The sequence below is a fragment of the Rhodococcus sp. Z13_19A genome (genome assembly GCF_058133575.1).
Genome location: NZ_JBYUNN010000004.1, coordinates 56,085 through 167,820, shown reverse-complemented (window position 1 = coordinate 167,820; position 111,736 = coordinate 56,085). Strand labels below are relative to the sequence as shown.

Here is a 111,736-nt window from a genome sequence, read left to right as displayed (position 1 = left end):
CGGTCGCCCGGGCCCTGTCGGAGGAACCCGGTGATGGGGTTGTTGGCGTCGTCCTCGAAGTGCGTCCACTCCTTCTCCGGGTCGGCGTAGCGCGGCCCGGCCTCGATCACCAGCACGTCGAGCCCGCGGGCGGCGAGCTCCTTGGCCACCACGGGGCCGCCGCCGCCGGAGCCGATGACGATCACGTCGGTCATGTCAGTCCTCCACGCGGTCGACGCCGCGGTAGTAGCCGAGAAATTCGTTGCGACCGTTGCTCACGCCCCGGTACTTGGTCAGCTCCCACCCCACCGGACGGCCGGTGAGGACGCGGCGCTGGCGGTCGAACGCCGAGTGCTCCGAGAACGCCGCGAAGGCGGCCAGCGTGGGGATGGCGTTGATGGCGAACTCGATGGGCAGCCCCGGCAGTCGCGGGTCGGTGTCCAGCAGCTCGAAGACGTGCGCCTTGGCCTGGTGGCTCAGGTTGGCGAAGGGCGCGGCGAACGGTCCGTGGATGGACTGGGGAAACGCCGTCACCGTGAACAGGTTGACCAGCGCGGCGATGGCGATCGACCCGGTCTCCTCGATCCCGAGCAGCCCCTTGATCGGCTCGGGGATGGCCTCGTTGAAGGTCAGCTCGAGCGAGGCCGCCGTGCCCGGGGTGACCCCTCCGGGGCGATCGGTGGCCATGCCCTGGTGCTGGGAGTACCGGTCGTTGCCCGGCACCACGAACGCGAGAATGGCGTTGGTGGTGTCCCGCACTGCCGGCTCCAGCGGGTACGCGGCGGCCTCCGCGCCGGAGAAGATCCACCCCACGCTGGTCAGCGCCGCACCGGTCGCCGCCATTCCGGCGACGAATCGCCGTCGGCTCACCATTGCGTCTTGTGTTTCCACGCTCCACCCCCTGCGGTTCAAAACCCCTCGGTCGCCGAACAATACGAGAGATCGAACCGGCGCGCGGCACAAAGGAGTATTTGTACCGATGTGGAAACGCAGCGCAGTTTTTTACTACGTAGAGTGATTGATTGTCCCAGTCAGAACTCACCATTGTGTGCCTAAAACAATGGGAGAAGCAGTGGTGCTGGGCTAGCGCTGCAGGTCGTCGAGCCGCTTCGGGTCCGGCCGCGGCGGGAGGCTGGCCACGGCGGCCTGCACCAGGGCCACGCGGGCCCGCACCAGCACCCTGCGGCGCAGTCGGCCCACGTCCTCGGTGAACAAGCCCTCCACGGCGTCGGTCACCTGAGCGGTGGTCCACGACGGACGCGTGCCCACCGGCACGGGGACCTCGGGCAGCGCGGCAAGCACCGGCAGCAGCTGCTCCCCCAGCGACTCCAGCAGCTGGAAGCGCCGGTAGGGTTCGATCTCCTCCCACGCGGTGTCGACGTCGACCTTGCCGCGCCGGACGTCCTTGCGCTGGCTGGCCAGCACCGTCTTGGCGGCGCCGGTCAGGGCCGCGGTCAGCTCAGGCTGGGAGAGTTGCACACCCCCAGCATCCCCTGCCCGCCGTGCAGCGCGACGGGCAGGGGCGAGCCCGTCCACGACGCACACCACGCCGCACCGAGAAGCTCCGGTGCGGCGTGGTGCGGGGTCGAGCGAGTGGGTCAGCTGGCCTGGGCGTCGCGCTCCGCGGAGAGGTTGAGCGCGATGTCCACGATCATGTCCTCCTGGCCGCCGACCAGCCGGCGCCGGCCGGCCTCCATCAGGATGGTGCGCACGTCGATGCCGTAGCGCTCCGACGCGGTCTCGGCATGGCGCAGGAAGCTGGAGTACACCCCGGCGTAGCCCAGGGTCAGCGTCTCGCGGTCCACCCGCACCGGCCGGTCCTGCAGCGGACGGACGATGTCGTCGGCGGCGTCCTGCAGCGCGAAGACGTCGCAGCGGTGCTGGTAGCCGTAGATGTCGGCCACGGCGATGAACGCCTCGATGGGGCAGTTGCCCGCCCCGGCGCCGTGCCCGGCCAGCGAGGCGTCCACCCGGTAGACGCCGTTCTCCACGGCCACCACGGAGTTGGCCACCGACAGCGAGAGGTTCTCGTGCGCGTGGATGCCGATCTCGGTGCCGGCGTCGAGCACCTCGCGGTAGGCCTGCACGCGCTCCTCGACGCCCTTGAGGGTGAGCCGGCCACCGGAGTCGGTGACGTACACGCAGTGGGCGCCGTAGGACTCCATCAGCTTGGCCTGCTTGGCCAGCTCCTCGGCGGGGGCCATGTGGCTCATCATCAGGAAGCCGGAGACATCCATGCCCATCTCGCGGGCGGTGGCGATGTGCTGCGCCGAGACGTCGGCCTCGGTGCAGTGGGTGGCCACCCGCACCGAGCGCACCCCCAGGCTGTAGGCGTGCTTGAGCTCCTCGATGGTGCCGACGCCGGGCAGCAGCAGGGTGGTGAGCCGGGCCTCGTCGATTACCTCGGCAGCGGCCTCGATCCACTCCCAGTCGGTGTTGGACCCGGGGCCGTAGTTCACCGAGCCGCCGGCGAGGCCGTCGCCGTGGGCCACCTCGATGGCGTCCACGCCGGCCGCCTCGAGGGCGGAGACGATCCGCTTGACGTCGGAGGGCTTGATGCGGTGCCGCACGGCGTGCATGCCGTCGCGCAGGGTGACGTCCTGGACGAAGATCTCGGCGCCCGCGGGCTGGTCGGAGGTGCTCTGGTCGGCGCTCATCGAGCGGTCTCCTTCTTCTGCGCGATCCGCTCGGCGACCTGAACGCCGGCCGAGGTCATGATGTCGAGGTTGCCGGCGTAGGCCGGGAGGTAGTGCGCGGCGCCCTCGACCTCGAGGAACACCGACACCTGGTGGGTGGGCCGGTCGGTCTCACCCTCGGCGAGCAGCGTCTCCACCGGCTGGTCGGCCGGGATCTCCGAGATCTGCACCTTCTGCTTGAGGCGGTAGCCGGGCACGTAGGCGGCGACGTCGCCGACCATCTTCTCGATGGAGGCGCGGATCTGCTCGTGCACCGACTCGTCCGGCGCGGAGACCAGGCAGAACACGGTGTCGCGCATGATCAGCGGCGGCTCGGCCGGGTTGAGGATGATGATCGCCTTGCCGCGCTTGGCCTTGCCGACCTTGACGATGGCGTGCGAGGTGGTCTCGGTGAACTCGTCGATGTTGGCGCGAGTGCCCGGACCGGCCGACTTGGACGCGATGGAGGCGACGATCTCGGCGTACTCCACCGGGACCACGCGGGAGACGGCGGCGACGATCGGGATGGTCGCCTGCCCGCCGCAGGTCACCATGTTCACGTTCGGCTCGTCGATGTGCTCGTCGATGTTGACCGCCGGCACCAGGAACGGGCCGATGGCCGCCGGGGTGAGGTCGATCATCCGCTTGCCCAGCGGACGCAGCTTGGCGTCGTTGGCGATGTGCGCCTTGGCCGAGGTGGCGTCGAAGACGATCTCGATCTCGTCGAAGTTGTCCATGGCCATGAGGCCGTCGACGCCCTCGTGGGTGGTGGGGACCTTCATCCGCTTGGCGCGGGCCAGGCCGTCGGAGTCGGGGTCGATGCCGACCATCGCGCCCATCTCCAGGTGCTGGGAGTGCCGCATCACCTTGATCATCAGGTCGGTGCCGATGTTGCCCGACCCGATGATGGCGACCTTGGTCTTCTTCTCGCTCATCAGTGGTTCTCCTCGGTGGTGGACTGGTTGCCGAACCGGGCGGTGACGGTGCCCAGGCCGGAGATGGTGGCGGTGACGACGGACCCCGCGGCGACCGGCCGCATGGGGCCGAGGGCACCGGAGAGGATGACCTGGCCGGCGCGCAGCGGCTCGCCGAAGGTGCGGGCCTGGTGGGCCAGCCACGCCACCGCGGTGAGCGGGTCGCCCAGGCAGGCCGCGCCGTTGCCGGTGGAGACCTCCTCGCCGTCGATGCTCATGGACATGGTGACGTCCACCGGCTCCACCTCTGCGAGCGTGCGGTGCTCGGAGCCCAGCACGTAGAGGCCGGAGGAGGCGTTGTCGGCCACGGTGTCGCCGAAGGAGATGTCCCAGTTGGTGATGCGGCTGTCCACGATCTCCAGCGCGGCGACGGCGTAGGCGATGGCGCCGCGCACCTGTGCGGCGTCCAGCGGCCCCTCGGCGAGGTCCTCACTGAGCACGAAGGCGACCTCGGCCTCGGCCTTGGGCTGGATCAGCCGGTTGATGGGGATCTCCTCGCCGTCGGCGAAGCCCATGTCGTCGAAGAGCACCCCGAAGTCGGGCTGGTCGACGCCGAGCTGGGTCTGCACAGCCTCCGACGTGGCCCCGATCTTGCGGCCGATCACCCGGGCGCCGCGGTCGGTGCGGGCGGCGTTGAGCTGCTCCTGCACCTGGTAGGCGGCGGCGACGTCGTCGCGGCCGATCAGGTCGCGGATGGGGGCGCAGGCCACTCCGCTGAAGTGCGCCTGCACCAGGCGGTCGGCAGCGGCGGCGACCGTCTCGGCGGCGATGTCCGTGCTGGGCGCCTCGGCGGGCCCGGTCGGAACTTGGTACTGGCTGATGGTGGTGCTCCACTCTCGACAGGTTCTGGTTCACCGGCCACTCTGCGCCACCCAGCGGGCACAGACCACCCCTTCGTCTCGCTCAGCGATACGGTGGGCGAAAGTAGGCCGAGGAGGGCGCGGTGGTGGACCCAGCGGTGGACCCGCCTGTGGACCCGTCGGTGGGAACCGGAGACCTGAACACCGTGCTGGGCAAGGCGGTGGCCATCCTGCGCGCCTTCACCCCGGACGACCAGGTGCTCAGCCTGGCTGAGCTGGTCCGGCGCACCGGGCTGCACAAGGCCACCGTGCACCGCCTGGCCGGTGAGCTGGTGGCCACCCGGCTGCTGGACCGGGTGAGCGGCAGCAGCGCCGGCTACCGGCTCAGCGGCGGGCTGTTCGAGCTGGGCCTGCGGGCGTCGGTGGAGCGCAGCCTGCTGGAGGTGGCCATGCCGTTCCTGCAGGACCTCTACGAGCGCACCCACGAGACGGTGCACCTGGGCGTGCCGGAGGGCCGGGAGGTGGTCTACGTCGCCAAGATCGGCGGGCACCGCCAGGCCGCCACGCCGTCCCGGCACGGCGGTCGGATGCCGTTGCACTGCACGGCCATCGGCAAGGTGCTGCTGGCACACGCGGAGCCCGAGCTGCGGCGGGCGGTGCTCAGCGGGCGGCTGGAGCGGCGCACCCCGCACACCGTGGTGGCGCCGGGACTGCTGCTGCGCCAGCTGGACGCGGTGGTGGAGCGCGGGGTGGCCTTTGAGCACGAGGAGTCGGCAGTGGGGCTGCAGTGCGTGGCCGCACCCGTGCTGGGCGCCGACGAGCGGGCGGTGGCGGCGATCAGCGTCACCGGCCCCACGTCGCGGTTTCGGCCCGAGGCGCACGTGGACGCCGTCCGGGCCGCCGCGGCGGCGGTGTCCAGCACCATGGCGCGGCGAGACCTGTTCCTGCCGCGCTGACCGGGCTCGCTCAGCGGCCGGTCCAGTGCGGGTCGCGCCGCTCGAAGAACGCGGAGATGCCCTCCTTGACGTCGGCCGAGGCCAGCAGCCGGGCGTGCGCGGCGTTGCTGCGCTGCCAGGACACCGTCTCGTCGCCGCTGATCTCCGCGCCGCCCAGGCGCAGCGCCTCCCGCACGGCCAGCGGCGCGTTGCGGTTGATCTCCTCGGCCAGCGCCAGCGCGGTGGCCAGCGCCTCCCCCGGTGCGGTGAGCCGGTTGACGAAGCCCAGCCGCTCGGCGCGCTCGGCGTCCAGGGTGGCGCCGGTGAGCAGCAGCTCGCGAGCCACGTTGGCCGGCAGCAGGTGCGCCGCCCGGAACGCGCCGCCGAAGTCGGGCACCAGGCCGCGCTTGACCTCCGGCAGGCCGAAGGCAGCGGTGCGCGAGGCCACCACCAGGTCGCAGCAGAACACCAGCTCCATCCCCCCGCCCAGCGCCAGCCCCTCCACGGCGGCGATCAGCGGCTTCACCCGGCGGCGGGTGATGATCCCGGCGATGCCGCCACGCTCGGTGGGCTCCCCCGGTCCGGTGGCCAGGTCGGCGCCGGCGGAGAACACCGCGGGGCCGCCGGTGAGCACGCCGCACCACAGCTGCGGGTCGTCGTCCACCTCGTTGAGGGCGGCGTCCAGCCCGGCGGTGACGTCGGGGTTGAGGGCGTTGCGCTTGGCCTCCCGGTCCAGCCGGATCACCAGCGTCCGGCCCTCGCGGGCGGTCGTCACCGTCGTATTGCTCATGGCGGCAACGTATCCCGTGCAGGCCACCGGGTGGGGCTAGTGCTCCTGCTTGGTGATGTCCAGCCCCTTGGGCGCAGTGGCGAAGACGACGACGCTGACCACCAGCATGAACACGCCGGCCACCAGGCTGGTGTCGGCGAGCGCGTCGGTGAACGCCACCCTGGCCTGCGCGGCCAGCTCCGGCAGCTGCGCCTGGGTGGCCACGGCGGCGGCCCCACCCAGGGAGTCCTCCGCAGCGGTCACCAGCTCCGCCGGCACGCCCTGCTCGGCCAGCGCCCCGACGTCCAGGTGGTTGCGGTAGATCACCGCGGCGATGCTGCCCAGCAGGGCGACGCCGAGCACGTTGCCCAGGTCGTAGGCGGTCTCCTCGATGGCGGCGGCGTTGCCCGCCTTCTCCGGCGGGGTGCCGGCCATGATCATGGCCGAGCCGATGGCCAGCGACCCGGCACCGGCGCCGGTGAGCGCCATGGCGATGGCGGCGGTGGTGTAGGTGAGCTCGCCGGGCACCAGGTAGATGAGCAGGCAGCCCACCCCGGCGATGGCCACGCCGACGGCCAGCACCGTGCGCGCCCCGATCCAGCGGGCCAGCACCGGAGCCGCCACCGAGGCGACCAGCCCGCCGCCGGCGATCGGCAGCAGGTGCACGCCCGACTGCAGCGGGCTCTGGCCCTGCACCAGCTGCAGCCACTGCGCGAGCAGCAGCAGCAGCGCGGCGATGGCCAGCATGGCTCCGAGCGCGGCGACCACGCCGGCGGTGAAGGGGCGGCGGGTGAACAGCCGCACGTCCAGCAGCGGCTCGTCCTGGCGCAGGCAGCGGCGGACGAACACGGTGAGCAGCACGACGGCAGCGAGCAGCGCGGCCCAACCGGCGGGGGCCAGCAGGCTGGCCTCCTTGGCGAAGTGCTTGATGCCCCAGATCAGTGCGACCATCCCGCCGACGGACAGCACGGTGGCGACGAAGTCCCAGCGCCCCGGGTTGGGCACGCGCGCCTCGGGCAGGATCAGCCAGCCGGCCACCAGGGCCACCACCATCAGCGGCACGTTGACCAGGAAGGCGGCGTGCCAGCTGAAGTGCTCCAGCAGCAGGCCCCCGACGATGGGTCCGACGGCAGCGCCGATGGAGGACACCCCCGCCCACACGCCGAGTGCGGTGGCGCGCTCGGCGGGGTCGGTGAAGATGGACCGCAGCAGCGAGAGCGTGGTGGGCATGATCATCGCCCCGCCGACGCCGAGCGCGGCGCGGGCGGCGATGAGCTCGGCGGAGGAGTCCACCAGCAGCACCACCGCCGAGGCCGCGCCGAAGACGACGAAGCCGCCCAGCAGCACGGCCTTGCGGCCCCACCGGTCGGCCAGCCCGCTCATGGAGATCAGCAGCCCGGCCAGCACCAGGGAGTAGATGTCCACGATCCACAGCTGCTCGTTGGCGGTGGGGCGCAGGTCGGCGGCCAGGTCGGGCAGGGCCACGTTGAGGACGGTGAGGTCCATGGTGACGACGAGCAGGCTCGCCGACAGGACGGCCAGCGACGCCCAGCGGCGGGCCACCGAGACCGGCGCAGCGACGTCGGTGGACTCGGTGAAGGTCACTGCGATGCTCCAGGGGTTTGCTCGAGGTGGGCGTTGCCGCCAGCGGAAGCGGTCAGGACGTCCCGGCCACCCGCACACTCTGCCCTGTCCGCGGCCGGCTTGCGTCGGGCCGGTCCGGCAGCCGTCGGCCTCGGTCGCTGCGCGTGGACCATGGAGGGTGGGTCCTGCCGGTCGCGGCCGGTCACGACTCTCCGAAGAGCCACGCGCAGAGGAGAAGCCATGAAGGCCGTGCAGTACCGCAGCTTCGGTTCTCGCCCCGAGCTGGTCGACGTCGACGAGCCAACCCCCGCCTCCGGGGAGATCCTGCTCAAGATCACCGCGTCCGGGTTGTGCCACTCCGACGAGTTCGTCATGGCGTGGCCGCAGGAGACCTACCCCTATCCCATGCCGATGACGCTGGGCCACGAGCCCGCGGGCACCGTGGCCGCGCTCGGCGAGGGAGTGGAGGGCGCCGCCGTCGGTGATGCCGTCATCGTCTACGGCTGCTGGGGCTGCGGGGTGTGCGAGATGTGCGCCGAGGGCTACGAGAACCTCTGCCTCAACGGGATGACCTCACCGGGCCTCGGCCACGACGGGGCCATGGCGGAGTACATGGTCGTCGACTCCGTGCGCCACCTGGTGCCCATCGGCGACCTCGACCCGGTGCGTGCGGCCTCGCTCACCGACGCCGCGCTCACGCCCTACCAGGCGATCAAGAGCGTGCAGCACCAGCTGGTGGGCGGCTCCACGGTGGTGGTGATCGGCGCGGGTGGACTCGGCCACGTGGCCATCCAGCTGCTCCGCACGCTCACCGCCTCGCGGGTGGTGGCCCTGGACGTGGGTGAGGAGAAGCTGGCCTTCGCCCGGGAGCAGGGCGCGCACGAGGCCTTTCAGTCCAACCCCGAGGCGGCGGTGAAGATCCGCGAGCTCACCGGCGGTCGCGGCGCCAACGTGGTGCTGGACTTCGTGGGCGCCGACGTCACCGGGGAGCTGGCCGTGGCCTGCGCCGGGGTGGCGTCGTCGGTGGTGGTCGTGGGGGCCGGCAACGGCGGCGCCAAGATCGGTCTCACCAGTGCGCCGTACAACATCTCGGTGTCCACCTCGCTGTGGGGCCGGCGCAAGGAGCTGATGGAGCTGGTGGAGATGGCCCGGCGGGGCCAGATCCAGATCCACACCACCACCTACGGCATCGACCAGGCGCCACAGGCCTATGAGGACCTGCGCGCGGGCTCGATCACCGGCCGCGCCGTGGTGGTCCCCTAGACCGCCCAGCCGCAGCGCCCAGCGCACCGCTCGTGCCAGTACTACAGTCAAGCAAGGTGATTGAGCGGAATGAGTTAGCGTGCCCCAGCGCGCCTGTCAACTAGCTAGCCCGATATGTCCACGTGATGCCCTACCATGCACAGTGCCCCTGGCCCAGTGCCGTGACCAGCGCCGAGCTTCCGAAGGAGAGGTCCACTCCATGGCTGTGCCCACGGACGGTAACGATCGGACTCCTACTGCGGTACACCGGGAGGCGGAGAAGTTCAGCACCGTGATGGGCGAGCTTGCCCGAACGCTGCACCGTGACCACGGCAGCGAGGACGACACCTTGGACGCGGTGCTCACCGCGGCGCTCTCGTCTGTGGTCGGCGCCGAGCACGGAACCATCAGCACAGTCGTGGACCGCAAGGTCGTGCTGCCCAAGGCGACGACCGACGAGCTGGCCCGGCGAATGGACGAGATGCAGACGGAGCTGGGCGAGGGACCCTGCCTCACCGCGATCTACGAGCAAGAGACCCTGCACATCGCCGACCTCGCCGACGAGGACCGGTGGCCGGCCTTCGTGGCGGCCGGCCGCGCGGCCGGAATCGCCTCGATGCTGTGCTTCCAGCTCTACGTCGAGGGTGACAACCTCGGAGTGCTCAACCTGTACTCCTCGCAGCCGTCTGCGTTCACCGAGGAGTCGATCGCGACCGGCCTGATCTTCGCGACCCATGCTGCGGTGGCCATCGCCGGTGCGCGCCAGGAGCGCACGCTCACCAACGCGCTGGTCAACCGCGACATCATCGGCCAGGCCAAGGGGGTCGTGATGGAGCGGTTCACGCTGGACGCCCAGGCTGCCTTCGACCTCATCTCGCGGCTGTCCCAGGAGCAGAACGTGAAGCTGCACATCATCGCCGCTCGGATCGTCGCCGACGCCACCAAGAGCGCCGACTCCTCCTAGCCCGGCTGGCTGGGGCTCACATGTCGCGGTAGCGCTTCGCCTGGGCCAGCAGCTCGCGCAGCTGCCCGGCGGTCGCCTGACGCGCCCGGGGTGTCTGGCTCTCGGCCGTGGTGTCGAAGTAGGCGGCGTAGGCGGGGGTGTCGCGCTGGTAGCGCCAGCCCTCGGCGAGCGGGCCGGCGTCCAGGGCGTCGTAGCCCAGCTGGTCGAGCAGCTCGGTGACGGTCTGCTTGGCCCCGGCGTCATCGCCGGCGATGGCCAGCGCGCTGCGCCCGGGGTTGCCGGCGGGGCGGGCCAACGTGCCGATGAAGTCGAAGTAGATGTTGTTGAACGCTTTGACCACCTGTGAGTCGGGCAGGTGCGCCTGGAGCAGCTCGGAGACGGTGGTGGACTCGTCGTCCAGCTCAGCGATCTGCCCGTCCCGCTGCGGGTAGTAGTTGTTGGTGTCGATGACGACCTTGCCGCGCAGCGGCTCCACCGGCACCTGCTGGTAGCTCTTGAGCGGGACGGTGACCACCACGAGGTCGCCGGCCGCGGCGGCCTCCTCCGGGGTGGCCGCGCAGGCCCCGGGGCCGAAGGTGCCGACCAGGTCCTGCAGCGTCTCCGGGCCGCGACTGTTGCTGAGCACCACGTCGTAGCCGCGCGTGAGAGCCAGTCGCGCGAGGTTGCTGCCGATGTTGCCGCTGCCGATGAAACCGATGGTCGTCATGGTGCGGACAACTCGGCGCGGAGAACAGGTATTCCCCGCTCAGGCCGGTGGGAAGGTCAGCGCCAGACCATGGCGTACCCACCAGCGAGCAGCACACAGCCCACGACGAAGGTGCTCACCCGGCCGGTGAGTGCTCGGGTCGCCACGCCGGTGCTGGCGTCTCGCCAGTAGCGGTGACCGCGGCCCGGCCCACGATCCTTCACTGCGAGAACACGCTTCTCCACGAGGTGCCAGCTCGCGGCAGCGCACCCGGCGGCGACCGCGAGGGTCAGCAGCGAGAAGGGCAGGTAGCCCCACCGGTGCACGCCGAGGTAGGCCAACACCTGCGCGACGACGAACCCGTAGAGATAGATGCCGTAGGAGTAGTCGTTCGTTGCACCCACCTTGCGGAGCGCAGCGGGAAGGCGTGCCGCGAGCCACATCAGGAAGTAGGCCAGGGCGGGGTAGCCGAGCAGACCGAACCAGCCCAGAAGCACGGTGAGCACCACCGTCGCTCCACAGACCGCGGCCAGACGGTCGTCGAGCGGGATGCGCTTGGAGTACAGCGCGAGACAGGCGCCGTACAAGAAGATCAGCGGCAGCGTGACGTGGTAGCGGTCGCCGAAGTACGAGCCGAGCACGTGCGCGTGGGCGGGAAGCTCCGTGCGGATCACCTGCATGGCGAGGAAGACCGCGGTGAGCAGCGGCACCAGGAACTTCGCCCGGCCCAGGGCCCCGAACAGCACGAACACGCCAATGATGAGGTAACACGTCCACTCGTAGGTCAGCGTCCACACCGACCCGTTGAAGACCGACATGTGCACCGTGTCCCCGTAGGGCGTCGTCCCCGCAAAGATGTCGTAGATGCCCCACGTGTTGATGGTGAGGTCCCAGTTCGCCTTCAGGTAGGTGGCAGGGCCACCGTCAGCTCTCTGGAAGTAGCTGGCCAGGTCGTGGCCATCTCGAATCCAGATCAGCGGGCCCACGACCAGTGCGCTGACCAGCAGCACACCCCAGAAGGCCGGCAAGATGCGCAGCGCCCGGTGCCAGAGGTACCGCACGATGTCGCTTCCGGCACCGCTCTTGGTGATCAGGTAGCCACTGATGGCGAAGAACCCGAGCACGGCCATGGCGCCGAGGTTGTCCTGACCGCGGCTCCACCGCAGCATCGGGTCCTCCCCCCCGCCGAGGGGGAAGGCGTGGGAGAAGATGACCAACGAGGCGAGAACCAGCCGGATGATGCCGAGCGAGTTGTCGTGTCCGCCCAAGCCCTCGCTGAGCGATGTCCGTCGTTTGCCGGACGCCAGCTCCAGCGCATCGGTCTTGACGGGACTCATCTCGGAGACTGGCACCCGGGCAGCGTAGTGCCCAGACCGTGGCGCCCGAATGACCAGTTGGGCACCGCCACTCGTGTCGCCGACAGCGACCTCTCCAGCCTGGCGTGCATCGTCACGAGTCGCCACTGCGGCGAGCGTCGAGGGCGACCCGTTGTGTCGGCGATCGGCAGTACAGTCCAGCCCGTTCCCGAGTGACAGCGTCAAGCCCTGCGGCTGGCTGTCCAGCAACCCTCTCCCCCGGGGTGCTTCCGCAGGAAGAACAGGGCCGCGCACCCGGCGCGGCCAAGGATGGATCGGAGATGACGGCGATGCGCAACGTCGAGCTGCCAGGCGTGGGACCGTGCCGGACGTACCGCAGCGGACACCAGCCACACTGGATCATGGCGCGGCAGTACCGCTCGCGTGGCCGCTGGGCGACGGTGGTGGGCTTCGACGGCGACCACGTGCTCATCGAGTGCCGCGACGGCTCGCTGCTGCGGTGGTGGCACCACCACCCCTGGCGGCTGCGCGCCGCCGTGGGGACGCACGGGCCGGCCGTGAAGATCGTGCGCGCAGGCACGGTGCTGCAGTGTGCGGGGCTGTGGTTCCCCTGCAGCAGCGACGGCCCCACGCCGTGCCTGCTGGAGCCACCCGGCGCCACCGAGCCGGTGTCGGCGCTGGTTGATCCCGGCGCGACCGAGCTGCAGCTCGTCACCCTCGACGGCGTCGCGGTCACACGCTGGTGGGCCTGAGCCAACCGCTAGTCGGGAGGGTCGACACCGGCCAGGCGCAGCTCCTCGATGTCGAGCCGCGCCTGCACCCGGCGCGCCACGGTGTCGTCGATGACGCCGTCGCGGCGCAGCTGGTTCAGCACCTCCCGCTTGCGCTCCATCAGCGCGAGCCGCAGCCGCGTGTACTCCTCGTTGTGGGTGCGTGGCGCGTCGCGGGCGACGGCGAGCGCGGCCACGGCGTCGGCACTGTTGGGCGACTCCTGGGCGGACGCCTCGAACACCTCGCTGTCGCGGTCCGCCTGCTCCGCGGGCACCGGAGTCGTGGCGTCGACCAGGCGCAGGTGCTCCTCGTAGTCGCGGATCAGTCGCACCCGCACCTCCTCGCTGGTGCCGTGCTCGTCGGCCAGGGCGGGCAGGGCGGCCACGGCGGTGGTGGTGATCGCGTGCTCGGCCAGCCGCAGCTCGGCAGCATGGGTGGCATCCTCCGGCAGGTGGGCCCACCGCACCACCGCGGGCAGCGCGGGACCCTGCACCAGCAGCGTGAGGAGCACGACCCCGGCCGCGACCAGGGTGATCTCGTCGCGGGCCGGCAGCGGTTGCCCGTTGTCCAAGGTCGCGGGCACCGACAGCGCCAGGGCGAGCGAGACCGCTCCGCGGAACCCGGCGACCGCGCTCACCACCCGGGCACGGTGGGTCATCCGCCGCGCGCGCTGGGAGGGCCGGCGGTCGAGCAGCCGGATCAGCAGGACAGTGGAGGTCTGGAAGAGGAAGCGGACGAGGATCAGCCCCAGCCAGACGGCGACCATGGTGACCAGCAGCCGCGCCACGTCGCCCGCCTCCAGCTGGTGGGCCACGGCCTGCACCTCCAGGCCGATGAGCACGAAGAGCGCGCCGTTGAGCACGTAGGACCCCAGCGGCCACGCCGCCTCGGTCTGCCGACGTGAGGCCGCCGTGGTGATGCGACCCGAGTTGAACGCCAGGATGAGCCCTGCGACGACCACGGCCAGCACCCCGGAGGCCTCGATCAGCTCGGCCAGCAGGTAGGCGACGAACGGGACGAGCAGCAGCGTGAGGTTGATGGCCCGTGCCTCGCGCAGCGGCCGCATTAGCAGGTAGGCCAGGCCGGCGACCGCGGCGCCCACGGTGATGCCGCCGAGGTAGGAGAGCAGCACCCGGGCAGTGATGTCCAGCGGTGAGTAGCGCCCACCCACCGCCACCCCCACGGCGAGGGCGAAGACCACCAGGGCGGTGCCGTCGTTGGTGAGGCTCTCGGCCTTGAGCAGCATGAAGTTGCGGTGCGGCAGGGTGCGTCCCAGCCCGGCCACGGCGGTGGCGTCAGGCGGGGCGACCGCGGCGCCGAGGATGAGCGCGGCGGGCCACGGCATGCCCAGCGCGTGGGCGATACCGGCCACCGCGAACGCCGTGGCCACCACCAGCACGGTGCTGAGGAGGACGATGCCGCGCAGGTCCCGCCTGATCGAGCGCAGCGACGTCGTCAGGCTCTCCCAGAACAGGATCGCGGGCAGGAACAGCAGCAGCACCGTCTCCGGTGGGAGCTCGATCTGCCGCAGCCGCGGGACGAAGCCGAGCAGCAGCCCGAGGATCACCAGGAACAGCGGCGTGGCCAGGCGCAGCCGCGGGGCCAGCACCGCCCCGGCGAGCAACGCGGCGCCGAGCACCACGGTCACCTCGAGGCCGGACACGTCAGCGCCGCTCGGGTCAGCTGCGGCCGCCGCCGATGCGGCTGACCCACTCGGGGTCGCGGTGGTCGAAGAACGCCGAGACGCCCTTGTCCAGGGTGGCCACCTGGTCCATCTGCTCCGGGCTCAGCTCGAAGCCGAACACGTCGAAGTTCTCCACCATCCGCTCGCGCCGCACCGACTTGGGAATGACCACCACCTCGCGCTGGATGAGCCACCGCAGCACCACCTGGGCCACCGACTTGCCGGTGGCGGAGGCGATCTCGGTGAGGGTGGGGTCGGTGAAGAGGTGGTTGCGGCCCTCGGCGAAGGGTCCCCACGACTCCATCTGCACCCCGTTGGACTCCATCAGCTCCTGGTCGGGGTTGCGCTGGAAGAAGGGGTGCGTCTCGATCTGGTTGACCGCCGGCGGGATCTCGTTGTGGTTGATCAGGTCGACCAGGCGGTCGGGGTAGAAGTTGGAGACGCCGATGGCCCGGATGGCACCGTCGGCGTGCAGCCGCTCCATCGCCCGCCAGGAGCTGTAGTAGTCGCCGTAGGGCTGGTGGATGAGGTAGAGGTCGAGGTAGTCCAGGCCGAGCTTGGTCCGGGACTCCTCGAACAGCTGCGTGGCGTAGTCCTGCCCCTTGTCCTGCACCCACATCTTGGTGGTGACGAACAGCTGGTCGCGGGGCACGCCGCTCGTGGCGATGGCGCGTCCCACGGCCTCCTCGTTGCCGTAGGCCGCGGCCGTGTCGATGTGGCGGTAGCCGACGTCCAGCGCCGTGGCCACGACCTCCTCGGTGTCCTCGGGCGGGACCTGGTAGACGCCGAAGCCGAGGATCGGCATCTCGACACCGTCGTTCAGGATCACGGTCTCCATGGGTGGACCTCTCTGCTGGCGGGGCGTCCCTCCATGGTGGCTGGGCGACGGCCGGCCGACCACTTGCGTGCGCCGCTAGGCCGGCCAGCACACACTATGAAAGCGACCAACGGCAACCTGTGGTTACCTCGGTCGAAACAGCCCTGCCAGCGCTAGGTCAAGCTGGCCGCAGCCAAGACAACAGATATGGGGCCTCAGCCGACATATTCCCGGGTAAGGGCAGCTCGCTGCTCTGACCATGCAGGCGGCAATGCCTTTTCCATAGCGTCTAAGTCCCCGTTTTTGTCCAGGTGGCACGGTGCGAGCGCAAGCAACGATCCCACGAAACCTGCGTAGGTCATGCCGGAATCGGCCAGTCTCGGCAGGTAGTACGCAGACGCCACTCGTCCCACCTGCTTGTGCGACCAGCCGTTGTAGAGCCTCGCGACAAAGGCCTTCAGCAGTTCCCGCTGTTCAGCCGTTCGCGTGTCCGCGAGCTGCTCTCCGGTTGCCAGGTTTATCGCGCCCGTTGCCATCGCCCAACCGTCCAACGGCAGTACCGGCTGCTCAGTCGCAACGATGCTGCAACCAACAGCCACTCGCATCGCGGTGGCAAGCGACCGAATATCGGCATGGTGCACGTAAGTGGCCCCGTGACCAACTGGCGAGCGGTAGGTGGCGACGGTCCCCCTTCTGGCAAGCATTGCGACGGGTCCGTCACCATTTACGTAGGAGGCCCCTTTCGTATCTGCTTGCACAACCACCGGGCTGCCTTCACTCTCCGTCCGGCGGGTCAACCATCGCGCGGCCAAATCATCCCGCTGGTGGAGCCAGTTCCTGTCGCCATCCAGCCACGGCGCCCACGCGGCCGCCTTCGGCGAAGTCGGTAATCCCATGTTGTTCGCTACCAATCTTCTCTAGTTCGTCACCTGGCAAGCCGAGAAACTAGCGAAGCGCACCGACATTGGGCCGGTACATCGGCAGCCAGCGACTAAACGAGCGGATAAACCAACGGGGTCACCCGCGCGCTGGCGACGGTGCTGGGTGGCGCACCTTCCGCTGCGACGGTCGCTGGCCGACCGACTGCATGCCCGGTCGTCCCGCGGCTGGGCCATCATGTCGAGAACGGGGGCACGGCTCCGTCCTTGCACTGAACGCGACCACCAGGGTCGCGCCGCACCAAGGAGAAGACGATGGCCAAGTACCTGCTGCTGAAGCACTACCGCGGCGGCCCGACGCCGCTGTACGACCTGCCGATGGACCAGTGGAGCGAGGAGGAGATCTCCGCCCACATGCAGTACATGAGCGACTTCGCCGCGCGGCTGGAGGGCACCGGTGAGTACGTCGACGGCCAGGCGCTGGCCCCCGAGGGCACGTTCGTCCGCTACGACGGGGAGGGCCGAACACCGGTCACCGATGGCCCGTTCGCGGAGACCAAGGATCTCATCGCTGGCTGGATGGTGCTGGACGTGGACAGCTACGACCGTGCCCTCGAGCTGGCCGGTGAGCTCTCCGCCGCGCCGGGGCCTGGCGGCAAGCCGCTGCACGAGTGGCTCGAGGTCCGCCCGTTCCTCTCTCCCCCGCCCATGGTGACGGAGTGAGATGGACACCCTCCTGCTGCGGACGCTCACGCCGCAGGTGATCGGGGTCCTCGTCCGCCGCGGAGCCGACTTCGCGGCGGCCGAGGACGCCGTGCAGGACTCGCTGCTCGAGGCGGTGAGCGCCTGGGACACCGCGGCGCCCCGCGACCCCAAGGGCTGGCTGGTCACCGTCGCGTGGCGCAAGTTCCTCGACGCCGCGCGCTCGGAAACCTCCCGTCGCCAACGCGAACAGCTGGTGCAGCACCAGCCCGCACCCGAGCCGGGCGCAGCCACCGACGACACCCTGCAGCTGTACTTCCTCTGCGCCCACCCCTCGCTGAGCCCGGCATCCGCGGTCGCACTGACGCTGCGCGCGGTGGGCGGGCTCACCACCCGTCAGATCGCCCAGGCCTACCTGGTGCCGGAGGCCACCATGGCGCAGCGGATCAGCCGGGCCAAGCGCAGCGTCTCGGGCGTCCAGTTCGACCAGCCCGGCGACGTGGCCACCGTGCTGCGGGTGCTGTACCTGGTGTTCAACGAGGGCTACTCCGGCGACGTCGACCTCTCGGCCGAGGCCATCCGCCTCACTCGCCAGCTGGCGGCCACGGTCGACCACCCCGAGGTCGCCGGACTGCTGGCGCTGATGCTGCTGCACCACGCACGTCGCCCCGCCCGCGCGCGTCCCGACGGTGCCCTGGTGCCGCTGGCCGAGCAGGACCGCAGCCAGTGGGACACCCGGCTGATCACCGAGGGCGTCGCAATTCTCCAGACCGCGCTGCGGCGCGATCGGCTGGGCGAGTTTCAGGCCCAGGCCGCCATCGCCGCCCTGCACGCCGATGTCCCCACCGCCGCGGAGACCGACTGGGTGCAGATCGTCGAGTGGTACAACGAGCTGGTGCGCCTCACCGACAACCCGGTGGTCCGGCTGAACCGGGCGGTCGCCGTGGGTGAGGCCGACGGGCCCCGTGCCGGGCTGGCAGTTCTGGCTGAGCTGGACCCGGCGCTGCCGCGCTACACCGCCGTCGCCGCCCACCTGAACGAGCGCGACGGCGACACGGCCGCCGCGGCCAGGCTCTATGCGGACGCCGCCAGCCAGGCCAGCAACGTCGCCGAGCGCGACCACCTCACCCGGCAGGCCGCCCGCCTCAACGCTCAGCGGCGCCGCTGAGCCTCACGCCTGGTTGTGCGCCACCGCCTCGCGGACCAGCGTGACAAAGGCGCCCTCGTCCAGCGGGTCGCTCTCGCGGAGGTCGATGGCCCGGCGCGTGCCCGCGTCCAGGGAGGCGTTGAACAGCCCAACCGGGTCGTCCAGCGCGGCGCCCTGGGCGAAGGTCAGCTTCACCTTGTCCTTGTAGGTCTCCACCGTGCAGACCAGGCCGTCGCAGGAGAACGTGGGCACGCCGTCAGGGTTCGACGGTTTGCGCCACTTGGCCTCCTCGGCCATGCCGGGCTCGGCCGACAGGATCAGGGAACGCACCTTGTCGACGGTCTCACCGCGCCAGTCCTCGCTCATCGCCCGGAAGATACTCGCGATGCCGCAGGTCAGGCTAGGGGTTTCCGTGCGTCAGCCGAACGCATGCCGGGTGGCGACGTCGGCGGGCAGGAACGTCTCCAGGTGCAGCCCCTCCAGGGTGGCGTCGGTAGCGGTGTCCAGCTGCGCCGAGGTGCTGAAGAACCGCAGCACCCCGGCGTCGGTCTGCAGCTCAAGGGTGAGCACCGGCCCGGTGCTCACCGGCACCTTGGGCACACCGTCCACATAGGACTCGATCTCCGCGACCAGCGCGAGGTGCCGCGGGTCGTGGGTGTGCTGGGCGCGGTGGCTGACCTGCTGGTGCAGGTGCGCCGCCCACTGGTCGAGGTTGCGGATCCGCGGCGCCAAGCCCCCGGGGTGCAGGCACAGTCGCACCACGTTCAGCGGCGGCTCGAGCAGCGCCGGGTCGCAGCCCACCAGCAGCTGATCCACGGCGGCGTTGGCGTCCACCACGTCCCAGCCGGTGTCCAGCAGCAGCGCCGGGTACGGCAGGTGCGCGTCCAGCAGGTGCCGCAGGCCCTCCATCACCACCGCGACACTCGCGTCGTCCAGCGGGTGGTCGTGGAAGCACGGCGCGTACCCCGCGGCAAGCAGCAGCCGGTTGCGCTCGCGCAGCGGGACCTCCAGGTGCTCGGCCAGGTGCAGCACCATCTCCGACGTCGGCCGTGCCCGGCCGGTCTCCACCCGGCTCAGGTGGCGGGTGCTCACCCGCGAGCGGTCGGACAGCTCCTGCTGGCTGTACCGGCGCCGCTCTCGCCAGGTGCGCAGCAGCCCACCCACCTCGACGCCGTCCCCGACCACGGTCATGCGACTCAGCCTAGGACCGCCGGGCCGCCCTCCCATGACCTCGGAGGTCATGGCGCCTGCGCACCGACGCGCCCACGATCGATGGCGTCCGCACGTCCGATCGAGAGGAACGATCATGACCAACACCGTCCACCCCCAGCCCGCCACCGACACCCCGCGCGGCTACGCCGTGGCCTTCCTGGAGGACGTCCGCTTTGGGCCGGAGATCCAGCGCTACCTGGAGACCATCGAGGCAACGCTGCAGCCGTTCGGCGGTGAGTGGCTGGTGCACGGCAGCCCACCGGAGATCCTGGAGGGCAGCTGGACGGGCGCCCTGGTGGTCATCGGCTTCCCGTCGCTGGCCGCGGCCCGGGCCTGGTACCACTCACCGGCCTACCAGGAGATCCTCGCCCTGCGGACCACCAACTCCGTCTCCCGCGCCCTGGTGGTGGAGGGGGTGCCGGCGGGCTACCGCGCCACCGACACCCTGGCCAAGCTGCTCGCGGGGTGAGCAGCCGCCCCGCGGCCTACGGTGGCGCCATGACGTCTCGACAGGTCTGGCTGGTCACCGGCGCGAGCCGCGGCCTCGGCCGGGCGCTGACCACCGCGGCGCTGGAGGCCGGGCACTGCGTGGTGGCCACCGTCCGCGGCGAGCACTCGCTGCCGACGCACGAACGCCTGCTGGTGCACCGTCTCGACGTCCGCGACCGCGACGGGGCGCACGCCGCGGTGGACCACACCCTGGAGCGCTTCGACCGCCTCGACGTGCTGGTGAACAACGCCGGCCACGGGCTGGTCGGCGCGGTGGAGGAGGTGTCCGAGAGCGACGCCCGGCAGGTCATCGACACCAACCTGCTGGGCGCCCGCTGGCTCACCCAGGCCGCGCTGCCGGTGATGCGCGAGCAGGGCAGCGGCCACGTCGTGCAGATCTCCACCGTCGGCGCGGTCGGCACCATGCCCACCCTCGGGCTGTACAACGCGGCGAAGTGGGGGCTGGAGGGCTTCAGCGAGGCCCTGGCCGGGGAGGTGCGCCGGTTCGGCATCCGCGTGACCATCGCCGAGCTCGGCGGGATCGACACTGAGTGGGCGACCGGGAGCATGCGCTTCGCCCAGCCGGAGCCCGCCTACGACGAGCTGCGCACCGAGCTGTTCGGCACGCCGGAGGTCCCGTGGCCCGCCACCGGTGGCACCGGTGGTGGCACCGCCCCTGAGGACGCCGCAGCCGCGATCCTGCGCCACGTCGCCGACCCGGCCGACGAGCGGCTGCGGCTGCTGGTCGGCGACGACGCGCCCGGACAGGTGGCGGCCGCACTGCAGCTGCGCCACGACGACTATCAGCGCGACGCGCGGTTCCGCACCGCCCAGGCGCAGGCGGAGCGTCCGGCATGAGCTGCCAGCTGATCTCCCTCTGCGTCGACGCCCACGACCCGCCGGCTCTTGCGCAGTTCTGGGCCGGCGTCCTGGGCTGGGACCTGGTGCAGGACCCCCAGAACGGCACCGTGCTCCTGCCCAGTGACGACACCGGCTTCCGAATCGACGTCATCCCCACCCGGGAGCCGAAGGTCGGCCAGAACCACCTGCACCTCGACCTCACCAGCACCTCCCTGGCGGACCAGCGGCGCACCGTGGCTCGGGCGCTGGAGCTGGGCGCGCGCCACCTCGACCTCGGTCAGCGCCCGGAGGAGGGCCACGTGGTGCTCGCCGACCCGGAGGGCAACGAGTTCTGCGTCATCGGGCCCGGCAACAGCTTCCTCGCCGACTGCGGGTTCGTCGGGGCACTCGCCGGTGACGGCTCGCAGGCCTGCGGCTACTTCTGGAGCGCGGCGCTGGGCTGGCCGCTGGTGTGGGACCAGGACCAGGATACCGCCATCCGCTCACCGCACGGCGGCCCCAAGCTCACCTGGGGCGGTCCCCCGCTGCTGCCCAAGACCGGCAAGCACCGCCTCCACCTCGACCTCGCGCCCTCGGCTGGCGGCGACCAGCAGACCGAGGTCGACCGCCTGCTCTCCCTCGGCGCCACCCGGGTGGACATCGGCCAGGGCGACATCAGCTGGGTGGTGCTGGCCGACCCCGACGGCCACGAGTTCTGCGTGCACCCCCCGACCGTGGCGTGACGTGGTCCGTCACTGCGCCGCGGCTCGGCTGAACCGCTCGGCGGTGCGCTGCAGCTCGACGCGCAGCTCGGGCGGACCGACCACCTCGAAGTCAGCCTCGTAGCGCGCGAGCAGGGCCACGACGCCGGCCCACGACCACGAGCCCACCACCAGCCGGCAGCGGTCGGGGCCGAGGTCCTCCACCGTGCCGTCCTGGGCGAACGGCACCACCGCGGCGGCGGGCAGGGCCAGGACCACCTCCCCCTGGCACGGCCACTCCTCCCCCGTGCTCGCCCCGCGCAGCGTGCCGGTGAGGTAGGCGTCGACGCTGACGCCGCCGGGCAGCTCGCGCGGGGTGAACCGGGGCCCGTTGGGGGTGCGCAGGGTGAGGCGGTCGACGCGGAACACCCGCCAGTCGGCGCGGTCGAGGTCCCAGCCCACTAGGTACCAGCGCCCGGCCCGGGTGACCACGTGGTGCGGCTCCACGCGCCGAGCCAGACCCGATTTTGAGCTGCCGCCGGCGTAGTCGAACCGGACCACCTCGTGCTCGCGCACCGCCGCGGCCAGCGCCACCAGCACCTGCGGATCCGACTGGGCACTAAGCCGATCCACCGCTGACACCTGCAGGGCGTCAATGCGGTGGCGCAGCCGCGAGGGCATCACCTGGCGCACCGTGGCCAGTGCCCGTGCGGCGTCCTCGCCGATGCCGGCGCCCGAGCTGGCGGCGGTGCGCAGGGCCACGGCCAGCGCCACCGCCTGTCCGTCGTCGAACAGCAGCGGCGGAAGCTCGGCGCCGGCCTGCAGCCGGTAGCCGCCGTCCGGGCCCTTCACCGCCCCGATGGGGTAGCCGAGGTCGCGCAGCCGTTCCACGTCGCGGCGCACCGTCCGCTCGCTGACGTCGAGCCGCTCGGCCAGCAGCTGTCCCGGCCAGTCCCGGCGGGTCTGCAGCAGGGACAGCAGAGACAGCAACCGCGCCGACGTCGTCGCCATGAACGTGAGGATGCCACGAGTACAGGACACAACCTGTCCGCTATTGGGAGCAGCGTGGGCAGTGCAGGCCAGCAGGCCCGCAACCACCGCTCACCCAGGAGTCGACATGAGCATCAGCACCGTCACCCACCTCAACCTTCGCGGCGACGCCCGAGCGGCGCTGGAGCTCTACCAGTCGGTGTTCGGCGGCGACCTGGTCGCCATCACCTACGCCGACGCGCACAACGTGCCGAACCCCGACGAGGCCGACCAGCTCATGTGGGGCCAGGTCACCTCCGCCGACGGCTTCCAGGTGATGGCCTACGACGTGCCGTCGTCGGTGCCGTGGAGCCAGGGCGAGGCTCCGTTCTTCGTCTCCGTCCGCGGCAGCGACGCCGAGGAGATCACCACCTACTGGAAGAAGCTGGCCGAGCACGCCACCGTGGTGGTGCCGCTCGCGCCGGCCGGGTGGGCCCCGCTCTACGGGATGCTCACCGACAAGTTCGGCATCACCTGGGTGCTCGACGTGGCAGCCTCCTACGACGGCGCCTGAGCTCGGCGACGGGAGCCGCTGGTGCCGCGCTGGCGCCAGCGGCTCGGGCCGGTATTGAACCGTGTTCAAGAAGCGGGGTAGGTTGCTGGCCAACCGCTTCGAGCCTGGTCGCCGCCAGGACCTGCACGCTGAGGAGCCACCATGCACGCCCCCACCTCCCGCACGGAATCGTTCACCTCGGCGGGGCTGCAGTGCGCAGCCGATGTCTGGCTGCCCGCCGGTGAGGGCCCCGCCCCCGCGATCGTGATGGCCCACGGCTTCGGCAGCCCCCGCAAGCTGCGCCTGCCTGCCTACGCCGAGCGCCTCGCCGCGGCCGGCTACGTGGTGGTGGTGTTCGACTACCGATACTTCGGCGACAGCGACGGTGAGCCCCGCCAGCTGCTGGACATCAAGGCCCAGCTCGACGACTGGCGGGCCGCGCTGCTCTTCGCCCGCGGCCTGGACCGGGTGGACCCGGCCCGGATCGTGGCCTGGGGGACGTCCTTCGCCGGTGGCCACGTGCTCACCATCGCCGCCTCCGGCGAGCCACTCGCCGCGGTGATCGCCCAGGTGCCCCACGTGAGCGGACCGGCCGCCGTCCGCTCCACCGGGTTGCGGCAGGCCGCGCGGCTCCTGCCGACGGCGGTCCTCGACCAGCTCGGCGCCCTCCTTGGCAGGGCACCCCACTACCTCGAGTCGGTCGGCACCCCGGGCGAGCGCGCCGTGATGACCTCCCCGGACGCGGCCCCGGCCCTCGAGCGACTGACCGCCGCGTCCGGGCTCGTCGAGGGCGACTACCCCCAGACGGTGGTGGCCCGAGTGTTGACGATGCTGCCCTTCTACTCCCCCGGCCGGCGCGCGGGCGCGATCACCTGCCCCGTCCTGTTCCAGCTGGCGACGGAGGACGCGATCACCCCCACCGGCGTCGCGCTGCGCGCCGCGCGGCGGATTCCCCACGCCACCATCCGCAGCTACCCGGGCGGGCACTTCGACCCCTACGTGCCGCCCCTGTTCGAGTCCGTCATCGCCGACCAGCTCGCGTTCCTCGCCGAGGCGGTCCCCGTCACTGCCTGACCTGGGTTCGACGTGGCGGCCCAGTACTGAACTGGCCCAGTGCTGAAGCCCCTCAGTGGTCAGGGGACGCGGGCGGCTGTCATACCGCACGCTCGGCGGGCCACGCCGTCGTGCAGGGAGCGCCCCCGGCTAGCTCGCGTTGGCGACGGCGACGAGAGCCCAGTTGACCGCCGCGTACAGCCGCTTGGTCACCTGGGCTAGCTGTGCGGCCTGGGCGTCATCGTCGAGCCAGATGTCGTTCCACGACCCCATGCCGCCGAAGACCCACCCCTGCACCGCGGCGGCGAGCAGCCGCCGCTGCTCCGGCGTGAGCCACCCGTCCGGGGCAAGGTCGGGGTGGTAGGCGATCTCCGGGTGGGCTAACTCCCCGGCGGCGATCGCCCGGGCGAACCAGTCGGCCCAGCTCTGCAGGTCGTTGGCGGCGGCGAAGGACCGAGCGGCCTCCAGCGTGGCCAGCAGCGCCTGCGTGGCCGCGGGCACCGAGGGAGCGGCCGGCTCGAACGTCGCGGGCAGCTCCGACGCGCTCAGGCTCACCCGCCAGATCGCACCCCGGGCGTCCTTGGTGCCGTCGGTGGCCCAGTGCCCCGACCAGAGCACCCGCGACTTCCCGCTTGCGATCAGGCTTCGCGGCGCTCCGTTGGCGAACGCGGCCGCGAGGTACGGCGCCAGCTGGCCCGCGTTCGCGGGCGGGACGAAGAGCGACAGGCGCTGCACCCCCGCGCGCTGCTGGGCGGCGAGCCACCCGCCCGTGCCCTCGAACACCCGCTCAGGCCGGAACAGCCCTTGCTTGGGCTGGACGAAGGTGAGCGACTGAACGTAGCGAAGGGTAGAACTGTCGCGCTCCAGCGACGGCGGCGGCCCCGAGGGATCCGCGAGCCACGCATTGCCATGTAGGACAACAGCAATCAGCGCAGCCAGCTCCCCATTCATGGATCGGGACTCTAGCCACGTGGCCGCGGCGGTGGCACCGAAACGCCGCCCAGAGTGGGCCAAGTGATCCCAACCAGTTCGCCATCACCTACGCCGAGGCGCGCGACGTGCAAAAATCCGACGACGCCGCCCAGCTCATGTGGGGCCAGGCGGCCGCCCCCGACGGCTCCCAGGTGATAATCCACGACGTGCCCGTCCCCTGCCGCGCCAGCAAAAAGACACCGTTCCTAGTCTCCATCCGCGGCAGCGACGCCAGGAGATCACCACGCAAACTCAGCTTTCTTCGAACCCTGACTGGTCGAAGCGTAGAGTAAGAGCGTTCTCCGAGACGGCCCGGACTGTCTGTTCGTTGAAGCCAGTCGAATCTGTAGCTTCGATTTCAATGCGTACTACGAGATCGGTGTTGGCATTTTCCCGTAGTTGCGCAAGAACCTCGTCTGCGATGTTCTTGAAGTCCAACGCAATCTTCTCGGTATTGAGGGTTTTCACGCCGTAGAACCGTGTGGTTACCTTCGGGAAAGCTACGTCTACCGCCGGAGGAAATGGAGGCAGCGGGGCGTTTGCGTCCTCGTCTGATCCGCCGGCATCTCCCTGCCGAATGGCACGTTCCGCATCTCGCTGCTTGGCTGCGACATCAGGGCGAACGAGCAAGAGTGAATCCGCCCTGGCCGGAGGGGCACCGCTCGGATCGTCAGGAGTCCAGAGTCCGATGTAGCGGCCTGCCGCCTCGTCGTATCCGACCGCGAGTGCAAACGCGTCCGTTTGCCAGATCAACGGCAGATCTAGGATTCCCGCGTCGAGTACAGACCGGTCGCGAAGCCGTGGCATGTAAGGGTATTGCGAGTACAAGCCCCACAGCGAGCCCAACGAAACGTGGCCCTCCTTCCAAATCTGCGGGACCTTGCCAATCGCGAGGCGAATCGTCGCCGCGGCCTGCCGGGTCGACAAGTCGCCGTCGTTGCCGAGACGTCGCGAAACCCGCTCGGCGAGCGAGTCGGACTGCCCCTCGACCTTGGTCTCCTTGATCAGGAACGGTGCCCCTGGGTCCGGCTGAGCGGGAACCAGAGCCCACGTGAAGCTCTGCAGCAGACGCGCAGTGACCGTCTGGTCGGCCTGGGTCGCTCGCTGCAAAGCCTGGTTCTTCTGATTATGGGTGAGGTCGAGGTCGGCCTCATTCGTGAGGACATGCTGCCAGCCGAGGTAATCGCGGGTAGCGTTGTCGAGCTCTTCAAGACGGGCCTCGTCCGGGGCGAGGTAGATGATGGCGTTGCGGTGCGTCCTGTTCGAGCTTCCGCGATGCTCGGTCGCCTTGTGGGAGAATTCCTTGGCGTCCGATTCGGCGCCACGCTTGTGCGCCACCTTCGGGTGAAGGATGACAAGGCGCGCCTCATCGGTGTCGGGGATGTCCGCACTCGACTCGGGACAGACGTGAACGCCTGCGAAGTCACCGCGCTTGCGGCCCTGGTCTTGCAGGCGTCTGACGATCTCGGCCCAGACGTCTTCCTTGTGGAGTCGCTCGGCTTGATCCTTCGCGGTGCGGGTGATGTTGGGCTGGACGTCGTACCAATACTTGCCCGAACCGGAGTAGAAGTAGGTCGCACGGTCTCCGAGCTGTGTCAGCGCGGAGTGGAAGTTTCCGGGGACATCGCCTGGTATGGCGGTGCCGAGGAACACCCGCTGAGTGCCGATGCCCTTGTGGACCGATCCGGGAGCGATCGTTGGGGCCGCACCGAAGAAAACCGTGCGGGCGAGGCGTTTGGTCAGAGCCCGCTGACCGAAGAGCGGCTTCTCCTTGTCAATGCGCGCCGGTTCTGAGTTCGGGCCGTCAACATCGGCGTCGATGATCGCCTTCCAAGAGTCCTGGAGGTACTGAGTCAGCTCAGAATTCACATTGGACGTGGCCAGCGGGATGGAGCCCGGCATGATCATGGGTGAGGCGTCCTCACCGGTCCACAACGCATGGATGACGGTGCTCATGAGACGCAGGACGCCGCGGGTGCGCTGGAAGCGCTCAAGGGACGACCACTCCTCGTAGAGAGTGTCGAACAGCTCGGGGTGAACTGGATAGGTCGCCTTGATCCGGTCCTCGTACGCCGAGCCACGGGCCTCTCCGGGAAAGTCGTCGGTGTACTTCCGGTACATCTCAACGTACGACTTGGCGGTTGCGCCGATTGCTGCGAGTGAGGCTGCGTCGGGCTCCTTGAAGAGGCGCTGTTTGACGATGCGATACGCCTCGTCGGACGAGGCTGGGCGCCACTGGTCGGCGACGCGGCGGACAACGTTCTGCAGGCGCTTGAGCGCTTCGAGTCCGTTCTGACCGCCGACTTCCTCAGCGTTGCCGACGGCAATCTTGTCGCTCGCGTCTCCTGTCTCCGATGCCGGGATCGATATCGCAAGCAGGACACCCTTGGTGCCCTTAACAGCCTCGGTGAGCGACTGAGCGAAGGTGAACTGGTCGTCGAACGTGCCACCGGCAAGGTCGTCGCGACCAACCAGAGAACGGGCGTACGCCACCCACTCGTCGATGAGGATGACGGCGGGCGCGTACTTGGCGAGCAGCTCGTGGAGGGCATCGCCAGGGTGAGTGCGATCCCGGTCGGCCTTCGCCACGACCGCGTACGCCTCGGAACCGCCGAGCTGCCACGCGAGTTCGCCCCAGATGGTGTTGATCTGGGTGCCGTCGCCCTTCGTCACGCCGGACGGGCTGAAGTGGTTGCCGACGATGGCGACCCGGTTGACCTTGGTAGCCGAGTAGCCGTTCGCGCTCAGCAGTTCCTGGGTCTCCTGGGGAAAGTTGGCAACCGGAAGACCCGCGGCAACATGCCACAGCGAGAGCATCGAGTGGGTCTTGCCGCCACCGAAGTTGGTCTGCAAGTTGATGACCGGCGAGACGTTGTCGTCACCCGCGAGGCGGCGGACGGCGCGGCCGATGAGGTCACGAAGGCCCTCGGTCAGATAGGTGCGGCGGAAGAACTCGACCGGGTCGGCGTAGTCGGCATCAACCTCGCCGCCGGTCGCCACCTTGTAGAGGTCGGCGGCGAACTCCGAGGCGTGGAAATTGCCAGTGGCGACGTCGTCATGGGGCTGGAGCACCTCGCGCCACGGGCGCAGGCCTGCGGCCTCGGGGTTGTCGACGGCTGCCTTGAGGACCTTCTTGTCGTCCTTGTCGGCTGTCACGCGGCGTAGGTTCAACCGAATGGCGCGGACCGCTTCGGCTTCCTTGGCCGCGCCAATCAGCTTCAGGAGTCGCTCCCCGGTGTCGAGGGCGCGGTAGGCGTCGTCGTCGGTGAAGGTGCCGTTGTGCGCCCACTGGTTTCGCACCTCGCGGAGTTCGCGGGCAAACGTCTCGCCCGCGCGTCCGATGGCCTGATTGAACGGGTACCAGCCCGGCTTGAACGCCGCGGTGATATTGCCCTCGGTCAGGATCCTGAACTGCACCTGCGGATCCAGGGCGTCATACGACTTCGTCGACGCAGCCCCGCTCTTGCTGTCCTTGGCCTGCACGAGATTCGTCCAAACCGCACCGAGCGAGGGATCTCCCTGGCCAACGACCGTTGCGATGAAGTCATCTAGTGCCGGCGCCAGCACCTGGAACATGCGGTCAATGCGGTCGCGATTGCTCAATGCCATTTTCAAACGCTCCTTCGGGAAGGACTGGGACCTGATTCTTCGAATGCCTGCCATGCGGGCTCGCTCCACGCCAGATCGACATAGCGCCGGTTGAGCTCCTGGCTCATCGAGGCTTCGAGGGCTCGCGTAGATCGAGCAGCCGATAAGTAATCGTCCCAAGTGCGAAGAACTAGCGCTTCGGAGGCAAGGTGACCGGCATACTCAGAAACGCACCTACGGCCGGCGTCATCCTCGGGATGTATCAAGACCAGAAGGACCGCGTGCCTATCTGCCTTCTCGTCGTGTTCCTGGACTGACTGCGCCAGCGCGTGGCAGCGCGTCAACTGCCTGGTGCGATTGTCGTTCACGGCCGCTGCGAGATCAGTCCACAGGGCGCTCCTGCCCGCGAGAGCCACGTACTTGTCACCACCTGTTGCCGCTGTTCTACGAGTTGAGAAACGGTCGGCAAGCTTGGTCTCCAACGCGACGACCTGCAGTGAGCCGTCGCGCATGCGAAAGCGCAGAAGCATGTCGAGAAGTGTTTTGTCGCCGAGCCCGTATTGAGTGCCCTGAGCAGCGAACTCAAATACAGAAGTCTCCAACAGCTGCAAGTCGCTCCGGTTCAACAACCGGTTGAACAACTTGGCACACACCTCTGGGCGCGCAACCGCCTGAGCAAGCATGTTGAATGTAAGCGTCTGACTGGACGTGAGGTATTTCGTGCAACGGATCGGGTCTACACCCCAGCCCTGCTGACGGCGATCGAGATACCGGTCAATCGCGTCTTGCCCGACGAAGTTCAAATGCCTTTCTGCCGCCGCGTCTGGCAACACTGAGGCGCACGGCTGACCCGACACGGCGAGAGTTCCGTAGGCCGAGACGCCTAGCACCTCGGTGCGGTACCACGCTTGGTGGAGCCGAACTCGCCGCATGAATCGCGAGTCAGAAGGCGGCATCGGTCCGAGCCCCACGGTCACTCGTCCTCATCGAACTCGAAGGAGCCCTGCGAGCTTGCGGAGCCGCTCGTGACGGTTCTGGCCACGTCCATAATTTCGGGCCAAGAGGTGACCAGGCTGTTGAAGCTCAAGGCGTCTTTCGTCCACCCGTTGCTCTCCGCAATACGGAATAGCAGGTGCGCGAGCTCCTTGACAAGGTCAGGGTCCACCGCGCCGTCACGCCTGCTCAGCGCAGCACGCAGAAAGTCACCCGCAGGACGGATGCCATCGCGCTCCATGACCCTGATCAGGTGATGGAGCGCCTCCCAGTTGCTCGTATGTGCGTCAGCGACAACGTCGTATTCCCAGCTGAGCGACGCCGGCTTGATCAGTTGCACGGTCCCCGCTCTTGACGTCAGGATGCTGTCTCGATCCATCAGGTCGACACTCGTGTTGCGCGCGCGGGCGAGATTGTCTGCGTCGCCGAACTTCCCCGTCCCGTACCCGTGCTGGCGGTACCAAGCGATGGCGAAGCGGCTCGCGGCATCGAAGTCTCCCTCCTGCTCGTTCAACACTTGGTCGAGGATCTCGTTGATTCGGGAGAGGGCCGATCGAACGGTCATCTTGCGACCGTCCGGTTCCAGTACCGCTGAGTATCGACTGAAGACCGCCATCCCCGGGCCAATGGCCGCCTGCGGTAGGTCAACCGGTGCGATTTGGCCCTGTTGCAGGCGACGAAGCGCGTCGGGCAACTCGGCTTCGAGTGCAGCAATGAAGCCGCGGCGATCCGTAGTGGATGCGCCCTCCCGCCTGGGCCGAAGGGAAAGAACGATAGATGAGGCCAGCGCGTTGTTTCCGCTAGCGATCATCCGGTTGCCCATCTCGGATCGATTGGGCCACGTGGAGGTGATTTCCCAGCCAGCGCGGATCATCCCCTCAAGCAAGGTCTCCCAGCCGGAGGACGCTTCACCGCTCTCGTCTGCGTCGCTCTGCTTGAACGCGTACCAGACCGTGATGGGGTACTCACCGCTGGCGGCTTCGCGAGCACGTGCGAAGACCTTCCGGAAGCCATCCTCGAAGAATGACTTCGCACCGCCCTTTCCATCGTGCCTATAAGGATTCGCAACCAGTTCCTCAGCCTTGGGGACGAGCAACGTGGCGAGTAAGTCCGGGTGCACATCACGCAGTGTCCGACGCAGCCACACATAGAAGTAGTCCGACAGATCGGAATACCCGATGTTGTCGTAGTACGGCGGATCGGTGGAGATCACATAGTTGCCGTAGGAACGAGTCGATGCGTCTGCCTGCTCAACTCTGCCAGGCGCCGCCGGCACAAGGGCTGCAACCACACCGGCTACCCACGATAATTGGCTCGCGACGCTGCCTGACAACCCCGACAGCAGGTTCGACTCGACGTAATCCCACACCATCGGGATGGCCTGCCGAGCGAAAACATTGCGGGCCGTGTCCCGTCCGGAGTGCCAACTGCAGATGGCCGACGAGTAGTCGGTATTCCGGCTGATGGCCAGCCCCAGGTACGTCGCCACCGCGTCGGCGTATTCTGACGAACCGCCGTCACTCATGACCTTCTTGCGGGTCTCGCCGACAAGGTCACTGAACGTCGTCAAGCCGACCAACTGACGGTTGGTGAATAGATCGGCCCAACTGGTCATTCCGTAGTTCGGAGTCTTGAAGTCTCGGGGATTGTTGGGAAGGTCCCCGGCGGGAACGTCGTCGGGTCGCTCCATCGAGGCTGCCGCGATGTGCTCCTCCGTAGGACCCAAGTAGAGGCGTTGGCGGTTCCCCTCAGCGACGATGGCCATCAGCTCGGCGCCCATCCGACGCGCACGCCCCTCGGCGCGTATGTAATTCAGCGGGACGGCTGTCCCACACGCCACGCAACGCCCGCCCGTTCGACCCACCGTGCCATCCGTTACATCCGTGGGCGCCTGGGTCAGAGCGTGGCCAACATCAAACTTGACCCTGATCCCGGATGGTCGAGCCGGGTCACCCACAACAGTGGGGACGATGAAGGCCTCTTTGCCCTTCTTCTTGCTCAGCCACCATGACCTCGCGAGCGGCATGTCGATTCCGCAAGCGGGGTTAGGGCAGGCGACCGTCCGTGCCCACACCCAGGCGATCACTGTTGCCGTTCCTCCACCTGGAAGGGATGCCTTCGGGTACATCTCGCCGAGCCGGTCCCGCGCCACGTCGCACATCCACGCGCCATACGCGCGGATGTCCGCCGCGAGGCCCGCGGCGCCACCCCACTCTGTGATCTGCGTGTCCGCTACGCCCGGGAAGGTCGGTGGCCGGTCGCGGAACTTGGGCGGGATCTCAATTAGTGCCTTGTTGATGAGCGCAGCGACGGGGTTAAGGTCCGACGCCAACGTCTCAAGACCGAGGCGCTGAGCCTCAAGCGGAATCGTTCCGCCGCCAGCGAATGGGTCAAGGATCGCGGGAGGCGCACCACCACTCGATTTCAGAATCTCCTTGTGCGCTTCAGCGAGCAATTTGACGTCGCGGACGTTTTCCCACGCGACCAATCGTTCGATCATGGCGTGCAGTCGCTCACGCTCCCTGCGCTGCAGCTCCTCGGTGGGGAACTCATCAGGGAGGGAGGACGGGTCATCGACCAACTGCGCAAACAGCACTGCGCGAGCGGCCGCCAATGGACGCCGGGCCCACCAAAGGTGCAGGGTCGAGGGGTGGCCGTGCCGGATCGACTTCTCCCGAGCAGATTCTCGGTTAATCGCCTCCAGCGGCAAAGCCACTTCGATCAGCTTGCGCTTGTGCACTAGTTCCTCGACCCTCCGTGCCCGAGATGACGGGCGAACCTCGCCGCTGAAGCGACGCGTGACATATTCATGAAACTTGCCGGTCGCCCGACGCTTTGGGTGGACCGCGAGCAATTGGTGGGGACCCCGTGCATCAAAACGGCGACGTGCCCTTCGTCCAGGTCTTTGCCCAGTGGCCACGGACGCCGGTGGCCTCGAAGTCGCCCAGGTCTGTCGTCGCGAACGGGTCGTCGAGGTACCTGACCTCGTCGTGCTGGCTGCCTCGCGGATCGACCTTCACGAGTGCAAGCCGGTACCTCGGAACGGCGTTCTTCCCGGTCATCACCTCGTTGTGGGTGACGAAGAAGTCCTCAGCGCCACCGATTCGGGCTTTGACCTCGATCCGGAAGGTGTCCCCTGTGGGGTCGGTAGACAGGATGTCGAAGCCGGGATTGTTAAAGGCCTGCTCGACAGGCATCCGACCGAGCTCCCGCTCCCGAGCCATCACGAGGTCGACGCCGCGGCGTTCGACCTCCTTCGTTTCCTTGGCGTGGATCGGCGCGGTAGTCGGGATTTCGCCTTCGAGCATCCCGATGGGCAGCACCAAGGCGGCGGTCACGATGTGCGGCGGCTTCGTCGACATGAGCTGCTGCTGGTCGAGCAACGTGAGGCGCTTGCGCAGGCGCGCGTCCAGTTCGACCGCCTTGCGGTTGAGGCTGTCGGAAGACTCCTTGGCCTTCTCACCTTTCCGCTCCTTCTCCGACGCGATCGCAGCGTCCAGCAGGAGCCGCTCGCTCTCTGCGCTGAGCCGCTTCGTGACAAGGTCGCGGACCTTCTCAAGCTCCGCCAGCCGCCGCGGCTGGACCTCCGCGAGGTATTCAGGAAGTCGATTGGCGATGATCCAGCTCATCGCCTTGTCCTCGGCGTCGCCGAGCCAGGCCAGGCCGCGGGCGGCGTCCACGATGGGGCCCGCGGGCGCGGCTACGCAGTCGAGGTACGGCGCCGGGCCGGCGGGACTGACAGTGCCGAAGTGGTCGACGTAGGCGTAACCAAATCGTCGCGCGACTGAGTCCCCAGTGGCGTCGGCGACCTCTTCGACAACTCCGACCAGCAACTGGGGCTCCTCGAGGGTTGACGAGACGAGGACGGTGCCGTGGTTGAGGGCGCCGCCGAAGTTGCGGATCGCTTCTCCCATGACGGCGTCGTGGAGCGGGTGGCCCGGTGCGAGGAGGTCCGCGCGACTCAGGTCACCTGGCTGGACGTGGGCCAGATCGAAGGTGACTCGGTCGTACTTGGTGGCGATTGGTCCGGTGCCCGCGGAGCGGATGTGCTGCGGAACGTTCGCGATCTCGTAGCGGCTCTGCTCGCGCTTGACGATGCGACCGCCCAGCTTGGTGAACGCGGCCTTGAACGCGAGCTCGATGTAGTGGGGTTGGAGTCGGCGTGCTCGCGCCTCGTCCATGGCGGCGCGCAGTGCGTGGAGGTCAGCGTCGGCGAGGTGCTCGGAGGCGAGGGCACGCTCATCGAGCAGGTCTTTGAGTCCGTCCCCAACGGAGGCGTCGATGACCTCATGCATCTTCGCCTTCACGTCATCACGCTCGCCATACTGGATCGCCTCGAGCAACAGGTTGCGCAGCGGAACGTCGGTGAAGGCTTCCCCCAGGACGTCGAAGACCTTGCCTCCGTAGGTCTCGCGCATCTGGTCGAGCTTCTCCAGGAGTCGGGTGAACACCTCCCCCTCGCGAGTATTGGAGGCCACTAGATTCCAGAGGCGGCAGACCTCCTCCTGGCCGATGCGGTGGACGCGGCCGAAACGCTGCTCGATGCGGTTGGGGTTCCATGGGAGGTCGTAGTTGACCATCAGGTGGGCGGCCTGGAGGTTGAGACCTTCACCGGCGGCGTCGGTGGCCAGCAGGAACTGGCACTCGCGGTTCTTGGTGAACTCCTCAGTGATCTGGCGGCGCTCTGCTCGACGTACGCCACCGTGGATCGCACGGACGGCGTCGGGCTTGCCGATGAGTGAGCCGATCTTGCCCTGGAGGTAATCGAGGGTGTCGCGGTGCTCGGTGAAGATAATGAACTTCCGCGGCCAACCGTTCTTGTCCGTGACGAGCGCGCTGTCCTGGAGGATGTCCGACAGCTCAGACCACTTGCGGTCGGTGCCGGCTTCGCGGACGAGTCGCGCGGTGTTGATGAGGTCCGCCAGCTCGAGGAGTTCGGCGTTGAGCTCCTCGACCGTCTGAGCGGCCGTCGCCGCATCCATCACGTCTTCCTCAAGCTGCTCCAACTCTTCTGCGTTGAACTCGTCCTCGTCGATGTCACTGATGTCGAACGTGGGCTCAGTCTCACTGTAGGTCCCGTTCTGGATCTCGAGTTTCTTGCGCTCGAGGCGCTCGGAACGTCGAACAAGGCTTTTGTAGATCGCCTCGGGGCTGGAGGCGAGCCGGCGCTGGAGGACGGTGAGCGCGAAGCCGACGGTGTTCTTGCGCCTGCCGCCGATTCGATCGGCGCGGTTCATCCCCTCGCGGACGTAGTGGGTGACGTCCTCGTACAGGTCATATTCGAGCGCGGTCAACTCATACGGGACGGTCTGGGCGACGCGCTCGGGGAAGAGCTTCTTGCCCTCGAAGGTCAGGAGGTCCTCCTTGACCATGCGGCGCATGATGCCACTGACGTCTGCGCTCTTCTTCTGCTTGCCCTCGAACCGGTCGCGGTCCAGGAGAGTGAGGAACAGCTGAAAGTCCTCCTCCTTGCCAGAGTGAGGCGTGGCTGTCATGAGAAGGAGGTGCCGCGTGATCTGGCCGAGCATTTCACCGAGCAGGAAGCGCTTCGTCTTGAGTAGCTTGCCGCCGAAGTAGTGCGCGCCCATGCGGTGCGCTTCATCGACGATGATCAGGTCCCACTCGGTCTCCTTGAGCTGGGCCTGGAGCTGCTCGTTACGAGAGAGCTGGTCCATGCGCGCGATAAGGAGCGGGTTGGTCTCGAAGACGTTGAAGTTGGCCTGGGCGTCGATGAGCTGGTTGGTGAGCAGGTCGAATCGGAGGCCGAACTTGAAAAAGAGCTCGTCCTGCCACTGTTCGACCAGACCACCGGGAGCGATGATGAGGCACTGCTTCACGTCGTCGCGGAGCAACAGCTCCTTGATGTAGAGGCCGGCCATGATGGTCTTGCCGGCACCGGGGTCGTCCGCAAGGAGGAAGCGGAGAGGCGTGCGCGGAAGAAGCTCGCCGTACACGGCGCGGATCTGGTGCGGCAGCGGCTGCACGTCACTCGTAGCGACCGCAAGCATCGGGTCGAACAGGCCCGCCAGCGAGATCCGCTGCGCCTCGGCAACCAACTTGAAGTCAGACGCCGACGCGTCCAAGGGACGGCCTCCCGACTGCGCGACGCAAAGCCTTGCCTCGTCCGCGCGGAAGACAACTTGCTGTCCGAGCAGGCCAGCGCTCGACTTGTAGGTGACTTCAAACGCATCAGTACCATGCCGCTCAACGGCAAGGATGGTGAGCACTTCTGACGGGACAAGCCCCTCGATACGCAGGCCTTGCTTGAGCTCCTCAAGCAACACGTTGATCCTCCAGTTCGACAGCCCCGCAAGGCTAGTCGACGGTTCGCGCTAAGAGGTGATGAGTGGAAGCACTCCACCGAGGCGAACCGTTCAAAGCGAAGATCCCCTCAAGAATTGCTTGAGGGGATCTTCACGGTGGTAGCGGGGGCAGGATTTGAACCTGCGACCTCTGGGTTATGAGCCCAGCGAGCTACCGAGCTGCTCCACCCCGCGTCGCTGTCAGCGTGTTGATTCGTTCCTTGCCGACAAGAGGAACACTACCGGGCTGCCGGGTGCGGGTGCAAATCCCGCACCCGGCAAACCAGTATGTCTTGCGTCACTCTCTGTAGTTAGCCGCCGGGCTGGGGTGCCGGAGCGGGCGCCGACGTGGCCGGTGCGCTCGCGCCGTTGCCGGACGACGTGCCGTTGCCGCTGGTCCCGCTCCCGGTGGCCGCCTGGCCGTTGGCCTGCTGGTACGCCTTCACGGCTGCGTCCAGCTTGGTCAGCGCCTGGCCGAACTGCCCGAAGTCGCCGCTGGACTGCGCCGTCTTCAGCTCGGCCAGCGCGTTGTTCAGATTGGTCACCGCCTGCTCCACGCTCTGCCCCGAGGGCGCAGGTGTCGCAGTCGAGGGTGCCTGCGTGGACGGCACGGTGGCCGTACCCCCTGGCGTCGGGTTGGCCGGCGCCGTGGTGCCCGAGCCAGCCCCGGCCCCGAACACCTGGTCCAGCGCCTCCGACAGCGTCGAGGCATAGCCCACCTGCCCGTTGTAGCTGACCAGCACGCGGGCCAGCTGCGGGAAGGACGAGCTCTGCGCCGAGCGCTCGATGTAGAGCGGCTCCACGTACAGCAAGCCACCCTGACCCACCGGCAGCGTCAACAGGTTGCCGTACTCGATCTTGGTGGACTGCTGCCCCAGCAGGTTGCGCTCCTTGGACACCGACGGCGCCGAGAGCATCGAGTTCTGCACCTGCTGCGGACCCTGCGTCTGGGTGTCCGTGGGCAGCTTGAGCACGGTGATCTGCCCGTAAGTGTCCGGGTCAGAGCTGGCCGTCATGTACGCGGACAGGAACTCCCGCTTCAGCCCCACCAGCGCACTGGTCAGCTGGAACGAGGACTTGCCGGTCTGCGGATCAGCCGCCTGCACGTAGTACGGCGGCTGCGGCGCCTTGCCGTTGTTGTTGTCCACCGTCGGGTCGTCCGGAACCGACCAGAAGCCGTTGTTCTGGAAGAACTCCTTGGGGTCGCTCACGTTGTAGCGGGTGAGCAGGTCGCGCTGCACCTTGAACAGGTCCTCCGGGTAGCGGAAGTGCGAGCGCAGCTCGTCGGAGACCTCGCTGGCCGGCTTGACCACGCCCGGGAACACCCCCTGCCACGCCTTGAGCACGGGGTCCTTGTCGTCGTTGGCGTACAGCGTCACCGTGCCGTCGTAGGCGTCCACGGTGGCCTTCACTGAGTTGCGGATGTAGGACACCTGCTTGTCCGGCGCCTGCCGCACGCCCGGCGAGGCCGCCAGGCTGTCCGCCGTCGCCGCCTCCAGGGAGGTGCGCTGGGCGTAGGGCAGGGAGTCCAGCGTGGTGAAGCCGTCCACGATCCACTGGATGCGCCCGTCCACCACCGCCGGGTAGGTCTCGCTGTTGGTGGTCAGCCACGGCGCCACAGCGTGCACGCGGTCGCGGGGGTCGCGGTTGAAGATGATCTTGGACTCGTCGGTGACGGCGCTGGAGAACAGGATGTTGCGCTCGCCGTACTTGGCGGCGAAGGCCAGCCGGTTCACCCAGCTGCCGATGTCCACCCCGCCCTTGCCGTCGTAGGTGAAGCTGGAGGAGTCGGTGTCGTACTCCCGCGGCGCCGCACCCTCGACGTCACCGACGATGGCGTAGTCAGGGTTGGACTTGCCGATCAGCTCGCCGTAGTAGATGCGCGGCTGGTCCACCGGGATGGTCTGCGACTTGGAGTTGAGGTCGCTCACCGAGTACACCGGGTAGCCCCCGGTGCCGGTGCCGGCGTCGGTCAGCGCGGCGTTGACCTTGTTGGCCTGCGCGGCCACGAAGCCGTTGCCGTGGGTGTAGACGGTGTGCTTGTTCACCCAGTTGACCTGGTTGCCGGTCAGCGCGTTGGGCGCCAGCTCCCGGGCGGCGACGATGTAGTCGCGCAGCTCGCCGTCGGTCTCGTAGCGGTCCACCGACAGCGTGTCCGGGAAGCCGTAGAAGTTCTTCAGCTGCTGCTGCTGGGTGAAGGTGCGGGAGAGCACCGTCGGGTCGAGCAGCCGCACGTTGGAGATGGTGGCGGTGTCGGTGGCCACGTCCGACGGCGCCACCGTGGCCGTGCCCGGGTAGTCGACGTAGTTCACCTGCTCGTCGGTGATGCCGTAGGCGGCCCGGGTGGAGTCGATGTTGCGCTGGATCGACTGCGCCTCCCGGTCGGGGCCGTTGGGGTTGACCGAGAACTGCTGCAAGATGGCCGGCCACGCCGCGCCCACCAGGATGGAGGAGAACACCAGCAGCGCGGTGGCCAGCGCCGGCACCCGCAGGTCGCGCAGCACCACGCCGGCGAAGAACGCCGCGGCACAGATCACCGCGATGCACAGCAGGATCAGCTTGGCCGGCAGCACCGCGTGCAGGTCGGTGTAGGAGGCACCGGTGAACTGCGGGTTGCGGTCGCTGGAGAGCAGCTCGTAGCGGTCGAAGAAGTAGGCGACGGCCTTGACCAGCACGAAGGTGCCGGCCAGCACCGCCAGCTGCACCCGGGCCGCCGTGGTCAGCCGCCCACCCCGGCCGGCCAGGCGCAGCCCGCCGAACAGGTAGTGGGTGACCAGGCTGGCCAGGAAGGCGAGCACCACCGCGACGAAGACCCAGTCGATGAGGAAGCGGTAGAAGGGCAGGTCAAAGGCGTAGAAGCCGAGGTCGAGCCCGAACTGCGGGTCGGTCTGGCCGAAGCTGGTGCCGTTGAGGAACAGCTGCACCAGCGCCCAGTCGGACTGCCCCACGGCACCGGCGATGACGCCGACCACCACGGGAATGCCGATGCCGAACAGCTTCAGCCGGCTCATCACCGCGGTGCGGTAGCGGGCGATCGGGTCGTCCGGCCCGGACACCGGCACGAACACCGGCCGGGTGCGGTAGGCCAGGTACAGCGCCCCGAACGTCACCGCGCCGATGAACAACCCGACGACGAGGAAGAGCACCAGCTTGGTGATGAGGACCTTGGTGAACACCCCACGGAAACCGAGGGCACCGAACCACTCCCAGTCGATGTAGGTGTTGAGGAAGCGGGAGCCACCGAAGACGAGCACCAGCAGCACGACGCCGGCGGCCAACAGCCACCGACTCCTTCTCGACAATCCGGACATACCAGTGGGTGGGCGCACGGCCACGAAGCCACACTCCAAGCAGTCGCACGGCGCTGGGCGCCGCTGGGTGGTGTCACCGGTCTGACAATTCGGTGATATCGCGCAGTCTACTGACGATGCTGCGTCTCAGCCGCCCGCTTCGCCCTCAGCGCAAGCCCCTGGGCTGCACAGTGCCCGATTTGTCCCCCGCCTCCGGCGGCCCGGATGCCCGATTTGTCCCCCGCCTGCAGCCGGCCCAGCAGCGGCCCCTGGTGCCCGCCCCGCGTCGACCCTGGGACCATGGGGCCATGAGCCTGCTGTCACCGTCCGCCCTGTCCACCTGCGTGCGCGAGGTCGTCGCCTTCGTGGACGACGCCGGGTGGGACCAGCCGCCGCAGCTGTTCGCCCTGGTGCCCACCGCCGAGCTCCTGGAGCGCGAGCCCGACCTGGCCGAGGGTCTGTCCAGCGACTCCGAGCTGACCCCGGTGGCCCAGGAGCCCTTGCCCGGCGGCACCGAGGGCGGCTCCCCCGAGCTGGACGAGGCACTCGCCGGGATCACCTGGCCGGAGGCCGTCGCCGGCTGCGTGCTGGTGCAGGAGATCCTCATCCTGCCGCCGGAGGCCGAGGCCGAGCTGGACCAGGTGACCGAGCAGACCGCCGACGAGGCCGAGGCCGAGCGGGTGGCTCTGCAGCTGGCCGCCGAGCACCCCGAGCGCCAGGAGGCTCGGCTGGTGGCGGCGGTGCTGCGCGGCGGGGAGTCGCTCTGCCTGCTGCAGCTGCGCCCCGACGCCGCCCAGCTGGCCGCCGACCCCGACGCCGAGCCCGAGCTGCTGGAGCACCCCGAGCTGGCCCCGAACCTGGTGGCCGCCCTGCAGGCGACCCTGGAGGAGTAAGGCGCTCAGCAGCGCGGCGGCTGGCCGCCGGCGTTGACCGTGTTCAGCGCGTCCACCGCGGTGCGCAGGGTGTCCACCTTGATCAGCTCGAGGCCCTCGGGCACCCGCTGCAGCGCCTCCGCGCAGTTGGCCTGGGGCACCAGGAAGGTGGTCGCCCCGGCCTCCTTGGCCTTGATCATCTTGAACGGGATGCCACCGATGGGACCGACCTTGCCGACGCCGTCGATGGTGCCGGTCCCGGCCACGAACTTGCCGCCGTTGAGGGTGCCGGTGGTCAGCTTGTCCACCAGGGCGAGGGCGAACATCAGCCCCGCCGAGGGACCGCCGATGTCGGCGAGGTTGAACTCGATGGTGAAGGGCGCATCCGGCGTGGTGTCGGGGGTGATCCCGATGTAGCCGCGATCCTCGTCCTCCGATCCCTGCGCCAGGGTGATGGTGGCCGAGGTCTCCGGGCCGCCGTCGTGGCGGTAGGTGACGCTCACCCGCTCGCCTGCCTTGGTGTTCTTCAACGCCTGCAGCGTCTCGTAGGCGGTGCTCACGGGCTTGCCGTTGACCGACACCAGCTGGTCACCCGCGGCCAGCACCCCGTCCGCCGGTGAGCCCTGGGTCAGCGCGCCCACCGTCACCTTGGTCGGCACCTGCAGGTACAGCAGCGCCGCGGCCTCCGCGTTGTTCTCCGACTCGGCGAAGTCCTGGGCATTCTCCTGCGACACCTGCTCCCGGGTCTTCTCCGGCGGGTAGATCTGGTCGCGCGGCACCAGTGCGTAGCGCCCGCTCACCCACAGCCCGATCGCGCCGAACAGGCTGATGCCGTCGTTGACGGCGACCGTGGTCATGTTCAGGTTGCCCTCGGTGGGCGCGGTCTCCCGGCCCTGCACCTCCACCACCGGCTTGCCGTCCACCTCGCCGAGGGTGTTGAACGTCGGTCCGGGGCCCAGCGCGACGTAGGGCACCTGCACCGCTCCCCCGAACCCGCCCAGCACGACGATGAGCACGAGCCCCACAATGAGGGTGGTTGTCCGACGCGTCACGGGGTCAGCGTAGAGCCCGGTCCTGGCCGGCCCGCTCCGGCAAGCCCGTCCGGTCCGCGCGCCGGTGTGGTCAGGGGTCGTGTTCGCCCAGAGCGTGCCCCGATGGTGCGGAACCGGCGACTGCTGCCGGGTACCGTTGACCCATGAGTAATCTCCCCTTCGGCTTCTCCGGCTCCGGTGACGACTCGGGCGACGACGACGAGCGCGGCAAGCGATCCTCGGACAACCCCTTCGGCTTCGGTGGCGGCGGCGCGGGTGGCTTCGACCCCGCGGCCCTGGGACAGATGCTGACGCAGTTCGGCCAGATGCTCGCCAACGCCGGCAGCTCCAGCGGCCCGGTCAACTACGACCTCGCCCGCCAGCTCGCCGAGCAGCAGCTGGGCCCGGTCCCCGCGCTCAAGTCCGGTGAGTCCGACGCCGTGCGGGACGCGCTGCGCCTGGCCGAGCTGTGGCTGGACGACGTCACCCCGCTGCCCGCCGGCTTCCGCCAGGGCGCGGCGTGGACGGCCAAGGACTGGCTCAGCAACACCATGCCCACCTGGCAGCGGCTGTGCGACCCGGTGGCCACCAAGATGGCCGGCGCCTGGGTGGAGGGGCTGCCCGACGAGGCCAAGCAGATGCTCGGCCCGATGATGGGCATGATGAGCCAGATGGGCGGGATGGCCTTTGGCTCCCAGCTGGGCCAGGCGCTGGGCCAGCTGTCCAAGGAGGTCCTCAGCTCCACCGACATCGGGCTGCCGCTCGGCCCCGAGGGCACCGCCGCGCTGCTGCCCCAGGCCATCGCCACGTTCACCGAGGGACTGGACCGCCCCGACCACGAGGTGATGGTCTACCTCGCCGCCCGCGAGGCCGCCCACCACCGCCTCTTCGCGCACGTGCCGTGGCTGCGCCAGCGCATGCTCGCCACCGTGGAGGAGTACGCCAACGGCATCACCGTGGACTTCTCCGCGATGGAGGAGATGGCCCGCAACCTCGACCCGGCCACCCTGGGCGACCCGGCCGCGCTGGAGCAGGCGCTGAGCCAGGGCACCTTCGGCCCCACCACCTCCCCCGCGCAGAAGGCCGCGCTGCAGCGGCTGGAGACCCTGCTCGCGCTGGTGGAGGGCTGGGTGGACCACGTGGTGTCCGACGCGGTGCACAACCGGCTGCCCGGCGCCGACGCGCTGCGCGAGACCCTGCGCCGCCGCCGCGCCAGCGGGGGCCCCGCCGAGCAGACCTTCGCCACCCTGGTGGGCCTGGAGCTGCGGCCGCGGCGGCTGCGCGAGGCCGCCGAGCTGTGGCGCGTGCTCGCCGAGCGCAGCGACGCCGCCACCCGCGACGCGGTGTGGGCGCACCCTGACCTGCTGCCCAGCTCCGACGACCTGGACGACCCGGTGGCCTTCGCCGAGCGCTTCCTGATGAGCCGCACCTCCGGCTCCGACAACCCCATGGAGGAGCTCGAGCGCACCATGGCGCGGGAGAGCGAGGAGGCCGCCCGCAAGGACGAGCCAGGTGAGGACGACGGCGACACCGGCGACGGGCCGAACCTGCAGAAGTAGGTCCTGCCCCGCTCAGTCCAGCGCGTCGGGCGGCGCCGCAGCCACGTCGTCGTCCGGCTCGCTGTCCTCCGGCTGGCCTCCGCCCGGCTGGCTCACCGCGGCGTGTTCGGCGGCGGAGAGGCCCTGCAGGTAGCCGATGGCCCGCTCGGCGAGCGGGTACTGGTGCACCAGCGACCAGAAGCGCGGCGTGTGGCCGGACTCCAGCAGGTGCGCCAGCTCGTGCACCAGCACGTAGTCCAGCACCCAGGCCGGGGCGGTGCGCAGCCGCTCGCTCACCCGGATGGACGCATCGGCCGGGGTGCACGACGCCCACCGGGTGCGCATCGCCGGCACCCAGCGCACCACCGCCGGCCGCGCCGTCCCCGCCAGCCACCGCGCGGAGAGCTGCTCCGCGCGACGCACCAGGTCGGCGTCGGAGCGTCGGGTACCGGTGGCGCGGCGGCGCTCGGAGCGCTCCAGCTTCTCCAGCATGGTGGCCACCCAGCGGGCCTCCTCGGCCTTGCTCAGCCGCGCCGGCACCAGCACCACCACGGTGTCGCCCTCCCGGCGGACGCTCACGGTGCGACGACGCTTGGCGCTGCGGCGCACCTCCACCTTGGGTGCGGCTGACCCGGCGGCCGGTGCTGGGGAGCTGTGGGGGTCGGCTGGCACGGGTGCCACCGTAGCGAGGTCCCCAGGCAGGACCTCCGGCGCCGCTACGCCGTGCGGAGCCCACGAGTGGTGGGTACCGTCGGTTCCCGCAGCTCAGAGACCCACACTCTCCGAGGTGCGCAGCTACTGACCGTGCAACCCAGGGTCCACGAAGGAGCGCCGCAATGGCCGACACCTACAACGGGTACTGCGTCAAGTGTCGGGAGAAGCGGGACTTCCAGGGCGAGGTCACCGAGACCAACGGTCGTCGCATGGCCAAGGGCACCTGCCCGGTGTGCGGCACCAAGATGAACCGCATCCTCGGCAAAGCCTGACTCCAGTGCGTCGCCCCGGATTGCGCCGATCCGCAGCGACGCTGCTGGCCCTCGGGCTGGCCGCCGCCGCACTGGTGGGTACCGGCACGCCCGCAGTCGCGGCGCCCGAACCAGCCGCCTCGACAACCCTGCCCGGCCCCGGCCCCTACGGCGTGGCGGGCCGCTGGATCCTGGACGCCGACGGCCGGGTGCTCATCACCAGCGGCGTGAACATGGTGAACAAGCGCGCCCCCTACGCCCCGGACGCGGTGGGCTTCGACGACGCCGACGCCGCCTTCCTCGCCGCTCACGGCTTCGACAGCGTCCGGGTCGGGGTGATCTGGAAGGCCGTGGAGCCCGAGCCCGGCCGCTACGACGACGCCTACCTCGACCGCATCGCCGCCACCGTGGACACCCTGGCCCGGCACGGCGTCACCTCGCTGCTGGACATGCACCAGGACATGTACAACGAGCGCTTCCAGGGTGAGTTCGCCCCCGACTGGGCGGTGCTCGACGACGGGCTGCCCGCCTGGCCGCAGCTGGGCTTTCCCACCAACCAGTTCCTGCAGCCGGCGCTCATCCGCGCCTACGACCACTTCCTGGCCAACGACCCCGGCCCCGGCGGCGTGGGCCTGCAGGACCGCTTCGCCGCGGCGTGGGGGCACGTGGCGGCGCGCTTCGCCGGACGCCCCGGGGTGCTGGGCTACGACGTGCTCAACGAGCCCTGGCCCGGCTCGCAGTGGTTGGGCTGCGTGCTGGCCACCTGCCCCAGCTCGGCGGCCGGGCTCACCGCCCTGCACCAGCGGGTGGGGGCGGCCATCCGCGCCCAGGACCCGCACACCCTGGTGTTCACGGAGCCGTTCTCGCTGGCCAGCGCGGGCGCGCCGATGGTCACCGGCAACCCCGGGGTGGCCAACCAGGGGCTGTCGTACCACCTGTACTGCCCGGTCACCTTCGTCACCGGTGCCGACGCCGGCTGCGGGTACTTCGACCCCCTGGTGCACGCCAACGCCGACGCGTACTCCCGGGCCACCGGGGCGGCGCTGCTGGTCACCGAGTTCGGCGCCACCAGCAAGCCCGACGTGCTCACCGGGGTGATCGACCGGGCGGCGGCGGCGATGGTGGGCTGGCAGTACTGGGCCTACTGCGGCTGCAACGACCCCACCACCGCCGACCTGGCTGAGCAGGGGGTGGTGGAGGATCCCGCCGAGCCACCCACCGGCGCCAACGTGCGGGCGGAGAAGCTGGCGCTGCTGTCGGTGCCGCACCCCCGGGCCCTCGCCGGCACCCCGCTGGGCTACGCCTTCGACCGCGCCGGCCACACCCTGTCGCTGCGCTACAGCACCGCCCGCGCCGACGGATCCGGCGCCTTCGCCGCCGGCGCCCGCAGCACGGTGGCCACCCCGGCCGGGCAGTACCCGACCGGCTACCGGGTGAGCGCAGTGGGCGCGCGGGTGGTCTCCGCGCCCAACGCCGCGGTGCTGGAGCTGGCCGCCGAGCCGGGAGCCACCGAGGTCAGTGTCACCGTCTTCCCCACCCAGCCCTGACCGCTGTCCACAGCTGCGCGAACCCGGCCCGAGGCGGGGGCTGGGCGGCGCAGAGTGGCCGCCATGACGACCACTGCCACCACCCACAGCGCCATCACCCGTACCGCCCGCCCCGTGCTCGACCTCACCGTGCGGGTGCTCACCCGCCCCGGCGGCCAGGTGCAGCTGGGCTGGGACCCCGAGCGCGCGGTGCTGGTGCAGGCCAGCCGGGCGTCCGACGCCCAGCCGCTGGCGGAGCTGCTCAACGGCCTGGACGGCAGCCGCACCGTGGCCGAGCTGGGCGAGGCCGCCGCGCACGCGGGCCTGACCGAGCCCGAGCTGCACCGGCTGCTGGACGAGCTCGACCAGGCCGGGATGCTCACCGTCACCGGTCGACCGAGCGCGGCCAACCCCGTCCCGGTGCACGTGCACGGCCAGGGCCCGATCAGCGACGCCGTGGCCGACGCGCTCGCGCTGGCCGGGCACCCGCCCAGCCGCTCGACCCGCTGGCCCGGGCTGCCCCGCGGCTGGATCCGCACCGCGGGAGTGGTGGTGCTGGCCGACACCCTGGTGGCCGACCCGTGCCTGGCCGCGGAGCTGGTGCAGGCCCAGGTGGCGCACCTGTCGGTGCGGCTGCGCGACGGGCGCGGCCTGGTGGGACCGCTGGTGCTGCCGGGACGCACCAGCTGCCTGCGCTGCGCCGACCTGCACCGCACCGACCGGGACCAGCACTGGCCCGCCCTGGCGGCGCAGCTGCACGGCCAGGCCGGGCACGGCAGCCCGGCGGCGGTGCGGGCCACCGCGGGGGTGGCGCTGGGTCAGCTGGAGCACCTCACCGAGCCCGCCACCGCCACCACCGGCCCGCCCCCGACGCTGGGCGCCACCATCACCGTGGACGTCCACCGGGCCGAAACCACCCGCCGCGTGTGGCGTCCGCACCCCGATTGCCCTTGTGGCGCACATGAATTAAGACTTGCCGAGCCCGAAGCCCACACGCCGGACGGCAATCGGCGACAATGTGACGGTGTCCGACATCCCTCGTAGCAGCGCTGCCCGCACCGCGAAGCTGGCCAGCTTGCCCATCGGCTTTGCCGGACGAACCGCCGCAGGATGGGGAAAGCGGCTGGCCGGTCGGAGCAGCGAGGACGTCGGCGCCGAGCTGAGCGCCAAGACCGCCGAGCAGCTGTTCGCCGTGCTGGGCGAGCTCAAGGGCGGGGCGATGAAGTTCGGCCAGGCGCTCAGCGTCTTCGAGGCCGCGGTGCCCGACGAGATGGCCGGGCCCTACCGGGAGGCGCTGACCAAGCTGCAGGCGAGCGCGCCGCCGATGCCCGCCGCCACCGTGCACAAGGTGCTGGCCGAGCAGCTGGGCACCGGCTGGCGGGAGCGCTTCCAGTCCTTCGACGACGTCGCCGCCGCCGCCGCCAGCATCGGCCAGGTGCACCGCGGGGTGTGGCACGACGGCCGCGAGGTCGCCGTCAAGATCCAGTACCCCGGCGCCGACGTGGCCCTGCGCTCGGACCTGCGCCAGCTGCAGCGCTTCGGCCGGATGTTCCAGTCGGTGATCCCCGGCATGCAGGTGCGGCCGCTCATCGACGAGCTCCGCGAGCGCATGGAGGAGGAGCTCGACTACCGGGCCGAGGCCGACAACCAGCGCGCCTTCGCTGCCGCCTACGACGGCGACCCCGACTTCATGGTGCCCAAGGTGGTGGCCAGCGCCCCCAAGGTGATCGTCTCCGAGTGGGTGGAGGGCACCGGGCTGTCCACCGTCATCGCCGAGGGCACCCCGGAGCAGCGCAACGAGATGGGCCGGCTGCTGGCGCTGTTCCACTTCTCCTCCCCTGCCCGCGCCGGGCTGCTGCACTCCGACCCGCACCCGGGCAACTACCTGCTGCTGCCGGACAACCGGATGGGCGTCATCGACTTCGGCGCGGTGGCCCGCCTGCCCGACGGCCTGCCCGTGACGTTCGGGCGGATGATCCGCCTGGCCATCGACGACAAGCCCGATGAGCTGATGGAGATGCTCCGCGAGGAGCGCTTCGTGCCGCGCAGCGCCGACCTCGACCCCGCCGAGGTGCTCGGCTACCTGCGGCCGTTCGTGGAGCCCATGCAGGAGGAGACGTTCCACTTCACCCGGCGCTGGATGCAGGGCCAGGCCGAGCGGGTGAGCGACGTGCACAGCGATGAGTTCCAGCTGGCCCGCTCGCTCAACCTGCCCCCGCAGTACCTGCTGATCCACCGCGTGACGCTGGGCTCCATCGGCATCCTCTGCCAGCTAGACGCCGAGGCCCCCTTCCGGGCCATCGTGCAGGAGTGGCAGCCCGGCGCCGCTGAGGAGTAGCCCCGCACTAGCCCAGGCGACCGACCGCGCCCAGCCAGGGCGTCCGGTGGAGCTGCCGCGCCTGCCTGCGCAGCGCCCGGGCCTGCCGGCGCAGCTGCCGCGCCTCCTGCCGCAGCTGGTTCGCCTGGTGGCGCAGCTCCACCAGGTGCAGCGCGTTGTGCTGCTCCGCACGAGTCCGCACGGTGGGGATCTCGGTGCCCGCGACGATGTTCACGACGCCTCTCTCGGCGCGGGGTGCTTGCGGGGGCGGCCACGGGGCCGCTTGCGGCTGACGACGCAGCCGTGCTGGAGCAGCTCGCCGCCCCAGACGCCCCAGGGCTCGGCCCGGTCGAGCGCGTCGGCCAGGCAGCGCTGCCGCAGTGGGCAGTGCCCGCACAGGGTCTTGGCGTGCTCGACGTCGGTGGGGCTCTCGGCGAACCAGAGGTCGGCGTCGGCGTGGCGGCACGGCAACGGCAGGGTGTCGATCTCCTCCTGCCGGGCCTCCGGCGGCGGCAGGGACCGCTGTCGGCTGCGGGGGCGGGTGGGGGTGCTGACGGGAGACACCTGAGGAGTCCTTCTCTTCAGTGAGCACTAGCCAGTGCTGTCGGGACGGGGCGGCGAGTGCGTGCGGCCGGGGTCGTCACCGAGTGCGGTGCACAAAAAGACCACGGTCCGCGCGCTGCGGGGCCGTGGTCTGGAGGAGCAGGGAGACTGCTAGGAGTCACTCCAGGCGACGGGCGCGCGACGGTTGCGCCGGTTGGCGGACGGTGCGGCGCACGGGAACGCGGCGCCGACACGTGCCGCTGCCCCACGGGTGCGGGCCATCGTGGTGTTGTCCATCGTCGCCACCTCCCTCGTCCTGCTCATCGCTGCTCGTCGTTCGCGCTGGTCTCGTCCTGGTGCTGTCGTGCCGTGGTGCTGCGGAGAAGGCTATGCCAGGGGTGCGCGGGCTCACAACCCATTTATGACCTGCGGTTTTGCCCGCTCAGGCGTCGCTGGTGGAGCGGTCGGCCTTGACCAGGCCCAGCACCTCGGCGCCGAAGCGCTCCAGCTTGGCCGCGCCGATGCCGGGGATGGCCACCAGCGCGGCGTCGGTGGTGGGCTGCTGCTCGGCGATGGCGGTGAGGGTGGCGTCGGTGAACACCACGTAGGCAGGCACCTTCAGCTCTGCCGACCGCTCGCGCCGCCAGTCCTTCAGCGCCTCGAGCAGCTCGTCGTCGAGGTCGGAGGGGCAGTCCTCGCACCGGCCCAGCTTGACCGACAGGGTGCCGGTGAGCACGGCGTTGCACACCCGGCACACCGCGCGCTTGCGGTTGCTGCGCGAACCCTGCTCGGGACGACTCGGCGTGCGCGCCGCCGGGGAGTCGGCGGGCACCAGGCCCTGCAGGAAGCGGGAGCGGCGCCGGCTCTTGCGCCCACCGGGGTTGCGGGACAGCGCCCAGGACAGGCAGAGCACCTCGCGGGCGCGGGTGACGCCCACGTAGAGCAGCCGCCGCTCCTCCTCCACCGCGGCCTCCTCGGCCGCGCCACCCTCGCCCAGGGCGTGCTGGATGGGCAGCGTGCCCTCCACCAGGCCCACCAGGAACACCGCGTCCCACTCCAGGCCCTTGGCGGCGTGCAGCGAGGACAGCGTCACGCCCTGCACCACCGGCGGGTGCCGCGACTCCGCGCGGCTGGCCAGCTCGCTGATCAGCCGCCCCAGCCCGGCCCGGGGCTCGTGGGCCACCAGCTCCTCGGCCACCTGCACCAGCGCCAGCAGCGACTCCCACCGGTCGCGGGCGTTGCCACCCGAAGGGGCCTGCGCGGTGAGGCCCACCGGCTCCAGCAGGGCGCGCACCAGGGCGATGAGGTCCACCGGGTCGTCTCCTGCCTCGCCAGCACCGCCGGCCTGGCCCACCCCGTTCTGCTCGGCCTTGCGCAGCACCTGCACCGCCTGGCGCACCTCGGGCCGCTCGAAGAAGCGGTCACCGCCGCGCACCTGGTACGGGATGCCCAGCTCGGTGAGCGCCTGCTCGTGCACCTCCGACTGGGCGTTGATGCGGTAGAGCACCGCGATCTCCGCGGCCGGGGTGCCCGCCTCGATCAGCTTCTTGATGCGCGCCGCCACCGCGGTGGCCTCGGCGGACTCGTCGTCGTGCTCGGAGAAGTGCGGCTCCACCCCGTTGGGTCGCTGCCCGATCAGCTGCAGCCGGCTGCCGGCCACCCGCCCCTTGGCCGCACCGATCACCCGGTTGGCCAGCGAGACCACCTGCGGGGTGGAGCGGTAGTCGCGCTCCAGGCGCACCACGGTGGCCTCGGGGAAGCGCCGGGAGAAGTCCAGCAGGTAGCGCGGGGTGGCGCCGGTGAAGGAGTAGATGGTCTGGTTGGCGTCGCCCACCACGGTGAGGTCGTCGCGCTCGCCCAGCCACGCGTCGAGCACGCGCTGCTGCAGCGGGGTGACGTCCTGGTACTCGTCCACCACGAAGCAGCGGTAGCGGTCGCGGAACTCCTCGGCCACCGCGGAGTGCTCCTCCAGGGCGGCGGCGGTGTGCAGCAGCAGGTCGTCGAAGTCCAGCTGTCCGCTGCGGGCCTTGAGCGCCTCGTAGCCGGCGTAGACCGCGGAGACCTGCTCGGCCGAGCCCGGTGGGTCGCGGCGGGCGCGCACGGCGGCGGCCGGGTAGTCCTCCGGCGCGATGAGCGTGGCCTTGGCCCACTCGATCTCCCCGGCCAGGTCGCGCACGTTCTCGGTGCTGGTCTTGGCGCCGACCCGGCTGGCGGCCTGCCCGACCAGGGAGAACTTGCGGTCCAGCAGCTCCCACGGGGTGTCGCCCACCACCTGCGGCCAGAAGTAGCGCAGCTGGCGCAGCGCGGCGGCGTGGAAGGTGCGCGCCTGCACCCCGCCGATGCCCAGCCCGCGCAGCCGGGTGCGCATCTCGCCGGCGGCGCGGGAGGTGAACGTGACGGCCAGCACCTGCCCCGGGGAGGTGTGCCCGTGCTCCACCAGGTGCGCGATGCGGCGGGTGATGGTGCGGGTCTTGCCGGTACCCGCGCCGGCCAGCACGCACACCGGCCCGCGGGGCGCCGCGACCGCCGCCTGCTGCTGCTCGTCCAGGCCGTCCAGCACCGCCGCGACGTCGCTGGGCTGGGCGGAGGTGGCGGGCTGGGCACTGTCTGGCATGCCTGCCATCCTCTCAGCCCGCACCGACACGCACGGCACCCCTCCGGGTGTCCGCCTCGGCGCGCTACCGTGCCCGGGTGAGGTGGCTGAGGCGGTGGCGCAGGCTCCGGTACCGGGCGGCGGTGCGGGCCGGGAAGCAAATGCCGTCTGCCGGTGTTGTTCCGGCCATGGGTGAACTGACGATGTACTCGACCGCGTGGTGCGGCTACTGCCGCCGACTGAAGATGCAGCTCGACGAGGCGGGGGTGGGCTACACCGAGATCGACATCGAGGCCGACCCCGCGGCCGCGAAGTTCGTGGAGGGCGTCAACGGCGGCAACCAGGTGGTGCCCACCGTGGTGTTCCCCGACGGCACTGCCGCGACCAACCCCTCCTTCGCCGAGGTGCAGGCCAAGCTCGCCGCCGCCTGACCCTCGCTTCCCGAGAAGCCCGGCGCCTGATCACCAGGCGCCGGGTTTTTCATGCCTCGGCCCAGGACTCCAGCATCCCGCGGGCGATGGACACCGCGCCCGGCAGCAGCAGCGGCAGCTCGGCCGTCGGGGCGCTGGCCCAGTGCCCGGCCGCCAGCGCGGCCTTGATCTCCTCCCGGGTGAACCAGGCGGCCTCGGCGATCTCCCCCTCCCGCGGCACCACCGGCTGCGCGGAGTCGGCCACCGCGGCGAAGCCCAGCATGATCGAGCGCGGGAACGGCCACGGCTGGCTGCCCAGGTAGCGCACGTCGCTGACCGTGGCGCCCACCTCCTCGCACACCTCGCGGCGCACGCACGCCTCCAGCGACTCCCCCGCCTCCACGAACCCGGCGAGCACCGAGAACCGGCCCTCGGGCCAGGACGGCTGCCGGCCCAGCAGCACCTGGTCGGCGCCGTCGTGCACCAGGCAGATGACGGCCGGGTCGGTGCGCGGGTACTCCTCGTGCCCGTGCGCCTCGCAGCGGCGCGCCCACCCGGCAGCATGGGCCAGCATGGTCGCTCCGCACACCGCACAAAAGCTGGTGCGGGCGTGCCAGCCGAGCAGCGCGGTGGCCGTGGCCAGCATGCTCGCCTCGGTGGGTGCCAGGTCGGCCCCGCCCATCCGCAGGTCCACCGTCTCCACCCGGCCACCACCGGCGGGGGCGGGCAGGTACGGCACTGTCACCGCCCAGACGTCAGTCGCCGCGGCAGCGTCCCCGGCAGCAAGCACTGATGAGCCGGCCACCACCCGTCCGTCGGTGACCATCCCGCTGCCCAGCAGCACCGCGTCCGCCGGGGGCTGGGCGGCGATCTCGGTGGCGCGACCGAGCTGCAGCGCCCCGTCGTGCACCGCGGCGTGCCCGCGGGGATCCACCCGCAGCAGCGCCGCGCTCTGCCAGCCCGACCGCAGCCGCTCGTCGTCCACCCGCACCAGCTCGTCGCGCACCAGCGTGTCGCGGGCGAGCATCGGCGGCTCGCTCAGCTGGAAGTCGCTCATCGAGCAGCGGGCAGCTCGACCGAGCCCAGCGTGCCGAGGTCGGCGCCGATGGTGGCCACGTCGCACTGCACGATGCCGGTGAAGCGGCCGGGGCCGAACATCCGCGCGGCGGCCGCCCGCACGTCGTCGTTGCTCACCTCGGCCAGGCGCAGCGGGTGGGTGCGCACCCAGTCGGCGTCCACGCCCAGCGGCAGCAGCCGGGCCAGCGTGGAGGCCAGCCCGCTCTGGGTGGACAGCGAGATGGACAGCGCCCCGATGGCGTACTGCCGGGCGGAGGCGATCTCGGCGTCCGTCGGCGGCACGTGCACCACGCGGCTGAGCTCGTAGGTGGTCTCCATCAGCGCGGCGGCGGTGGTCTCCCGCGACGTGTCCAGCGACACCGACAGGATGGCCCCGGCCGAGGAGGTCTCCATGCCCGAGGAGGCGCCGTAGGTGTAGCCCTTGTCCTCGCGGACGTTCTCCATCAGCCGGGAGGAGAAGTAGCCGCCGAAGACCAGGTTGGCCAGCTGCGCGGCCGGGTAGGTCTCGTCCAGCCGGGACACGCCCTGCGTGACCAGCCGGATCTGCGACTGCACCGCGCCCGGGCGGTCCACCAGCAGCACGTCGGCCGGGGCGATGGCCGGCCACGGCGGCAGCACCGCAGCGGTGGCCTCGGAGGTCCAGCCGGCGAGCGCGCTGCGCACCTGCGCCACCGCGTCCTCCGGGTCGAGGTCACCCACCAGCACCAGCAGCGACCCCCGGGGCACCACGGCCTGGGCGTGCAGCTGGCGCACCTGCTCGGCGGTGACCGCGGCGACGTCCTCGGCCTGGGGCACCTCGTTGGCCGAGGGGTGATCACCGAAGGCCCGGTGCAGCAGCGCTTCCCGCGCGAGGACGCCGGGCTGGGAGCGGGCGACCTCCAGCCGCTCCACCAGCCGGCTGCGCTCGCCGTCGACCTCGCGGTCGGGGTAGGTGGCGCCGGTGAGCACGTCGGCGAGCACGTCCAGCAGCACCGGCAGCCCCTCGGCCAGCACGGAGCCGTCCACCGCGAGGTGCTCGGGGTCCACACCGGCGGAGAGGTCGGCACCGACGGCGGCCAGCTCGGTGTCCACCTGGTAGCGGTCGCGGCGGTCGGTGCCGGCGAACAGCGCGGCGCTGAGCACCTCGGCCCGCGCCGGGTGGGTGGGCTCGCTGCCGGCGAAGGGCACGCCGAGGCGGATCTCCACCATCGGCACCGAGGTGTTCTGCACGGCGAGCACCCGCAGGCCGTTGTCCAGCACGGTCTCGACCTGCGCGCGCTCGGCGGCGGCGCGCTGCTCGCCCAGCTCGGGCAGCGCGCGGGGACCCAGCGCGGTGGTGGCGATCTGCTCGGCGGTGCGGGCGGGGCTGGTCACTGGTCGGCTCCTGGCTTCACTTCGAGGACGGCGCGCGCGCCGGGGGTCAGTGCCGCGGCGGCGGCGGCCACCTGCTCGGCGGTGACCGCGGCGATCAGGTCGGGCAGCTCGGCGGCCAGCTCGGGGCGGGCGAACAGCAGCTCGGTGGAGCCGAGGTCGAGGGTGCGGGAGACCAGGCGGTCGCGCTCGCGGTGCGCGCCGGCCCGCCAGCGCGCCTGCACCCCGGCCAGCTCGGGCGCCGACGGACCGGTGCGGGCCAGCTCGGCGACCTCGGTGTCCACCGCGTCGAGCACCTGGCGGGTGCTGGCCTCCGGGGCGTGCACCGCGGTGATGACGAACGGGTCGGGGTCGCGGGCGTCCAGCGGATCGCCGAAGAGGCCGCAGCCGGCGGAGATGTCGGCGACCAGGCCGTCGCGCTGCACCAGGGTTCGCTGCAGCCGGGCGGAGTCGCCGTCGGTGAGCACCGCGCCCAGCACCACTGCGGCCAGGTAGCCGTCCAGGTCGGTGGCCGGGTCGGGCAGCCGGTAGCCCACGGCCAGGGCGGGCAGCGGAGCGTGGCGGTCCTCGTGCACGGCCCACTCCTCGGCGGTCAGCGCCGGCTCGGCGAAGCTGGGGCGCTGCGGGCGGGGGCGGGCGGGGACGTCGCCGAGGTGCTTGTGCACCAGCTCGGTGGCGCGCTCCACCTCGAAGTCGCCGGCCACGGTGAGCACTGCGTTGGCCGGGGCGTAGTAGGTGTCGAAGAAGGCCGCGCAGTCCTCGACCGTCGCCTCCTCCAGGTGGCTGAAGTCGCCGTAGCCGTTGTGGGCGTTGGGGAAGGTGTCGAACAGCACCGGCGGCAGCAGGATCCAGGGCAGGCCGCCGTAGGGGCGGTTGTGGACGTTGAGCCGGATCTCCTCCTTGACCACCTCCACCTGGTTGGCCAGGTTCTCCGGGGTGATCTTGGGCGCGCGCATGCGGTCGCCCTCCAGGAACAGGGCCCGCTCCAGCGCGGCGGAGGGCAGCACCTGGAAGTAATCGGTGTAGTCGGGGTGGGTGGAGCCGTTGAACACCCCGCCCGAGCTCTGCACCACCCGGAAGTGCTCCAGCTTGGGCAGGCTCTCGCTGCCCTGGAACATCAGGTGCTCGAAGAGGTGGGCGAAGCCGGTGCGTCCCTCCGGCTCCGAGCGGAACCCGACGTCGTAGTGGACGGAGACCGCCACCACGGGACTGGTCGGGTCGGGTGCGAGCAGAACTCGCAGGCCGTTGTCGAGGGTGAGCCGGTGCACTGCGGGAACGTGAGCCACGCGCCGACCCTATCCCTGCGGCGCCTCGGGGTCTCGGCGGGAGCGGGCCCGCACCGCCGCGGCCGCCAGGCCGCCCGCGAGCACCGCGGCACCCGCCAGGGCGAGCACCGCCGTGGTGGGGCTGGCCTCCCCGGCCCTGGTGCCGGCCAGGGCAACCCGGGCGGGGACGGCGCCGCCCGGGGCCAGGTTCACCAGCACCCGGGTGCCCACCGGGCTGCCGCAGCCGTCGAGGTCCCTGCTCACCGGCCCGCCGGGTCCGGCGACCAGGACGGTGTCCGACCCGCCGCCGGTACAGCTGGCGGTGGCGGTGACCTCGGCGCTGGCGACCACGTCCGCACCCGGGGGCACCGGGGTGGTGAGCAGCACGACGGCGGCAGTGGCGATGGCGCCCAGTACGACGGCGAGCAGCAGGTACACGTCGCGGTGACGCGCCCACGCTGCTGCAGCGGTCGGGCCTGGGCTAGTCGGCATTGCGGATGTAGAGCAGCCGGTCACCGTTCTCGATGGCGTCCACGGCGGGCTCGTCCACCCGGTAGAGGATGTCGTTGCGCACCACGCCGAGCACGATGTCGGACAGGTGCCGCGGTGACCCGCCGACCTCGCGGGGCTCCACGTCGCGCTCGGCGATGGCGAAGCCGGCGTCCGGGGTGAGCAGGTCGGCCATCATCTGCACGATGGTGGGTGCCGTGGTGGCGATGCCCAGCAGCCGGCCGGCGGTCTCCGAGGACACCACCACCTGGTCGGCGCCGGACTGGCGCACCGAGTGCACGTTGTCGGCCTCGCGCACCGCGGCGATGATCTTGGCCTTGGGGGCCAGCTCGCGGGCCGAGAGGGTGGCCAGCACCGCGGTGTCGTCGCGGTTGGCCGCGACGATGATGGAGGCGGCGCGCGGGACGTTGGCCAGGCGGAGGATGTCGGAGCGAGTGGCCGAGCCGTGCACCGTCACCACCCCCAGCGCGGTGGCCTCGGACAGCATGGTGGCGTCGGTGTCCACCACCACGATGGAGCTGGGCTCGACCCCGTCACCGAGCAGGGCGGCCACGGCGGAGCGCCCCTTGGTGCCGAAGCCGATGACGACCGTGTGTCCACGCACTTTTTTGCTCCACCTGTTGATCTTGAATGCCTGGCGAGACCGCTCGGTCAGCACTTCCAGCGTCGTCCCGATGAGCACGATCAGGAAGATCACGCGCAGCGGCGTGATCACCAGGCCGTTGATCATCCGAGCGCTCGGAGTGTAGGGCGTGATGTCGCCGTAACCGGTGGTCGACAACGTCACGGTGGCGTAGTAGAAGCAGTCGGCGAGCGACAGCGGCGTCTCGGTGACGTCGCGGTAGCCGTTGCGGTCGAGGTAGACCAGACCGACCGTGGCGATCAGCGCGGTGAGCGCGCCGGCGATGCGCAGCAGGATGGCGCGGGTGGGTCCGTAGGTGACTCCCGGAACCGTCACCGCGCTGAGGGCACTCTGCTCCTCGGGCGGCAGGGAGCGTCTTGACATGGTGCCCAGTTTTCACGCACCGGCCCTGATCGGGTTGTTCCGGCCCCTGGACACGCCGAAAACTCGCCATTTTGTGTGTCGCGCAACGATTCGCGCAGGTACTAGTGCATGGTGGAGGCGGAGTTTCAGTCCCCCACACATCTTTGGAGAGCGATACCCATGGCCCTTCCCACCATGACCCCCGAGCAGCGCAGCGAGGCGCTGGCCAAGGCCGCCGCTGCCCGCACCGCCCGCAAGGAGCTGCTGGACCAGGTGAAAGCAGGCAAGCTGAGCCTGGCCGACGTGCTCGCCAAGTCCGACACCGACGAGCTGGTGAAGAAGACCAAGGTGCTCGCCGTGGTCAAGGCCCTGCCCGGCGTCGGCGCGGTGCGGGCCAGCCAGATGCTCGAGCAGGCGCAGATCGTGGACACCCGCCGCGTGGGTGGCCTGGGCGCCCGGCAGCGTGAGGCGCTGATCTCCGCCGCCTCCTGACCTCCTGACCTGCACCGAGAGCGCCCCGCCAGCTGTCTGGCGTGGCGCTCTCGGCGTTGCAGGCGCACCCTGTGATGCGGCACACGCCGGGCACTGTCGCCCGTGCCCGCCACGACGGGGTGGAGGTTTGCGATGAGCAGCGAGACGCAATCGGAAATGTCGCAGAGCAGTGATGGATCCGAGTCCGGGGAAAGCGACCGGGAGCGCGGCGCGGTGATCAGCTCCGCCGCGACGAGTGAGCCGAACACGGCCACTGACTCGGACAAGTCCGGCAATTCGAAGAATGGCGCGTCGTCGTCCGAGGATTCGGGCAGCGACTCCGGCGACGAGTCGGACGGCGAGTCCGGCAGTGCCGAGACCGAGGTGGACCCGGAGACGCTGAAGGACGCCGAGAAGAAGGTGGCCAACCTGCAGGACCGCTACGAGCCGGGGGCGCGACCGACGGTGGTGGTGCCCGGCACCGGTGGGACGGTGGCCGGGACGGCGTTCGCCGACGACGTCGAGGGGTCGGGCTCCTCGGACTCTGAGGAGTCGGACTCCTCGGGCTCGGACGACTCAGGCTCGGACGCCAAGGAGGCGGACGCGAGCTAGCTGCCGGCGAGCAGGTGGGCCAGGTCGTCGGCGTCCATCAGGTCGGTCGGCGCCAGCGTCTCGTCGTGGCGGACGTAGTGGAACGCCGCCCGCACCCGCTCCAGCGGCACGTCGGCCAGCTCGGCCCACGCCACGCGGTAGGCCGCCAGCTGCACCTGTAGCGCGTGGCGGCGGGCGGGCTCGGGGACCGCGCCGGTCTTCCAGTCCACCACGGTGAACCCGCCGTCGGCATCGGCGAACACCGCGTCGACCCGCCCGCGCAGCACGGTGCCGGCCAGCACCGTCTCGAAGGGCACCTCCACCTCCACCGGGCGGCGCTGCGCCCAGCTGGAGGCGAGGAAGGCGTCCTGCAGCTGCTGCAGGTCGGCCTCGGGCACGGCGTCGGCGTCGGCGGAGCCGGGCAGGTCCTCCATGTCCAGCAACCGGGTGGCGCCGTAGCGGCGCTCCACCCAGGCGTGGAACGCGGTGCCTCGGCGGGCCAGCGGGTTGGGCGGGAACGGCAGCGGCCGGCGCAGCCGCTGGGCCAGCGCGTCGGGATCGGCGGCCAGCTCCACCAGCTGGCTGACCGACAGCTGGGTGGGCAGGGCCACGTCGCTCACCGTGGCCTGGCGCCGGTTGCGCTCGGCCAGCAGCGCGTCCACGTCGGCGATCCACCCGTCGGGGTCGTCGCGCTCGGTGGTTCCGTCCGGGTCGTCGCCGGCGGGTGCGGCGCTGGCCTGCTGCTCGGCGACCGGCTGGGCGGCCAGGGCGTCGAGCACCCGTGCGGCCCCGGCCTGCACCGCCCCACGGCGCGCGCCGAGCGGGTCGGCCGGCCACACGGCGCTGCGGACCTGGCTGAGCACCGGGTTCTCCGCGTCCTCCTCCGGGGCAGGTGCCCAGTGCTCGACGGTGCCGACCTCGGCCACCAGGTCGTGCAGCGCGGTGAGGAACTCCGACGGTCCGCGCGGGCCCTTGCCGGTGTTGCCCCACTGGTGCCCGGACACCAGCAGGGTGTGCTCGGTGCGGGTGAGCGCCACGTACAGCAGGCGCCGCTCCTCCTGCAGCCGCCGGGCGTCCACCGCCTTCTCGTGGGCGGCGAAGGTGTCCTCCAGCTCCTTGCGGTCGAAGCAGCGGCTGAGGTCGAGCACCGGCACACCCTCGCCACCGTCGGTCTCGGCGGCGTCGCCGCGCAGGTGGGAGGGCAGCTCGGTGGGGTTGAGCAGCCACGATGACGAGCGCTTGGTGGTGGGAAACACCTTGTCGCTCAAGTGCGGAACTGCCACCACTTGCCACTCCAGGCCCTTGGCGGCGTGCACCGTGAGCACCTGGACGCGGTCGGGGTCGACCTCCACCTCGCCGGGGGTGAGCCCGTCCTCGGCGTCCTCGGCGGCGGCGAGGTAGCTGAGCAGTCCCTCGATGGTGGCGGTGGGGGTGTTGCTGGCGTAGCCGGTGACCACGTCGGCGAAGGCGTCGAGGTTGGCGCGCCCGCCGGCCCCGTGCACCCCCACCTCGATGTCCACCGCGAGCACCCGCTCCACGTCGGCGACCAGCTCGGGCAGCGGCTGGCTGAGCCGCTCGCGCAGGGCGGCCAGCTCGTCGCCGAGCGCCGCGATGCGGGCGTAGCCGTGGGTGGAGTAGCGGTGTGCGGGGCCGGGGTCGGCCAGGGCGTCCACCAGCCCGGCGACCTCGGCGTCCTCCACCGGCATCGCCGACTCCAGCACGTGGGTGAGGGTGCTCGGCCCCTCCTCCGCCGGTCCACCGCCGCGGACGGCCAGCTCGGTGGCCCGGCGCCACAGGGTGAGCAGGTCAGCGGCGCCGATGCGCCAGCGAGCGCCGGTGAGCACCCGCACCGCGGCGCTGCCGGCCAGCGGGTCGGCCAGCAGCCGCAGCACGCTCACCACGTCGCGCACCTCGGGGGTGTCCAGCAGTCCTCCGACGCCGACCACCTCCACCGGCAGCCCCTCAGCGCGCAGCGCGTCGGCCACCCCGGCCATGTCGGCGCGGCGGCGGACCAGCACGGCGGCGGTGGGCACGGGCTCGCCGGCGGCGCGGGCCTCGCGGTAGGTGCGGGCGACGTGCCCGGCCACCCAGCCGAGCTCGGTGGCCACGTCGGGCAGCAGCGCGGCGCGCACGTCGCCGGCGGGCGCACCGGGGCGGGCCCGCAGCTCGGACACGGGCACCCCGGTGGCGCGCAGCTCGGCGGAGATGCCGTTGGCCAGGTACAGCGCCTCGGCGGGGTTGCGCCAGCTGGTGAGCAGCTCGCTGCGCGGGGCGGGGCTGCCGGCCCGGTTGCGCGGGAAGTCGGTGGCGAAGCGGGGCAGGTTGGCCGCCGACGCCCCGCGCCAGCCGTAGATCGACTGGATGGGGTCACCCACCGCGGTGAGCGCCAGCTCTGGGTCGCGCCCGCCCCCGAACAGCGAGGTGAGCAGCACCCGCTGGGCGTGGCCGGTGTCCTGGTACTCGTCCAGCAGCACCGCCCGGAAGCGCTGGCGCTCGGCGGCCCCCACCTCGGGGTGCTCGCGGGCCAGCCGGGCGGCCAGCGACATCTGGCTGCCGAAGTCCAGGGCGGACTCCCGCTGCATGGTCTCGGCGAGCCGCTCCAGCAGGGGCAGCAGGATCAGCCGCTGGTCCTGCGCCTCGAGCACCCGCAGCAGGGGCTTGGTGGGCCCGCCCCGCTGCTTGGGCCCGGGCGGGAGGGTGTGGATGAGCCGGTCGAGCTCGGTGCGGCTGTCCAGCAGCGCCTCTGGCTCCACCAGGTGCTCGGCGAGCTGACCGGCGAGCTCGCGCAGCCGGGCGGTGATGGTGCCGGGCACGGCGGTGGTCTCCAGGTCGTGGCCCCAGGTGCTGACCACGCGGTGCGCCAGCTGCCAGGAGGCAGTCTCGCTGAGCAGCGTGGCGGAGGGCTCCACCGGCAGTCGCAGCCCGTGCTCGGCCAGCAGCCGACCCGCGTAGGCGTGGTAGGTGCTGACCTCGGGCTCGGCGGCGCGGACCCGGGCGGTGAGCTCGCCGCTGGGGTCCACCCGCTGCAGCAGGTCGGTGCCGGCCAGGCGGTGCAGCCGGGTGCGGATGCGCGAGGCCAGCTGTTGGGCGGCCTTGCGGGTGAAGGTGAGGCCGAGCACCTGGTCGGGCGGGAGGATCCCGTTGGCCACCAGCCACACCACGCGGGCGGCCATGGTCTCGGTCTTGCCGGCCCCGGCACCGGCCACCACCAGCGCCGGACCGAGCGGCGCGGCGATGACCGCCTCCTGCTCGTCGGTGGGCGGCGGCAGGCCCAGGGCAGCGGTGAGCTCGGCGGGGCCGATGCGCGGCGTGCGGGTGAGCGTGCTGGTCATGACCCACCCACCTGGCGGCCGGAGTCCTGGGCCGGGCAGGAGCCGTTGACCGGGCAGTGCGTGCAGCCGTCGTTGACCACGGCGAGGAACTCCGGTCCCTGGGTGGCGGCGGCCGCATCGATCACCCGGCCGCGCCACTGGGCGCGGGTCTCGTCGGTGAGCGCGGGCTGGCTGCGCTGGGTGGCGCCCTGCTTGGCGTGCGCCTTGGCCACGTAGACCAGCCGGGCCCCACCGGAGGGCGCGTCCGGGCTGACCTCGGCGACACCGCCCTCGGCCGCGGCGACCTGGTAGGTGGCCAGCTGGGCGTGCTCTGCGGCGGCGTCGGCGGTGACCGGGTTCTTGGAGGTCTTGACGTCCACCACCACCAGGCGGCCCAGGGCGTCGCGCTCCAGGCGGTCGATGCGGCCGCGGACGCGGACCTCGAGGTCGGCGGCGTCCTGGTCTGCTTCAGGTTCGTGTGCCGCTTCGGGCTCTGCTGGGCTGCTCTCCGTGCCGGTGCCAGTGCGTCCGCGCAGCAGCACGTCGACGTCCACCTCCACCGCCACCTCGGTGAGGTCGGCGCGGCTGCGCTGCCACCACTGCCGGAAGGTCTCCAGCATCCCGCGGGTGCGCTCCAGCTCCAGTCGCGAGTACCACGGCGCGCCCACGTCCACGGCAGTCCACGCCCGCTCCAGGGCGGCGTCCACCTCGTCCGGGCTGGCCTTCTCGGCGATGGCCTGCACCAGGGCGTGCACCAGGGTGCCGGTGACCGCCGAGGTGGCGGAGCCGTCCTGGCCGCCGTGGCGCTCCAGCAGCCAGCGCAGCGGGCAGGTGCTGAGCAGGTCCACGGTGGAGGGTGACACCGGGACGGGTCCGTCGCCCGGATGCCACAGCTGCGCGGCGGTGCTGGTCTCGCCGAGCCCGTACCAGCTGTCCGGGTGGGCCCCGCGCACTCCGGCGGCGGCCAGGCGGGCCAGCTGTGCGGCGGCCCGGTCGCGGCGCTCGACGTCGGCCTCCGGGTCGCACACCACGGCCCGCAGGTCGGCCACCAGCTCACCGAGCACCAGCGCCCGGCCCACCGGCGCCGCCCGCGGGTCGGGCTCGTCGGGGTCCACCGAGTCGGCGTCCAGGCCGGACACCTCGTCCACGAACCGGGAGGCCAGCAGGTCGGTGTCGCCGGCGGCGCTGTTCACCGCGGTGACCAGCAGGGTGTGCGCGGCGCGGCTGCACGCCACCAGGAACAGTCGTCGCTCCTCGGCCAGCAGCGGCGCGGTGCGCGAGAGGGTGTCGAACAGCGCCGGGTCGGTGCCGGCGACGATGTCCACCAGCTGCTCGGTGCCCAGCAGGCTGCCCTTGCTGCGCAGCGCCGGCCACAGCCCCTCCTGCACCCCGGACACCGCCACGGTGTGCCACTGCCGCCCCGCCGCGGAGTGCGCGGTGAGCACGGTGACCGCGTCGGTGGTGCCGGCCGCGGTGAGCGCGTCGGTGCCGCCGGTGGCCAGCTCCTGCTCGCTGAGGTACTCCACGAACCCGGCCACGCTGCCCGCGGGCAGCCGGTCGACGTAGCGGGCGGCGGCGTCGAACAGGGCCACCACCGCGTCGAGGTCTCGGTCGGCCTGCGCACCGGCCGCTCCCCCGCGGGCGGCGGCGGCCACCCAGCGGCGCTCCAGGGCACTGGCCTGCCAGGCGGCCCACAACACCTCCTCCACCCCGCGGCCGGCGGTGAGCACGGCACGGGCGGCGGCCAGCACGCGCTGCACCCGGCGCAGCGGCTCGGCCTCGGCGGCGGTGAGCGCGGTGAGGGGGTCGTCGGCACGGTTGCGCGCGGTGGAGTCGGCAGAGGGGGCCAGCAGCAGCTCCCGGATCAGCTCGGCGGAGTCGCGGTCACCGCCGGCGGCCAGCTCCACCCGCCGCAGGCCCCGCCGCAGCCGGCGCAGCGACACCGGGTCGGCGCCCCCGAACGGGGAGGTGAGCAGGGCCAGAGCCGCCTCGTCGTCGAAGGTGACCGAGTCGTCGTCGGCGGTGAGGGCGGTGAGGGCCAGCAGCAGCCCCTGCGCCGCCTGCTGCCGGGCCAGGGGCAGGTCGGTGGTGGGCACCTGCACCGGCACCCCGGCGGAGAGCAGCGCCCGGCGCAGCGCGGGCAGGGCACGGGTGGTGGAGCGCACGATGACGGCCATCTCGGCGTAGGGAACACCGTCCATCAGGTGGGCGCGGCGCAGGGTGTCGGCGACGTGCGCCGCCTCCTGGGCCACGGTGCGCAGCAGCCGCACCTGCACCCGGCCGGCGGGGCCGTCCGTGCGGGCGGCGGGGCCGCGCTGCGGGGCGGCGCCGGGCAGCCGCGAGCTGATCCGGGCCACCACGTCGGCCACCGCGGGGGCGCAGCGGTGGCTGGTGGTGAGCAGCACCCGGTGCCGGGCGGGCAGGTCGGCCAGGAAGGTGGGGTCGGCGCCGCGGAAGCCGTAGATCGCCTGGTCGGTGTCGCCGGCCACCACCACCTCGCGGGTCCCGGCGCCCAGCTGGCGCACCAGCTCGGCGGCGTGCGGGTCGAGGTGCTGGGCGTCGTCCACCAACAGGTGCCGCACCCGGGAGCGCTGGTCGGCCAGCAGCTCCGGATCACCCGCGAAGGCGTCCAGCGCCCCGGAGACCAGGCCCGCGGCGTCCACCGCGGGGGCGCTGGCCTGCGGCGCCTCCATGCCCACCGAGCTGCGCAGCAGCAGCACCTGCTCGTACAGCAGCCCGAAGCGCCCGGCGGCCACCCACTCCTTGCGCTTGTGCGTGCGCCCCAGCTTGACGAGGTCCTCCGGGGCCAGCCCGCGCTCGGCGGCCCGCAGCAACAGGTCGCGCAGCTCGCGGGCGAACCCGGTCATCCCCAGGGCCGGGCGCAGCGAGTCCGGCCAGCCGGGGGCGCCGTCGGCGATCTCCCCGCGCAGCAGCTCCCGGATCACCGCGTCCTGCTCGGCGCCGGTGATGAGGCGGGGCGGGGGGTTGTCGTGTGCGGCCGACTGCAGGCGCAGCACCGCGAAGGCGTAGGAGTGCACGGTGCGCACCAGGGGCTCGCGCACGGTGTGCGCGCCTGCACCGCCCACGCCGGCGGCGGCCAGCCCGGCGGTGACCTGCACCCGGATGTCCCGCGCGGCGCGGCGGGAGGCGGTGAGCACCAGCACCGACTCCGGGTCGACCCCCGGGGTGCGCAGCCGCCGCACCGCCAGGTCGACCAGCAGGGACGTCTTGCCGGTGCCCGGACCACCCAGCACCGAGACCGGCGCCCACGCCGCCCGCGGCGCCGGCAACCCGTCGAGCAGCTGGGCCGCCTCCCCGTCCCAGTGCCGGACGGGGTGCGCCACGGCGGGTGCCCGCACCAGGCGGCTGCGCTGCCGCTCCCCCGTCCTGACCACGCGGCTAGGTAAACACGGACCCCCGACAGCTTCGCCGCCGGGCTGGGGCGGGCTGCCAGACTCCGGGGATGTCCTCGCCGCTGCACCTGCACCACCACGGAAGCCCGTCCGGCCCCACCGTCCTTGCCCTGCACGGGGTCACCGGTCACGGCGGGCGCTGGTGGGGGGTGGCCGAGCACCTGCCCGAGGTGAACCTGGTCGCACCCGACCTGCGCGGGCACGGCCGCTCCCCCGCCCGGCCACCGTGGACCATGGACCAGCACGTGGCCGACCTGTGCGCCGTGCTGGCGGAGCTGGGCCCCGACCCGGTGGTGCTGGTGGGGCACTCCTACGGCGGCGCCATCGCGGTGCACCTGGCCCGCGCGGTGCCGCACCGCATCCGCGCGCTGCTGTTGCTGGACCCGGCGATGGCCGTGCCCGCCGGCGCCGCGCTGGAGTGCGCCCAGGCCGCGTGCGCGCCGCCGGTGTTCGCCGACGCCGAGCAGGCCCGGGCGCAGCAGCGCAAGGACTGGGCGGCGGCACCGCAGGCGGCGGTGGACGCCGAGGTGGCCCAGCACCTGGTGGAGCGGGCCGAGGGCGGCCTGACCTGGCGGTTGTCCACCCCGGCGATGGTGGCGTCGTGGAGCGAGCTGGCCCGGCCTAGCGTCGCCCCGCCGGCCGGGATGCCGACGGTGGTGCTGCGGGCCGGGCAGGTGCACCCGCCCTACCTCACCGACGCCACGCTCGAGGGCTGGCGCGAGGTGCTCGGGGACGCACTGCGCCTGCAGGTGCTCGACGCAGGGCACATGGTGGAGCAGGAGCAGCCGGCGGTGGGGGCCGAGCTGGTGCGGGCGGCACTGGTGGAGCAGTGAGCCGGTGAACGAGGAACAGGTGGAACGGGTGCGGGAGCTGCTCCAGCAGGTGCCACCGGGTCGGGTGACCACCTATGGCGACCTGGCTGATGCTGCCGGGCTGAGCTCACCGCGGCTGGCTGGACGCATCCTGGCCGAGGACTCCGCCGACCTGGCGTGGCACCGGGTGGTCAACGCCGCGGGCCGGCCGGCACCGCACAAGAGCGAGGAACAGCTGCAGCGGCTGCGCGCGGAGGGAGCCCCGATCCGCGACGGCCGGGTGGTGCTGCGCGCCGCGCGGTGGTGTTTCGGGGACTAGCTCTCGTCGGTCGGCACCTCGATTCGCCTGCCGCGACGCCACGGCCACGTGCGCCTCAGCGCCGTACCCATCCAGTACTCACCCAGCAGGATCCCGACCAGACCCACCAGTGCCACCCAGGGCGGGGCCGGGGACCTGATGTCCAGCGAGCGGTAGATGATCCCGGCCAGGATGCCGACCAGGGCGGAGCCGACGTAGCGCACCGCGGTGCCGCGCCAGAACTCGCCGGTCCGGACGAGGTAGAGGCGGGTGAGCACCGACTGCCTTGCCCGCGCGGCGACGCTGGTCATGCCACCTGGTCCCAGAAGCTGTAGCCGACGAGCATCCCGCCCAGCCCGACCAGCGCGACCATCGGTGGGGCCGGCGACTTCACCCGCAGCAGGGCGTAGAGCGCACCGATCAGCACGCCCGCGAGCAACGACTGGATGTAGGTGACCATCGGTTCCCACCTCGCCCCGAGGTTCTCCCGGCGCCGCCGCAGCCGCGCCTGGCCGGCGCACTCGACCGTACGCCGCGGACCGGGGCGGGTTTCTCGGCCACATTTGCGGAACCACCGAACTTGTCGGCGGTTCGAACTAGTGTTCGACTCATGGACATGGCCACCGCGCTCGCCTCACCGGCATCAGTGGAGCTGTGGCGCCTGGGGTCGGATGAGCTGTTGCCGTTCGCGGTGGCTCTGAGCGGGCGGGTGTCGGCGTTGCAGGGGTTGCAGCTGCGCACGGTGGCAGAGATCGACCGCCGAGGTGTGGCCATCGAGCAGGGGGCGTCGAGCTCGGCGCGCTGGTTGACCGACGCCACGCGGGTTGCCCCTGCCGCAGCGTCGCGGATGGTGCGGCTCGGGCTGGCGTTGAGCCGGCTGCCGGACGTGGCTGCGGCCCTGGACACCGGCGCCATCACGGTGGACCACGCGGAGGTAATCGTGCGGGTGCTGCAGCAGCTGCCGGACAATCTGCCTGACGACGGGGCCGACGCCTGCCGCACCTACCTGCTCGACGCCGCACTCGCCGAGGACCCGCACGCGCTGGGCCGGCGTGGCAAGGACCTGCTCGCCCGCATCTCCCCCGACGATGCTGAGCTCACCGAGGAACACGCCGTGGCCCGGCGGGAGCTGCGGATCAATGACTGCGGCGACGGGCTGCACAAGGTGACCGGCTGGCTGGACACCGAAGCCGCCGAGCTCGCCAAGGCCGTGTTGTCGCCGCTGGCCAAGCCACGGCCGGAAGACAACGGGGAGCGAGACGCCCGGAGTCCCGCGAAGCGACTGGGCGACGCCTTCGTGGACCTGCTCGGCCGGGCGGCTGACCACGCCTGCGTGCCCGGCGAGGGCTACGCCCGCCCCCACCTCACCCTGCACGTGCGCGCCGACGCCCTCGCCGCCGGCCATGGCCCGGCCGCAGAGCTGACGTTCCTCGGACCGCTGTCCATCGCCGCCGCCCGCCGGTTGGCCTGCGACGCCGAGGTCACGCCCATGACCCTGGACGATAACGGCGTACCGCTGGACGTCGGCCGCACCACCTACGTCGTGTCCGGTGGCCTGCGACGCGCGTTGATCGCCCGGGATCGCGGCTGCGCCTTCCCCGGCTGCGGCCGACCACCAGGCTGGTGCCACGCCCACCACATCATCCACTGGGCGGACAACGGCGACACCGCACTAGACAACCTGGTTCTCCTCTGCGGCCACCACCACCGGGTCGTGCACCACCAAGGCTGGTCCGTAGCCACCGGTGACGACCGCCAACCCTGGTTCACCCCACCGGCCTGGATCGATCCTGCCCAACAACCGAGACCTGCCCACCGCCGACGGCCAGCACCGCCAGCTCCCGAACTGGCTCACCTCGAGGTGGCCTCGTGCGGCTCGAGCGCGGCGTAGAAGTCCAGGTGCGCCCGCGCCGCGTCGTCCCAGCTGTGTCGCAGGGCCAGCTCGCGCCCGGCCGCGCGATCTCCGCCCGGCCAGGCCAGGGCAGCGGCCATCTCCGCGTGGGTCGAGGCAAAGGCCACGGTGGTGCCGAACACCTCCCGCAGCACGGGCAGATCACGCGCCACCACCGGCACGCCCGCGGCCAGGGCCTCCATCGCCGCCATCCCGAAACCCTCCTTCGTGGACAGGAACGCGAACACCGACGCCTGCGCCACCAGCGACGGCAGCTCCTCCTCGGCCACCGTGCCCAGCACCCGCGGCTGCACCCCCAGCTCGGCGCAGCGCTTGTCGAACGCCTCCCGGTACCAGCGGTAGTCGAACAACGTCTCCCCGCCGGCGAACACCAGGTTCAGCCCCGGCCGCTCCCGCGCGAGCAGCGCGTACGCCTCCACCAGGTCGATGCTGCCCTTGCGGGGCTCGATGCCGCCCACCGCCAGCACGTACTCGCCCAGCTCCTCCGCCCACCGCCGCCGGCCGGCAACATCCGCGGCTCCAGCGGAAAATCGTTGCGCGTCAACACCGTTCGGGATCACCGTGGGCGTCAGGTCCCACCCGTCCTGCACCTCGCGGGCCACCGCCGCCGAGACGCAGACCCGCGCGTAGGGCTCCACCACCGCCCGCTCGTGGCAGGCGGCCAGCTCGGGTGTGGCGAACTCGTCGAGGTGGTGGATGGTGCGCACGCACCGGCCCACGGCGTTGGCGCTGATGCAGTCCTGCGCGTGCACCACGTCGTAGTCCGCAGGCGTGAACGCCTCCCCCAGCACTGCGATGGAGCGCAGGATGCGATCGCCGACGTCCTCGCCGTCGATGGGGGCAAAGGGCACCACCCGCACGTGCACCGCCGGATCCACCGGGCGGAAGAAGGCGTCATCGCCACCGCGGCCCAGCGTCCACACCCACACCTCCGCACCGGCACGGGCCAGCGCCTCGGCCAGCGCCAAGGTGTGCACCACACCGCCGCGCGGCTTGGTGGAGTAGGTGATCAGCGCGATGCGCACAGCTCAGCCTTCCTTCTCGTCCAGCAGGTTCCGGTAGGTGTCCACCCGCCGCTCGTCCAGGTGCCGCAGCACCCGCCGCGCCCGGTCCACCTCGGTGTCCACGTCCACCTCCGCCACCGCCATCCCGCCCTTCGTCCCGGTGCGGGCCAGCACGTCCCCACCCGGACCCACCACCTTGGCCTGGCCGAGGAACCGCAGACCGCCCTGCACACCGGTCTGGTTGGACGACACCAGCACCACCTGGTTCTCCGCCGCCCGCGCCGAGTCGTACAGGTCGAACAGTCGCGACTGCCGGTCCTGCGGCAACCGCTCAGTGCGGTCGGTGACGTTGGCCGGCCACGCCGACAGCGCCGCGATGATCCGCGCGCCGTCCAGCGCCAGGGTGCGGGCCGCCTCGGGGAAGGTCTTGTCGTAGTCGATCAGCATCCCCATGCGCCCCACCGGGGTGTCGAACGCCGAGAAGCTGTCGCCCGCGCTGTAGGCCAGGAACTCCCCGGCCGGCTGGTGCACCTTGCGGTGGCTGCCCAGGACGCCGTCGCCGGTGACGCAGGCCGCCGCGTTGTAGCGGCGCCCTTCGTGCAGCTCGGTGTAGCCGATGCACACCGTCATGGCGCCGGCCATCGCGCTGATGGCTGCCAGCTCAGGGCCGTCGGCACGCAGCGGAGGTGGCAGCTCGTCGGGATCCGGGCGCCGCAGGTCCGAGAGGTAGCCACCCAGGCAGGCGTCCGGCAGCACCAGCAGGTCGATGCCGCTGTCGACCGCCGCCGCCAGGATGGTCTCCAGCTTGACCATCGCCCGCCCCACGTCGCGGCCGAAGTGCCCCGCCAGCGCGGCCAGCCGCACGGTGGCCTAGGCCAGCGCCGCGTGCAACGGGCTGACCGGCGCAGCGCTGACCGGCGCGGCGGCGAGGATCTGCTCGGCCAGGTGCGCGGCGTCGCGGGCCACGCCGGCGAAGCGGCCGGAGCCCCAGGTGTGCTGCCAGGGCAGCCCCAGGAAGTACAGCCCGTCCACGGCCGTCACTCCGCGCTGGTGGCAGGGCCGCCCCTCGCCGTCGAAGACCCCGGCGTGCAGCCACCGGTAGTCGGTGCGGAAGCCGATGGACCAGACGACCGAGGTGACGCCGACCTCGTCCAGGCGCAGCTCGGTCACCTCGCGCTCCGGGGTCCACACCGGTTGGTAGCGCGGCTCCGTCGGTGCGTCGATTCCCGCGCGCTCGATGTGGGCGTCGATGGAGTCCTTGATGGACTCCATCACCTGGTCGGCGGCGTCCAGCGAGCGGCCCAGCGTGGGCGCCAGCTGCAGGGTGTCGTCGGTGACCTCCAGCAGCCGCCCGTACAGCTTCATCCCCCGCCGGGCGAAGTCGCGCAGGTCGATGTCGCGCCCGCCGTCGCGGCCGGTGACGTAGTGGTTGGTGTTCTCGCGCTTGGCCAGCCCGCCGGGGTGCTCGGCGATGGACACGTCGTAGGTGCCCATGTCGTGCAGCCACGCCACGCAGTCCCGGCCGCGGTAGAACCGCGCCACCCGCGGGGCGCTGCCGGTCACCAGGTGCACGGTGCGCCCGGAGAGCATCAGGTCCTCGGCGATCTGGGCACCGGACTGGCCGTTGCCCACCACCAGCACCTCTCCCGGCGGCAGCGCGTCGGCGGACTTGTACTGCGAGGAGTGCAGCTGCACGAGCGAGGCAGGCAGCCGCTCGGCCAGCCGCGGGATCACCGGCAGGTGGTAGCCGCCGGTGGCCACCACCACCTGCCGGCAGTGGATCGGCCCCGCGGTGGTGTCCACGTCGAAGCCGCCGTCGGCCGCCTGGTGCACCGAGGTCACCGTCACGCCCTCGCGCAGCGGCACCGGGAAGCTCTCCGCGTAGCCGCGGACGAAGTCGTAGGTCTGCTCGCGGGTCATGAACCCGTCGGGGTCGTCGCCGGCGTAGGAGTAGCCGGGCAGGGTGCACTGCCAGTTCGGCGTCACCAGGGTGAAGCTGTCCCAGCGGCTGTCCCGCCACTCGTGCGCCACGGTGTCGCGCTCGAGCACCACGTGGTCCACCCCCTGCTGCACCAGGTGCCAGCTGATGCTCAGCCCGGCCTGGCCGCCGCCGACCACCACCACCTCGCGCTGCTCGGTCATCGCACACCTCCGGGGACGCTCGCCGGGTTCATGGCCAGCACCCGCACCGGGGCACTGGGGTCGTGCTGGGCAGCTGCGGCCTCCAGCTCGGCCACCTGCTGCATCGCCGAGGTGCAGTACGTGCCGAACTTGGCGCGCACCCGCTCGCTGGCCTCGTTGAGCGCGGTCCGGCTGCGGGCCAGGAACTCCGCCACCGCGTAGGTCTCGCCCGCGGTGAGGTGGTCGTGCATCACCAGCGACGGGGAGTAGCAGGACTGGCAGGTGCCGTCGGGCCACTGCACGGTGAAGGTCATCTCAGGCATGGGCGAGCACCTCCTGCGCCACCCGGTTGGCCTCCACCACGTCGCCGTAGAGCTCGGGGCGGCGGTCGCGCAGGTTGTACATGCCGCCGCCGCGGATGGCCGCCAGCTCGGCCTGCACGTCGAGGCGCGCCGACGCCAGCCCGGGTGCGGTGCCGGTGTCGGCGAGCACCTCCCCGCCGGGGCCGACGATCTTGGCGCTGCACACGAAGCGCAGCGAGCCGAAGGTGCCCGCCTGGTTGGACGCCACCCACACCACCTGGTTCTCGGTGGCCCGCGCCCGGTCGTAGATGTCGAAGCGCTGCTTCCAGCGGTCGGCCTCCAGGGTCTCCGCCGGCGAGGTCCGCGCCGTGGGCCAGGCCGACAGCGAGGTGATGATCTCCGCCCCGTCCAGGGCCAGCGCGCGGGCGGCCTCGGGGAAGGCCTTGTCGTAGCAGATCTGCATGCCCATCCGGCCGACCGGAGTGTCGAAGGCGGCGAAGCCGGTGCCGGCGGCGTAGCAGAGGTTCTCCCCCAGCGGCTGGTGCACCTTGCGGTAGGAGCCGAGGATGCCGTCACCGGTGAGGGTGACCGCGGCGTTGTAGCGGGTGTCGCCGTCGGCCTCGCAGAAGCCGAGCGTGACCACCAGGTCCCCGGCCAGCTCCCGCACCCGGCGCAGCTCCGGCCCGCCCAGCTCCAGGGCGGGCGGCAGGTTGGCCAGTCGGCGCTGCCGGGCTTCCTCGTCCTCGGTGCCGCCGCCCAGGCTGGGCAGGTACCCGCCCAGGCAGGCCTCGGGCAGCACCAGCAGCTGGCTGCCGGCGGCGCGGGCCTGCTCCATCAGCGCGGCGATGGTGGCGTAGCTCTGCTCCAGGTCGCGGCCGAACTCGGCGGCGGCGACGGAGATTCCGGTGGTGCTCATGCTGCTCCCAGTCCTGTGACGGTGCTGTGCACCGCGCGGGTGGTCATCCCGTCGGGCCAGCGCAGGCTGACCCCCGGTTCGGTCGTGAGCTCTCCGCACACCGCGGAGGTGGCCGGCCCCGCCGGTGGCACGGCACGACCAGGACGGTCGGCGGTCACCATGGCGAAGCCGGGAAAACAGGTCATCCAGTCGCCCATGGCCGCCCCGCGGGGACGGGGCAGCGCGGCGACGTCGAGCACCGCGCCCAGCCCGCTGGCCTCGGCCAGCATCCCGGTGGTGCCGGCGAGGCCCGCCATGCTGACGTCCTTGGCTGCGGCCGGCCGAGTCCGGGCCACGAAGGAGCCCATCGTGGTGAGCTCCTCGCCGGTGCGTCCGGAGGTGGAGTCCCACTGCTGGCCCTGGTAGCCCGGGCGCCACTGCCCGCCCAGGTCGGCGGTCAGCCGCAGCACGTCGCCCAAGCGTCCCCCACCGGCGGGCACCGGGTGCGTGGTGCGCCCCAGCGCGGTGACCGACAGCGCCGCGGGCACCCCCAGCTGGGTGTGCCCGCCCAGCACCGGCACGCCCCAGGTCTGGGCGGCGCGGGCCAGCCCGCGGATCACCCGGGTGAGCACCGAGCGGTTGGGCGCGCCGACCGCGTCGAGCAGCCCCACCGGCGTGGCGCCCATGGCGGAGAGGTCGTTGAGGTTGACCAGGGCCGCGCACCAGCCCGCCCACTCCGGGTCGCGCTGCACCATCGCGGGCACGATGGCGTCGCAGGCGGCCACCAGGTCGCTGCCCGGCACCGGCACCCCGTCGTCACCGCGGAAGCCGCTGCCGCCCAGTCCCATCGGCACCTGCATCAGCGGAGCCAGCGCGTCGGCCAGCACCGCCTTGGTGCCCTCCACCAGCCGCTGCACCCGGTCGATGGGCCACAGCATCTGCACGTGCGGACGTCCCTGCAGCACGGTGTCGCCCACCCGCGTCCAGCCCAGCCGGGTGAACATCGCCTCGTGCTGGGGCTGCACGGTGGCGTCGAAGCGCAGCACCCCGTGGGCCTCGGCGTGCGCACACGCCGCCCGCACCAGCGCCTTGCCGATGCTGCTGCCGTGGCGGGCACCGGCGGCTACCACCAGCCGGCTGCCCGCCCACCAGCCCAGGTCCACGGCGGTGCTCGGCGCCAGCCGCACCCCGCCCAGCACCCGGCCCGCACCGTCGGTGGCCACCAGCACCACCGCGCGCGGGTCGTCGTCCACGTCGTCGCGGTCGGTGCCGGTGAACAGGCCCTGCTCGGCCACGAAGGTCTCCCGCCGCAGCGCCCGGTAGGCGGCCAGCGCCTGTGGGGTCTCTGCCGGGGCGATGAGGAAGGCCGGCAGCGGGCTGGGCTGCACCCCGGCCAGCAGCGCCACGTCCAGCACGGTCATCTCAGCCACCGGCGTTCTGCAGCACGCTGCACGCCCCGCAGGCCGCGCAGCCAGCCTTCTGGTCGGCCCCGAGCATCCCGGCGGCCTGCAGCTCCTTGGCCACCCGCCGGGTGACGTCCTCCACCAGCTCGGCCGAGGGCGCCTGGGCCCCGTCCGCGACGGCGAGGGTGCCGGCCAGCGGACGGAACGGCACCACGAACGGGTACACGCCCAGCGCGATGAGCTCGGCCGCCCCGGCCACTAGCTCGTCGGGGTCCTCGCCCAGCCCGATCAGCAGGTAGGTGCTGACCTGGTTGCGGCCGAACACCCGCACCGCCTCCGCCCACGCCCGGCGGTACTCCGCCAGCGGCACGGTGGACTTGCCCGGCATCCACCGGCGGCGCACCTCGTCGTCCAGGGACTCCACGTGGATGCCGATGGACACCGCGCCGGCCTCGTGCAGCTCGGTGATGGTCTGCAGGTCGCCCGGCGGCTCGCACTGCACCTGGATCGCCATGTCTGGCACCGCCGCCTTCACCGCCCGCACGCAGCGGGCCAGGTGGCGCGCCCCGCGGTCGGTGGCCGCCGAGGTGCCGGTGGTCATGATCATCTGGCGCACCCCGTCCAGGCGGACCGCGGCCTCGGCCACCTCGGCCAGCTGCTCCGGCCGCTTCACCGCGATGGTGGAGCCGGCGTTGAGCGACTCCTCGATGGAGCAGAACCGGCAGCGCTGCGACGGGTCGTAGCGGATGCAGGTCTGCACCACCGTGGTGGCCAGCACGTTGGTGCCGTGCAGCCGGGCGATCTGCTCGTAGGAGACCCCCTCGGCGGTGGCCAGGTCGTAGAAGCGCGGCCGCTGCACGGGGGTGATGTCCACGCCCATGTCGGTGCCGTCGAGCAGCAGGCGGTTGCCGCTCACCTCGTAGGGGCTGTCGGAGCGGATCGGGATGGCGCCGCCCACGCCGCCGATGAGGACGTGCCCGTCGTCGCTGGGCCCGGCTCCGGAGCGCCGGCGCACCGGCGCGTCCAGCAGCCGGACCCCGCGGACGGCGAGGTCAGCTCGGGTGGAGAGGCTCACGGGGTGCCACCGCCTCAGACCATGTAGGTCGAGTTGATGATGGCGCCCTTGCGGGCGTAGTGGATGAGGGCGTCCTGCACGTCCAGCGGGTGCGCCGGAATGACGCCCTCGATGAGGTCCTCCTCGCGCAGGCCGTGCAGGGCGAGGCCGAAGCGGCAGGCGAACACCGTGCCGCCCTCCTTGATGAAGCTGCAGAGCGCGTCGTTGATGTTCTGCTCGCCCGGGAAGCCGCTGTCGCCGGCCGTGGGGAAGCCGCGGGTGGCGATGGCGTTCATCGCGCCCGGTCCGTAGAAGTAGATGGCCGACTCGAAGCCCTTGCGCAGCGCCCGGGTGGCCTGCAGCACCGCGACGAAGCTCACCGAGGACTCGTGGGCGATGCCGTGCACCAGGGTGAAGTAGCTCTCGCCGTTCTCGGCCTGGTAGTCGGGGAAGATCTTGGTGGAGCCGTAGATGTTGGTGCCCTTGGGCAGTGCCGGGTGCGGGATCTCCTCCAGCGAGCGCTGCATGTTCTCGGCGATGGTCTGGTCGATGTCCGACACGAGTGCCTCCTGGGTTCGCGGGAAGCCAGATCCGCTCTGGCCTGGAGGCAAGTACAGACCCCGACTATTGCCGGTTGGTCACCGTCGGAATGCTCACCCGTTACGCAGCGAAACGTCTGGGTTACGTGTTGCGCACACACGCCACGGGCCCACACCGAGGTGCAGGCCCGTGGACGGATCAGTGGGGAGCTCAGGCGGTGGGGCTCGTCCGCACGTCGGCGCGCCGCTTGGCGTCGAGGTAGGGCAGCAGGAAGCCCAGGGCGATCATGCCGACCCCGAGGCCGAAGTGCAGCCAGTCATCTGCGGTGTTCACCGGGATGAAGTTGGCGCCGCTGTCCTTGTCGATGACGAGACCGTAGATCCACAGCACCAGGTAGATGACCCCGCCGACGATCAGGTAGAGCTTGGCGGTGTTGGCGGCGCGAGCCAGCGCCACTCCGGCGACGCCGAACAGCAGGTGCACGATGTTGTGCAGGATCGAGACCTCGAAGATCCCCAGCAGCTTGGCACCGGACTCGTGCCCGGCGAAGTCGAGCATGTCGTAGTCGGTGGTGACGCCGGGGATGAAGCCCAGGATCCCCACGAGCAGGAAGACCACGCCCACCACGAGGGCACCGTACTGAACCAGCGATCGAGCTTGCGACTGCGGTGCGGACATCATGAACACCCTTCTCTTGCGGTTGTCGACGCGTGCCGTGGTGCGCCTCGACTTGACGCAGCCACGACGCTAGACACCGCAGCCGCACCCAGCCATTCGAGCCACTGTGGACCTAGGTGGCGTGGACCTAGGTGGCCTGGACGTAGCGGTGACCACCGGCCTCGCGCACCCACAGCTGGCCGTCCCCGGCGGTGGGGCCCTGCTTGACCAGCTCGCGCTTGAGGATCTTGTTGGTGGCGGTGCTGGGCAGGTCTGGTGCGATGCGGACGTAGCGGGGCCACGCCTTGGTGGACAGGTCGCCCTGGGCGGAGAGGAACTCCTGCAGCCCGCCTGGGGTGAGCGTGTCCTCGTCGCCGAGCACCACCGCGGCCATCACCTGGTCACCGATGTGCTCGTCGGGCACCGCGTACACCGCCACCCGGTTGGCGGCGGGCAGCCGCTGCAGGATCCGCTCGATGGGTGCGGCGGCGAGGTTCTCCCCGTCCACCCGCATCCAGTCCGAGGTGCGTCCGGCCAGGTAGATCCAGCCGTCGGCGTCGCGGTAGGCGAGGTCGCCGGACCAGTACATGCCGTGACGCATCCGCTCGGCGCTGGCCTGCTCGTCGCCGTAGTAGCCGGAGAAGAAGCCGGCGCCGGCGGTGTTGACCAGCTCGCCGATCGCCTCCTCCGGGTTGGCCAGCGCGCCGGTGTCGTCGAAGCGGGCCGTGGCGCACTCGGTGACGGTGTCGGAGTGGTAGATCGCCACCCCCTCGAAGCCCTTGCCGATCGACCCGGTGGGGGTGCCCGGCTCGCGGGTGACGATCACCGCGCTCTCGGTGGAGCCGAAGCCGTCCCACACGGTGCAGTCGAAGCGGCGGCTGAAGTCCTCGATGTCGCGGTCGCTGGCCTCGTTGCCGAACGCCACCCGCAGTGGGTTGTCGGCGTCGTCGGGCTGCTCGGGGGTGGCCAGCACGTAGGCCAGCGGCTTGCCCACGTAGTTGAGGTAGGTGGCGTCGTAGTGGCGCAGGTCGGCCAGGAAGTGCGAGGCGGAGAACTTCGCCGGGGCCATCGCCGCACCGCTGGCCACCGCCACGCTCCAGCCGCCGAGCACGGCGTTGGAGTGGAACAGCGGCATGGACAGGTAGCAGGTGTCGGCCGGGCCGAGCCCGTACTTCTCCGCCAGCGTCTGCGCGGCGAACACGGCCATCACGTGCGGCACCTGCACGGCCTTGGGGTCGCCGCTGGTGCCGGAGGTGAAGATCATCATGAAGGTGTCCATGGCCTCGGCCTCGCGGTGCGGGACCAGCGCTCCGGCACCCGCGCGGCGCTGCGCCCACTCCAGGTCGGAGGTGTAGATCACCTGCACCCCGGGCAGCTCCAGCCCGGCCAGCAGCGGCCGGTGCTCGGCGTCGGTGAGCAGCACCTGGCAGTCCGCGCGCAGCACGTCGGCCGCCAGCCCGGCACCGCGGCGGGTGTTGTTGATGCCGCACAGCACGTAGCCACCGAGGCCCGCGGCGGCCATGGCGCGCAGCATGTCCGGGGTGTTGCCCAGGAGCGTGCCCACGTGCAGCGGACGGTCGGGCTGCGCGCCGGCGATGAGCACGGCGGCCTCGGCGGCGGCCTCGGCGAGGTGCTCGCGCCAGCTCCACTGCTGGTCGCCGAACTTCACCCCCGGGGTGTCGTCCTCGGTGCGTTGGCGCAACATCTGCTGAACGGTCTCGGTCACCGAAGACTCCCCCTGTGATACACGTCTCACTGTCCGCTGCAATGTAGCGGCCCACGGAGGCCCTGCCCAGGGGTTGATTCGGCGGCGAAATCCCGCTAACCAGCGAGAAAGCTCAGCAGCGCGGCGTTGACCTCCTCGGCGTAGGTCCAGCCCATGCCGTGCGGCGCGCCGTCGATCTCCACGTAGGTGGCCTCGGGCAGCTCGGTGCGCAGCCGCCGGGCGGTGTTGTCGATCGGCAGGATGTTGTCCTTGGTGCCGTGCACGATCAGCACCGGCACGTCGATCTGGGGGATGTCGGCGCGGAAGTCGGTGAGCCAGGTCGGCTGCGCCCAGATGGAGGCGTGCCCGGAGGCGTTGTAGGCCAGCTGGGTGTTGGCGTCCAGCGCCTCCTGGCTCAGCCGGGCGCCGAGGTTCTCGTCGGTGTTGAAGAAGCCCTGGAAGAACTGGGTGAAGAAGGCGTAGCGGTCGGCCTTCACCCCCGCCAGCAGCGGGTCGAACACCGACTGCGGCACGCCGTCGGGGTTGTCTGGCGTCTGCAGCAGGAACGGGCCGAACCCCCCGAGCACCGCGGCCTTGGCCACCCGGCCCGACCCGTGGGTGCCCAGGTAGCGCATCACCTCGCCGCTGCCCATGGAGAAGCCGACCAGCACCACGTCGGTCAGGTCCAGCTCGTCCAGCACGGCCTTGAGGTCGGCGGCGAAGGTGTCGTAGTCAAAGCCGGTGGCGGGCTTGCTGGAGCGCCCGAAGCCACGCCGGTCGTAGGTGATGGTGCGGTAGCCGGCCGCCAGCAGGGCCTCCACCTGCTTCTCCCACGACGACCCGTCCAGCGGGTAGCCGTGGATGAGCACCACGGGCTGGCCGCTGCCGTGGTCCTCGTAGTACAGCTCGACGGGGGTGGAGTTCTCGGTGCCGACGGTGACGTAGCCCATGGGGTGCCCCTCTTCCTGGCCGGCGAGCAGTGGCGCTCTGCGGTGCTGACCACACTAGAATCAGCGCCGCGCTGCAGCCCAGCGCAGCCGGACGTTGTCGGCCTGCTCCTGCTCGGCCAGCACCAGCTCCAGCTCGTGCAGCGCCTCCTCCAGCCGCGGCACCCAGCCCTGCTCCAGCGCCCGCAGCCGCCGCCGGGTGGCCACCACCCGCCCGTCCAGCACCGCCAGCGCCGTCTCCAGCGCCGCCTGGCGCACTGCCGCGCGCAGCGCGTCCTGGTAGCGGCGGCGGGCCAGCACCAGCGCGCTGTTGGCCGGCAGCGGCGCGTCGGCGGGCGGACCATCCACCCGCAGCTGCGCGTCGTCGGGGTAGCGCACCCCCATCAGCTGGCGCCAGCGCACCGTCACCTGCGCGGTCACCGGTGCCGCGGCGGCGTCCACCGCCTGCTCCCCGCTGAGCAGCACCCCGTGCAGCAGCCACCGCTCGGCGTCGCGGTGCAGCTCCGCCCAGCCGGCCGCGGAGGAGTCGCGCTGGGCGGCGATGCGCTCGCGCTCGGTGAGCAGCACCCGCAGCTGCTGGTCCAGCAGCTGCGCACCCTGCCGCGCCGCGCCCAGCCGCCGCTGCAGGGCCAGGCGACCGGCCCGCCCCGGCGGCACCCGCACCGGCCGCGGCACCCCTCAGCCCTGCTCGCCGGCGGGTCGGTAGTGCTCGTCCAGCAGGGCCACCGGCAGCATGGTCAGCTCCCGCCGGGGCAGCACGCCCAGTGCGTCCCAGGCCCGGTCCAGGGTGTCGTCCAGGCTGCGGGCCTCGTCCCGGCGCTGGTTCAGCAGGTGCTGCTCCACCCGCGTCTGGTAGCGCAGGTAGGCGTGGTCGGTGTCGCTGAGCGCGTCCTCGCCCACCAGCTCGGCCAGCTCGCGCACCTGGCGGGCGCGGGCCAGGGCCGACATCACCTGCGCCGCCACGTCCAGGTGGTCGGCGCGGGTGCGCCCGGGGCCGGCGCCCTTGCGCATCAGCCGGGACAGCGAGCTCAGCGGGTCCACCGGCGGGTACACCCCGGCCGCCTGCACCTCCCGGGAGAGCACCACCTGGCCCTCGGTGATGTAGCCGGTGAGGTCGGCGACGGGGTGGGTGATGTCCCCGGCGGGCATGGTCAGCACCGGCAGCACCGTCACCGAGCCGGCCGTGCCCCGGATCCGGCCGCAGCGCTCGTACAGCGAGGCGAGGTCGCTGTAGAGGTAGCCGGGGTAGGCGCGGCGCCCAGGGATCTCCCCGCGGGCGGCCGACACCTCGCGCAGCGCCTCGGCGTAGGCGGTCATGTCGCTCATCACCACCAGCACGTGCCGGCCGGTGTCGAAGGCCAGGTGCTCGGCCACGGTGAGCGCGATGCGCGGGGTCTGGATGCGCTCGATCACCGGGTCGTCGGCGGTGTTGAGCAGCAGCACCAGCTCGCTCTCCGCCGAGCGGGCCTCCAGCGCGTCGCGCACCGCGGCGGCGTCGGTGTTGGTCAGCCCCATCCCGGCGAACACCACCGAGAACGGCTCGTCGCCCACGGTGGCCTGGGCGGCGATCTGGGTGGCCAGCTCCAGGTGCGGCAGGCCGGCCACGGAGAACACCGGCAGCTTCTGCCCGCGCACCACGGTGTCCAGCGCGTCGATGGCGGAGACCCCGGTGAGCACGGCGTCGGCCGGCGGGTCGCGCCACGTCGGGTTGAGCGGCGCCCCCGAGATGGGCGCGGTGGTGGTGCCGAAGATGGGCGGCCCGCCGTCGATGGGGCGACCGCGCCCGTTGCACACCCGCCCCAGCCAGTCGGTGCCCACCGGGATGCGGAAGGCCGCACCGGTGAAGGCCACCCGGGTGCGCCCGGGCAGGATGCCGCGGGTGCCCTCGAGCACCTGCACCACCACCCGGTCGCGGTCCACCTCCAGCACCAGGCCGTTGCGGGTCTCGCCGCTGCCCAGCTCGATCCGCGCCGCCTCGTCCCAGCCGACGCCGCGCACGCCGCGCACCACCAGCAGCGGGCCACGCACCTCGGCGACGTCGGTGTACTGCACCGTCCCCAGGTCGGTGGCGGCGTGCTCGGCGGCGCTCATGCGTCGCCGTCCTGGCCCAGCCCGTCCTGCTGCAGCCCGTCCAGCCGGGCCAGCACCTCGTCCAGGTGGCCCTGCACCCCGGCGGCGTCGGTGGGGCCGGTCTCCTGTGCCGCCCGCAGCAGCGGCCCGTAGTCCAGCTCCTCCACCCGCCCCGGCGGCACCCCGGCGGCCACCAGCGCCTGGCAGCGGTCCACCACCGTCAGCACCGCCGCGAGCAGTGCCGCCCCCTTGGCCGCGGAGCAGAACGCGTCGTTCCGGCTGAGCGCGCTCTGCTGCAGCACCCCCTGGCGCAGCAGCGAGCCGGCAAGCATCACCATCCGCTCCGCCCCGGGCAGCGAGGCCGCGCCCACCAGCTCGGCCAGGGCGGTGAGGCGGTCGGCATCGGCGAGGTAGCCCAGTGCCCGCTCCCGGCGCTGCGCCCAGCCCGGGTCACCGCCGGCGGCGTGCCACCCGCCCAGCGCCGCGGCGTCGCGGGAGAACGACCCCGCCCAGGCCACCGCCGGGTAGTGCCGGGCGTAGGCCAGGTCGCGGTCGAGCGTCCACACCTCGCGCACGAACCGCTCGGTGTGCGCGGTGACCGGCTCGGTCATGTCCCCACCGGCGGGTGAGACCGCGCCCAGGATGGTGACCGACCCGTCCCGCTCGCCCAGGGTGCGCACGTGTCCGGCCCGCTCGTAGAAGGCGGCCAGCGCCGAGGCGAGGTGCGCGGGGTAGCCCTCCTCGGCGGGCAGCTCGCCGGTGCGGGAGGCGAGCTCGCGCAGCGCCTCGGCCCATCGGGAGGTGGAGTCAGCGATGAGCACCACGTGGTAGCCCATGTCCCGGAAGTACTCCGCCACGGTGACGCCGCTGTAGACGCTGGCCTCGCGGGCCATCATCGGCATGTTGGAGGTGTTGGCGATGACCACGGTGCGCAGGATCAGCCGGTCGCCGGTGCGCGGGTCCTCCAGCGCCGACAGCTCGGCCACCACGTCGGCCATCTCGTTGCCGCGCTCGCCGCAGCCGACGTAGACGATGACGTCGGCGTCGCACCACTTGGCCACCTGCTGCAGCAGCATGGTCTTGCCGGTGCCGAAGCCGCCGGGCACCGCCGCGCTGCTGCCCCGGGCGACCGGGAAGAGCAGGTCCAGCACGCGCTGCCCGGTGTGCAGGCCCTCCGGGTGGTAGATCCGCTCGGCGCAGGGGCGGGCCTGGCGCACCGGCCACTGCGGGCTCATCGGCACCCCCACCCCAGCCACCGTGGCCAGCACCGCGTCGTCGGGGTGCGCACCCGGCGCGGCGACCTGCTCCACCGTGCCCGCCACTCCCGGAGGCGCGAGCACGCTCACCCGCAGCGGTCCGGCGGTGGCCACGGTGCCCAGCTCGTCGCCGGAGCCCACCACGTCGCCCACCGCGACGGTGGGGGTGAACGCCCAGGTGCGCGCCGGCGGCGGGGCGCTGGCCTGCCCCGGGGTGAGCCAGGTGCCGGCGTCGGCCAGCGGGCGCAGCAGCCCGTCCAGCACCGCGCCCAGCAGCCCCGGTCCGAGCCGCGCCGACAGCGGTGCGCCCTGCGGCTGCACGGGGGCGCCCGGGCCCAGGCCGCCGGTCTCCTCGTAGGCCTGCACGGTGAGCTCGTCGTCGGCGATGGCCACCACCTCACCGGGCAGCCGGTGCTCCCCCAGCAGCAGCACCTCGTTCATCGCCACCGCCGAGCCGGGCTCGTCCTGCACCCCGACGAGCGAGCCGGCGACCCGAAAAACTCTTCCGCTCACGGTGACTCACCACCCCCAGCGGAGTCCGTGGCCCACAGCCCCTCGACCTCGCTGCCCAGGCCCTCGAGCACCTGCGCGGCGACGTCGTCCAGGGTGAGCGCCAGCAGCCGACCGTCCGCCTCCGCCCGCACCCCGCCCTCCGGCGGCTCGCTGATGCGGGGGTGCTCGCCGAGCACCTGCCGGGCGTGGGCGACCAGCCGCTGCCGCCAGGCCGGGTAGGCGGGATCCTCGCGCAGGGCCGGCAACGCGGCGCGGACCTGCGCGCGCAGGTCGTCGTAGGCCTGCTGGCGGGCGGCGAGCACCACCTCGCGGGCCTCGCGCCGGGCGCGGGAGCGGGCCGTGGCCTGCAGTGCCGCCGCCTCGGCCTCGCCCTCGCGGCGGGCGGCGGCCACCACCGCCTCGGCGTCGCGGCGGGCCTGGGCGTCCACCTGCGCGGCGTGCTCGCGGGCTGCGGCCAGCTGCGACTCGGCCTCGGCACGGGCGTGGTCGAGCACCGCGCGGCGCACCGGCTCCAGCGGGTCGCGCACCGGGGTGCTCATCCGGGCAGCACCGCCGTCAGCGGTGCCCGGCCCACCGGCCGGAGCTCGGCCAGGGCGGCCGCGGCGGCCGCGGTGAGCAGCACCAGCTCCACGTCGGCGGGCAGCTGCCGCCAGGCGTGCCGCACGGCCGCGTCGTTCTCGGCGGCCAGCACGGTGGCGCCGGCCAGCGCGTAGCCCACGCACGCCGTGCGCTGGCCGATCACGGCGACGCGGCCCACCGCTCACGCCTGCCCGATGAGGATGATGGCGATGATCAGCCCGTAGATGGCGATGCCCTCGGCCAGCCCGACGATCACCATGGAGCGGCCGAACAGCTCAGGACGCTCGCTCATCGCGGCCAGCGCGGCCGCTCCGGTGTAGGCCACCGCCACCGCGGCGCCCAGCGACGACCCGGCCACCGCGATGGCGGCACCCAGCAGGGCCGCCCAGGTGTCGCCGTCGGCGGCGGCCTGGGCGGTGACGGTGGAGGCCTCGGCGGCGCCGGGTCCGATCGCGGCCAGCACGGTCAGCGCCACCAGCCCCAGCACGAACAGCGCCGCGTTGGCCGCCACCAGCACCCGCACCGCCGCTCGTCCGCGCCGGCGCAGCAGCAGCCGGGTGGCGGCGAACCCGCCGAGCAGGACGGGCAGGGCCAGCAGCCAGGCGATCATGCGCGAGGGTCTGGTGGTCGCAGCACGGCGTCCTCCGATCAGACGCTCGCGGGCGGGGCGGCGTCCCTGTCGATGGTAGGTCGGGCCATACCGTCGGAGCCCGGCTCCGGGCACCAGGGACGAAACGGTCGCCCCTCGGTGGTGAACACCCGGGAGAACAGCTCGTAGTACTCCAGCCGCAGCGCCTGCACCCCGGCCACCAGCGCCTCCAGGGCGAAGGCCACCGCATTGCCCAGCGCGAAGACGACCACGGCGGCGAGCACCGCCACCCCACCCAGGTCCCACAGGCTGGTGGTGCCGTCCCACACCACCTCGCCCAGCGCGGCGTGGGTGAGCCCGAACGCGGCCAGCCGGGCGAACGAGATGAGGTTGGTGCCCACTCGCATCACCGCGTCGAACACCTCCACCGCGGCCTGGGTGAGGCCCGCGGCGCCGCCGCCCGCGGTGGCCACGAAGCCCAGGAACGCCAGCGCCACCCCGGCCACGATCACCCCCGCGCCCACCACCACCAACCAGGTCAGGCCCGCCCACAGCGCCAGCACGACCAGCCCGAGCCCGGCCAGCAGGGCGGCTCCGGCGATGCCGGTGGCCGAGGACAGCGCCAGCGGCCAGCCGCCCTCCCGCCAGCGGTTGACGATGCCCAGCACCTGGGCGCCAGCCAGCAGCACCGCGCCGATGCCCAGGGCAACCACCAGCAGGGTGATCGGCTCCTCCAGCGGCTGCAGCCACAGCGTGGGCACCACGCCGGTGGGGCCGAAGCACTCCCCGTAGAGCAGCCCGAACACCGCCGCCGCGAGGCCGCAGCCCACCACCAGCGGCCACACCACCCGGAAGCGGGCGAGCTGACGGGGCTTGCCGGCGGCCATCAGCAAGCCGAGGAGCACCAGCAGCGCGCCGTGGCCGACGTCGCCGAACATCATCCCGAACATGAAGACGTAGGCACCGCCGGCGAGCAGGCTGGGGTCGAGGTCGGCGTAGGGCACCGTGCCGTACACCTGCACCAGCGGGCTCATCGACTGTCGCACCGTGCTGCCGGGCTGCAGCATGGTGGGCGGGTCCACGCCGCGGGGCCGGCGCAGCGGCACCACGGCGCCGCCGAGGTCGGCGAGGTCGTCGGCCAGGGCGGGCACCGCGGCCGCCGGCATCCAGCCCAGCAACCCGTCCACCTCCCCGCGCCGCACCGCGCCGGCGGCCACGGTGTCCAGGTGGGGCTGGGCCTGCGCGCCCGCGTCTCGCCCCTCCCCGGGCAGCTCCAGCTCCACCGTGCCTGCGGCCCGCACGTGTAGCAGCACCTCCGGCAGCTGCTCGTGCGGAGCGAGCAGGGCCACCCGCTCCATCCGCACCGGCATCTGCCCGCTCGCCCGCTGGGGCCGGGCCCGCTCACGCGACGGCATCGAAGGCCTCCAGCACTGTGCCGCTGCCCCCTCGGGCGGCGCACTCCAGGGCCGCGCGCACCCGCCAGGCGTCCACGGCCAGCACCCCGATCACCCCCACCACCGGCCGGCGGCCGTAGCCGGAGCCGCGCAGCAGCGCGAAAGCCTCGTCCTCCACCCGCAGCCACCAGCGCGCCTCGGCCCGCCACAGCTCAGCCGGCTCCGCCACCCCCTCGAGCACCCAGGCGATAGCACTGGGCAGGCTCGCCCGCACGGCGTCCAGGTCTTCCGGCGCCGTGGTGACGGTCGCGGCGAACGCGGGGCTCACCACCGCGGACGCCTGCGTCAGCACGCTGGGCGGCACCGGCTCGCCCGCGACGGCCACGCGGCGCAGCACCTGCAGCACCGCCGCCGCCCGCGCCCAGGTGGCCGCCTCGGGCACCCGCGCGGCCACCGCATCGGCCCAGGCCAGGCGCAGCGCCAGCTGCAGCTCGTCCACCGCGGCGCCGGCCCGCACCCGCCACGGTGACGCCTCCAGCACTGCCTGCGCGGCGGGCACGCTGGTGGTGGCGGCCAGCCGCTGCCCGGCGACGTCCAGGGTGCCCAGCGCGAAGGGCTCCGCTGTCGTCGCCGAGCCCTGCAGCCGGGCCAGGTGTACCTCGACGTTGGCCACCTCGAAGCCACCGGCGAGGGCGCGCACCACCTCAGCGCCGTCGCGGGGCAGCCAGCCGGCGAGCACCCGCAGGTTCCACAGCACCGCGGCAGCCACCCCGCGCTGGGCGGTGCGCAGGTCCTGGCCCACCGACACGTCGTGGCCGTAGGAGGCCTCGTGCAGCACCCCCAGCGCGGCGTCCAGGCTGGGCTGCTCGGCCAGGTGCCGCGCCCCGCCGGCGCCGAGCCGTCGCTGGGCCAGCGCCCGGCCCCGCACCACCCCGGCCACCCAGGCGGTGCTCATCCGGTGGTCTGCTCCCGCAGCGCGGCGCGGGTGCCCGCCAGCACCCGGTGCACGTGCTCGGGCATGCGCTGCGCGGCGGTGGCGCGGATCTGGGCGGCCTGCTGCTGCGCGGCGGCCAGCTCGGTGGCGGCCTCCTGCTCAGCCTGACGGGTGCCCTGCTGCACGGCCGCGGCCCGGGCGGCAGCGGCGTCGCGCTGGGCGGCGGCCGCGGTGGCCCGGGCGCGCTCGGCGGACTCGGTGCGCAGCTGCTCGGCCTGCTCGTGAGCCTGGCGGCGCAGCGCCTCGGCCTGCTCCTGCTCCGGCTGCAGGCGGGCCAGCACCGGCGCCAGCTCGGCGGCGATCTCGGCGGCCCGGTCGGCGGGGACTCCGCTGGCGGTGGCGGCACCGGGGGCGGCGGCCGCCTGGAAGCGCCGCAGGATGTCTCGTGGTCGCGGCACGGCGTCCTCCGATCCGGGGCACCCCGTCAGCGGCGGGGCACCCTCTCGATCGTAGGTCGCACCAGTGGCGCGAGGGTGGGCTCAGCCCGCCTGGGCGGAGCGCTCCTCGGTGATGGTGATGCCCTGCTCGGCGGCCCAGGCGCGGGCGTCCAGCACGTCCAGGCGCAGCTGCTCGATGAGCTCGGTGGAGCCGACGAAGCGCACCTGCGGCCGCAGGTGGGCGTGCAGGCGCACCAGCACGGTGGCCCCGTACAGGTCGCCGGTGAAGTCCAGCAGGAAGGCCTCCAGCAGGCGCTCGCCGTCCTTGCCGTAGTACGTCGGGCGGTGGCCCACCGACACCGCGGCCACGTGCACCGGGCCGTCGTTGGCCGGGTCGATCTGCACGGTGCCGGCCCACACGCCGTCGCTCAGCGCGTGGTCGGGCACGGCGACGTTGGCGGTGGGAAAGCCCAGCAGCCGGCCACGCTTGTCCCCGTGCTCAACCACCCCCTCCACGTCGAGCACCACAGCGTTGTCCTTGCCCGGCCTGATGGCCATGCGCTCCTCCAGCGGTCCGCGGGGGCGCTCCCCGTCACCCGCGGAAAGTACACGCCGCCAGCGCCCGCACCCCGGCGCGCGTGGCGCGGCCACCGGGCCGGGACCACCGCTCGGTGCGCTGACCTGCGCCGATGCCACGTGCGGCGTCTTCTTCCACTGAGCGGACCTTGCGCTCACGCTGCGCCGAAGGCAGGTTCACCAGGGTTGCCCCGCCCGCGCCAGGAGGACGCCGATGAGCACCGACCACGCACAGCTGCTCGCCGGGAAGGTCGCCGTCGTCACCGGCTCCAGCCGTGGCATCGGGTTGGCGGTGGCGCACGCCCTGAGGGCCGAGGGGGCGCGAGTGGTGCTGAACGGCCGCGACGCGGCGACCGCCGAGCGAGCTGCCGCCCAGGTGGGTGGCGGTGCCGTGGCGGTGCCCGGGTCGGCTGCCGACCACGCCGTGGCCGCCCAGCTGGTGGACACCGCAGTGGCGGTGCACGGCGGGCTGGACGTGCTGGTCAACTGTGCCGGAGCTGCGGAGCCGGCGGGCTCGTCCATCCTGGACATCTCCCCCGCCGACTGGCAGGAGCTGCTGGACAGCCACCTCACCTCCACCTTCGCCACCTGTCGCGCGGCGGCGCCGGTGCTGCGGGAGCGGGGCGGTGGCGTCATCGTGAACACCAGCTCGCACGCCTTCACCGGGATGTACGGCGGCACCGGCTACGCCGCGGGCAAGGGCGGGGTGAACAGCCTGACGCTGGCCCTGGCCCGGGAGCTGCGCGAGCACGGCATCCGGGTGAACGCCGTGTGCCCCGGCGCCCGCACCCGGTTGTCCACCGGCGACGACTACACCCAGCACGTGCAGCGGCTGCACCAGCGGGGGCTGCTGGACGAGGTGACCCTGGCGGCGTCGCTAGCCCCGGCGCCACCGGAGTACGTGGCGCCGCTGTACACCTACCTGGCCAGCGACCTCTCCGCCGGCGTGAGCGGCGAGGTGCTCTCCGCGGCTGGCTGCTACCTGGGCCGCTTCGCCCCGCCGGCGGAGACCCTGCTCGGCTGGCGCGACCACACCGACAGCCCGCCCTGGACCCCGGCCGAGGTGGCCACCCAGCTCGCCGCGGCGCACCTGGACGGCTAGCCCCGCCCCTGTGGCGTGAGTCACAGCAGCGGTCCTATGCTCGCGGGGCTGAACCCTCTGGGAGGTCCCCATGAGCACCGACAACGCAGTGAGCACCGACACCGCCCCGCTCGGCACCGCCACCACCGACCCGCAGCAGCGGGTGGACGCCTGGCTCGCCGACTTCGACCAGGCCCTGCACGACCGGGACGTGAACCGGGCGGCCGGGATGTTCGCCGCCACCAGCTTCTGGCGCGACCTCGTCGCCTTCTCCTGGAACCTCACCACGGTGGAGAACCCGGACGGGGTGGCCGACCTGCTGCGCGCCACGCTGGCGGGCACCGACCCGCACGGCTTCACCACCGAGGAGCCGCCCGAGGACGCCGACGGCGTCACCACCGCCTGGATCACCTTCGCCACCGCGGTGGGCCACGGCCGCGGGCTGCTGCGCCTGGTGGAGGAGGACGGGCCCAAGGCGTTCACCCTGCTCACCACCCTCTACGAGCTGACCGGCTTCGAGGAGCCGCGCGGCACCCAGCGGCCGATGGGCGCCGAGCACGGGGCCAACAAGGAGCGCCTGACCTGGCTGGAGCGGCGGCAGAAGGAGGACGCCGAGCTGGGCACCGTCACCCAGCCCTACGTGCTGGTGATCGGTGGTGGGCAGGGCGGCATCGCCCTGGGCGCGCGGCTGCGCCACCTGGACGTGCCCGCGCTGGTGATCGACAAGCATCCCCGGCCGGGCGACCAGTGGCGCGGGCGCTACAAGTCGCTGTGCCTGCACGACCCGGTCTGGTACGACCACCTGCCCTACCTGAAGTTCCCGGACAGCTGGCCGGTGTTCGCGCCCAAGGACAAGATCGGCGACTGGCTGGAGTCCTACACGCGGGTGATGGAAGTGCCCTACTGGACCAGCACCCGGGCGCTGAGCGCGTCCTACTCCCCCGAGGCCGGGGAGTGGACGGTGGAGGTGGAGCGCGACGGTGCCCCGCTCACCCTGCGCCCGAAGCACCTGGTGCTGGCCACCGGCATGTCCGGCAAGCCCAACGTCCCGACGCTGCCGGGCCAGGACGTCTTCCGGGGCGCCCAGCACCACTCCTCGGCGCACCCCGGACCGGACCCGTTCGTGGGCAAGCGGGTGGTGGTGGTCGGCAGCAACAACTCCGCCTTCGACATCTGCGGGGCGCTGTGGGAGAACGGCGTCGACGTCACCATGGTGCAGCGCTCGTCCACCCACATCGTCAAGAGCGCCAGCCTGATGGAGATCGGGCTGGGCGCGCTGTACTCCGAGCAGGCGCTGGCCAACGGGATCACCACGGAGAAGGCCGACCTGATCTTCGCCTCGCTGCCCTACCGGATCATGCACCAGTTCCAGATCCCGCTGTACCAGCAGATGGCCGAGCGCGACCAGGACTTCTACGCCCGCCTGGAGGCCGCCGGCTTCGACCACGACTGGGGCGAGGACGGCTCGGGGCTGTTCATGAAGTACCTGCGCCGCGGCTCGGGCTACTACATCGACGTGGGCGCGGCCGACCTGGTGGCCAACGGTGACGTGCGGCTGGCCAAGGGACAGGTGGACCACCTCACCACCGACGCCGTGGTGCTGGCCGACGGCGCCGAGCTGCCCGCCGACGTGGTCGTCTACGCCACCGGCTACGGCTCGATGAACGGCTGGGCGGCCGACCTGATCAGCCAGGAGGTGGCCGACCGGGTGGGCAAGGTGTGGGGGCTGGGCTCGGACACCACCAAGGACCCCGGGCCGTGGGAGGGCGAGCAGCGCAACATGTGGAAGCCCACCCAGCAGGAGGCGCTGTGGTTCCACGGCGGCAACCTGCACCAGTCGCGGCACTACTCGCTCTACCTCGCGCTGCAGCTCAAGGCCCGGCTGGAGGGAATCCCCACCCCGGTGTTCGGCCTGCAGCCGGTGCACCACCTCAGCTGAGGCTCGGCCCCAGCGCTTGTGGCGCAAGGCGATCGGGCATCATGGCCCGCCATGGGCGCATGGGGAACGGAAATCTTCTCGGACGACACCGCAGCGGACGTGCGCGGTGACTACCGCGAGCTCCTGGAGGACGAGGTTCCCGACGAGGAGGCCACCCGCCGGGTCGTCGCCGAGTACCAGTACCTCGACCAGGACCAGGCGCACGTGCTGTGGCTGGCACTGGCGGCCGCGCAGCACCAGGTCGGGCGCCTGGACGAGGAGGTGCAGCGCCGCGCCCTCGACGTCATCGACTCGGGCGAGGGGCTCCAGCTGTGGGAGGAGGCGGGCTCGACGGAGCTGGCAGGGCGCAAGGCCGCACTGGCGGCGCTGCGGGAGCAGCTGACCGGCCCCCAGCCAGCCCGCAAGACCCTGCGGCGCCCGTAGCGCGGTCGCCTCAGCTGGTGCGGGTGGACATGGCGGTGAGCAGCTGGTCGTAGCGGCCGTCCCGGGTGGCGAAGCGCAGCGGCTTCACCCGGTCCACCAGGATCTCCTTGGCGTCGGGCTGCTCCTGCAGCAGCCGCATGGTCTCGCTGAGGAACTCTTCCAGCGGCATCGCCCGCTCGCTGTCCTGCTGGCCGTTCAGGGTGGTGCGCACCGCCGGGGGCACCGGCTCGATCACCTGGATCGAGGTGTCGGCCAGCTGCACGCGCAGGCTCTCGGTGTAGGAGTGCATCGCGGCCTTGGTCGCGTCGTAGGTGGGCGTGGCCGGCAGCGGGACGAAGGCGAGACCGGAGGAGACCGTGATGATCGCGGCCTGCTCCTGACGCGCCAGGAACGGGATCAGCGGGGTGAGGGTGCGGATGGGTCCCAGCAGGTTGGTGGCGACGGTGGCCTCGGCGATGGCCAGGTGACCGGGGTCCAGCAGGTTCTCCGGCTGCATGATGCCGGCCATGGTGATCACCACGTTGAGGTCCGGGTGCTCCCTGGTCACCGAGTCGACGACGCTGCGGATGGACTCCGGGTCCTGCACGTCCAGCACAACGGTCTCGATGCCGTCGTGCCGCGCAGCAAGCTGGTCCAGCAGGTGCTGGCGGCGGCCACTGATGATCACCCGGTTGCCACGGTCGCGCAGCAGCAGGGCAAGCCCCAGGCCGATCCCCGAGGTGCCGCCGGTCATGAAGATGGTGTTGCCGTGCAGGTTCACGATTCAGCCCTCCCTGGCCGTGGGCGGGCGCGGCACCCGCCGGTCCCAGTCTGAACCGCAGCCCCCTGACCTGCTGAGAGAGCGCGTCTACTCTGGAGAACCACCGTCGTGAGGAGCTGCGCCATGAAGCTGCGGAACCTGCCCACCCGACTCGCCACCGGCGGTTTCATCCTCCACTCGGGCCTGGAGAAGTGGAACCTCCCGCCCGAGGGGGCCGCGGGCTACCACGGGATGGCCGTGGGGGCGTTTCCCTTCCTCTCCAAGGTGGAGGCACCGGCGTTCGTCCGCGCGCTGGCCTGCACCGAGGTGGCGGTGGGTGGGCTGCTGCTCGCCCCGTTCGTGCCCGCCGCGGTGGCCGGCGCGGCGCTCACCGGGTTCTCCGCCGGGCTGGTGACGATGTACCTGCGCACCCCCGCGCTGCGCCAGGAGGACAGCATCTGGCCCAGCCAGGACGGGATCGCGGTGGCCAAGGACGTCTGGATGCTGGGCATCGGGCTGGGCCTGCTGCTCGACGCCGCACCGGGCACGCACCACGGGCACGCGCACGCGCACCGGGCGCTCGCTGCGCACCCGCACGAGCACCACGGGAGCTGCCACCGCCCGCACACCGGGCTGGCCCACGCCCGGTAGCCCGACCACTCCCACCCCCGTGGCCAGTGCGTTCCCTGGCGGCTGCGCGCTGTCATAATTCGCGCACAGCAGAGCGCTGCACCCGTGCAGCGTCGCCACCAGAGAAGGAGCCGTGCGTGGCCCAGCCCTCTCGCGTCGACGGACCTGAGCTGGAGCGGATCACCATCGGCCTGGTGAACGCGGTCGCCTACTCCTCCAGCAGCCGCTTCCACGCCCGGCTCTTCAGCAGCGCCACCAACCTGGTGCTGCCCAGCGCCGACATCCGCTTCCTGGAGCACCTGCGCGGCCGCGGACAGGTGGCCACCAGCAGCATCGCCACCGCGATCGGCATCGACATCTCCCAGGCCAGCCGGCAGGCCAGCCGGCTGGAGGCCCTCGGCCACGTGGTGCGCACCGCCGACCCGGCCGACCGCCGACGCACGCTGGTGGCGCTGTCCGCGGAGACCTCCGCCGTCCTCGACCGCTGGCTGCTGACCTGGGCGGCCGACTACGCCCGCCCGGTGGCGGACTGGCCCGAGGCGGACCGCACCGACCTGGCGGCGTGGTTCAGCCTGGTGCACCACTGCCTGGCCCGGTCGCTGCCCCAGGTCGCCAGCTCCAACGCCGCTGAGCACTGGCGCTCGCTCATCTCCGCCGATGCCTACCCACCGGCCACTCGGGAGCTGCTCGCCGCCACCGTCGGCCTGGTCTCCTGGGTGGCGCAGTCCGGCGGCTACAGCGACCTGCTCGCCACCCTGGACGCCCCGATCACCCAGCACGACTACCTGACCATGCGGCTGATCTCCCGGTTCGGGCCGCTCTCCCTCATCGACGTGGCCGAGCGCATGGCCATCGACCCCTCGCAGGCCAGCCGCCGCGCGCGTCGGCTCACCGAGCTGGGCCTGGTCACCCGCGCGGTGAACGCCCGCGACCGGCGCAGCAACCTGGTGCAGGTCTCCGCCGCCGGCGCTGACCTGGAGCGGCGGGTGCGCAGCCGCCAGCTCAGCCTGTTCCGGTGGGTGCTGGAGCCGGTGTCGGACACCCAGCGCACCCGCCTCACCCCGCTCACCAGCCGGTACGTGACGCGCCTGCTCACCGAGACGCCCGCCCTGCCCGAGGCTGCCCTGGACGGCGCCGCGGTCTGAGCGCCGCTACCAGGAGACGGGCAGCACCGAGATCGGCTGGCTCAGGTGGTCGTAGTTGATCGTCGGGGTGCCCGCCAGCCGCAGCTGCGGCAGCCGCTTGAACAGCTCGGCGATGGCCACCTGCATCTCCATCCGGGCCAGCGGGGCGCCCAGGCAGTGGTGCAGCCCGTAGCTGAGCGTCAGGTGCGGGTTGTGCTCCCGGGTGATGTCGAAGGTGCTCGGGTCGGGCAGCGCGATGCCGTCGTGGGCGGTGGCCGCGGGGTCCACCAGCACGGCCTCGCCCTGGGCCACCAGCTGGCCGTCGATCTCCACGTCCTCGGTGGCCACCAGCGGCACCAGCCCACCCCCGCCAGGCACGTCCAGGCCCATCTCGAAGCGGCCGCGGCGCAGGATCTCCTCCACCGCGGTGGGCGCCAGCCCGTCCACGTCGGTCATCAGCAGCTCGCGGGCACCGGCGTGGTTGAGCAGGGACAGCACACCCAGGCAGATGAAGTTGGCGGTGTTGTCGAAGCCGGCGATGATCAGCAGCAGCGCGATGGAGAGGATCTCCTGGTCGGACAGGGAGTCGTCGGTGTCGGTGGCGTGCGCCAGCACGCTGAGCAGGTCCTCCGCCGGGTCGCTGCGGCGGGTCTCGATGAGCGCCGCCATGTACCCGCCGAGCTCGATCATGTTGGTCATCACCTCCTCCTCGGTCATGCCGGCCACCGCGAGCATCGACGAGCTCCACCGCTCGAACTTCACCCGGTCGGCCATCGGCACGCCGAGCAGGTTGCTCAGCATCTGCATGGGCAGCGGCACCGCGTAGTCGTGCACCAGGTTGGCGCTGGTTCCCGCAGCCACCATCGTGTCGATCAGCTCGTTGGCGTAGACCACGGCCGCGTCGCGCATGGCCTGCACGGCGCGCGGCGAGGTGGCCTGCTGCACCAGGCGGCGCAGCTTGGTGTGCTCCGGCGGGTCCTCGAACTGCAGGGTCGCCTTGAGGAAGTCGGGGAACTCCACGAAGTAGGGCACCACCCGCTCGCCGGTGCGGAACGGCTCCCGGACGAAGCGCCGGTCGCGCAGCATGCTCCGCGCGGCCGCGGTGCGGTGGATGACCCAGGCCTCGCCGCCGAAGGGCATGGTCACCTTGGTCATCGGCCGGTCGGCGGCGATCTGGCGGTAGCGCTCGGCGGCCTCGCTGGCCGCGACCGGCGCGAACGGGTAGTCGAGGGGCACGCTGGGTGCAGCTGAGGTGCTCACGGGAGTCTCCTGGTTGCTCATGCGGCCGGCTCCGGCACCGGCACGGTCTGCACGAGGGAGCCCTCGGGCAGGGTCATCACCTGGTCGACGTTGGCGGCGACGCTCTCGATCGACAGCTCGGGGTCGTGGAAGCCCGCGGAGTTCACGATCGCCATCCGGTTGACGAACCCGCCCGCGACGTTGAACACCTCGCCGGTGACCGCGCAGCTGGGGTGCACCAGGTAGGCCCCCACCGGGGCGACCAGGCGGGGCAGCAGGGCGGTGCGCATGTACTCCACCACCTCCGGTGCCAGCGAGTCGTTGGACGCCTCGGACAGCCGCGTGCCGCCGGCGCCGGGGGCCACCGCGTTGACCTTGATGCCGGCGGCGGCGCCCTCCAGGGCCAGGTTGCGGGTGAGCCCGAGCACCGCGCCCTTGGAGCTGCCGTAGTGCACCATCTGCGGGTTGCCCAGCATGGCTGCGGAGATGGAGTTCACGACGCGTCCGGTGCCGCTGGCGCGCAGGTGCGGCCAGGCGTGCCTGGCCAGCCACACCGAGCCGTAGAAGTGCACGTCCAGGTGGCGCTGGTACTCCTCGCGGGTGAGCGCCTCGAAGGACGCCAGGTGCAGCACGCCCGCGTTGTTGATCACGCTGTCCACCCCACCGAAGGCGTCGGCGACGGCGTCCACGATGCGGGCGGCGCCCCGCTCGTCGGCGACGTCCTCGCGCAGGGCCAGGGCAGTGCCGCCGGCGCGGATGATCTCCTCGACCACCGCAGCGGCTGGGTCGTCACCGTCCACTCCGGACCCGTCCACGGTGGCACCCAGGTCGACCACGGCCACCTGGGCACCGCGGGAGGCGAGCAGCAGGGCGTACTCCCGGCCGATGCCGCGTCCTGCCCCGGTGACGATGACGCTGCGTCCGGTGAAAGTCAGGGTGTCCACGACTAGCTCCTCTCGGGTCACGGACGGCTGGTGCCGGCGCGGTAGGCGGTCTCGGCGGTCCAGATCGAGCCCTGGCCCTCGGCGCGGGACTTGTCCCGGTCGAAGACCTCCATGCCGGCGCAGACGTAGAGGGTGCTGCGGTCGGCGCCGCCGAGGACGCAGGCCACTCCCATGGCCTCCTCCATCGGCAGCGCGACGACGTCGGTCATCTCCCCGCCCTCCACGAACCGGGCGACCACCCCGGATCCGGGCATGCCGGTCCAGACCCCGCCCTGGGCGTCCAGGCAGATGCCGTCGGGCAGCCACGGGGTGGGGGCGAACACGCGTCGGTTGCTCAGCGCGCCGTCGGGGGCGCGGTCCAGCACGGTGAGGCAGTTGGCCAACACCTCGGCCACGACCACCCGGGTGCCGTCGGCGGTGATGGTGATGCCGTTGCCGGAGGCCAGCTCGCCGAGCTCGGACAGCGCCCGCACCGACCCGTCCGGCTCGACGACCAGCAGGGCGCTGTTGCGGGCGTCCTCGCCGTGCAGCATGTCGAAGCCCAGCTGGGTGACGTAGGCGCGCCCGTCGGCGTCGACGACCATGTCGTTGACCGGGCCGACCGCGACCTCGCGGAGGTCGGCGTAGAGGTCCACCGACTGGCCGTCCCAGACCAGCACCACCCGCTCGTACATCGAGGTGACGACCAGGCGCCCGTCGGGCAGCCACCCCATCCCACCGAGGACGACTTCCTCGTCCACGGGTCCGGCGCCGGGCTGGGCACCGAGCGCCTTGCGGTCGCTGACGTCGAGGACCACCTCGAAGCCGCCGTCGCCGCCCTGCCGGAGCACCTGGTGGTTGTACATGTCGCCGAACCAGAAGGTGTCGTCGTACCACCGCGGGATCTCCGTCCAGGAGTAGCCGGAGGCCACCTTCTGCGCCGGCACCTCCCGTGCCTGCGCGACTGCGTCAGCGAGCTCCATGGTTCTCCTTCGTGGGGTCAGGTCGGGTTGTGACGGACGTTACATCTTGCGTGCGTTTGGTCAAGTAATTGCGGCGGAAGTGGGAGCAGCCGACTCCGCCTTCAGCACCCGGCGCAGCAGCTTGCCCATGTCGTTGCGGGGCAGGCCGGCCAGGAAGTGGATGCGGGCGGGCACGCGGCTGGAGCGCAGGTGCTCGGCCACCCAGCGCTGCGCCTGCTCGGCGTCGAGGGCCGCGCCCGCCCGCAGCACCACCGCTGCCACCGGGACCTCGCCCCACTGCTCGTCCGGGACGCCGTAGACGGCGACCTCACCGACCGCGGGGTGGCGAGCCAGCACGTCCTCGATCTCCCCGGGTGAGAGGTTCTCCCCACCACGGACGATCACGTCGTCCAGGCGGCCCGCCACGAAGACGTAGCCCTGGTCGTCGATCCAGCCGCCGTCGCGGGTGGGGAACCAGCCCGCGTCGTCGGTGACCGAGGCAGCGGAGTACTCGCCGGAGACCTGCTCGCCCCGCACCCACAGCTCCCCCGCGGCGGTGGCGGCCACGGGGGCCCCGTGCGGGTCGCGCACCACGATCTCCACGCCGGGCAGCGGACGCCCCACCGACTCCAGCCGCCGCCGCACCCCGGGGTCCGCCGAGGCCAGCGCGGCTCGGTGGTCGTCCGGTCCCAGCACCGCCACCGAGGAAGTGGTCTCGGTGAGCCCGTAGGCGTTGACGAAGCTGACGTCGGGCAGCAGGCGCAGCGCCCGCTCGATCACCGGGCGCGGCATCCGGCCACCGCCGTAGGAGAGGTGCCGCAGCGCGGGCAGGCCGGAGCCGCGCGCCTCGAGCACCTCGACGATTCGGGCGAGCATGGTGGGCACGACCATGGCGTGCGTGACGTCCTGGGCCAGGGCCAGGTCCACCCAGGCGGCAGCCTCGAAGTTGGGCAGCTGGACGATGCGGCGTCCACAGTAGACACCGGTGAGCAGCCCGGCCACGCCCGCCACGTGGTACGGCGGCACGCTGACCAGCGCGGCCTCCTCGGGCCCGGCGGAGAGCAGCTCGGTGGTGTTGAGCACGTAGGAGACCAGGTGGCGATGGCGCAGCACAGCCACCTTGGGCTTGCCGGTGGTGCCGCTGGTGTGCAGCAGCACCGCTGCCCGCTCCGGGTCCTGGTCGGCCTCGCCGGCCCACTCCGCGGCTCCGCCGGCACCTTGCAGGAAGGCCGCGGCACCGACGACGGCCACGTCGTCCGGCAGCGCGGGGTGTGCACCGGGCTCGTCGTGCAGCAGCGTGCTCGGCGCCTGGTCGGCCACCAGCGCGGCGAAGGGGTCCGCGGCGAGCCGGTAGCTGACCGGGGCGAAGCTGCGCCCGGCCAGCGCAGCGCCGAACAGCGCCACCGGGAAGGCCGGGGTGGCGGTGCCGGCGAACAGCAGCGGGCGGTGGGGCTGGTCGGCGAGCAGGGTGGCCGCTCCCCCGGCCAGCGTCCGCAGCTGGTGCAGGCTCAGGCCGGTCTCGCGGTCCCCGATGGCCACGCGGTCAGGGTCCACCCCAGCCACCATGTCCAGCAGCGTCACCAGGTTCACGGTGTCCTGCCCGTCAGTCCGAGGAGGGCAGCGGCTTGGCCGCCTGCTCCGACAGCGGTTCCCCGTCCACCGACAGCGGGCCCGCGCCGGCCACCGTGCACAGCAGCTCCACCGAGCCTGCCTCGTCGCGGTAGCGCTTGCCCACCACCAGCGCCTCGCCGCCCTCGGTGGCGCTGGTGCCGCTGGCACCGTCGGTGGTCATCGGGGCGCCGGCGCAGGCGAGCTCGACGTCACCGCCGGGTGCCCTGATCACGATCAGCTGGGCGGGCGACACCGCCGACACCAGCTTCAGTCCGGGCTTGAGCTGCATGGGAGTTCCTCCAGAGGTGAGCGGGACAGTGGGTGGGGGCGCAAGTCGGTGCTGGTCGCGGGCTCAGCCGTAGGGGGACGCGCCGAGGTCCGGCACGGTGGGGCTGAAGAGCACCGCGTGCGGGTCGGTCGCGCCGGCACGGGGCAGGCGCACCGTGGCCCTGGCGGTCGCGGTCTCCTGCTCGTCCTGGTTGACCACCGCGACGCGGACGTCCACGCGTCCCTCGCCCTCGCCCTCGTGGTCGTAGGTGCGCAGCACCCGGCCCACCACGGTGTTGGTGTCGCCGATGAGGTTGGGGCGGCGCAGCTGCGCGCTCATGCTCAGCAGGTCGCCGGCGTCGCCCATCCAGTCCGCCACGACCTGGGCCAGCCAGGTGATCCGCTGCGGGCCGTAGTCGAAGGACGTGGACTGGGCGCGGCTGCGGCGGGCGTACTCCGGGTCGGCGCGACCGCCGGCGCCCATGTCGATGGTGCCCTCGTCCACCGCCCGGGAGCGGCTCATCGTCAGCGTGCCCAGGCTGAACAGGTACAGCTCGGTGGTGGTGTAGGTGCCCTTGGGCAGTGCGGGCAGCTCGTCGCCGACAGCGACGTCCTCCCAGCACAGCGGCTGCGCGCCGCGACGGGTGCGCTGCCACACCAGCGGGTCCGGGGCCACCTGGGGTGCATCGGTGGTGCGGGCGGACTCCACGCCCTGTCCGGGGTTGGCGAAGCGGAGCATGTGGTTGGTCATGGACGCGACCAGCTCGGCGCGGTGGTTGTAGTAGTCGGTGCGGCCGGTGCACACCAGCGCCTCGCCCAGCTGGCGGCTGGCGATGCGGCGCACGCCCACCGGGGTCTGGATGCTGCGCACCCGGTCGCCCAGCCACACCGGCCGGTGCCAGGTGACGTCCGCACCGAGGTAGAGGATGCTCAGGTCGTTCATGGACACCTCCTCCTGCGGGAGGTGGCCCCAGATGGAGGCGTTGGCGCCGAAGTCGATGGAGAACAGGAACGACGGCGACGCCACCAGGCTGTGGTGGCGGGCGTCGCGGGCGTACTCGGCGTCGCGGTGCAGCGGGTTGTAGTCGCCGGACCCCTCGCTGTGGCGGGCCAGCCACTCGGTGGTCACCTCCCGCCAGGCCTTCAGCGGCAGCGGCTGGTGCAGCCCCTCGGTGTAGCGCTGCTCGAACTCCTCGAGCGTGGTGATGCGGGTCATCGTGCGGCGCTCCTCTCCTCTGGTGGTCAGGATCCGTGCGGGGCGGTGCCGATGACGCCGAGCTCGGCCAGCCGGGCCAGCTCGGTCGGCCCGAGTCCCAGCTCGCCCGTGAGGATCTCCTCGTTGTGCTCACCCAGCAGCGGGGGCCGCCGGGTGAGCCAGCTGGGCTGGTCGGCGCGTCGGAAGGGCAGCGTGGGCAGCGGGACCACGCCGGCGTGCGGCACCTCGGTCAGCTCGAAGGAGCCGCGGGCGGCCAGGTGTGGGTGCGTGTGCACGAACCGCAGGTCGCGCAGCAGGGCCGCCGGCACCCCCCGGGTCAGCAGCCGCTCCACCGCCTCGGCGGCGTCGCGGTCGGCGACCCAGCCGGCCACCAGCTTCTCCAGCTCCTCGGCGCGTGCCTGGCGCCCGGCCCGGGTGCCCAGCTGTGGGTCCTCGGCCAGCGCGGTCAGCCCGGTGACCTCCAGCAGGGCGAGCCACTGGACGTCGGAGCTCACCGTCACGCCTACCCACCGCTGCTCGCCACGGGCGGCGAAGATGCCCTGCAGGTCGACGTCGTCGGCGCGGTTGCCCCGGCGCTCGAGCAGCTCCTGGTGCGCCGACCAGCGGATCACCTGCTCGGCGCTCATGGTCAGCGCCCCCTCGGCGAGCGCGGACTCCACCAGCACGCCCTCCCCCGTGGCGCGGGAGCGGCGCAGCGCCGCGGCCAGGGCGAAGAAGCAGCTGGCCCCGCCCATCGGATCTGCCGGACCCTGCGGGTTGGTGGGATCGCCGCCGGGGTAGCCGGTGCGCCAGCACAACCCGGAGAACTGCTCCACCGTCTGGGCGTAGCCCACCATGTCGCGGCGCGGCCCGGAGAGGCCGAAGGCCGGCATCCGCAGCATCACCAGCCGGGGGTTCAGCGCGTGCACAGCCTCCCAGTCCAGGCCCACCGACTCCAGCACCCGCGGGGCGTAGTTCTCGATGAGCACGTCGGCCTCGCGGATCAGCCGCACCAGCAGCTCGCGACCCTCGGCGTGGGAGAAGTCGATGCTGACGTTGCGCTTGTCGAAGTTCACGCCGAGGTAGAAGTTGCCGCACTCCCACCAGTGGTCCTGGCTCTGCGGCACCCCGCCGAGGGTGCGGGAGCCGTCGATGCGGCGGGTGCTCTCCACCTTGACCACGTCGGCGCCGAACGCGCCCAGGGTGGACCCGACGTAGGCACCCACCCACCAGGTGCCCAGGTCGAGCACCCGCAGCCCGGCGAACGGCGCTCCGCTGCCCATGGCCACCGGGGCCGGCCCCGCCGCTGGAGCCGGGTCGGTGCTGCGGGCGGGACGCTGCCCGCCGAAGAGCATGGGCGGTTGCGGCACCAGGAACGTCTGCCCGGGCAGCGGCGCGTAGAAGCCGCGCTGCACCACCTGCTCGTCGGCCAGCACGGTCTGTCCGTTGTGGACGGGAGCGCAGGGGATGCGGAACTGCCCCGCCAGCGCCACGATCTCGGCCACCGTGTGCTGCACCGTCCACGCGCGCACCGCGGCGGTCCACTCGTCATGGCGCAGGTAGCGGCCGATGAAGGTGCTCATCTGCTCGTCGGCCAGCCACTCCGGCCGCTCGATGAGCACGAGGAAGTCCTGGTGGTTCTGCGTCGACGCCAGGTTGAAGCCCACCCAGCCGTCCGCGGCTGGCTCCACGCTGGGCGAGAGGCGGACGCGGTGGGTGAAGGGCTCCTGCGGCGTCTTCACCACGGCGGCGGCGATGTCCTGGAAGAGGTTCATCGCGTAGGAGGTGACCTCGAGCAGGCAGACGTCGATCAGCCGGCCCTGCGGCCCACCCTGCAGCGCTGCGGTGGCGGCTCCGGCGGCCATCGCCCCGGCCACCCACAGCGGCTCGGAGCTGCCGGTCATGATCGGGTGCGAGGCCATCGAGCCCCGCATGCTCATCGAGCCGGAGTCCACCTGCAGGGTGAACTCGCTCCACGGGCGCCCGGTGCCCGACCACGGGCCGTCCAGGCCCCACGGTGTGATGACCACGACCACCGCGTCACCGAACCGGGTGAGCAGGTCGTCGGCCGGGGCGTCGGGCAGCTCCAGCACGACGACGTCGACGCCGCGGGCAGCGGCGAGCGCGGGCAGCTCGGCGAGCTCGGCCATGGCCGTGTCCTTGCCGTGGTGCAGGAAGAGGTCCATCTCGGCGCCCTTGCCCAGCGACGCCGCACCGCCCACCCGGGTGACCGACGCGCCGACGTCACGCAGCAGCCGGCCGGCGTAGGCCCCAGCGATGGAGGCCGACCACTCCAGCACCCGGAGACCAGCCAGCGGCGCGACCAGCGGGGGCACGGCCGGCGCGCTCACTGCGCCACCGCCACGAGGTCGCCCAGCTCGGCCAGCCGCTGTGGACCGCCGCCGAGGGCGAGCGCGCCCTGCCGCAGCGCCAGGTAGTGCACGTGCAGCGGGTAGCCGAGGTCGACGCTGGTGCCGCCGTGCAGGTGCATGGTCGCCTCCCCCACCCGCGGCGGCGCCTCGGTGGCCCAGCACGCGGCGACGGCCAGCGCCTCGGTCACCTCCTGCTCGTCGGCGTGCTGCTGGTCCAGCAGCCACACCGCGCGCCAGGCGGTGAGCCGCACGGCGGTCACGTCCAGGTAGGCGTCGGCCACCCGGTGGGCCACCGCCTGGAAGCTGCCCAGCGCCCGCCCGAACTGGGTGCGCTCGGTGACGTGGCTGGCAGTGAGCGCCAGCGCGGCCTCGCAGCTGCCCAGCAGGCTGATGCAGGCGGCGGCCACGGCGCGCTCGCGCACCCAGCGCACCCCGGCCGCGTGGGCCCCCGGTGCCACCAGCACGTCGTCGGCGGGCACCCGCCAGCCCTCCACCTGCAGGTGCCAGCGCGGTCGTCGGTCGATGGAGGACTGGGGCTGCCGGCGCACCGCGGCAGCGGCGGGGTCGAGCAGGAACAGCCCCCGGTCCCCGTCGTCGTCCACCGCCTCCACCAGCACCCGCTCGGCGACGTCGGCCAGCGGCACGTGCCCCACCGCGCCGTCCAGCCGCCAGCCGTCGCCGTCGCGGTGGACCCGCAGGCTGGGCACGTGGCCGGGCTCGGTGCGCAGCGCCGAGGACAGCACCAGCGTGCCCGCGCAGAACGGGGCGAGCAGCCGCTGCTGGGCGGGAGTGCCCAGCCGGGCCAGCGCGCCCGCCGCGTGCACCACCGACTCCAGCAGGAACAGCCGGGCGCCGGCGCGAGCGGCCTGCTCCAACACCAGGCAGAGCTCCACGAAGCCGGCGCCGCTGCCGCCGTGCTCCTCGCCGACGGCGATGCCCAGCAGCCCGGCGTCAGCCAGGTCCTGCCAGAGTGCCTGGTCGAGCCAGTCCTCGGGGGCCACCAGCACGGTCGGCGGGGCTGAGCGACGCTTGCTGATGATCTGCTCGGCGAGGTCGCGCACGTCGCGCTCCTGCTCGTTGAGGACGTAGTCCACTCCGGTCTCCGGTCTCTGGTTCGGGTTTGGCTGCACAGCTCTCGGGGCTGGTCAGCGCTTGCTGCGGGGCAGGCCCAGGCCCATCTGGGCGACGATGTCGCGCTGGATCTCGTTGACCCCGCCGATGAAGGTCATGACGTTGGAGTGGCTGGCTGCCTTGGCCAGCACGCCACCGGCGACGTGTCCGGGCGAGTCGGCGTCCAGGCCCACGTCCAGCCCCACCACCTCGTTGAGCAGCAGGCGCGAGCGACCGAACAGCTCGGAGCCGAACACCTTGGCCGCCGAGGCGTCGGCCGCCTTCAGCTGGCCGGCGTCCACCTCGGTGGCCAGCTTGGCGTTGAGCAGCCGGAGGAACTCCACGTCGGCGCGCACGCGGGCCAGGTGCGTGCGCACCCAGGGCTGGTCGATGACGGCGGTGCCGTCGCTGCGGTGGGCGTGCTGGGCCCACGCGGTGACCTGGTCCAGCGCCCGCTCGACCGGCGCCGAGGAGACCAGCGCGACCCGCTCGGAGTTGAGCTGGCCGGTGATCACCCGCCAGCCGTTGTTCTCCCCGCCGATGCAGGCCTCCAGCGGCACCCGCACGTCGTCGAAGCCGACCGCGGCCACGGAGTGCCCACCGAGGGTGTCCAACCGGGTGGAGGAGATGCCCTGGGCGTGCCGCGGCACCAGCAGCACGGAGACGCCGGCATGCTTGGCGGCGCCGGTGTCGGTGCGCACGGCCAGCCAGATGTAGTCGGCGGCCTCCATCATCCCGGTCCACAGCTTCTGCCCGTTGATGACGTAGGAGTCGCCGTCGCGCACCGCCCGGGTCTGCAGGGCCGCGAGGTCGGTGCCGGCGCCGGGCTCGGAGTAGCCGATGGCGAAGTGCAGCTCGCCGCGGAGGATGGCCGGCAGCAGGGTCTCACGCTGCTCGGCGGTGCCGTAGGCGGCGATCGCGGGTCCCACGCTGTTGATGGTGAGCAGCGGGGTGGGCACGTCGGCCAGCGCCGCCTCGTCGCTGAAGATCGCCTGCTCCACCATGGACAGCCCCTGCCCGCCGATGTCGCGCGGCCACCCGATGCCCAGCCAGCCGTCCGCGCCGAGGCGACGGATGACGGCGCGGTAGGCCTCGGTGGTGCCGGGTGCGTAGTGGCTCTCCCGCAGGTCGTGCCGGATCTGCGGGGTCATCACCTCGGCGAAGTAGTCGCGCAGCTCGGCGCGCAGCTGCGCCTGCTCGGTCGTCTCCGCGAGGTGCATGGGTTTCCTCCTGAGCAGGAACTTCGTTGATGAGGTGGCACGTGACACCGGTCACCTGACGTGACTACAGTCACTCCAGCACTAATACGTGCGTTTGGTCAACTATCGCTTCCGCGACGTGGAGAGGACCGCCATGACCGTCACTGCCGACGCCCCTGCTGCGCTCACCGAGGACCCGGAACGGGGCTCGCGGGGCGGTGTGGTGGAACGCGTCATCCGCATCCTCGACGCGTTCACCGAAGCACCCGGCCGGCTGAAGCTGGAGCAGGTCGGGCAGATCACCGGGCTGCCCCGGTCCACGGCGTTCCGCCTGCTCGGCCAGCTGGTCGACCTGCAGTGGATCGAGCACGAGGGCGAGGGCTACTCGCTCGGTCCGCGCACCGCCCTGCTCAGCACGCAGCACTCCAGCTACGAGGAGATCCGGGCGGCCGGCAGCGCCGCGCTCACCGAGCTGCAGCTAGCCACCCGCACGGTGGTGCACCTGTCGGTGCTGGAGGGCGCGGTGGTGCGCTACCTGGACAAGATCGGTGGTGCGGCTGCAGCATCGGTGCCGTCCCGGGTGGGAGCGCGGATCCTCGCCCCCGACACCGTCAGCGGGCGGGCGATGCTGGCGTGCCTGACCCCGGAGCAGGTGGACCGTGCCCTGGCCGGCTCCTACCCGGCCGGGGCCAGCATGGACACGCTGCACCGGCAGCTCTCCGACATCCGGCGACGCCAGGGGGTGGCGGCCATGACCGCGGCGTCGAGCACCAGCGGCATCAGCTCGCTGGCCGTGCCCGTGCTGGGACCGCGGGGCCTGGTGGCCGCCGTGTCGGTCGCCGCCCGCGGGGAGCTGCCGGCCAGCCGGATCGCACCGCTGGTGCACCGGGTGGCCCGCTCCATCTCGCGCAACCTCTACCCCGACTGGGCCGGGGCCGCACCGCGATAGCGAGGGTCAGCGGGGCGGGGCGAACCCCGTCAGGCGGGTGAAGTTGCCCGACGCCAGGGCGAGGCGCTCGGTGTCGGAGAGCGGCAGCGTCTGGAGCACGTCGACCGACTTCCACACCTGGGTGAACCGGGGGTCGACGTGCTCGGGTGCCGGGCGGTGGCCCGGCCGCTCGGGCAGCAGGTCGGAGAAGACGTAGTTGGTCCCGAACATCACCCGCTCGGTGCCGATCTTGCGCAGGAAGGCGACCATCTCCTCCGGCGCCACGGTGCCGTCGGCCACCTCGTGCAGCCGCAGCGAGGTGTCGCCGTGCACCCCGTCGTAGCGCGCCGCCAGCTCCAGCACCTGCTCGTCCAGGCCGTGGCCCAGCTCCCGGTCGTGCCCGCAGTGGGCGAAGACCAGCTGCAGCTGGGGAAACGCGGCCAGCGCGCCGGCGAACCCCGCGGGTGCGCTGTGCGGGCTGTGCCCGCCCGTCTCGGTGAGCACCGGGATGCCCTGCTCCACGCAGTAGTCGTAGAGCGGGAACAGCACGGGGTCCTCCCCCGGCACGCCCATGTCCGAGGGCACCAGCTTCACCCCGAGGGCCCCGCGCTCGCGCTGGGCCACCACCTCCGGCACGGCCCCCTCGGCGCCCATCACCACCGGGTTCACCCCGGCGAAGTAGCCCACCCGGGGGTTCTCCGCCGCGATCGCCGACGCCCAGGTGTTGTTGTCGCTGACGCGGCGGGTCACCCGCGCGCGCAGCTCGGCGCTGGCGCGGTCGCGCTCGGCGGCGTCGTCGGGCAGCACGTAGGTGCCGTGCCGGAGGTAGCGCCCGCTCCAGGTGAACATCAGCATGTTCATCGCGCTGATGCCCACCTGGTCCATCATCTCCAGCAGCTCGGGGAGGGTGCCGAGGTTGGGCGCCCCGGGCTTCACCAGGTGCGGGGTGAGGAAGTAGTCGCGCATCTCGTGCCCGTGCGCGTCGTCGCGCTGCACGTGGGTGTGCATGTCGATGATCGGCAGCTCGCTCATGCGGATGTCCCCTCGTGTGGGCCGGTGGGCCGTGCTGACCCGTCCACCAAGGACCGGATCGCCTCCGGCACCTGCTGCCCGCCGAAGGCCGGCCGGGCGGTGGTGTGCAGGATCCCGCCGTCGGACACCACGGAGTGCCCGGTCAGGTAGGCGGACAGCTGCGAGGCCAGGAACAGCGCCACCCCGGCGCTGTCCGCCGGCTCACCCAGGCGACCCAGCGGGGTGGCCGTGGCCGCGTCGGCGAAGAACTGGCGCACCTGCGGCGGGGAGTCCGGGCTGGTGGCGTGCTCGCGGGTCTTCTTGCTCCAGTGCGTGCCCGGCACCAGGCAGTTGACCCGGATGCCGTACGGGGCGAGCTCGACGGCGGCGGTCTTGGTGAAGTGGATGATCCCCGCGTTGGCCGCTCCGTAGGCGGCGAGGTTGGGCGCGGCGGTCATCCCGCTGCTGGAGCCCACGTTGACGATGGCGCCGGCTAGCCCGGCCTGCACCATGGCGATCGCCTCCGCCTGGCAGGACAGGAAGGTGGACACCAGGTTCAGGTCCATCGGCCGCTGCCAGTCGGCCACGTCCAGGTCCAGGAACGGCTTGTTCACCCCGGCCGTGCCGCCGCAGACGTTCACCGCCACCGAGATCGGCCCCAGGGCGTCCACCGCCTCGGCGACCATCGACCGCGGCGCGGCAGGGTCGGTGAGGTCGCGGGCGATCGCCACCGCGCGCCGACCGAGCGCCCGCACCTCGGCCGCAGTGCCCTCGGCGGCGGCCAGGTCCAGGTCGACCACCGCGACGTCGCAGCCGGCCTCGGCCAGCTGCAGGCAGGTGGCGCGGGCGATGCCGTTGCCCCCGCCGGTCACCAGCGCGGTGCGCCCGGCGAGTCCGAGCAGGTCGGCGATCACCCGGAGACCTTGGCGGACAACAGCCCCTCGGGCACCGGCGGGGCCGGGTTGAAGCGCAGGTAGTCGGGCAGGAAGCCGCCCTCGTCCAGGTCCTCGGGCTGCCAGCCCGGCAGCAGCGCTGTGCCGTCAAGGGTGTGCACCGGACGGTTGAGCTCCTTGAGCAGCGGCAGGCTGTAGGCCACCCGGCCGGTCATCTCCGCGGGGTCGGCGGTGCACAGCAGCAGCGCCGCCTCGGCCATGGTCTCCTCCGGCTCCGACGGCCAGCCCGGCACCGCCGCGGCGGCGTGTGCGGTGGCCACCCCGCGGTTGGGGGCGAGGGCGTTGACGGCGATGTGGTCGTCGTAGAGCTCCATGGCCGCGCCGGTCGTGATGCGGTCGATCATCGCCTTGGTGCCCCCGTAGAGCACCGAGCCGGCCAGCGGGTGCGGCGCGAACGGTGGGCCCACCCGCGGGCCGGACTGGCGGGAGGAGATGTTCAGGATCCACCCGGCGCCCTGGGCGCGCATGCCGGGGATGACGGCCTTCATCAGGTCCCAGGTGTTCCACACGTTGGTCTCCACGGAGTCCTGGAACCACTCACGAGGCATGTCCACGAACAGCGTCTCGTAGCGGCGAGCCGCGGCCGCGTTGTTGATCAGGATGTCCACCGGTCCGCCCATCGTGGCGCTGATCTCGGCCACCAGCGCCGCGCGGTCGAGCTCCGGCGCGCCCAGGTCGACCACGAACGGCTCCGCGGTGCCGCCGTCCGCGCGGATCAGGGCGACGGTCTCCTCCAGCGAACCCTCCAGGTTGCCGTCGCCGGGGCGCAGCGTGCGCGACACCGCGGCCACGGCGATTCCCTCCGCGGCGAGCCGGCGGGCCATGGCCCGGCCGATTCCCCTGCTGGCCCCGGTGACGATCGCGATTGTGCTCATGCCGCGCGCTCCTGTTCCTCGTGGAGCCTCGAACGTAACCGCGGTCATGCAGCGGTGGCGGCTGGTTCCCGTGGGGTGGGAACCCGCTTCCGGAGCACGAGCGCCGGCACCGTCCTTGGGCGGGATCGAGGTCAGCGCCAGGTCGCCGCTGACCAGGCTGGGCAGCGGCGGCTCAGGCTCGAAGTACGGCCGCTGCGCCAGCACCCCGGCCCACAGGTCGCGGATCCTCGCTCAGCCCACCGTCTGCGCACCCGGCGGGTAGGCCAGCACCGCGTCCTCATGGTCAACGGCTGCACCGTCACGCCGCTGTTCGACGCCCTGGGCCGCTTCCACGCCAGCGTCACCCTCGCGCAGCTGGCGGAGCACCGGCTGCTGAGCATGCCGGTGGGCACTGGGCTGCGGGCCGTGCTCGACGGGGCGGCTGCGACCCGTGGGGTGCGTCTGCACGTCAGCCTGCAGGCCGCGGCCGCCGACGCCATTGCCGACCTGGCCGCACAGGGCTTGGGGGTCGGGATCCTCAGCACCTCCATGGCGGCCAGCTACCAGGACCGCCTGCATGCGCTGCCGATCAGCGACAACCCGGTCAGCGCCGTGCTGGCCCTGGTGTGGAGGCCGGACCCCACCGCCGCGGTACGTGAGATGGTGGCGCAGTGCCGCAAGTCTTTCAGCTCAGCGACCTGAACCATCCCACGGTGTTGAGCGCTGCGGTCGTCGCGGCGCCAGCAGCGCTGCCCCGATGGGGCCGTGGCATGAGACCCGCTTTCCGGCGCCGACCACGCTAGCTCCCCATGGGGCGAGCTAACGTCGATTCTTCCTGACTTCCAACACTATGATGCGGACACACGAAGCCACTGCCATAACTACAAGTAGGATACCGACAACGTCCGCGGTGCTCAGGTCAGATAGGCCACTCCCAGTCAAACCTAGGACGAGCGAGCCTGCACCAAACACGATTGCGACCGCTGAACCCACTATTCGAGCCACCGAACTGCGGTCCATGCTAAGAATCCGCCTGAGGCGTCTTAAACGTGGCTGCGGCGGCGCTCGTGCCGGACGTTCTTTCTGCCATTACGGTGGCCCTTCTTGACATGAAAGACGGTGCGCTGCTGCCGATCGGAAGGCGCGTTGATCGCGACCAGCCTAGGGCCTGCTCCCCGAGAGAAAGCCATTCTGGAGCAGACGACACTTCGGCATCGGGGAGAGGCAGCACGCACCCGCCGGTGTCCACATGCGCGCAGCGTGGTTGCGCCACGGTGCCACGGTCCGGTTTCGCCATTGGCGGGTATTAGGACGGAGGACAAAAAGGGCTAGGCGGTCGGCGGGTCCAGCACGGCCTGCAGGCTCGGGGCGGCCCGGGAGGCGCTGAACTGGGCGATCCGGTACTCGGCGACGCCGGCCACGGTGAAGGGGTCGCTGGCGACGAGCGCCTCGACCGCGGCGCGGTCGTCGCCGGCCGCCAGGATCACCCCGCCGTCCAGCGCGTGCTTGCGGCCGGACAGCAGGAACACACCGGTCTGGAACTGGGCGTCCACCCAGGCCATGTGCTCGGCGCGGACGGTGTCCACCTGGTCGGTCGGGGCCACGTAGGTCAGCTCGAGGAGGAACACACCTCGGCAATGTACTCGCGGACTGCCGGGCCGGTGGCGGCTCAGGACCGCGGCCAGGGCCGCCCGTCGCGATCGGCGATGTCGCGGTTGAACCGGCGCAGCATCGTCCCTAGCAGCTCCACGTCCTCCGCGGACCAGTCCTCCATCACCTGGCGCAGGCCCGCGACGTTGGCGTCGCGCACCACCGCCAGGCGTTGCCGGCCGAGCTCGGTCACCCGGAACTTGCGAGCCAGGCCGCCGTCGGGGTCCGGGATCCGCTCGGCGACGCCCGAGCGGACCATGGCCGCCGTCTGCCGGTTCAGGGTGGACGAGTCCAGGCCGAAGGCGTCGCTGAGCTGGCCGATCGACATCGGCCCCTCAGCCTCCAGCCGGCTCAGCAGCAGGTAGGCGCTGCGGTCGAGCTGCCCCTGGGCGGCGCCGCCGCGAGCCTGCTGCAGCACGTAGCGCCCGAGAATCATCGTCTCGAGCTCGATCGCCTCGACCGGGTCCGTCACCCGTCCAGCCTCTCTGACCACAGCTTGGGGAGATCTTTGCACTCCGCAGATCGTAACGCGCGCGAGATATGCATGATGCATACGAACGAGTAGAGTCCCCGCTCGTGCCTACTGCCAACTCCGCTCCCGCTTCGGCGCGCTCGGCCCCGACGCCTCCCGTCCACTCGAACGCGATCGTCGTGGTGCTTGCCGTCGCCGGCATCACCGCGGCCATCATGCAGACCCTGGTGGTCCCGCTCATCGGCGACCTGCCCACGCTGCTGCACACCTCCACGTCGAACGCCTACTGGGTGATCACCGCGACGCTGCTGACCGCCGCGGTCTGCACCCCGGTCAGCGGCCGGCTCGGCGACCTCTACGGCAAGCGCCGGATCATGCTGATCTGCTCCGGCTCGCTGGTGGTGGGCTCGGTGGTCTGCGCACTCTCCTCCGCGGTCCTGCCGATGATCATCGGTCGCGGCCTGCAGGGCGCCGGCATGGGCCTGATCCCGCTCGGCATCAGCGCCATGCGCGACGTGCTGCCCCGCGAGAAGCTCGGCTCGTCCATCGCCCTGATGAGTGCCTCCATGGGCGTCGGTGGCGCACTGGGCCTGCCGATCTCGGCCGCAGTGGCCGAGCACACCAGCTGGCGGGTGCTCTTCTGGGGCGCCACCGCCCTCGCCGCGCTGGTCGCGGTGCTGATCTTCAAGTTCGTCCCCACCACCCCGGTCACCGGTGGCGGGCGGTTCGACCCGGTGGGCGCGATCGGGCTGGGCATCGGCCTGGTGTGCCTGCTGCTCGGCGTCTCCAAGGGCGGCGACTGGGGCTGGGACAGCGCCAACACCATCGGCCTGCTGGTCGCCGCAGTGGTCGTGCTGCTGGCGTGGGGCTGGTTCGAGCTGCGCAGCTCCGACCCGCTGGTCGACCTGCGCGTCACCGCCCGCCCCGTGGTGCTGCTGACCAACCTCGCCTCGGTGGTCATCGGCTTCGCGATGTACGCCCAGTCGCTGATCATCCCGCAGCTGCTGCAGCTGCCCAGGGAGACCGGCTACGGCCTGGGCCAGAGCATGGTGAACATGGGTCTGTGGATGCTGCCGGGTGGCTTCATGATGATGGCCATCTCCCCGCTGGGCGCGAAGCTGTCCCACCTGCGCGGACCCAAGATCACCCTGGCGCTGGGCTCCGCGGTGGTGGCGATCGGCTACGTCAGCGCCGTGCTGATGATGGGCACCACCTGGGGCCTGCTGGTCTCGGTGTGCATCATCAGCGGCGGCGTCGGCATGGCCTACGGCGCCATGCCTGCCCTGATCATGGGCTCGGTCCCGCTGTCGGAGACCGGGTCGGCCAACAGCTTCAACACGCTGATGCGCTCCATCGGCACCTCGGTCTCGGCCGCGGTGGTCGGCGTGGTGCTGGCGCAGATGACCACCGACTTCGGCGGGCGCGCGCTGCCCAGCGAGGCCGGGTTCCAGACCGGCCTGCTCATCGGGGCCGGAGTGGCCGCGGTGGCCGCGGTCATCGCGCTGGCCATCCCCAAGCGCGCCAGCCTGGCGGCGGAGGACCACATCGAGCACGACGAGCCGGTGGCGGTCGCCCGCTAACCGGTCCCGCTCACGACACCGGCCCCGCCAGGCGACCCACAGGTCGCTCGACGGGGCCGGTGTGGTTTTTCAGCGCCAGCCGAGGGCGGGTGCCAGGTCGGCGAGCACCGTCTCCAGCACGTGCACGTTGTAGTCCACGCCCAGCTGGTTGGGGATGGTGAGCAACAGCGTGTCTGCGGCGGCGATCGCCTCGTCCTTGGCCAGCTCGGCCACCAGCTGCTCCGGCTCGCCGGCGTAGGTCTTGCCGAACCGGGCCACCCCACCATCGATGTGGCCGACCTGGTCCTGGCTGCCGGCCTCCCGACCGAAGTACGCCCGGTCGGCGTCGCTGACCACCGGGAAGATGCTGCGGCTGACCGAGACCCGCGGCTCCCGCTGGTGGCCGGCGACCTTCCAGGCGTCCCGGAAGCGCCGAATCTGCTCGGCCTGCAGCTCGTGGAAGGGCACGCCGGTGTCCTCGCCGAGCAGCGTGGAGCTCATCAGGTTCATCCCCTGCTCGGCCGTCCACTCCGCGGTCTTGCGGGTGCCGGCACCCCACCAGATGCGCTCGCGGAGCCCGGGTGAGTGCGGCTCCAGGCGCAGCAGCCCGGGTGGGTTGGGGAACATCGGCCGCGGGTTGGGCTGCGCGAAGCCCTCGCCGTCGAGGGTCTGCAGGAAGATCCGGGTGTGCTCGCGGGCCATGTCGGCGTCGTCGGAGCCCGCGGCGGGGGCGTAGCCGAAGTAGCGGTAACCCTCGATCACCTGCTCCGGCGATCCCCGGCTGATGCCCAGCTGCAGCCGGCCGCCGGCGATGAGGTCGGCCGCGCCGGCGTCCTCGCTCATGTACAGCGGGTTCTCGTAGCGCATGTCGATGACGCCGGTACCGATCTCGATGCGGCTGGTGCGGGCCCCGATCGCGGCGAGCAGCGGGAACGGTGACGCCAGCTGGCGGGCGAAGTGGTGCACCCGGAAGTACGCGCCGTCGACGCCGATCTCCTCCGCCGCGACCGCCAGGTCGATCGACTGCAGCAGCGCGTCGGCGGCAGAGCGGCTCTGCGACTGTGGCGAGGGCGTCCAGTGACCGAAGGACAGGAACCCGATGTTCTTCATGCCCCGCACAACGTCGTACGGGCGGTGAGGCTTCCCGGCTAGCTCGCGTCGGCCGGGTCCTCGGAGGCGAAGATGTTCAGCCCGAGCGCCCGGGAGAGGTAGGCGGTGGCCCGCTGCCCGCGGACGCTGTTGCCGGCCGAGTCCAGCGGCGGCGAGAAGACGCCGAGGGCGCCCTTGCCCGGGGCGATGGTGACGATGCCGCCGCTGACCCCCGACTTGCCGGGCAGGCCGATCTCGAAGAGCCACTCGCCGGACTGCTCGTACATCCCGCTGGCCGCCATCACCGCGAGGGTGTCGCGGCAGACGTCGGCGGACACCACGCGCTCGCCGGTCACCGGGTTGACGCCGCCGTGGGCGAGGGTGCCCCCCATGATGGCGAGGTCGCGGGCACTGACCAGCAGCGCGCACTGCTTGGTGTAGGTGTCGACCACCTCGAGCGGGTCCAGCTCCAGGCGCCCGTAGCTCTCCAGCAGCCGGGCGATGGCCCGGTTGCGCTGGTGGGTGCGCGCCTCGGAGTCGTACACCTGCTGGTCCAGCTCCAGGCGTCGGCCGGCGAAGCGGGACAGCCCGTCCTGGATCGCCGCCCACTGCTGGTCAGCGTCCTCGCCGGGCATGAGGGCGGTGGTCGCCAGGGCGCCGGCGTTGACCATCGGGTTCATCGGGTGACCGTTGTTCAGCTCGATCGCCATCACCGAGTTGAAGGCCAGGCCGGTGTTGTTCACGCCCACCGTCTTG

The 111,736-nt window shown here is 71.9% G+C and carries 105 protein-coding genes, 1 tRNA gene and 1 riboswitch (2 of these 107 only partly in view); of the genes, 31 read left to right on the top strand and 75 right to left on the bottom strand.

Annotated elements, in window-relative coordinates:
- The 6 genes from AC3YNX_RS15755 to AC3YNX_RS15730 all read right to left on the bottom strand — a co-directional run.
- A protein-coding gene (locus AC3YNX_RS15755) for a GMC family oxidoreductase N-terminal domain-containing protein (protein WP_489996081.1) crosses the window boundary here: on the bottom strand, positions 1–194 show its 5' portion. 1,579 nt of this gene lie to the left of the window's left edge; 194 of the gene's 1,773 nt are visible here — the first part of the coding sequence; it begins with the start codon at positions 192–194; its stop codon lies off the left edge, out of view.
- Position 195: 1 nt separating this feature from the next.
- Positions 196–852 (bottom strand): hypothetical protein, encoded by a 657-nt coding sequence (locus AC3YNX_RS15750; protein WP_127783631.1) that lies wholly within the window; start codon positions 850–852, stop codon positions 196–198.
- A gap of 210 nt (positions 853–1,062) precedes the next feature.
- Positions 1,063–1,458, bottom strand: coding sequence for a hypothetical protein (locus AC3YNX_RS15745; RefSeq protein ID WP_489982722.1), 396 nt, complete (start codon positions 1,456–1,458; stop codon positions 1,063–1,065).
- Between the two features lie 119 nt (positions 1,459–1,577).
- The gene (gene dmpG / locus AC3YNX_RS15740; RefSeq protein WP_489996080.1) at positions 1,578–2,636 is read right to left on the bottom strand and encodes a 4-hydroxy-2-oxovalerate aldolase; all 1,059 of its coding nucleotides are present in this window, start codon (positions 2,634–2,636) and stop codon (positions 1,578–1,580) included.
- Positions 2,633–3,589, bottom strand: coding sequence for an acetaldehyde dehydrogenase (acetylating) (locus tag AC3YNX_RS15735; protein ID WP_489982721.1), 957 nt, complete (start codon positions 3,587–3,589; stop codon positions 2,633–2,635). Before AC3YNX_RS15735 ends, dmpG begins: the two co-directional genes overlap by 4 nt.
- Entirely contained in the window at positions 3,589–4,398 is an 810-nt protein-coding gene (locus tag AC3YNX_RS15730) for a 2-keto-4-pentenoate hydratase (RefSeq protein WP_489996283.1), read from the bottom strand. Before AC3YNX_RS15730 ends, AC3YNX_RS15735 begins: the two co-directional genes overlap by 1 nt.
- A 212-nt stretch (positions 4,399–4,610) precedes the next feature.
- On the opposite strand from AC3YNX_RS15730, the gene AC3YNX_RS15725 reads away from it, so the two are divergent.
- Positions 4,611–5,384 carry an IclR family transcriptional regulator gene (locus AC3YNX_RS15725; protein ID WP_489996079.1) on the top strand — a complete coding sequence of 258 codons (774 nt, stop codon included), beginning with the start codon at positions 4,611–4,613 and terminating at the stop codon, positions 5,382–5,384.
- 10 nt (positions 5,385–5,394) lie between these two features.
- Here AC3YNX_RS15725 and AC3YNX_RS15720 read toward each other — a convergent pair whose 3' ends face one another.
- Positions 5,395–6,153, bottom strand: a complete 759-nt coding sequence (locus AC3YNX_RS15720; RefSeq protein WP_489996078.1) for an enoyl-CoA hydratase-related protein — start codon at positions 6,151–6,153, stop codon at positions 5,395–5,397.
- A 36-nt stretch (positions 6,154–6,189) separates the two neighbouring features.
- Positions 6,190–7,737, bottom strand: a complete 1,548-nt coding sequence (locus AC3YNX_RS15715) for an MFS transporter (protein ID WP_489996077.1) — start codon at positions 7,735–7,737, stop codon at positions 6,190–6,192.
- Positions 7,738–7,956: 219 nt separating this feature from the next.
- Here AC3YNX_RS15715 and AC3YNX_RS15710 point away from each other — a divergent pair, with 219 nt between their 5' ends.
- Together AC3YNX_RS15710 and AC3YNX_RS15705 are read left to right on the top strand one after the other, a co-directional pair.
- Positions 7,957–8,979: an NAD(P)-dependent alcohol dehydrogenase gene (locus AC3YNX_RS15710; protein WP_489996076.1), complete on the top strand. Its 1,023-nt coding sequence runs from the start codon at positions 7,957–7,959 to the stop codon at positions 8,977–8,979.
- Between the two features lie 274 nt (positions 8,980–9,253).
- Positions 9,254–9,922, top strand: a complete 669-nt coding sequence (locus tag AC3YNX_RS15705) for a GAF and ANTAR domain-containing protein (RefSeq protein WP_489996075.1) — start codon at positions 9,254–9,256, stop codon at positions 9,920–9,922.
- 16 nt (positions 9,923–9,938) lie between these two features.
- On the opposite strand, the gene AC3YNX_RS15700 is transcribed toward AC3YNX_RS15705, so the two are convergent.
- Both AC3YNX_RS15700 and AC3YNX_RS15695 read right to left on the bottom strand, forming a co-directional pair.
- Complete coding sequence (locus tag AC3YNX_RS15700) at positions 9,939–10,628, bottom strand: NADPH-dependent F420 reductase (protein WP_489996074.1); 690 nt, start codon at positions 10,626–10,628, stop codon at positions 9,939–9,941.
- A 56-nt stretch (positions 10,629–10,684) separates the two neighbouring features.
- Positions 10,685–11,959 (bottom strand): acyltransferase family protein, encoded by a 1,275-nt coding sequence (locus AC3YNX_RS15695; protein ID WP_489996073.1) that lies wholly within the window; start codon positions 11,957–11,959, stop codon positions 10,685–10,687.
- Positions 11,960–12,127: 168 nt separating this feature from the next.
- Positions 12,128–12,239: riboswitch (SAM riboswitch) on the top strand.
- A 4-nt stretch (positions 12,240–12,243) separates the two neighbouring features.
- Between AC3YNX_RS15695 and AC3YNX_RS15690 the strand changes: the two genes are divergently transcribed.
- A complete protein-coding gene (locus AC3YNX_RS15690; protein WP_489996072.1) occupies positions 12,244–12,675 on the top strand; it encodes a hypothetical protein in 432 nt (143 codons plus the stop codon).
- 8 nt (positions 12,676–12,683) lie between these two features.
- Here the strand turns inward: AC3YNX_RS15690 and AC3YNX_RS15685 are convergent, their stop codons facing one another.
- The 3 genes from AC3YNX_RS15685 to AC3YNX_RS15675 all read right to left on the bottom strand — a co-directional run bounded on the left by AC3YNX_RS15685 (position 12,684) and on the right by AC3YNX_RS15675 (position 15,836).
- Positions 12,684–14,357 carry a Na+/H+ antiporter gene (locus AC3YNX_RS15685; RefSeq protein WP_489996071.1) on the bottom strand — a complete coding sequence of 558 codons (1,674 nt, stop codon included), beginning with the start codon at positions 14,355–14,357 and terminating at the stop codon, positions 12,684–12,686.
- Positions 14,358–14,373: 16 nt separating this feature from the next.
- Positions 14,374–15,216, bottom strand: a complete 843-nt coding sequence (locus AC3YNX_RS15680) for an aldo/keto reductase (RefSeq protein WP_489996070.1) — start codon at positions 15,214–15,216, stop codon at positions 14,374–14,376.
- 194 nt (positions 15,217–15,410) lie between these two features.
- Positions 15,411–15,836, bottom strand: coding sequence for a hypothetical protein (locus tag AC3YNX_RS15675; protein ID WP_489996069.1), 426 nt, complete (start codon positions 15,834–15,836; stop codon positions 15,411–15,413).
- Between the two features lie 552 nt (positions 15,837–16,388).
- Here AC3YNX_RS15675 and AC3YNX_RS15670 point away from each other — a divergent pair.
- Both AC3YNX_RS15670 and AC3YNX_RS15665 read left to right on the top strand, forming a co-directional pair.
- Positions 16,389–16,796, top strand: a complete 408-nt coding sequence (locus tag AC3YNX_RS15670; RefSeq protein ID WP_489996068.1) for a YciI family protein — start codon at positions 16,389–16,391, stop codon at positions 16,794–16,796.
- A 1-nt stretch (position 16,797) separates the two neighbouring features.
- The gene (locus AC3YNX_RS15665; RefSeq protein WP_489996067.1) at positions 16,798–17,943 is read left to right on the top strand and encodes an RNA polymerase sigma factor; all 1,146 of its coding nucleotides are present in this window, start codon (positions 16,798–16,800) and stop codon (positions 17,941–17,943) included.
- A gap of 3 nt (positions 17,944–17,946) precedes the next feature.
- On the opposite strand, the gene AC3YNX_RS15660 is transcribed toward AC3YNX_RS15665, so the two are convergent.
- Positions 17,947–18,288 (bottom strand): DUF1801 domain-containing protein, encoded by a 342-nt coding sequence (locus AC3YNX_RS15660; protein WP_489996066.1) that lies wholly within the window; start codon positions 18,286–18,288, stop codon positions 17,947–17,949.
- A 51-nt stretch (positions 18,289–18,339) separates the two neighbouring features.
- A complete protein-coding gene (locus AC3YNX_RS15655) occupies positions 18,340–19,113 on the bottom strand; it encodes a helix-turn-helix domain-containing protein (RefSeq protein ID WP_489996065.1) in 774 nt (257 codons plus the stop codon).
- A gap of 115 nt (positions 19,114–19,228) precedes the next feature.
- On the opposite strand from AC3YNX_RS15655, the gene AC3YNX_RS15650 reads away from it, so the two are divergent.
- The 3 genes from AC3YNX_RS15650 to AC3YNX_RS15640 are packed head-to-tail and all read left to right on the top strand — an operon-like array spanning position 19,229 to position 21,206.
- Positions 19,229–19,603 carry a DUF1330 domain-containing protein gene (locus AC3YNX_RS15650; RefSeq protein ID WP_489996064.1) on the top strand — a complete coding sequence of 125 codons (375 nt, stop codon included), beginning with the start codon at positions 19,229–19,231 and terminating at the stop codon, positions 19,601–19,603.
- Between the two features lie 29 nt (positions 19,604–19,632).
- Positions 19,633–20,481, top strand: a complete 849-nt coding sequence (locus tag AC3YNX_RS15645; RefSeq protein WP_489996063.1) for an SDR family NAD(P)-dependent oxidoreductase — start codon at positions 19,633–19,635, stop codon at positions 20,479–20,481.
- A complete protein-coding gene (locus tag AC3YNX_RS15640; protein WP_489996062.1) occupies positions 20,478–21,206 on the top strand; it encodes a VOC family protein in 729 nt (242 codons plus the stop codon). Before AC3YNX_RS15645 ends, AC3YNX_RS15640 begins: the two co-directional genes overlap by 4 nt.
- Before the next feature lie 9 nt (positions 21,207–21,215).
- On the opposite strand, the gene AC3YNX_RS15635 is transcribed toward AC3YNX_RS15640, so the two are convergent.
- On the bottom strand, positions 21,216–22,175 hold the full coding sequence (locus AC3YNX_RS15635; RefSeq protein ID WP_489996061.1) for a helix-turn-helix transcriptional regulator: 960 nt from the start codon (positions 22,173–22,175) through the stop codon (positions 21,216–21,218).
- 106 nt (positions 22,176–22,281) lie between these two features.
- Here AC3YNX_RS15635 and AC3YNX_RS15630 point away from each other — a divergent pair, with 106 nt between their 5' ends.
- On the top strand, positions 22,282–22,707 hold the full coding sequence (locus AC3YNX_RS15630) for a VOC family protein (RefSeq protein WP_489996060.1): 426 nt from the start codon (positions 22,282–22,284) through the stop codon (positions 22,705–22,707).
- A gap of 141 nt (positions 22,708–22,848) precedes the next feature.
- Positions 22,849–23,760: an alpha/beta hydrolase gene (locus tag AC3YNX_RS15625; RefSeq protein WP_489996059.1), complete on the top strand. Its 912-nt coding sequence runs from the start codon at positions 22,849–22,851 to the stop codon at positions 23,758–23,760.
- Between the two features lie 129 nt (positions 23,761–23,889).
- Here the strand turns inward: AC3YNX_RS15625 and AC3YNX_RS15620 are convergent, their stop codons facing one another.
- The 7 genes from AC3YNX_RS15620 to AC3YNX_RS15590 form a co-directional block, all read right to left on the bottom strand.
- Positions 23,890–24,690: a hypothetical protein gene (locus AC3YNX_RS15620; protein WP_489996058.1), complete on the bottom strand. Its 801-nt coding sequence runs from the start codon at positions 24,688–24,690 to the stop codon at positions 23,890–23,892.
- 273 nt (positions 24,691–24,963) lie between these two features.
- Positions 24,964–28,320, bottom strand: a complete 3,357-nt coding sequence (locus AC3YNX_RS15615; RefSeq protein WP_489996282.1) for a DUF499 family protein — start codon at positions 28,318–28,320, stop codon at positions 24,964–24,966.
- 2 nt (positions 28,321–28,322) lie between these two features.
- A complete protein-coding gene (locus AC3YNX_RS15610; RefSeq protein WP_489996057.1) occupies positions 28,323–29,276 on the bottom strand; it encodes a PGN_0703 family putative restriction endonuclease in 954 nt (317 codons plus the stop codon).
- On the bottom strand, positions 29,273–32,032 hold the full coding sequence (locus AC3YNX_RS15605) for a DUF1156 domain-containing protein (protein ID WP_489996056.1): 2,760 nt from the start codon (positions 32,030–32,032) through the stop codon (positions 29,273–29,275). Before AC3YNX_RS15605 ends, AC3YNX_RS15610 begins: the two co-directional genes overlap by 4 nt.
- A 133-nt stretch (positions 32,033–32,165) precedes the next feature.
- Positions 32,166–35,576: a helicase-related protein gene (locus tag AC3YNX_RS15600; protein WP_489996055.1), complete on the bottom strand. Its 3,411-nt coding sequence runs from the start codon at positions 35,574–35,576 to the stop codon at positions 32,166–32,168.
- 136 nt (positions 35,577–35,712) lie between these two features.
- Positions 35,713–35,789: transfer RNA gene (locus AC3YNX_RS15595), tRNA-Met, on the bottom strand.
- Between the two features lie 116 nt (positions 35,790–35,905).
- Positions 35,906–38,929 (bottom strand): UPF0182 family protein, encoded by a 3,024-nt coding sequence (locus AC3YNX_RS15590; RefSeq protein WP_489996054.1) that lies wholly within the window; start codon positions 38,927–38,929, stop codon positions 35,906–35,908.
- Positions 38,930–39,192: 263 nt separating this feature from the next.
- Between AC3YNX_RS15590 and AC3YNX_RS15585 the strand changes: the two genes are divergently transcribed.
- A complete protein-coding gene (locus tag AC3YNX_RS15585; protein WP_489996053.1) occupies positions 39,193–39,777 on the top strand; it encodes a PPA1309 family protein in 585 nt (194 codons plus the stop codon).
- 5 nt (positions 39,778–39,782) lie between these two features.
- On the opposite strand, the gene AC3YNX_RS15580 is transcribed toward AC3YNX_RS15585, so the two are convergent.
- Entirely contained in the window at positions 39,783–40,808 is a 1,026-nt protein-coding gene (locus tag AC3YNX_RS15580; protein WP_489996052.1) for a YlbL family protein, read from the bottom strand.
- A 143-nt stretch (positions 40,809–40,951) separates the two neighbouring features.
- Here AC3YNX_RS15580 and AC3YNX_RS15575 point away from each other — a divergent pair, with 143 nt between their 5' ends.
- Complete coding sequence (locus AC3YNX_RS15575; protein WP_489996051.1) at positions 40,952–42,346, top strand: zinc-dependent metalloprotease; 1,395 nt, start codon at positions 40,952–40,954, stop codon at positions 42,344–42,346.
- Between the two features lie 12 nt (positions 42,347–42,358).
- Here AC3YNX_RS15575 and AC3YNX_RS15570 read toward each other — a convergent pair whose 3' ends face one another.
- Positions 42,359–42,997, bottom strand: coding sequence for a M48 metallopeptidase family protein (locus tag AC3YNX_RS15570; RefSeq protein WP_489996050.1), 639 nt, complete (start codon positions 42,995–42,997; stop codon positions 42,359–42,361).
- A gap of 164 nt (positions 42,998–43,161) precedes the next feature.
- Here AC3YNX_RS15570 and AC3YNX_RS15565 point away from each other — a divergent pair, with 164 nt between their 5' ends.
- The 4 genes from AC3YNX_RS15565 to AC3YNX_RS15550 all read left to right on the top strand — a co-directional run bounded on the left by AC3YNX_RS15565 (position 43,162) and on the right by AC3YNX_RS15550 (position 47,154).
- On the top strand, positions 43,162–43,311 hold the full coding sequence (locus AC3YNX_RS15565; RefSeq protein ID WP_164860650.1) for a DUF5679 domain-containing protein: 150 nt from the start codon (positions 43,162–43,164) through the stop codon (positions 43,309–43,311).
- Positions 43,312–43,316: 5 nt separating this feature from the next.
- Positions 43,317–44,837, top strand: coding sequence for a cellulase family glycosylhydrolase (locus tag AC3YNX_RS15560; RefSeq protein ID WP_489996049.1), 1,521 nt, complete (start codon positions 43,317–43,319; stop codon positions 44,835–44,837).
- A 63-nt stretch (positions 44,838–44,900) separates the two neighbouring features.
- The gene (locus AC3YNX_RS15555) at positions 44,901–45,860 is read left to right on the top strand and encodes a TOMM precursor leader peptide-binding protein (RefSeq protein ID WP_489996048.1); all 960 of its coding nucleotides are present in this window, start codon (positions 44,901–44,903) and stop codon (positions 45,858–45,860) included.
- The gene (locus AC3YNX_RS15550; RefSeq protein WP_489982685.1) at positions 45,841–47,154 is read left to right on the top strand and encodes an ABC1 kinase family protein; all 1,314 of its coding nucleotides are present in this window, start codon (positions 45,841–45,843) and stop codon (positions 47,152–47,154) included. Before AC3YNX_RS15555 ends, AC3YNX_RS15550 begins: the two co-directional genes overlap by 20 nt.
- 7 nt (positions 47,155–47,161) lie before the next feature.
- Here the strand turns inward: AC3YNX_RS15550 and AC3YNX_RS15545 are convergent, their stop codons facing one another.
- The 3 genes from AC3YNX_RS15545 to AC3YNX_RS15535 all read right to left on the bottom strand — a co-directional run bounded on the left by AC3YNX_RS15545 (position 47,162) and on the right by AC3YNX_RS15535 (position 50,290).
- Positions 47,162–47,368 (bottom strand): hypothetical protein, encoded by a 207-nt coding sequence (locus AC3YNX_RS15545; protein ID WP_489996047.1) that lies wholly within the window; start codon positions 47,366–47,368, stop codon positions 47,162–47,164.
- A complete protein-coding gene (locus AC3YNX_RS15540) occupies positions 47,365–47,649 on the bottom strand; it encodes a WhiB family transcriptional regulator (RefSeq protein ID WP_489996281.1) in 285 nt (94 codons plus the stop codon). Before AC3YNX_RS15540 ends, AC3YNX_RS15545 begins: the two co-directional genes overlap by 4 nt.
- 469 nt (positions 47,650–48,118) lie before the next feature.
- Positions 48,119–50,290 (bottom strand): ATP-dependent DNA helicase UvrD2, encoded by a 2,172-nt coding sequence (locus AC3YNX_RS15535; protein ID WP_489996046.1) that lies wholly within the window; start codon positions 50,288–50,290, stop codon positions 48,119–48,121.
- Between the two features lie 167 nt (positions 50,291–50,457).
- Between AC3YNX_RS15535 and AC3YNX_RS15530 the strand changes: the two genes are divergently transcribed.
- Entirely contained in the window at positions 50,458–50,700 is a 243-nt protein-coding gene (locus AC3YNX_RS15530; protein ID WP_489996045.1) for a mycoredoxin, read from the top strand.
- A 49-nt stretch (positions 50,701–50,749) separates the two neighbouring features.
- On the opposite strand, the gene nudC is transcribed toward AC3YNX_RS15530, so the two are convergent.
- From nudC to AC3YNX_RS15505, 5 genes are read right to left on the bottom strand one after another with little or no spacing between them, the layout of a single operon-like run.
- Positions 50,750–51,736: an NAD(+) diphosphatase gene (gene nudC, locus AC3YNX_RS15525; protein ID WP_489996044.1), complete on the bottom strand. Its 987-nt coding sequence runs from the start codon at positions 51,734–51,736 to the stop codon at positions 50,750–50,752.
- Positions 51,733–53,109: a M16 family metallopeptidase gene (locus tag AC3YNX_RS15520; RefSeq protein WP_489996043.1), complete on the bottom strand. Its 1,377-nt coding sequence runs from the start codon at positions 53,107–53,109 to the stop codon at positions 51,733–51,735. The genes nudC and AC3YNX_RS15520 overlap by 4 nt, the downstream gene beginning before the upstream one ends.
- Positions 53,106–54,392 (bottom strand): M16 family metallopeptidase, encoded by a 1,287-nt coding sequence (locus AC3YNX_RS15515; protein WP_127783665.1) that lies wholly within the window; start codon positions 54,390–54,392, stop codon positions 53,106–53,108. The genes AC3YNX_RS15520 and AC3YNX_RS15515 overlap by 4 nt, the downstream gene beginning before the upstream one ends.
- Positions 54,393–54,401: 9 nt before the next feature.
- Entirely contained in the window at positions 54,402–54,863 is a 462-nt protein-coding gene (locus AC3YNX_RS15510; RefSeq protein ID WP_489982680.1) for a hypothetical protein, read from the bottom strand.
- The gene (locus AC3YNX_RS15505) at positions 54,853–55,887 is read right to left on the bottom strand and encodes a potassium channel family protein (RefSeq protein WP_127783667.1); all 1,035 of its coding nucleotides are present in this window, start codon (positions 55,885–55,887) and stop codon (positions 54,853–54,855) included. The genes AC3YNX_RS15510 and AC3YNX_RS15505 overlap by 11 nt, the downstream gene beginning before the upstream one ends.
- 159 nt (positions 55,888–56,046) lie before the next feature.
- On the opposite strand from AC3YNX_RS15505, the gene mihF reads away from it, so the two are divergent.
- Both mihF and AC3YNX_RS15495 read left to right on the top strand, forming a co-directional pair.
- Positions 56,047–56,358, top strand: a complete 312-nt coding sequence (mihF, locus tag AC3YNX_RS15500; protein WP_127783668.1) for an integration host factor, actinobacterial type — start codon at positions 56,047–56,049, stop codon at positions 56,356–56,358.
- Positions 56,359–56,571: 213 nt separating this feature from the next.
- Positions 56,572–56,949, top strand: a complete 378-nt coding sequence (locus AC3YNX_RS15495) for a hypothetical protein (protein ID WP_489996042.1) — start codon at positions 56,572–56,574, stop codon at positions 56,947–56,949.
- On the opposite strand, the gene AC3YNX_RS15490 is transcribed toward AC3YNX_RS15495, so the two are convergent.
- Together AC3YNX_RS15490 and AC3YNX_RS15485 are read right to left on the bottom strand one after the other, a co-directional pair.
- A complete protein-coding gene (locus AC3YNX_RS15490; protein ID WP_489996041.1) occupies positions 56,946–60,260 on the bottom strand; it encodes an ATP-dependent helicase in 3,315 nt (1,104 codons plus the stop codon). The two genes, AC3YNX_RS15495 and AC3YNX_RS15490, sit on opposite strands and share 4 nt — an antisense overlap.
- On the bottom strand, positions 60,257–63,634 hold the full coding sequence (locus AC3YNX_RS15485) for an ATP-dependent helicase (protein ID WP_489996040.1): 3,378 nt from the start codon (positions 63,632–63,634) through the stop codon (positions 60,257–60,259). The genes AC3YNX_RS15490 and AC3YNX_RS15485 overlap by 4 nt, the downstream gene beginning before the upstream one ends.
- Positions 63,635–63,702: 68 nt before the next feature.
- Between AC3YNX_RS15485 and AC3YNX_RS15480 the strand changes: the two genes are divergently transcribed.
- Together AC3YNX_RS15480 and AC3YNX_RS15475 are read left to right on the top strand one after the other, a co-directional pair.
- Positions 63,703–64,485 carry an alpha/beta fold hydrolase gene (locus AC3YNX_RS15480; protein WP_489996039.1) on the top strand — a complete coding sequence of 261 codons (783 nt, stop codon included), beginning with the start codon at positions 63,703–63,705 and terminating at the stop codon, positions 64,483–64,485.
- Between the two features lie 4 nt (positions 64,486–64,489).
- Positions 64,490–64,783: an MGMT family protein gene (locus AC3YNX_RS15475; RefSeq protein WP_489996038.1), complete on the top strand. Its 294-nt coding sequence runs from the start codon at positions 64,490–64,492 to the stop codon at positions 64,781–64,783.
- Here the strand turns inward: AC3YNX_RS15475 and AC3YNX_RS15470 are convergent.
- Positions 64,780–65,073, bottom strand: a complete 294-nt coding sequence (locus tag AC3YNX_RS15470) for a DUF1427 family protein (RefSeq protein ID WP_489996037.1) — start codon at positions 65,071–65,073, stop codon at positions 64,780–64,782. The two genes, AC3YNX_RS15475 and AC3YNX_RS15470, sit on opposite strands and share 4 nt — an antisense overlap.
- Positions 65,070–65,222, bottom strand: a complete 153-nt coding sequence (locus AC3YNX_RS15465) for a DUF1427 family protein (RefSeq protein ID WP_127783675.1) — start codon at positions 65,220–65,222, stop codon at positions 65,070–65,072. The genes AC3YNX_RS15470 and AC3YNX_RS15465 overlap by 4 nt, the downstream gene beginning before the upstream one ends.
- A gap of 150 nt (positions 65,223–65,372) precedes the next feature.
- Here AC3YNX_RS15465 and AC3YNX_RS15460 point away from each other — a divergent pair, with 150 nt between their 5' ends.
- A complete protein-coding gene (locus AC3YNX_RS15460; RefSeq protein ID WP_489996036.1) occupies positions 65,373–66,653 on the top strand; it encodes an HNH endonuclease signature motif containing protein in 1,281 nt (426 codons plus the stop codon).
- Here AC3YNX_RS15460 and AC3YNX_RS15455 read toward each other — a convergent pair.
- The 21 genes from AC3YNX_RS15455 to AC3YNX_RS15355 all read right to left on the bottom strand — a co-directional run bounded on the left by AC3YNX_RS15455 (position 66,614) and on the right by AC3YNX_RS15355 (position 85,632).
- Positions 66,614–67,699: an MSMEG_0565 family glycosyltransferase gene (locus tag AC3YNX_RS15455; protein WP_489996035.1), complete on the bottom strand. Its 1,086-nt coding sequence runs from the start codon at positions 67,697–67,699 to the stop codon at positions 66,614–66,616. The genes AC3YNX_RS15460 and AC3YNX_RS15455 overlap by 40 nt on opposite strands.
- Before the next feature lie 3 nt (positions 67,700–67,702).
- Complete coding sequence (locus AC3YNX_RS15450) at positions 67,703–68,491, bottom strand: carbon-nitrogen hydrolase family protein (protein WP_127784871.1); 789 nt, start codon at positions 68,489–68,491, stop codon at positions 67,703–67,705.
- 57 nt (positions 68,492–68,548) lie between these two features.
- On the bottom strand, positions 68,549–69,820 hold the full coding sequence (locus AC3YNX_RS15445; protein WP_127783678.1) for an MSMEG_0569 family flavin-dependent oxidoreductase: 1,272 nt from the start codon (positions 69,818–69,820) through the stop codon (positions 68,549–68,551).
- Positions 69,817–70,122: an MSMEG_0570 family nitrogen starvation response protein gene (locus tag AC3YNX_RS15440; protein WP_127783679.1), complete on the bottom strand. Its 306-nt coding sequence runs from the start codon at positions 70,120–70,122 to the stop codon at positions 69,817–69,819. Before AC3YNX_RS15440 ends, AC3YNX_RS15445 begins: the two co-directional genes overlap by 4 nt.
- Complete coding sequence (locus AC3YNX_RS15435) at positions 70,115–71,017, bottom strand: carbon-nitrogen hydrolase family protein (protein WP_127783680.1); 903 nt, start codon at positions 71,015–71,017, stop codon at positions 70,115–70,117. The genes AC3YNX_RS15440 and AC3YNX_RS15435 overlap by 8 nt, the downstream gene beginning before the upstream one ends.
- The gene (locus tag AC3YNX_RS15430) at positions 71,014–72,417 is read right to left on the bottom strand and encodes an MSMEG_0567/sll0787 family protein (RefSeq protein ID WP_489996280.1); all 1,404 of its coding nucleotides are present in this window, start codon (positions 72,415–72,417) and stop codon (positions 71,014–71,016) included. Before AC3YNX_RS15430 ends, AC3YNX_RS15435 begins: the two co-directional genes overlap by 4 nt.
- A 1-nt stretch (position 72,418) precedes the next feature.
- Positions 72,419–73,474 (bottom strand): MSMEG_0568 family radical SAM protein, encoded by a 1,056-nt coding sequence (locus AC3YNX_RS15425; protein WP_489996034.1) that lies wholly within the window; start codon positions 73,472–73,474, stop codon positions 72,419–72,421.
- Between the two features lie 14 nt (positions 73,475–73,488).
- Positions 73,489–74,013 (bottom strand): MSMEG_0572/Sll0783 family nitrogen starvation response protein, encoded by a 525-nt coding sequence (locus AC3YNX_RS15420; RefSeq protein WP_127783683.1) that lies wholly within the window; start codon positions 74,011–74,013, stop codon positions 73,489–73,491.
- A 190-nt stretch (positions 74,014–74,203) separates the two neighbouring features.
- Entirely contained in the window at positions 74,204–74,674 is a 471-nt protein-coding gene (locus tag AC3YNX_RS15415) for a DUF4383 domain-containing protein (RefSeq protein ID WP_489996033.1), read from the bottom strand.
- Between the two features lie 124 nt (positions 74,675–74,798).
- Positions 74,799–76,376, bottom strand: a complete 1,578-nt coding sequence (gene fadD1, locus AC3YNX_RS15410) for a fatty-acid--CoA ligase FadD1 (protein WP_489996032.1) — start codon at positions 76,374–76,376, stop codon at positions 74,799–74,801.
- 95 nt (positions 76,377–76,471) lie between these two features.
- The gene (locus AC3YNX_RS15405; protein ID WP_489996031.1) at positions 76,472–77,305 is read right to left on the bottom strand and encodes an alpha/beta fold hydrolase; all 834 of its coding nucleotides are present in this window, start codon (positions 77,303–77,305) and stop codon (positions 76,472–76,474) included.
- Positions 77,306–77,365: 60 nt separating this feature from the next.
- Positions 77,366–77,965: a V-type ATP synthase subunit D gene (locus tag AC3YNX_RS15400; protein WP_489996030.1), complete on the bottom strand. Its 600-nt coding sequence runs from the start codon at positions 77,963–77,965 to the stop codon at positions 77,366–77,368.
- A 15-nt stretch (positions 77,966–77,980) separates the two neighbouring features.
- Entirely contained in the window at positions 77,981–79,393 is a 1,413-nt protein-coding gene (locus AC3YNX_RS15395) for a V-type ATP synthase subunit B (protein WP_127783688.1), read from the bottom strand.
- Entirely contained in the window at positions 79,390–81,141 is a 1,752-nt protein-coding gene (locus AC3YNX_RS15390; RefSeq protein WP_489996029.1) for a V-type ATP synthase subunit A, read from the bottom strand. Before AC3YNX_RS15390 ends, AC3YNX_RS15395 begins: the two co-directional genes overlap by 4 nt.
- The gene (locus tag AC3YNX_RS15385; RefSeq protein WP_489996028.1) at positions 81,138–81,680 is read right to left on the bottom strand and encodes a V-type ATP synthase subunit E family protein; all 543 of its coding nucleotides are present in this window, start codon (positions 81,678–81,680) and stop codon (positions 81,138–81,140) included. The genes AC3YNX_RS15390 and AC3YNX_RS15385 overlap by 4 nt, the downstream gene beginning before the upstream one ends.
- On the bottom strand, positions 81,677–81,898 hold the full coding sequence (locus AC3YNX_RS15380) for a hypothetical protein (RefSeq protein WP_489996027.1): 222 nt from the start codon (positions 81,896–81,898) through the stop codon (positions 81,677–81,679). Before AC3YNX_RS15380 ends, AC3YNX_RS15385 begins: the two co-directional genes overlap by 4 nt.
- Before the next feature lie 3 nt (positions 81,899–81,901).
- Complete coding sequence (locus tag AC3YNX_RS15375) at positions 81,902–82,330, bottom strand: ATP synthase subunit C (RefSeq protein ID WP_489996026.1); 429 nt, start codon at positions 82,328–82,330, stop codon at positions 81,902–81,904.
- A gap of 38 nt (positions 82,331–82,368) precedes the next feature.
- Complete coding sequence (locus AC3YNX_RS15370; RefSeq protein WP_489996025.1) at positions 82,369–83,724, bottom strand: V-type ATPase 116kDa subunit family protein; 1,356 nt, start codon at positions 83,722–83,724, stop codon at positions 82,369–82,371.
- Complete coding sequence (locus AC3YNX_RS15365) at positions 83,711–84,658, bottom strand: hypothetical protein (RefSeq protein ID WP_489996024.1); 948 nt, start codon at positions 84,656–84,658, stop codon at positions 83,711–83,713. Before AC3YNX_RS15365 ends, AC3YNX_RS15370 begins: the two co-directional genes overlap by 14 nt.
- Positions 84,655–85,095, bottom strand: a complete 441-nt coding sequence (locus tag AC3YNX_RS15360) for a hypothetical protein (RefSeq protein ID WP_489996023.1) — start codon at positions 85,093–85,095, stop codon at positions 84,655–84,657. The genes AC3YNX_RS15365 and AC3YNX_RS15360 overlap by 4 nt, the downstream gene beginning before the upstream one ends.
- A gap of 81 nt (positions 85,096–85,176) precedes the next feature.
- Positions 85,177–85,632 (bottom strand): riboflavin kinase, encoded by a 456-nt coding sequence (locus tag AC3YNX_RS15355; protein ID WP_127783695.1) that lies wholly within the window; start codon positions 85,630–85,632, stop codon positions 85,177–85,179.
- Between the two features lie 232 nt (positions 85,633–85,864).
- Here AC3YNX_RS15355 and AC3YNX_RS15350 point away from each other — a divergent pair, with 232 nt between their 5' ends.
- The 3 genes from AC3YNX_RS15350 to AC3YNX_RS15340 all read left to right on the top strand — a co-directional run bounded on the left by AC3YNX_RS15350 (position 85,865) and on the right by AC3YNX_RS15340 (position 89,093).
- The gene (locus tag AC3YNX_RS15350) at positions 85,865–86,752 is read left to right on the top strand and encodes an SDR family NAD(P)-dependent oxidoreductase (RefSeq protein WP_489996022.1); all 888 of its coding nucleotides are present in this window, start codon (positions 85,865–85,867) and stop codon (positions 86,750–86,752) included.
- Positions 86,753–86,822: 70 nt separating this feature from the next.
- The gene (locus AC3YNX_RS15345; RefSeq protein ID WP_489996021.1) at positions 86,823–88,670 is read left to right on the top strand and encodes a flavin-containing monooxygenase; all 1,848 of its coding nucleotides are present in this window, start codon (positions 86,823–86,825) and stop codon (positions 88,668–88,670) included.
- Between the two features lie 51 nt (positions 88,671–88,721).
- Positions 88,722–89,093, top strand: coding sequence for a DUF4259 domain-containing protein (locus tag AC3YNX_RS15340; RefSeq protein WP_489996020.1), 372 nt, complete (start codon positions 88,722–88,724; stop codon positions 89,091–89,093).
- Between the two features lie 10 nt (positions 89,094–89,103).
- Here AC3YNX_RS15340 and AC3YNX_RS15335 read toward each other — a convergent pair whose 3' ends face one another.
- Positions 89,104–89,853 (bottom strand): SDR family oxidoreductase, encoded by a 750-nt coding sequence (locus tag AC3YNX_RS15335; RefSeq protein WP_489996019.1) that lies wholly within the window; start codon positions 89,851–89,853, stop codon positions 89,104–89,106.
- 123 nt (positions 89,854–89,976) lie between these two features.
- Here AC3YNX_RS15335 and AC3YNX_RS15330 point away from each other — a divergent pair, with 123 nt between their 5' ends.
- Positions 89,977–90,483, top strand: coding sequence for a hypothetical protein (locus AC3YNX_RS15330; protein WP_489996018.1), 507 nt, complete (start codon positions 89,977–89,979; stop codon positions 90,481–90,483).
- A gap of 116 nt (positions 90,484–90,599) precedes the next feature.
- Positions 90,600–91,607, top strand: a complete 1,008-nt coding sequence (locus AC3YNX_RS15325) for a MarR family winged helix-turn-helix transcriptional regulator (RefSeq protein WP_489996017.1) — start codon at positions 90,600–90,602, stop codon at positions 91,605–91,607.
- A gap of 6 nt (positions 91,608–91,613) precedes the next feature.
- On the opposite strand, the gene AC3YNX_RS15320 is transcribed toward AC3YNX_RS15325, so the two are convergent.
- The 9 genes from AC3YNX_RS15320 to AC3YNX_RS15280 form a co-directional block, all read right to left on the bottom strand.
- A complete protein-coding gene (locus AC3YNX_RS15320; RefSeq protein WP_489996016.1) occupies positions 91,614–92,846 on the bottom strand; it encodes a cytochrome P450 in 1,233 nt (410 codons plus the stop codon).
- A gap of 17 nt (positions 92,847–92,863) precedes the next feature.
- Entirely contained in the window at positions 92,864–93,769 is a 906-nt protein-coding gene (locus AC3YNX_RS15315; protein WP_489996015.1) for an SDR family NAD(P)-dependent oxidoreductase, read from the bottom strand.
- Between the two features lie 17 nt (positions 93,770–93,786).
- The gene (locus AC3YNX_RS15310; protein WP_489996014.1) at positions 93,787–94,731 is read right to left on the bottom strand and encodes an SMP-30/gluconolactonase/LRE family protein; all 945 of its coding nucleotides are present in this window, start codon (positions 94,729–94,731) and stop codon (positions 93,787–93,789) included.
- Between the two features lie 60 nt (positions 94,732–94,791).
- Positions 94,792–96,300 carry a class I adenylate-forming enzyme family protein gene (locus tag AC3YNX_RS15305; RefSeq protein ID WP_489996013.1) on the bottom strand — a complete coding sequence of 503 codons (1,509 nt, stop codon included), beginning with the start codon at positions 96,298–96,300 and terminating at the stop codon, positions 94,792–94,794.
- Positions 96,301–96,313: 13 nt separating this feature from the next.
- Positions 96,314–96,610, bottom strand: a complete 297-nt coding sequence (locus AC3YNX_RS15300; RefSeq protein ID WP_489996012.1) for a hypothetical protein — start codon at positions 96,608–96,610, stop codon at positions 96,314–96,316.
- A 63-nt stretch (positions 96,611–96,673) separates the two neighbouring features.
- Complete coding sequence (locus AC3YNX_RS15295) at positions 96,674–97,804, bottom strand: FAS1-like dehydratase domain-containing protein (RefSeq protein ID WP_489996011.1); 1,131 nt, start codon at positions 97,802–97,804, stop codon at positions 96,674–96,676.
- Positions 97,805–97,830: 26 nt separating this feature from the next.
- The gene (locus tag AC3YNX_RS15290) at positions 97,831–100,134 is read right to left on the bottom strand and encodes a CaiB/BaiF CoA-transferase family protein (RefSeq protein ID WP_489996010.1); all 2,304 of its coding nucleotides are present in this window, start codon (positions 100,132–100,134) and stop codon (positions 97,831–97,833) included.
- Complete coding sequence (locus AC3YNX_RS15285; RefSeq protein ID WP_489996009.1) at positions 100,131–101,249, bottom strand: acyl-CoA dehydrogenase family protein; 1,119 nt, start codon at positions 101,247–101,249, stop codon at positions 100,131–100,133. The genes AC3YNX_RS15290 and AC3YNX_RS15285 overlap by 4 nt, the downstream gene beginning before the upstream one ends.
- Positions 101,250–101,300: 51 nt before the next feature.
- Positions 101,301–102,485: an acyl-CoA dehydrogenase family protein gene (locus AC3YNX_RS15280; protein ID WP_489996008.1), complete on the bottom strand. Its 1,185-nt coding sequence runs from the start codon at positions 102,483–102,485 to the stop codon at positions 101,301–101,303.
- A 133-nt stretch (positions 102,486–102,618) separates the two neighbouring features.
- Between AC3YNX_RS15280 and AC3YNX_RS15275 the strand changes: the two genes are divergently transcribed.
- On the top strand, positions 102,619–103,413 hold the full coding sequence (locus AC3YNX_RS15275) for an IclR family transcriptional regulator (RefSeq protein WP_127783710.1): 795 nt from the start codon (positions 102,619–102,621) through the stop codon (positions 103,411–103,413).
- A 6-nt stretch (positions 103,414–103,419) separates the two neighbouring features.
- On the opposite strand, the gene AC3YNX_RS15270 is transcribed toward AC3YNX_RS15275, so the two are convergent.
- From AC3YNX_RS15270 to AC3YNX_RS15260, 3 genes are read right to left on the bottom strand one after another with little or no spacing between them, the layout of a single operon-like run.
- The gene (locus AC3YNX_RS15270; RefSeq protein ID WP_489996007.1) at positions 103,420–104,424 is read right to left on the bottom strand and encodes an amidohydrolase family protein; all 1,005 of its coding nucleotides are present in this window, start codon (positions 104,422–104,424) and stop codon (positions 103,420–103,422) included.
- Complete coding sequence (locus tag AC3YNX_RS15265; RefSeq protein ID WP_489996006.1) at positions 104,421–105,317, bottom strand: SDR family NAD(P)-dependent oxidoreductase; 897 nt, start codon at positions 105,315–105,317, stop codon at positions 104,421–104,423. Before AC3YNX_RS15265 ends, AC3YNX_RS15270 begins: the two co-directional genes overlap by 4 nt.
- Positions 105,314–106,231, bottom strand: a complete 918-nt coding sequence (locus AC3YNX_RS15260; protein WP_489996005.1) for an SDR family NAD(P)-dependent oxidoreductase — start codon at positions 106,229–106,231, stop codon at positions 105,314–105,316. Before AC3YNX_RS15260 ends, AC3YNX_RS15265 begins: the two co-directional genes overlap by 4 nt.
- A 279-nt stretch (positions 106,232–106,510) precedes the next feature.
- On the opposite strand from AC3YNX_RS15260, the gene AC3YNX_RS15255 reads away from it, so the two are divergent.
- On the top strand, positions 106,511–106,912 hold the full coding sequence (locus AC3YNX_RS15255; RefSeq protein WP_489996004.1) for a substrate-binding domain-containing protein: 402 nt from the start codon (positions 106,511–106,513) through the stop codon (positions 106,910–106,912).
- A 626-nt stretch (positions 106,913–107,538) separates the two neighbouring features.
- On the opposite strand, the gene AC3YNX_RS15250 is transcribed toward AC3YNX_RS15255, so the two are convergent.
- A complete protein-coding gene (locus AC3YNX_RS15250) occupies positions 107,539–107,838 on the bottom strand; it encodes a YciI family protein (RefSeq protein ID WP_489996003.1) in 300 nt (99 codons plus the stop codon).
- A gap of 41 nt (positions 107,839–107,879) precedes the next feature.
- Complete coding sequence (locus tag AC3YNX_RS15245; protein ID WP_241248936.1) at positions 107,880–108,332, bottom strand: MarR family winged helix-turn-helix transcriptional regulator; 453 nt, start codon at positions 108,330–108,332, stop codon at positions 107,880–107,882.
- Positions 108,333–108,547: 215 nt separating this feature from the next.
- On the opposite strand from AC3YNX_RS15245, the gene AC3YNX_RS15240 reads away from it, so the two are divergent.
- On the top strand, positions 108,548–109,912 hold the full coding sequence (locus AC3YNX_RS15240) for an MFS transporter (RefSeq protein ID WP_489996279.1): 1,365 nt from the start codon (positions 108,548–108,550) through the stop codon (positions 109,910–109,912).
- Positions 109,913–109,981: 69 nt separating this feature from the next.
- Here AC3YNX_RS15240 and AC3YNX_RS15235 read toward each other — a convergent pair whose 3' ends face one another.
- Complete coding sequence (locus tag AC3YNX_RS15235) at positions 109,982–111,001, bottom strand: LLM class flavin-dependent oxidoreductase (RefSeq protein ID WP_489996002.1); 1,020 nt, start codon at positions 110,999–111,001, stop codon at positions 109,982–109,984.
- Between the two features lie 38 nt (positions 111,002–111,039).
- Positions 111,040–111,736, bottom strand: partial view of a glutaminase A gene (glsA, locus tag AC3YNX_RS15230; RefSeq protein WP_489996001.1) — the 3' portion only. 317 nt of this gene lie beyond the right edge of the window; the window shows 697 of its 1,014 coding nt (coding positions 318–1,014); its start codon lies beyond the right edge, outside the window; it ends in the stop codon at positions 111,040–111,042.

What these genes read in the sequence shown, in the direction of transcription:
- AC3YNX_RS15750 (WP_127783631.1), bottom strand. Translation starts at nt 852, where the DNA reads ATGGTGAGCCGACGGCGATTCGTCGCCGGAATGGCGGCGACCGGTGCG.
- dmpG (WP_489996080.1), bottom strand. Translation starts at nt 2,636, where the DNA reads ATGAGCGCCGACCAGAGCACCTCCGACCAGCCCGCGGGCGCCGAGATC.
- AC3YNX_RS15735 (WP_489982721.1), bottom strand. Translation starts at nt 3,589, where the DNA reads ATGAGCGAGAAGAAGACCAAGGTCGCCATCATCGGGTCGGGCAACATC.
- AC3YNX_RS15720 (WP_489996078.1), bottom strand. Translation starts at nt 6,153, where the DNA reads ATGAGCAATACGACGGTGACGACCGCCCGCGAGGGCCGGACGCTGGTG.
- AC3YNX_RS15710 (WP_489996076.1), top strand. Translation starts at nt 7,957, where the DNA reads ATGAAGGCCGTGCAGTACCGCAGCTTCGGTTCTCGCCCCGAGCTGGTC.
- AC3YNX_RS15705 (WP_489996075.1), top strand. Translation starts at nt 9,254, where the DNA reads ATGGGCGAGCTTGCCCGAACGCTGCACCGTGACCACGGCAGCGAGGAC.
- AC3YNX_RS15700 (WP_489996074.1), bottom strand. Translation starts at nt 10,628, where the DNA reads ATGACGACCATCGGTTTCATCGGCAGCGGCAACATCGGCAGCAACCTC.
- AC3YNX_RS15690 (WP_489996072.1), top strand. Translation starts at nt 12,244, where the DNA reads ATGACGGCGATGCGCAACGTCGAGCTGCCAGGCGTGGGACCGTGCCGG.
- AC3YNX_RS15680 (WP_489996070.1), bottom strand. Translation starts at nt 15,216, where the DNA reads ATGGAGACCGTGATCCTGAACGACGGTGTCGAGATGCCGATCCTCGGC.
- AC3YNX_RS15670 (WP_489996068.1), top strand. Translation starts at nt 16,389, where the DNA reads ATGGCCAAGTACCTGCTGCTGAAGCACTACCGCGGCGGCCCGACGCCG.
- AC3YNX_RS15665 (WP_489996067.1), top strand. Translation starts at nt 16,798, where the DNA reads ATGGACACCCTCCTGCTGCGGACGCTCACGCCGCAGGTGATCGGGGTC.
- AC3YNX_RS15660 (WP_489996066.1), bottom strand. Translation starts at nt 18,288, where the DNA reads ATGAGCGAGGACTGGCGCGGTGAGACCGTCGACAAGGTGCGTTCCCTG.
- AC3YNX_RS15655 (WP_489996065.1), bottom strand. Translation starts at nt 19,113, where the DNA reads ATGACCGTGGTCGGGGACGGCGTCGAGGTGGGTGGGCTGCTGCGCACC.
- AC3YNX_RS15650 (WP_489996064.1), top strand. Translation starts at nt 19,229, where the DNA reads ATGACCAACACCGTCCACCCCCAGCCCGCCACCGACACCCCGCGCGGC.
- AC3YNX_RS15645 (WP_489996063.1), top strand. Translation starts at nt 19,633, where the DNA reads ATGACGTCTCGACAGGTCTGGCTGGTCACCGGCGCGAGCCGCGGCCTC.
- AC3YNX_RS15640 (WP_489996062.1), top strand. Translation starts at nt 20,478, where the DNA reads ATGAGCTGCCAGCTGATCTCCCTCTGCGTCGACGCCCACGACCCGCCG.
- AC3YNX_RS15635 (WP_489996061.1), bottom strand. Translation starts at nt 22,175, where the DNA reads ATGGCGACGACGTCGGCGCGGTTGCTGTCTCTGCTGTCCCTGCTGCAG.
- AC3YNX_RS15630 (WP_489996060.1), top strand. Translation starts at nt 22,282, where the DNA reads ATGAGCATCAGCACCGTCACCCACCTCAACCTTCGCGGCGACGCCCGA.
- AC3YNX_RS15625 (WP_489996059.1), top strand. Translation starts at nt 22,849, where the DNA reads ATGCACGCCCCCACCTCCCGCACGGAATCGTTCACCTCGGCGGGGCTG.
- AC3YNX_RS15620 (WP_489996058.1), bottom strand. Translation starts at nt 24,690, where the DNA reads ATGAATGGGGAGCTGGCTGCGCTGATTGCTGTTGTCCTACATGGCAAT.
- AC3YNX_RS15615 (WP_489996282.1), bottom strand. Translation starts at nt 28,320, where the DNA reads ATGGCATTGAGCAATCGCGACCGCATTGACCGCATGTTCCAGGTGCTG.
- AC3YNX_RS15585 (WP_489996053.1), top strand. Translation starts at nt 39,193, where the DNA reads ATGAGCCTGCTGTCACCGTCCGCCCTGTCCACCTGCGTGCGCGAGGTC.
- AC3YNX_RS15575 (WP_489996051.1), top strand. Translation starts at nt 40,952, where the DNA reads ATGAGTAATCTCCCCTTCGGCTTCTCCGGCTCCGGTGACGACTCGGGC.
- AC3YNX_RS15565 (WP_164860650.1), top strand. Translation starts at nt 43,162, where the DNA reads ATGGCCGACACCTACAACGGGTACTGCGTCAAGTGTCGGGAGAAGCGG.
- AC3YNX_RS15555 (WP_489996048.1), top strand. Translation starts at nt 44,901, where the DNA reads ATGACGACCACTGCCACCACCCACAGCGCCATCACCCGTACCGCCCGC.
- AC3YNX_RS15535 (WP_489996046.1), bottom strand. Translation starts at nt 50,290, where the DNA reads ATGCCAGACAGTGCCCAGCCCGCCACCTCCGCCCAGCCCAGCGACGTC.
- AC3YNX_RS15530 (WP_489996045.1), top strand. Translation starts at nt 50,458, where the DNA reads ATGGGTGAACTGACGATGTACTCGACCGCGTGGTGCGGCTACTGCCGC.
- nudC (WP_489996044.1), bottom strand. Translation starts at nt 51,736, where the DNA reads ATGAGCGACTTCCAGCTGAGCGAGCCGCCGATGCTCGCCCGCGACACG.
- AC3YNX_RS15510 (WP_489982680.1), bottom strand. Translation starts at nt 54,863, where the DNA reads ATGCCGACTAGCCCAGGCCCGACCGCTGCAGCAGCGTGGGCGCGTCAC.
- AC3YNX_RS15505 (WP_127783667.1), bottom strand. Translation starts at nt 55,887, where the DNA reads ATGTCAAGACGCTCCCTGCCGCCCGAGGAGCAGAGTGCCCTCAGCGCG.
- mihF (WP_127783668.1), top strand. Translation starts at nt 56,047, where the DNA reads ATGGCCCTTCCCACCATGACCCCCGAGCAGCGCAGCGAGGCGCTGGCC.
- AC3YNX_RS15490 (WP_489996041.1), bottom strand. Translation starts at nt 60,260, where the DNA reads ATGACCAGCACGCTCACCCGCACGCCGCGCATCGGCCCCGCCGAGCTC.
- AC3YNX_RS15480 (WP_489996039.1), top strand. Translation starts at nt 63,703, where the DNA reads ATGTCCTCGCCGCTGCACCTGCACCACCACGGAAGCCCGTCCGGCCCC.
- AC3YNX_RS15470 (WP_489996037.1), bottom strand. Translation starts at nt 65,073, where the DNA reads ATGACCAGCGTCGCCGCGCGGGCAAGGCAGTCGGTGCTCACCCGCCTC.
- AC3YNX_RS15465 (WP_127783675.1), bottom strand. Translation starts at nt 65,222, where the DNA reads ATGGTCACCTACATCCAGTCGTTGCTCGCGGGCGTGCTGATCGGTGCG.
- AC3YNX_RS15460 (WP_489996036.1), top strand. Translation starts at nt 65,373, where the DNA reads ATGGACATGGCCACCGCGCTCGCCTCACCGGCATCAGTGGAGCTGTGG.
- AC3YNX_RS15450 (WP_127784871.1), bottom strand. Translation starts at nt 68,491, where the DNA reads ATGGTCAAGCTGGAGACCATCCTGGCGGCGGCGGTCGACAGCGGCATC.
- AC3YNX_RS15445 (WP_127783678.1), bottom strand. Translation starts at nt 69,820, where the DNA reads ATGACCGAGCAGCGCGAGGTGGTGGTGGTCGGCGGCGGCCAGGCCGGG.
- AC3YNX_RS15440 (WP_127783679.1), bottom strand. Translation starts at nt 70,122, where the DNA reads ATGCCTGAGATGACCTTCACCGTGCAGTGGCCCGACGGCACCTGCCAG.
- AC3YNX_RS15435 (WP_127783680.1), bottom strand. Translation starts at nt 71,017, where the DNA reads ATGAGCACCACCGGAATCTCCGTCGCCGCCGCCGAGTTCGGCCGCGAC.
- AC3YNX_RS15430 (WP_489996280.1), bottom strand. Translation starts at nt 72,417, where the DNA reads ATGACCGTGCTGGACGTGGCGCTGCTGGCCGGGGTGCAGCCCAGCCCG.
- AC3YNX_RS15415 (WP_489996033.1), bottom strand. Translation starts at nt 74,674, where the DNA reads ATGATGTCCGCACCGCAGTCGCAAGCTCGATCGCTGGTTCAGTACGGT.
- AC3YNX_RS15405 (WP_489996031.1), bottom strand. Translation starts at nt 77,305, where the DNA reads ATGGGCTACGTCACCGTCGGCACCGAGAACTCCACCCCCGTCGAGCTG.
- AC3YNX_RS15395 (WP_127783688.1), bottom strand. Translation starts at nt 79,393, where the DNA reads ATGAGCGCCGCCGAGCACGCCGCCACCGACCTGGGGACGGTGCAGTAC.
- AC3YNX_RS15385 (WP_489996028.1), bottom strand. Translation starts at nt 81,680, where the DNA reads ATGAGCACCCCGGTGCGCGACCCGCTGGAGCCGGTGCGCCGCGCGGTG.
- AC3YNX_RS15375 (WP_489996026.1), bottom strand. Translation starts at nt 82,330, where the DNA reads ATGATCGCCTGGCTGCTGGCCCTGCCCGTCCTGCTCGGCGGGTTCGCC.
- AC3YNX_RS15370 (WP_489996025.1), bottom strand. Translation starts at nt 83,724, where the DNA reads ATGCCGTCGCGTGAGCGGGCCCGGCCCCAGCGGGCGAGCGGGCAGATG.
- AC3YNX_RS15365 (WP_489996024.1), bottom strand. Translation starts at nt 84,658, where the DNA reads ATGAGCACCGCCTGGGTGGCCGGGGTGGTGCGGGGCCGGGCGCTGGCC.
- AC3YNX_RS15355 (WP_127783695.1), bottom strand. Translation starts at nt 85,632, where the DNA reads ATGGCCATCAGGCCGGGCAAGGACAACGCTGTGGTGCTCGACGTGGAG.
- AC3YNX_RS15350 (WP_489996022.1), top strand. Translation starts at nt 85,865, where the DNA reads ATGAGCACCGACCACGCACAGCTGCTCGCCGGGAAGGTCGCCGTCGTC.
- AC3YNX_RS15345 (WP_489996021.1), top strand. Translation starts at nt 86,823, where the DNA reads ATGAGCACCGACAACGCAGTGAGCACCGACACCGCCCCGCTCGGCACC.
- AC3YNX_RS15340 (WP_489996020.1), top strand. Translation starts at nt 88,722, where the DNA reads ATGGGCGCATGGGGAACGGAAATCTTCTCGGACGACACCGCAGCGGAC.
- AC3YNX_RS15330 (WP_489996018.1), top strand. Translation starts at nt 89,977, where the DNA reads ATGAAGCTGCGGAACCTGCCCACCCGACTCGCCACCGGCGGTTTCATC.
- AC3YNX_RS15310 (WP_489996014.1), bottom strand. Translation starts at nt 94,731, where the DNA reads ATGGAGCTCGCTGACGCAGTCGCGCAGGCACGGGAGGTGCCGGCGCAG.
- AC3YNX_RS15300 (WP_489996012.1), bottom strand. Translation starts at nt 96,610, where the DNA reads ATGCAGCTCAAGCCCGGACTGAAGCTGGTGTCGGCGGTGTCGCCCGCC.
- AC3YNX_RS15295 (WP_489996011.1), bottom strand. Translation starts at nt 97,804, where the DNA reads ATGACCCGCATCACCACGCTCGAGGAGTTCGAGCAGCGCTACACCGAG.
- AC3YNX_RS15280 (WP_489996008.1), bottom strand. Translation starts at nt 102,485, where the DNA reads ATGCACCTCGCGGAGACGACCGAGCAGGCGCAGCTGCGCGCCGAGCTG.
- AC3YNX_RS15275 (WP_127783710.1), top strand. Translation starts at nt 102,619, where the DNA reads ATGACCGTCACTGCCGACGCCCCTGCTGCGCTCACCGAGGACCCGGAA.
- AC3YNX_RS15270 (WP_489996007.1), bottom strand. Translation starts at nt 104,424, where the DNA reads ATGAGCGAGCTGCCGATCATCGACATGCACACCCACGTGCAGCGCGAC.
- AC3YNX_RS15260 (WP_489996005.1), bottom strand. Translation starts at nt 106,231, where the DNA reads ATGAGCACAATCGCGATCGTCACCGGGGCCAGCAGGGGAATCGGCCGG.
- AC3YNX_RS15255 (WP_489996004.1), top strand. Translation starts at nt 106,511, where the DNA reads ATGGTCAACGGCTGCACCGTCACGCCGCTGTTCGACGCCCTGGGCCGC.
- AC3YNX_RS15240 (WP_489996279.1), top strand. Translation starts at nt 108,548, where the DNA reads ATGCAGACCCTGGTGGTCCCGCTCATCGGCGACCTGCCCACGCTGCTG.
- AC3YNX_RS15235 (WP_489996002.1), bottom strand. Translation starts at nt 111,001, where the DNA reads ATGAAGAACATCGGGTTCCTGTCCTTCGGTCACTGGACGCCCTCGCCA.